The organism is Suilimivivens sp., assembly GCF_037359455.1.
Lineage (GTDB): Bacteria > Bacillota > Clostridia > Lachnospirales > Lachnospiraceae > Suilimivivens > Suilimivivens aceti.
The window spans coordinates 1-115,343 of record NZ_JAXXXI010000053.1 but is presented as its reverse complement, the minus strand read 5'-3'; the positions used below and the strand labels follow the sequence as shown (position 1 = coordinate 115,343).

The following is a 115,343-nucleotide window of genomic DNA, read 5'->3' as shown; positions in this document are numbered from 1 at the left end:
AAAAAATGAAGATTCCCATGCTGGATCGTGCCGTATACTTCGGTGACGGCTGCTATGATGCTACCACCTTTGCAAACAATCATATCTTTGCTGCAAAGGATCATCTGGACCGTTTCTACAACAGCTGCAAATTACTGGAAATTCCTTTTACCATGCCAAGAGAGGAACTGATTGCTGCCCTGCAGCAGTGTATCGATGCCAATGACAGTGATCACGGCATGCTCTACTGGCAGTGCTCCCGTGGAACTGCCCTCCGCGGCCACCAGTTCCCACCGGCTTCCGTAAAGCCAAACCTGATGATCTTCACAGTCCCCTGCGATCTGATCCCCTTTACCACTACCTTCCGTTTGATCTCCATGGAAGATACCAGATTCCTGCACTGCAATATCAAGACCCTGAACCTGATCCCCAGTGTGATCGCTTATCAGAGATGTATTGAAAAGGACTGCCAGGAAACCGTATTCCACCGTGGCGACCGTGTAACAGAATGTGCACACAGCAATATACTGATGATCAAGGATGGTGTGCTCTGCACTCCTCCAAGGGACAACCTGATCCTTCCCGGTATTACCCTGAAGCATCTGCTGATGCTGGCTGAGCAGAACGGCATTCCTACCAAAGAGGCTCCGTTCACCATGAAGGAGCTGGAAGAAGCCGACGAGATCATCGTCAGCAGCTCCGGCGGTCTGTGCATCCAGGCTGTTGAGCTTGACGGTAAGCCTGTTGGCGGCAGGGATCCAAAGACACTGAAAACTCTGCAGGATGCCTACGCTGCTTATTATGCAGCGGATACATCGTTATGATAAGCTGATCATCCATTTACGCTTTCTGAAAATAACAAGTGCTACAGCAAGCCTGAATATTTCCTCTGTGGTAAGCAATGCATATACACCAACAATGCCCCACCTAAACACATATGCAGCAAGCAGACACAGAGGAATTCCTATGCACCAAGTGCCAACAATATCAATCACCATGATGATTTTTGTATTGCCGCCGCTTCTTATGATGCCTCCGCTAAGTATCATATTTTCCACCTTGACCGGTGCATATAGGGCAAATACAATAAGCAGTATTTTCCCAAGTTCTTTTACGCTGTTATCCACACGATACAATCCGGTATAGACTCCTGCAAGTAAAAACAGCAATGAGGCTACCACAACCGAACCGGCTAAACCGGCATACATGATCTTCTTTGACTCAGCATAAGCCTCATCATATTCTTTCCTGCCAGGTTTGATGTGCCAAGATGTCCATATACAGCTGACTCCACATTTTGTCCAAGGCTCCACAGAAATTCACTGACCAGAATCAGCATGATCATAACCAGATAATCCCTGATTGTGATCTTCTTAAAACGCAGGGACAGCACCGGATTATCCCCATCTCTTCTATTACATACAACAAATCCAATAACAATGAATACAAGGTTAAACAGCTGTGAAATAAGCGTTGCAATCGCAGCTCCTTTGATCTCCATACGCGGAAATCCAAATTTACCGAATATCAGCAGATAGTTCAGCCCTGTGTTTACAGCAACTGCTCCAAAGCTTGCCAGAAATGGTATCGTGGCATGCTCCCTGCAGCGCAGCCATGCAGATAAAATATTACTGACTGCCATAGGAATATAGGAAAACGCTACAATTCGGAAATAGACTGCACCTGTATTTATAATACTCATATCCTCAGTATAAAGTCCAAGAATCTGCAATGGAAAGGCTCCTGCCGCCAAAAGAAACAATGCTGATATCATAATTCCGCAAATGAGGCTCACATCAAAGCTGCACCATGCCTCTTTTTTATCTTATGCCCCCATAAACTGTGCGATCAATATCCCGGCAACCGCACCTACCGCACCAATCACCACAGAAAAAATTAAAGAAAAATTACTTCCAAGCCCAACTGCCGATATATTAGTCTCTCCCAGCTGTCCGATCATGATCTGGTCAACAATTGAAAATGATGCCTGCAGCATACTTTGCAGTGTGACAGGAACTGCTATTTTACACAGTGATTTCATAAAATTTGACATTATAGTTTACCCGTACTTTCTCTTTTTATCAGCTCAACCGGCAATACGATCTCCGTTTCACAGTCAAAGCCATCGCGCATTGCCTCAAGACATTCAATTGCAGTTTTTGCCCTTAAAGATGCGTCCTGATGAATCGTCGTAAGCGCAGGACTGCTTTCCCTGCTTGCCATATTGTCATCAAAGCCGATCATCTGGATATCTTTGGGGATTTGCATACTCTTTCCCTGCAGAAAACGCATGAACTCAAGCGCATAAAAATCTGACACCGCAAAAACAGCAGTAATATTATGCTTTAACATTTCCGGAAATTTATCCTCATAAAAATCCAATCTTTCCTTTTCGGTCTTTGGAATCTCCCATCTTATGACTTTCCCCGGCTCAAAGGCTTTGCGAAAGCCTTCGATGCGCTCCTTATCCATACAAATAAAATTATCAGCTATACATAATGCTTTTTTATGGCCGAGCTCCCTCAAATATTTTCCTGCCTGGCAGCCACCATCATAATGATTGATGACAAGATTAACCACCCTGGAGCATTTCTCAAAGTAGCCATCATACACAACAAAGGAAATCCTTGTCTGGTTTCTGAGCTGCTCATAATCCGCTTCGCAAAATCCCATCAAGATCAGTCCATCCATATTCCACATGGAGGCAAACACCGGAATCTCACTGATATCCGCAGTTGTTTTTATCATCAGAAAATATCCCTTTTCATTTACCTCGCGGGAAAGAACATTGAGTGATGACATCACAAATCCATCCTGTAAAACCCTGCCCTCATACTTCTCATTATCATTGATCACCACCCCGATGATTCTTGAATTATTTCTCGCAAGCAGAATACCCGCCATATTCGGGATATATCCTGACCTTTCAAGCTCCTGCTGGACGCGCTTTACCGTTTCATCTGAAATCTTTTCTGTTTTGCCATGAATCACCTTTGAGACCGTCGCTGTACTGAGTCCTAATGCATCTGCGACATCCACGATCCTGATCCTGTTCTGTGCCATGTCGATTTCCTCTTTTTTGATATTCTGATCATATGGTACAGCAAAAGTATCGGTTTTACAAAGGTTAAACGCGTAACCACTCACAAAATTCATATTCAGTTTTTGTGAAATTTTACCAAAGGATTTTGTTCTTTTATTTCTCCAATGAATTTTTCAATGAGTCTGTTTGTTCTGTAAACACATACGGATTACTGCGAGACATCGAATTGGTATTTGCGACCGCAAATCGTCTTTTTCTTCATCAGAAGTTTGAAACATAAAATCTTCTGGAAATTTACTAATATTTCTTTTTACCTGCTCGTTTAATCTTTTGGTAGTATAACCATATATCTCTGCTAAATCAGCATCTAACATTACCCTCTTGCCTCTAATGATATAAAGTCTGTCCTTAAGATATTCCTCTGTAACCTCAACAAGAGTATCCTTGATCTCATCTCCTACCATTAGCTCCTCCTATCTTGTGGTCGAAATTTGTGGCCACAAATTGTTATTAACTTGATATAAACATCATTTGATGGTATAGCAACCATTGGATATGTTTATATTGTATTTTATCCATTGGTTACTGTTAACAATATAATAACAAGGAGAACGATTATGTCCGAACATCTTATACCTGAACGCTTAAGAAATGTAAGAGAAGGCCTCGGAATAACGATGGCTGAAGCCTCGAGAAGAATGAATCTATCAAAAATAGGGTATTGCCGTTACGAATATGGAGACAGATCACCCTCTCCACAGACAATCGAAGTTATTGCTAAAGCACTATGTACTTCTGTAGATTATCTTGTTGGCTTAACTGACGACCCTTCTGCTGATACAATAACAATTGATAAAAAATCGGATCCTGTCCTTTTTGAATTAGTTTCAAATATAACCAGTAAAGAGGATACAATTAAAAGACTACTAGAATATTACAACCGACTAAACCAATAATATAAGAGAGGCATTCACCATGAAACAGCAAATACCTCTTTATCTCTATACATTATGCATTTTTGTCAGTGAACCTATTTCCTAGTCATCAAGACAACCGTCTCCACATGTATTATACTACGTTTTAAAAAATGGGTATGCGCCACCAGCATTGATACCACGACTAACTACTCCGCCAAACACCCAGAGTTCCGTGCATTTACCAAGAAGTACATAATTAAAATGCATAGCCATTTCTCGTTCTGCCTCATTACCGTCATCCATGAACTGTGGATAGAGAAGATGAGGTGTTATCGGGATAGCATTCTTATCAACGGCAAATCTGCTGTACGCTTTTGCATTCTTTACATTATTCTCGATATCACCTGCATACGGACTACAAACATATACCAACGGAAGATAGGCAGCTTTTTTATCAGCTGCCATTTCTTCACGATGGATATTGGTAAGAGCCTCATATGTAGTCGGGTCGGAATAACCCTCATGATTAAACTTATCAATACCCATATCTTTTAATCCTCCTGTTCGATCTGCGGATAAACACCGTCTGCTTTTAATGTCTCGTAGATAAACAGCCTGCCTTTCTGTGTCCACTTTGTATGCACTTTCGTGTGCTGATAACCACAACTATCCTCATATACATGAGTGTTTGTTTTGGTGTATCCACAATTTGCATATTTCTGATACAAAAGCCAAATATCAGACTGCTTAAACTGAATGCCCTTTTTATGAAGATGCTCATTCATTCGCCGAGCACTCCATCCGTAGTCTTTTGCAATGACAGAAATGTTCACTACATCTCTGCAATTAAGCACGATATCGTAATAAGTCGCTTTGGGTTTCAGCTCTACAATCTGTTGATTCTGTACTGCTACTGTTTCAAGAAACTCCAAGTTCTGCTTTTTCACCAGTGAAAGCTGATTATTAGCAAACTGTAATGCTCGTGCCATTACTGCTTCCGCTGAGTTCCAAGCCTCTTCAACCTTGATGAAATACTGACGAAACTTTCTACCTTCCTCTGAACGCTGAATCATACAGAGCTCCTTTGCCATGGAAATGGAAAGCTGATGATCTACTGCAGGTCTTCCACCTGTGCTTTCGCTCAAAAATGAGCAAAAGTCCGTACCTTCTTCAAAGCCATAATCACACATCCTAGGAAACCAGTCTTTGTATGCAGTTCTGACGTCCAATGCTGCGTGCAAATCTCGTCCACTCACAGTAGGTCGCTCACTGTTAAAATTGATTCTGATTAATTCGTCCATTCGAATTACCTCCATAAAATTTCTTGGAGACTCTTGCCTCCTACCTAGTAGCCTTGGGAGAAGCGTTATAAGGACGTTTTTGAAAAAACTTTTTCTAACTTTTTGATTGCACGTCTGTAACGGTGACTTACGTTGTTGGGAGTGTCACCAATTTGCTCTGCGTACTCAGCAACGGTCATGCCATCAAGAACAATCGCAATAACCATTTCTGCTGCGTCCGGCTTTAAAATTTCTCTTATATAAGAGCAATAATGTTTGTACTGCCATTCATGATCCATTCGCTCTTCCAGTCCATCGATATCTCTTGTGAAAACAGACTGGTCGATTGCTTTGGCCATAATTGCCTCTTCGGTGTTAACTTCAATAACACCCTCTTTGTTCTTCATCTTTGCATTTCCTGTATGACGTTCATGCTTGTGCCAGCTGTTGTAATCGGGTCTGTTAAATCTCTCTTCGATTACATCTTGGATTCTCTTTTCGTAGTCTTCCTGACTCTCTTCTTCTGAAATGGAGATATTTAACCATTTCTCCAATTCCATGTTTTCGACCTCAAGTGTCTGATACTCGTTCTCGTAACGAATCTTGATTTTCATAAAGTTCCTGTCTTTCTGCCTGGTTCTCGCAGAAGGGCAAAGGGAACAAATAGGGTCGGTGCTTATAGAAGTACCGGCCCATAAATTGCCTGAAAAAGGGCATAAGGAAATAAGGGTACTTCTATCGCACCTTTCACAGGTTGTCCTGTGATCGATGCCGATATCTGTATCCCAATGCCCTTATAGCTAATCAGGCCTTGCGACATTAATTACTGAGTGATGTTTTTACCTTATATAACAATTCTTGATTTCGTTAACTTGGATCACATCGTAGTTATTACTAAACTCTGTAATTAGTATATTGAAAAGCAAAAAATAATTGAAGATAGCAAGTTTTAACATAACTCTTTCATTTTAGCAATGGAAAATATGTTGTAATTTGAGTTATTAAAGAGTATAATCAGTACATTCCATATAATTTGCAATTACTATTTTCAGGCAAAAAAATAATGCCATGACATAAGCCATAACTTTTCGACCATAGAAAGGATCCCAAAATGCCCCAAATCAAAGAAAATTTTTTTGAAAATATTTTATTTAAGTTTGAAAGTTGCAGCTGCGACTGCGTTGAAGATATAGAGCACATTGCTCCTGGAGCAGAACCTATCAGCAAATTCAAGCTACAGGCAATACCAGAACATCCTGTCCTCTTTGGTTATGCAGCTAAAGACGGATTAGTCCGTATTGCACCCAACGGGACAATCGAAGAAAGAAACATTCTCGGTACTCTGATGTCTCTTGCAAATAAGCCTACCAAGGAACTCGTATCATTTATGAAAGACAATGGTTTCCTATTTCCAGTTTGTGCAGGCACCTATGAAGTATTTGATGAGATATCTCTATACGGAATAATCAACCGCTTAAAAATGACTGTAGAGTTAATGACTGCCGCAAATGAGATCAGAAAGAATTACAAGAAGATTTGTGACCTAACAATTTCTTTATTGTTCTCTGAGGATCTTACAATAAAAACCGACTCTATGAAAAATGCCTATTCCAGCTGCCATCATAAATATGTAAATACACTTATGAACCCACCTGTTCAGTTATCTTACAGCAGACAACAAGAAGCATTTGACGGAGACACCTATAGTATCACCGATTGCATATATGGTTCTTATGCTCTTAACATCCAGGATTACGATAACATTATTGGTGGCTACTCTTCTATTCCAGGGTATCAGAATGGATTTTATCAGAACATCACTTCGATGTTTGTTAATTATGAAAAACAGGATATGACCAAGAAGATTTCTGATTTCCTTTTCCATTTTCTTTATGAAATGAACGGAAATAGTTCCGGGGAATTTTCTGATGAAATGAAGTCAGCACTGATTGAAATCGCAAAATACATACTCGGAGAAGAGATTAATGCTAACCTTGATGGTATCCATCCTGTTTATAATTCAGAAACAATGACCCCATCATGGAAAGTAGATTCACTTCTTTGTGCAGCTTACTTCTCCATATTCTATTTGAAACCAGACCTCGAATTGTATCGTCCTTGTGACAATCCTAGATGTGGCCGCTTCTTCCTTGTAAAGACCACTTCAACAAGAAATCGTTTCTGCAGTCAAGCGTGTTGCAACAGAGTCACTCAAGACCGTTACAGAAAACGAAAAAGAGAAAAAGAAGGCTTATAAGAAAAGAACCTCTGTCTGCGACTATGCAAACAGAGGTTTTAATATTTATCAGCTTTTTATTTTTTATCGACACCATATGGAGCAGGACCTTCTGCAACCATTGATGCTGCAGGAACTGGAGTTGTATATGGTGTTATCTTTGTTATCGGCGTTTCTCCTGTAGATGTGATTGCCTTCTTTCCAAGAACAGCCTCTATACATTCTGCAAGAGCAACCTTTTCCTTTATCGGCTTACCAGAATAATGATACATCAGATACCTCGTATCCATGACGATTCCCTGAATACGTTCATAATATTTCTTGTTGTATCTCCAATCACCAACTGCCTCTCCGATATTGCCAACAACTGATGTAAGCTTGAAATGGTTCTTTGCCATATTGTATGGCATGATGAACGCATTAAATAATGAGTTTGTATCTACACCTTTATACTTTTCCAGATACTCACCGTATGTAATCTGCTTATTGATTGATGAACCATTAGGCAGATGATCTGGAATACCTGTCCAACCATACTTATAACACTTGGCATCGAGAATGTAATACTTGCCATTGTAAATCATAATGGTATCCGGCATCAAAGGCCTCTTTTCCTTATACTTGCCGTAATCAAGCAGCCATCTTGAGCGAGGGAAATACTTATCCTTATCCTTTTCTCCGAAGGCTCTATCGATAAGTTTCTCCCACACATGGTCAAAATCATCAGTGCCAAAGTAGAATTGCTTATCAGATGTTTGCTCATCCATGTACTCAAGCATATCCTTCATTCCACGAAATAAAGACTTCTTCTTATCATCATTTGTAGCAGCAAGTTTGCTCTGAACAATTCTAATTGAAGTTTTCACATCCGGGTGTGGTCCTGGTTCTTCCGGCATATATGGAACATACAACCATCCAAGTCTCTTGAATGCCTCATAAACACAAAATCTATTAATCTGAGTTATTTCCTTTGTGTCATTCGGTGTTGATGAGCGAACCTCGAACTGTGTAAATACAAAAGAACTCACACCGTTTCTACTCTGAACAAGTGGCATCTGCTTTCTTGCAGTTCTTGCCCAGTCCTGCTTTCCGGTTGGAGCCGTGATATACACCTGTTCCTTCTCAACATAATATGTTCCACCGATGGAAAAATAATACTCAATAACACTCTTAAATGCGTTGATTGGGAAATCAACTGTCTGCGGTGCTGCAAACTTATTGATAGCAAGTAAACGGTCATCCTTTGTTGTAAACTCAGACAGTACTTGTATTAAGTGTTTAATATCTGTTCTAATCTCGGCATCGGTTTCCGGTAGTTCATATCCGATAGGGAAATAGACCATAGCATTATCTGAATCCGCTTTGATACCTACAAAACGGTCGCCATCTTCATTTGTGTTAATATGGCAGTGCTTTTTGATATCATATTCCATGATTGAATTCAAAGCTGAGCCTAAATCCATCTATCATCACCACCTTACTCTTCGTCTTCTCCTGTAAAGGCATCCTTCACATTGTCTTTGAAAACCTTAAATCTATCTAATCCCTGTGCATACATAAATGCACGGATTACCTGCTCAAGGCTCTGATATTCTGTAACCTCAAAGATTACTTCACGGTTAAACTTGAATGCATCATCCCACAAATACTTGATTACCTTTTCAGGGAACTTCCTGTTCTGTCTTATAGCATCACGGATAATAGCAATTTGTGTTTTCTCATCATCTGTAAGAGTACCTTTGCTTTCCTTTTTGCGAAGTGCATCGTATATTTTTAAATCACCCATCGCATCATTAAACTCAAGGTCACGAAGATGAACAAAATATGCTCCAAGTCTCTTATCTTCTGCAGATGTCATTCTAGCACTATTGCCAACAACAATCTTATTGATTTCTACACAGAAGTTTCTCCACGTAACCGTAGTATCAAGAATTTCTGCATCCGCAAGTGTTGGGTCAACATTAGCAAAATCATTCTCAATAAGACGCATATCCCATCTACGCTGGAAAGCTGTATCCAACGTGAAAACATTCTGATCTGATGTATTCATTGTTCCAATGATAGAAAGATTTGAAGGAATACGAACCTTATCTGCCTTTCTTTCCTTACCATACATTTCTTCAGCAATATTCATATTTGTAATACCATACTCACTTGTACCAATTGGATATCCGTCATCATCAATATCACGAATTTCTACCTTACGGTCAAGTAGCTGGAATACCTCGCCAAAGATAGCTGGAGCATTACCACGGTTAATCTCCTCGATAATAAGGATGTACTCCTTACCAGGATTATTATAAGCCTCACGAAGAATATTTGTAAAAGGACCTGGTGTAAACTTATAGCTTACCTGTCCATCTTCTTCAACTGCAGGAAGAATCTGACCAATAAAATCTGAATAAGTATAGTCCGGGTGGAAAACAAGTCTTTCAACAACACTTCCCTGTTTGCAATACTCATGCTCGATAGTCCAACTCTTACCAGAACCAGGAACACCGTAAAGAAGGACATTACAGCCTGTAGTAAGACGTTCTCCTTGTGAATCCATTTCAGATACACCAGTTCCATTACTTTTACCAGGATGCACCGCTAGAGCACTTGAATACTGTAAATTTTTATAATTTTCTATATAATAGTAGATAAATTCTGGTCTAAAAACTACCAAATTCTTACCAGTCACTTTATCAACATAATAACCTGTGTTTTTTGCCACCTGTATATCAGTTCGCATATTCACTCTTAAACTTGGATTTGCGGGATAGTTCTTTTCTTCTTCAATTGGCCATGCAACAACTACTGTGTCACTTAAGGAATCTTTGTTTTCATAAACATAAAAGCCAAGTATCAGTGCATCATCCATATGTGTTCTAGGATCATTTTCAGTACCGAGCTGAATTTTCTTTTCTTCTCGATTTCTTTCAGGATCCTCCTTCCTAACATTACCGTGATATAAGTGAAATGTTTTTGTAATCCCTAAGTTATCATTTACTAATTTAATATGATAGTGAGCCGAAGTTATCTCTTCGAGAATCGTATATTTCCACCCATTGATTGAAAACATCTTTTCAATCATTGCTTTTCTTTCTTGAGAACTAAGTGTAACGGGTTGACCAATTACAACTCTGCCATCGGAACTCACTTCGTATCTCTCATCTCGTTCCATTGAAATATACCTCCATTATCTTTGATGCAAGAATATTTGCCATTTTTACCGGAACAGCATTTCCCACCTGTCTCCACTTATCCTTCATTTCTCCCAGCAAAACATACTCATCTGGGAAAGTCTGTAATCTTTTTAATTCTTCAATTCTTAGAAATCTATTTCGCCAATGGAAAGGTCCCTGATTAGTAGAAAAACTAGCCTGAATTGTCCAAGAAGGACGATCTGGTGCTAATTTTAATAAAAATGTCCAGTATCTAGATTTCCATTTAAATTTAGGCTCAGGATATCCTCTTTTTTCTGTAAAATACAAATAATTATCACCTGGCGGAATCTGCGTTAACAAATCAAAATCTTTTTGTCCAGGGCGCTGATTTTTTTCTTCCTCTGTGATATTATCAAATTCAGAAATAACATCACCGCAAGTAACCCATGGTAACTTATCCGTATTTTTACTTGGATCGACGTGAGTTTCTTCTGGGAAAACAAATTCTGGCAGCTCCTCCAAATAACCGATACAGAAAAATCTTTTTCTCGTTTGTGGAACGCCATAATTTGCACAATTAACAACTTTATAGGTTATTTTATACCCCAGTTCTCTCGCCTTATCCTTCAAAAAGTCGAATTCTTCCTGGTGTGTCTTAAATGTAAATCCATCAACATTTTCGAATAAAAACACTTTTGGTTTTAGTTCCTTCAACGCACGGAAGTATTCAGGAACTGCAAATCCAGCACGTTCATCATCAAAACCATTTGCCTTCCCAATAAGATAATGTCTTGTTTGACTATAAGGTGGACATGGTGGTCCTCCAATCAAACAATCAATTTCTCCATACTTTTCCTTAAGTTCGAAAAAGTCAATGCTTCTAACATCACCACAGTATATCTCATCCGCCATGTCATTTTCTTTTAAAGTATCGCAAGCCAACTGCCAAACATCTGATGCATATACAGTTCTAAATCCAGCTTGTTTAAATCCAAGATCCAAACCACCTGCACCTGAAAAAAGACTTACTACTTTGGGTTTTCTTTTTAAATCCATTTGCACAACTCCTCTACTACCTTTTTACCAAGTAAAGGTGGAACCGCATTACCTATTTGTTTGTGCTGTGAATATGTGCTACCTACAAATTCATAATCATCAGGAAACGTTTGAATTGCAGCTAATTCACGGATATTAAGCCTTCTATTTTTCCAATGGAATGGTCCTTCCCAATGTCCAGGACTTGCAATAATTGTCCAAGATGGCATAAATGGATGTAATTTCAACAAAGAAGACCAGTATCTTTTACCAGCAACAAAAACTGGGTTAGGATGTTTTTCTCTTTCTGTCAAAGCAATGTAGTTCTTTCCAAAAGGAATACAGGTTAATTCATGTTCCCATTTTCCTTCTGTTTCAAGTTTTTCTCCATCACAATACTCATCACTATCAAACTTGCCAATCCAATCGATAACTCGTTCATACGGTAACAATTTAAGATTTGCAAGACTCTCTTTCTCGTTACCGTGAGTTTGTACTAATGTAGCATTAATCTCTTTTTTACTTGCTAAAAAGAATACTCTCTTTCGCTTTTGTGGAATACCATATTCAGCTGCATTTACTTTCAAAAGAGAACAATGATATCCTAACGCCTTCATGTTTTCATATATAGTATCAACCGCTGCTTTATTAGAAGGATGTAAAATACTTTCTACATTCTCTAAAACAAATCCATCTGGTTGAAGTTCCGAAATCACTCTAAAATATGGTACTATCATATTTCTAGGATCTTCATTAGAATTTCTTTTTTCATTTGTCACCCAATATCCTGCTTTTGAAAACGGCTGACAAGGTGGTCCTCCAACAATTATTAGTTTTTCTGGATTTTCCTTTTTTAATAATTCAGCATAATGATTTCCGGTAATTTTTGTAATATCTCCCACTTCATGAACAGTATGAGCAAAGAACTTATTTTTCTTCAATGTCTCAACACTATCTTCAAAGATATCCAAACTAGAGATTACTTTTATACCAGCCAATTGAGTTCCAATATCCAACCCACCAGCTCCAGAAAACATACTAATTGCTTTTACATCTTCTCTAAATTCAATATTCATATCATTTACCGTATACCCTTTATGAGTGTACGGTATTAAAATATCCCCATTTTTATCCAAATCAAATTCCTCTAACATCTTTTCTTTTTGATGCTGAGTAATATTATTAAAGAATTTTTTCTCAATTCTATATAAACTCATAGTTCCTCCTACTATTGATGGTTATGCTAACGTCCAAGTTCCCCTTGTAACATTTTTAATTTTCCCTTTAGATTTTAGATTAGTTCTCGCCCAACGAAGTCGATAGTTGAGTTTTGTTCCCAATCCGCTCTCATCTTCCAATTGAACTATTTCATCTGATAATGATAATACTTCAATTACTTTTGCATCAATCTGCTCAGTAGTTGCAGTTCCTTCTAGCAGCTCTAGTGATTTCAAAATCGCCTCTTCTAACATACTATTTGATGGAAAATACATAGTTTTCATCTAGATGTCCTCCTTAAATATCAGCACTTTTGCCACTTTTTACCCATACATCAAGTTCGGATAATTTAAATTTCCATTGTTTCCCTATTTTATGAGCCGGAACACCTTTACCTTTTCTTAACCAACCACGTACTGTTCCAGGTTTTACTCCTAGGTACTCTGCTGCTTCATCTATACTAATCCATTTTTCTTGATTATCATTCATATCGCCACCCGCTATATATAAACGCAATTCTACAAAATAGATTATAGCAATATTTCATAAATATTTCAACCGATTTGTGAGTATTTAATGTTATTTGTTGTCATTTGCAAAACATCATACAATTATTATTCAACTATAAAAATCCGCCTCTTTGCTGCTCCTAAAACGTAGAAAATCCGAGGATCTGAATTTAAACTCAAATCCTCGGAAAAGCTTTATTTCAAGCCATTTTTCACGCTTTTACTTATGTGCTTTAGTCAACAGAGCTACGCACTCTATATGCACCGTCATCGGAAACATATCTACTCCCACGCCCTTCTCCATCCGGTATCCGCGCTTTGTCAGGAACTGCAGGTCTCTCACAAGGGTTTCTGGATTGCAGGAAACATAAATCACTTTCCTGGGAGAGAGTCTGAGCAGGGAGGTCAGAAATTCCTCGCTGCTTCCGCTTCTCGGCGGATCCATGAAGACAACATCGATTTTTTCATTCTTTTCTGCCAGCTCTGTCATGAACACTCCGGCATCATTCTGATAAAATTGAATATTGGATATCTGATTCTGTCTGGCATTGATCACAGCATCCTTTACCGCATCCCGGTTCAGTTCCACTCCGATTACCTCTTTGGCATGATCAGAAGCAATAAGACCGATCGTACCAGTGCCACAGTATGCGTCCAGCACCTTTTCCTTTCCAGTCAGTCCTGCATACTCGATTGCCTTTCCATAAAGCTTTTCTGTCTGAACAGGATTCACCTGATAAAAGCTCTTGGGAGAAATCTTAAAGGTCTTGGCACAGAGCTTATCCAGAATAAAACCGGGACCGTAGATAACCTGTTCCTTCTTCTCTCCAAGCACCATGCTGGTACGTTTATCATTCACATTGATCACTACTGTAGTGATCTCCGGATGTTCCTTCCTTAAAGCCTTCACAAAGTTGTTCTTGGATGGCAGAACCGGTGATGCCAACACAAGTATAACCATAATTTCTCCGGTGGCATGTCCGACCCGAACCAGCACATGGCGGAGAAGTCCATAATCGGTATCCTCGTCATAAGTTTTGATTTTGAAGGATTTTAACAAACTTCTGACTGTCCTGATAATGGCATCTGCCTTTTCGTTTTCCAGAAGACAGTTATCCACAGGCACCAAATAATGGGTTCCTTCCCTGTAATTTCCGGAGATGATGTTGCCCTTCTGGTCTCTGCCAAAGGTTGCCTTAACCTTATGCCGATAATGCAGTGGATTCTCCATGGCAATAAACGGTTCCAGCCTGCCAAAGCTCCGCAGCTGTTCCTGCAGCTGCTTCTCCTTTTTCTTTACCTGCTTTTCGTAAGGCACATCCAGAAGCTGACAGCCACCGCATTTTTCAAATACCGGACATACAGACTTCTGTTTCTGTACAGGCTTTTTCATTTCCCCGGATTTTTTCCCCTTATTGCTGTCAGTCTGTTTCCCCCGATATTTTTTCCCGTTAAAATTTCTTTTTTCCTGCTTTTCCATAGCTTTCCTCTTATCCTTCACCCTTTTAATCCAAAAGGATCCACCGGATCCCTTTTTCATATACATGGCAGCACAAAAATACCCCGGACCAGCCGGGGCATCTTTTATTTTTCATTTGGTTCCATCTTACGTATCTTCACAGACTCAAGCCCTGTGACCAGATCCCTTGCCTTGTCTACATCCGCTTCATTGATCCGAATCGTAAAAACATTCTTTTCCTTGCTTTTATCCTTGTTCATAAGTCGCTGCCAAAGAGTCCTATCCTGCCATTCAATAAAATAGGAAATTCTGTTTTTCAGAAACAGCTTTTCCAGCTTCTCCTTGCTCTCCAGACTGTACACCTTGCAAAATGCCACTTCCCTGTCAAATACTTTATTGCTGAATGTAATTGCTGACATAGCTTCATCTCCTGTCCTGTATCGTATTTTCATACCTGCTTTATGTCAACTGCTTTTTCATTATAAAGCATTTTCGGTTAACATTTCAAGGTAAAAAACAGATTCCCTGCCAGTATTTTAAACCGGCTTTTTAGAAAGATCCCACAAAGGCTTCTGCTGTATATACTGTTCGTTCAGCCAATCCGCTGCTTCCATCACCCCATCTGCAGAAAAATCAAATTCCATCCGCTGTTTCTTTTCTTCCGGTGTTTTGGCATAGCAGCATGGCTCCGGCCAGATCGTCACAAGAAGAATCTCCTTTTCCTCCTCATTGTCCTCTTCCTGTACCTTTTTTTTATGCTTTTTCAGCATATATCTCATACCATCCATGCTGGCGCAGTACTCTTCTTTTTTTATATAGTTAAAAATGTGAAACTTATCTTTCTCTATCACAGCAGCAATTCCTTTACATCAGTCTTGAAATCTGACGTTCATATAAGCTATGATCTCATCTACACATCTTTCAAATCCAAGCTTGGAACTGTCAAGACAAAGATCATAGTTCCTCGCATCTGTCCACTCCAGTCCGGTATAGTACCTGTGATAATCTGCTTTGCGCTTATCTACCTTTTGAACATACTTTTCCAGTTCCTTTGGACTCATGCTCTGCTTCTTGGCTGCCTGTTCCAGGCAGTACTCCTTGGGTGCATGGATAAAAACACTCAGTACATTATCATAATCCTTCAGTACATATTCTGCACATCTGCCAACAATAATACAGGATTCGTCCTGCTCTGCCAGCTTCTTGATGATCTTTGCCTGATAATTGAACAGGTTCTCCATGGAAGTAAAATCTTCACTTTCCGGAGGGATCAGTTCTCCATGATATACACTGTGTGCAATCTTGAACAGCTTTGTATTCTTGATCTTTTCATCTGCATTCCTGAACAGATCTTCATTGATCCCGCTGTCTTCTGATGCCAGCCTTAATAATTCCTTATCATAATAATGGATCCCCAGTCTTTCTGACAGCATCTGTGCAATCGTTCTTCCTCCGCTGCCATACTGTCTGGCAATCGTGATCACAATGTTCTTATCCATAACTCTGTTCCCCCTGTCTATTCCCCTAAATACGCTTTCTTGATCGCATCATTATGCAGAAGTTCATCTGCTTTTCCTTCCAGTACGACATTTCCTGTTTCCAGTACATATGCTCTGTCAGCAATGGAAAGTGCTTTCCTGGCATTCTGTTCCACCAGAAGTACTGTTGTTCCACTGGCACTGACACTCTGGATGATATCAAAAATCTCATTTACAAAAATAGGTGACAGTCCCATGGAGGGTTCATCCATCAGTATGATCTTGGGATGGGACATCAATGCCCTTCCCATGGCAAGCATCTGCTGCTCACCACCACTCAATGTACCAGCCATCTGATTCTGACGTTCCTTCAGTCTTGGAAATCTCGTATAAACTGTTTCCAGTGTCTGCTCTATTTCATTTTTGTCCTTTCGTGTATAAGCACCCATCTTCAGATTCTGTAATACTGTAAGATTAGCAAATACTCTTCTTCCTTCCGGCACATGAGCCATACCCATTCCTACAATCTTATGAGCCGGTACTTTGGTAATTTCCTTACCTTCAAACTGCACAGTTCCCCTGTCAGCCGTGATCAGCCCGGTGATCGTATGCAGGATCGTTGTCTTTCCTGCCCCATTTGCTCCGATCAGCGCAATGACCTCTCCTTCGTTAACATCAAAGGATATCCCCTTGATCGCCTTTATTATACCATAACTTACTTCCAGATCTTTTATCTCTAATAATGCCATGCCCTTATCCCCCTATTCACCAAGATATGCTGTAATAACCTCAGGGTTATTTAACACTTCACTGGTATCTCCCTGTGCAAGCACACGGCCAAAATTCAAAACTGTCAGTTTTTCACAAATACCGGAAACAAGCTTCATATCATGTTCAATGAGCAGAATCGATACATCAAAATTATCCCTCACAAAACGGATCGTTTTCATCAGATCCTGCGTTTCATTCGGGTTCATGCCCGCTGCAGGCTCATCCAGGAGCAGAAGCTTTGGCTGTGTGGCAAGTGCTCTTGCAATCTCAAGTTCACGCTGTTTTCCATAAGGGAGATTTGATGCAAGGAAATCTGCCTGGCCATCCAGGTCAAATACCTTCAGAAGCTCCATCGCCCGCTCATTCATTTCCTTTTCTACTTTATGGTATCTGGGAAGACGCAATATCCCCTCCAGCGTAGAATACCGGAAATGATTATGCAGACCGACTTTAACATTATCCAGTACTGAAAGATTCTTAAACAACCTGATATTCTGAAAAGTTCTGGCAACTCCTGCCATATTTACTTCTATCGTACTGCGGCCTGTAATATCCTGCCCATCCAGTCTGATAATCCCTTCGTCGGGCTTATAAACCCCCGTCAGAAGATTAAATACCGTTGTCTTACCGGCACCGTTCGGTCCGATCAGTCCATAGAGCTGTCCCTTTTCAATTGTAATATGAAAATCATCTACTGCATGCAGCCCTCCAAAGGAGATACTCAAATTCTGTACATCTAATATTGCAGACATATTATTTTACCTCCTTTACTTTTCCGCCAAACAGCCCTTTAAGCGAATACTTTTTACGAAGATTTACAAGCTTCGGACTCCAGTTAAAGAGCATGATCACTATCAGTACAATAGAATAAATCAGCATACGATAATCATTCATACCCCTGAGAAGTTCCGGAAGCAATGTCAGGATAACTGCTGAAATGATGGATCCCCTGATATTTCCAATCCCACCAAGTACGACAAATACCAGGATGGTGATCGACATATTATATCCAAAGTTCTTCGGTGTTGCCATCAGACTGTTCAGATTGTGCGCATACAGGACACCTGCCACACCAGCCAGTGCCGCAGAAATGGAAAAAGCCATCAGCTTATACCTGGTAATCCTGATCCCTACTGACTCCGCTGCAATCAGATTATCCCTGATCGACATGATCGCACGTCCATCCCTGGATTTGATCAGGTTCAATACGATAAACAGTGTGATCAGTATCAGTATCGTTCCTACTATAAAATTGGAATCCTTGGGTGTTCCTGTAATTCCCTGTGCACCATTAATAATGAGATCTCCATCACTTTCCATACTCATTGATGCCGCATCCTTCATGGAAATATGGATACCGTTTGCATCCTTTCCTACATAAATAACATTGATCACATTTTTGATGATCTCACCAAATGCAAGCGTAACAATCGCAAGATAATCTCCCTTTAACCGCAGAACAGGCATACCGATCAGAAGTCCGATCAGACCCGCACATACTGCACCGATCAGGATTGCCAGCGTAAATCTGACAGGTGCAACAGTAATCACATTTTCCATACACCTTGAGAAAAATGCACCGGTAAACGCACCCACACACATAAATCCGGCATGTCCAAGACTCAGCTCTCCCAAAATACCAACTGTCAGATTTAAAGAAATCGCCAGGATCACATAAACACACAAAGGAACAAGAAGCCCCTTCATCAGGCTGGATATGCTCCCTGTTGCCGTCATGATCTCTACTATAATAAATGCAACGATCACAATTCCATATGTGATCAGATTCTCTTTAAAATCTTTTGTCATCTTCATCTGCTTATTCCCCCTACACCTTTTCCTGAATCTTCTTGCCAAGGATACCTGTAGGTTTTACCAACAGCACCAATATCAGCACAAGAAATACAATCGCATCTGAAAGCTGGGAAGAAATATATGCCTTACTTAAAATTTCAATGACACCAAGAATGATTCCACCGATCAGTGCCCCCGGAATAGAACCGATCCCTCCAAATACAGCTGCCACAAATGCTTTGATACCTGGCATGGATCCCGTATATGGTGTCAGTGCCGGATAAGATGAGCAGAGCAGCATACCTGCAATTGCCGCCAGTGCAGAACCAATCGCAAATGTCAGTGAGATCGTTCCATTTACATTGATACCCATCAGCTGTGCGGCTCCTCTGTCCTCGGAAACTGCCTGCATGGCCTGTCCTGCTTTTGTCTTATTTACAAATAACGTAAGTCCCACCATGATCACAATACATGAAATGATAGTTACGATCGTTTCTCCTGTGATAATGATCTGCCCACCAGCCAGTGAAATGGCAGGAACTGTTACCACAGATGTAAATGCCTTTGTATTCGCACCAAAAATCAGGAGCGCCACATTCTGCAGAAAATAGCTGACACCAATAGCTGTGATCAGTACGACAAGAGAGGAAGCTGCCTGACGGAGCGGCCTGTATGCAACTGCTTCTATGGCAATCCCAAGGACTGTACATACCAGAACTGACAGCAGAATACCTACGGCCGGGGGCATACCTGCCATACTTACTGCTGCAAATATAGTATAAGCTCCAACCATGATAACATCACCATGGGCAAAATTCAGCATCTTGGCAATTCCATATACCATGGTATAACCCAGTGCAATGATGGCATATACACTTCCAAGGCTGATTCCATTAATTAAATACGAAATAAAACTCATAATAATACCGTATCCTTTCCCGTCGTTTTACACATACAATGTATACAAGTATAATTCACAATATTCCCTGCTATTATAGCAAATCTTCCTGATATAATGCAAGTGCGCTTTTGTCCTATAAACACAATAGAATCCTGAAAAAGAAAAAGAGGGTTACAACCTGTAACCCTCTTTGACTACATCATAAGCTTACTGAACTAATGCATAAGCACCATTCTTGATCTCCATTGCCTTAGGTGCCTTATTTACTGTACCATCAGCTGCCCAGTTCATACCCTCACCTGTCAGTCCGTCGACCGTGATCTCCTGCATAGCTGCTTTCATCTTGTCACAAATTCCTGAAACACCATCTGAAGGTGCTACATCGCCTTTTTCTGCTGCTGCCTTGATTGCATATACTGCATCATATGCATCTGCTGCAAACTGGTTCGGAGTATCATTGTAAGCAGTCTCATATGCACTTACAAACTTCTTTGTCAGATCATCCTGTGCATCTGCTGCGAACGGTGTCAGCAGCATAACGCCTTCTGCCAGGCTGGTATCAAAGTTCTCTACACCAAGAATACCGTCAAGTCCGTCACATCCAAAGAATTTAGGTGCATACCCCATGGAATCTGCCTGCTTCAGGATCAGAGATGCCTCTGTGTAATAGATAGGAAGAAATACGAGCTCTGCTCCTGCTTCCTGTGCCTTGGCAAGCTGTACAGAAAAGTCTGTCTTATTATCAGCTGTGAAAGCTTCTTCGGAAACAATCTCAAAGTTCTGTGTTGCTGCTTCCTCTTTGAACTTTGCATAAATACCTGAAGAATATACATCGGAACTATCGTAAATAACTGCTACCTTGCTTGCAAGATTATTCCCTCCAATATAATCTGCTGCTCCAACACCCTGGTTAGGGTCTGTGAAGCATACCTGAAATACATTGTCATTTCCTTCAATGCAATCTACAGAAGATCCTGAAGGTGTGATCTGGAACATATTGTCATTCTTGGATTCTGCTGCAACTGCTACGCAGCATCCACTTGTTACAGAACCAACCAGCATGTTCATGCCCCAGTCCTTTAAGGTATTGTAAGCATTTACTGATTTCTCATTGTCCAGCTCATCATCCTGGAAATTGTACTCAATCTGGTATCCGTTGATACCGCCTGCCTCGTTGATCTCCTTGATTGCCAGTTCAGCACCATTCTTAACTGCGATACCATAAACGGCACCTGCTCCGGTGATCGGTCCGATACCACCGATCTTAAAGGTCTCTGCTGATGCGTCAGCGCTGTCTGTACCTGCACTGCTGTTTGATCCACATCCTGCCAGAAGAGACATTGTCATGGCTGCTGCAAGTGTTAAACTAATCAGCTTTTTCATAATATTCCTCCTCCTGGGAAAACTCATTCCCATCAACTTCCTAATTTTTTTTCAAATGCTATCCTATCTCATATCAGAAATATTGTCAACCAAAAAGCAAACAACAAAAAACCTCGCAGTACTTATTTCCTAAATACTGTGAGGTTACCAAGTCGGAGTGACAAGACTTGAACTTGCGGCCTCTACTTCCCTAAAGTAGCGCTCTACCACCTGAGCCACACCCCGAAACGCAAGATTTATTATATATGTGCGATCATTAAAAGTCAAGTCCTAATTTGAAATATTTTTAATTATAAGAATTTTTTAAACTATTTAATAAATTTTAACGTGATAAAGTGGCTGTCAGTTCCTGACAGCCACTGCAAATCCATATTCTTCCATTATTATGCTGCTCTTTTCATTTCTGATGTCCCTGTATCCCTTCAGCAAAACCTGCTGCTTTTCCCCGGAATGATTCATCAGGATCAGGCAATTACTTTTTTCTATACATTCCACACACTCTGGAATATCCCCATAACCTGACGCTGTTCCCGTTTCTCTGCATATCTCCTGTAACATTCTGTCATAGGCTTCCATACAACAGCTGATATAAAATACTCGTCCGTTTCCATATCTGTTTTCTGAAACCAGTGGACCTCCTTCTGGACTGATCCAGTTCTTTCTAAAGCTTTCTGCATTGTCCAGTTTCAGTTCTTCCCGCCATAACTGCATATTTCCTATTTCTTCATAGGGTATAATTTCCCTTTCCATTGCATGAAATGATGCGACTGTAACACCACTCATATTTCGAAAAACTCCCGGCAATATTTCTGTCGTGATCTGATTATTAATCCTTCTCTGTCCTGAAAATGGTGTCAAAATGATATTTCCACCATTTTTTACATATCTGCTTATTCTTTCAGCATCTTCTTTGCCTATCATACTGATAAACGGTAAAATAACCAACTCATATGCATCCAGATTTTCTGCAAGACTCCCCACTCTGACTGGTACATGTATCCTTCTCAAAGCCTCATAATACCGTACAACCTCTTCCTTATATACAAAGCCCCGTACATGTGGCTGCTCATCATGACAGAATTTATTATCATAATCATATACTAATAGAACCTTCTTTTTCTCGGGAAGTCTGAGATACTCCTCATTTTCCTGAATACTGCTGATAGCCTGCCCAATTTCCTGATATCTTTTTCCCGGCACCCCATCATGATCCAGGATTCCATACCAGTACTGTTCTGCACCAAACGGACATGTCCTCCATCTGAAATAAATCAGTGCTTCTATTCCTCTTGATGCTGCCTGCTGGCTCCAAAGTTTTAGCTGTCCACTCTTTGGGGTTTCTCCAAGTACATTCCATCCACACGGACCACTCTGCTGCTCCAGAATCCACAGTGGTTTATCCGCATATCCTCTCGACAGGTCATACAGAAAACCGATCCTCCCAGGTGAATTATAATCCCATTCCGAATAGGGATATGCATCATACCCTATCGCATCAAAAAGCTCCGCCAGTCTGTAATTATCACTCTGCTCCGATACCATATTGTGCGTAATTATTTTGTTGCTTTCTTCTCTTAAAATCTCTGTCTGCAACTTTGCGTATCCGTACATTGAGTCTGAAGAAAAACGTTTAAAATCCTGCATCAGTCCAGGATTGTGTCCATTTCCCGTATAGCCATCTACAACAGTATCTTTTGGAACAATGATCTGTTCCCATTCTGTATAAGTCTGACTCCAGAACACAGTTCCCCATGCTTCATTCACTCTTTCCAGTGTCCCATATTTTCTTTTCAGCCAGTCAGTAAACGCTTTCCTGCATCTGTCGCAGTAGCAAAGGACATCATCTTCACATCCAAGCTCATTATCAACCTGCCATGCAATAATATTGTCATTATGGCTGTAATGTCTGGCAACCATTTTTACAACCCGTTCCGTTTCTTTCTGGTAACCTTTATGATTATAGCAATAATGTCTTCTACTGCCATAGCCCCGCATATCTCCATGCCGGTTCATCATATAGATGTCTGGATATTTCTGGCACAACCATGCGGGCGGAGTTGCTGTCGGTGTTCCCATAATCGTCTGGATACCATACTCAGCAAACAAGGAAATAGCTCTGTCATAAAGAGAAAAGTCAATTTCTCCCTCCTTTCTCTCTATGACAGACCATCCAAATTCTCCGATGCGAATGGTGTTGATACCAATCCTCTTCATAAGTACTGCATCTTCCCGCCATCTCTCTTCCGGCCAGTGCTCCGGATAATAATCTGCACCAAATATCATTTACGCTACTGCCTTTCTGCTCTTTAATACTGCCTGTTCTCTGTTGATACTGATTGCCATAAAGATTAACATAAAGCATCCTGTTACAACCTGCTGAAGTGTTCCAGGCAATCCCATGGCAATCAGACCTGTATTGATCATTGTCATTGAGAATACCCCCAGGAAAATACCAAGCATAATATCACAATATCTTTCCAGATACTGTCCAATAAAAACTCCCATAAAAGGAGGGAACACCATGGACATCGTATTCATTCCCGTCTTCGGAGCAATTGCTCCACCATAGCTTACCTGCAAGAAACTGGCAATTCCGACAAAAATACCTCCTACTACAAAACACAGAAAACGAATTTTTAAGGAATTAATACCTATGCTTTTCGCTGTAGCCTCTCCATTTCCTACTGCCCGTACATTGTAACCAAATTTTGTATGATGATAGATCACATAAGCCAAAATATAAGTCAGTATACCAACAACAAATATCCCAGGTGACCTTCCAAGAAAGCTGATTCCCATATCAATTGTTACATTGTCGCCACCATGATACAAAGAACCAAGCGACTCATACACAAGCATCATTCCAATCGTTACAATAATAGAAGGAATCTTAAACACAAAGTACACAAGCCCTGTCAGAGCTCCCAGTAAAGTTGCAACCAATATGGTAACCACAATCAGCCCTGCCAGACCATAGTATTGAGAATAATACGCCCCTATCAGCCCCGCCAGTACAAGCTGCGCCCCTGCCGAGAAATCCCATGTATCAATTACCAGATTCAGACTAAGTCCGAATCCGATAATTGAGTTGATAACAGACTGCTGAAGCATGATCATAATTCCCGTTGGTGTGCCAAAACGTTCCGGTTGGCAGATAAAAAATACCAAGAATACGATTACCGGCATTGCTATGGGAATAATCATATTTTTCCATTTTATTTTCTGCTTCATAACTCATCCCATCCTTAATTATCTGTTGTATCTGCATTGTTTCCGCCATGTCTGCTGACAACATCGTCAATACTGTAGGCTGCTGCGATTTCTTTAAGTTTATCAATTGTCATATCAGGATTAAAATACTTTACCATGCTCCGTATCTCTTCTTCATTGTAAGGATAACTGTCACCTTCACAATATTTGTAATAATTTCTTGCATCATCAGGAGACTGCAGATTGATAAAGTTAAGGTCGATTTGTTCACAGTTATCGGAAAGAGGCGTTCCTGTCAGTTTATTTACCATAAGCATATAAGAGAATAACGGATCTACAAAGTGTCCTCCGGAAATAGCATCAATAGCTCCCTCTTCAATATACTTGTCAAGATCAGAAATAAAGTCAATACATGCTACCTTTACCTCACCTGTTTTATTATGAAGAGCAAGTGCCTGAATAACCCCTTCCAGAATCGTATTACTTCCACCTGTGACAAAAATACCATCCAGTTCCGGGAATGAGGCCAGAAAATTTTCAACTGCCTTTGTTGTTTCTTCTGCTGTCAGTGTATTGTTTCTTACCTCACTGATCCTGTTCATTCCAAATTCATCACAGGCTCTGTCAAAACCGGCATCACGGGCATCTGCTGTGGCATCTCCCTTTTCCATGGTGATCACTGCAATATTCTCACATCCCATATTATGGAAGCTCTCTCCCATCATATAGCCGGTTTCTTCTTCGCTTTCACAGGTATTTCCCAAATAATAAGGGCTTGCTTCCACAATTTCCTTGACCTCAGGATCTGATATGCTTCTCCATATCAGTGTAAAATATACTTCGTTTTCTTCACATAAGCTTGTGATCTTTGGAAGGATGTCATCACTGTAGTTACAGATTGCAATGGCATTACATCCTGCTGCGATCAGGTTTTCTGTTGCTGTGATCTGGCTTTCCGGGGAAGAAATATTCGTATTATAAACCATTTCACATCCAATAATATCAGATGCATAATTCAGCAGTCTTGCACTGGCTCCACCAAGGTCATCTGTAGTCGACCAGATAACAACACCTATTTTAAATTTTTCCGGTAATTTATCAGATGTCTGTGCTGTTTCGGAAGATGCCTCCTCTGTCTGCTGTTCCTTAGTTTCTCCTGTGTTCTTCTGACTTCCACAGCCCATCAATATTGTACTGAGTACAAGTGTCATACTGGTAAGTAACGCAATCATTTTCTTTTTCATACATGCTCTCCTTTTCTTTTCACTTTATTAATGATGTATTTTTCTTATCAAATGTCAGCCAAACGGCAATCAGGAAAATCACACCCTTGATTCCCTGCTGCACTTTTTCGTTCAGATTCCAACATACCATACCGTTGATCAGAATTGCCAATGTCAGGCTGCCTATTACGGCACATCTGATTTTTGATGTAGAACCTCCAGACAACGGCATACCGCCAAGCACAAGTGCGATTAAAATATCTGTTTCAAAAAAGTTTCCTGTATTGGTTGCCGCTGATCCAGCACGTACCATATTAAAGAAACCACACAGACCGCACATTGCTGCAGAAAGTCCATATCCAAACAGTCTCATTTTCCCTATGGGTACACCCGACTGATGTGCCGCAGTGATTCCTGAACCGATCGCCTTGCTCCATTTTCCAAGTTTCGTATAATTAAAGCAGAAAGTGGCTGCCATGATCACAACGATACACAGGATCAGTTTTAAAGAAAAACTGTCATATTTATAAAGGGAAAAAGGAACGCTGACGGATCCTCCTCCTGCAATAAAAATAGTAAGTCCTCTCAATACCATCAATGTACTTAAGGTTACCACAAAGGAAGGGATCTTAAATTTCACAAATAGGATACCATTTATAATACCCAGAGCTGCTCCAAGCAGCATTGCTGCCGGGAGAGCCAGTCCGCCTGCAGCCTGTGAAATCCATGCTGCACAGACTGCAGTAATACCTACCATGGACCCCATTGAGAAATCCACATCTCCCTGCGCCACAATAAAACTGCAGGCAACACTTCCTATAATCAGAACAAATGCTTGATTGAAGATCAGCTTCATATTTTTTAAAGTAAGCAATGTTCCATTTGTAACAATTTCAAAGAACACAATAACTACGATCAGGCTCAGGAACGGAACGATCTCTCTGATTTTAAATTTTTCTTTTATCTTCATCTTATCAGCTCCCTTTAGATCATGTATTTGATAGCTTCCGACTCAGTTAACTCCATGCTTCTCTCAAACTCTTTTGCTACCATGCCATCTTTCAGAATCAGTATTCTGTCGCTCATTCCTATCAGTTCCGGTAATTCCTCTGAGATCATCAGAATAGATTTTCCTTCCTTACGGTAATCATCCATTAGTTTATAGATTGCAGCTTTTACACCTACATCAATTCCTCTGGTCGGACAGTCCAGTATCAGAATATCCGAATCATTACCAAGCCATTTCGCCAGTGCAACTTTCTGTTTGTTACCTCCTGACAATTGACCACATAGCTGTTTTAAAGAACTCATCTTGATCTTTAAGACATTACTTTCCTGCTCCGCCAGATTCTTTTCTGCTTTTGGTGCAATATAAATACCCTGCTTAATCTTGTCATATGAAGGAAGACAAATATTATCCATAATATTGGACTGGTTCAAAATAGATTCTTTATCACGGTTCTTGGACACATATCCGATCTTATGTCTGATAGCCTTCTGTGGTGACTGGATTTTTTCACTAGACGAAGAAAGATAAACACTTCCCTTTTCACATTTTTCCAGTCCGAATACTGTCCTTCCCAGATCATGCATACCGCTGTCTGTCAACCCGCCTATTCCAAGAATTTCTCCCTTTTTCAGCGCAAATGATACATTTTTCAATCCACCTTCTGTGCAGACATTTTCCACGGTAATGACATCTTCACCACCACGGTAATCATCATAATCATCACGGTAATAATTATCCTGAACTTCTCTTCCGATCATAAGCTGCCGCATAACATCCGGCTGAATTTCTTCTCCATGCAGGGTCTTTATGTAAACACCATCACGCAGTACGGTAACTGTATTACAGTGTTCTGTCAATTCGTCCAGATCATGGGATATGAAAATAACCACTTTATTTTCATCTTTAAGTCTGTCCATAATCTGATAGATCAGTTCCCTGCCTTTCTGGGATAATGCCGTTGTTGTCTCATCAATGATGAGTACCTTGACATCGTTGAACATTGCCCTGGCAATTTCCACAATTTTTCTGTTTTCAAAAGATTCTTCATCAATTTTGTTCTCTGCCTTAATATAAGAGGCTCCTATTTTATCAAGTGCCTCCTGGGCAGCCCTGTTCATTGCCTTCCGATTGACAATCCCCAGTCTGGAAAACAACTCCTCCTTACCGGCAAATACATTGGCTGCAACAGTAATACCTCCGATTGTTCCCATTTCCTGAACAATCATGCAGATCCCATGTCTTTCTCCATCCATAATGCTCGTGGGTTTATAAACTTTTCCATCCAGGATCATCTCTCCCTGATTACAGGAATAAATACCACTTATAATAGAAGACAGAGTCGATTTTCCGGAACCATTTTCACCAATCAGTCCATGTATTTCACCTGGCAAAAAAGAAATACTGACATCCTTCAGGGCTTTTACAACACCAAAGCTTTTATAGATGCCGTTCACCTGCAAAATTGCTTCCTTTTCCACACTCTCACTGCTCCTTTCCTTCAAGATAACTAAAGTATATCAATATCTTTCCTGCCACCAAATACAAAATCCTACCATTTTGTTTACTATCCTTTCATTTTTCCTTCATCTCTCTTTACCCATTTTTAAATTATGGTACAATGAAACCAGCAAACGCAGGAGGAAAATGATATGTCCAATCTATTAAAGGTGTTACTTGTAGATGATGAATATCTTGCCATAGAGGATCTTCTGTCCATAATCAACTGGGAAGAAACAGGCTTTAAAATCATAGGAACTGCACGTTCTGGAAAACAGGCTCTGAAGCTTCTTTCCGAAAAACCGATTGATCTGGTTATCACAGATATCAGTATGCCGGGAATGGATGGTATAACCTTAATTGAAGAAGCCAGAAAAGATTTTCCAGATCTGGTTTTTCTGCTTCTGACTGCATATGCCGAAATCGACTATATGAAAAGAGCCTTCCAACAGGGTGTGGAGGATTATCTGATCAAAGATGAGATCACTTCACAGCTTTTAACAGAAAAGCTGAAGAAAGTCCGTGTCAAAATGCTCTCTCACCATGCAGAAGCCTATTCCCACCTTCAAAAGCTTTTCCGGGAATATTTTAACTCCGGTACAGCAGTTCTGCCATCAGCACTTTCTTCTTACAGGAACAGACAATTTTTCTACTGTGTCATCACACCGGATATTCTGTATCCCCTGACAGATGATATTTCGGCTGATCATCCAGTCACTGCACTGTCCATCATTCAGTCTGCACTGCCTTATATAGAAGATTTCAGTTTTAAGACCATTCATCAGCTCTGTTCCTATATTGCATTTAATAACAAGGTTATTATTATACTGGATCTTTCTTCCCCTTCTTCTATTCTTCAGATCATGGATATGCTAAGACAATACGGTCAGGTTATCCTTGACCTTCTGGCGCAGAAGCTTCCCTATAGCTATTCCTTCTTCTACAGCCAGTTTTCTCTGACTCTGGAGGAAATCCATACGGACTATTTTCGAAAACAGACACCTCTTCGTGGCCGGTATTTTTTAAAAGGGAAGCAAATTCTCCCTCTAGACAGTCCTTCTCTTTCTGTTTCTGGTATCAGAACAGATTTCAAGGAAGACACCCTGATACGTCTTTATCAGGAAACCCCGGAACGTCTCCCATACTTTCTGGAAGAGCAGCTAAAAACTATTACATACAGCAGAAATTATACTGGGTTATTTGAATTTCTCCAGGTCTGTCTTTCCTTTCTGGAGCACAGGCTGCCCAATCCTGCTCCTAAACCAGATTATGAAAACTGCAAAGATCTCCCTTCTCTATCAGCTTTTCTTATCAATCAATATAAGCTTCTCATAGAAAAGGACTCTCTGTCCCATGACAGCCGGCAGGCCATCTCTTATATCACGAAGCACTGTGATAATCCCGAGCTGTCTTTACAGGAAATTGCTGATCATATCGGTCTTTCTGTTACACACTTTTCACGTATTTTCAAGACGGAAACCGGAGAAACTGTGGGCGATTATATTACCACTTACCGTATGCAGAAAGCCTGCCAGCTTCTTAAGGAAACAAACCAGAAGATTTATGAAATCAGCGAAGCAACCGGCTATTCTTCACCCCAGTATTTCAGCCAGGTATTTGTAAAACAATTCGGCCTCAAGCCTTTAGACTACAGAAAGCGAAATCGAATCTGATGAATCTGAAATTTACACAAAATTCCATTATTGGATCAAAACTCCAGAAAAACACTGTCCGCCTGATCCTGGCAGCTATTTTTATTACTGCCATTCCTCTGATTGTGCTGTTTTCGAACAGCAAGATCAAAAACAGTCTCAATCAGTTAAATGTAATAGGCAGCCAGGCAACCCAGCAGCTTGACCTGGAAGCCACCAATATCATTGCCTATGCAAAGCTGATTCCTACCGATAAACAACTGTCTGCTCTTATCGCTGAATCCAATCCTGCTGATAAAGTAAAAATAGAAAACAAACTCATGGAACTGAGCGGAATTGGTGCCAATATTCAGAATATCATTATCAATACCTCAGAAGAAGTATATCATTCTGTTTTCCTTACAGATGAAGAAGCACAAAGTATCCTTTCCTCTGACTGGTATACTTCCCTGTATGCTAGTGATTTTATCCGTTTCTTCTACTATGATCAGAACGGTCCGTTATATTTCTGCATCAGGCTGGACGATATTTCTGCCCTTTCTGGTGAAATGATCCTGCTTATCAGACCCGAAAATTTTGCCTCCATCATGACAGGGGCAGACAAGACCTTCTCTCATTATCTCTGGTTAAACAACCAGAATACTCCTGTTATCAACTGTAATTTTTCAGATAATGAATATGCTTTTCTCTCCAAGCAGTTACAGGGTGATCAGAAAACTCTTTTTTTTGGTGATTATATGTTTCATAATACCCATGGTATTTTTCTGTCCCATAGAAGTGATATCACAAGATGGAAACTTGTGGCCTTTATACCTTATTCTGAATTCCTCAGAGAATTTATCCCCATGAGTGTTATCCTTCTTTTGTCTCTCTTTCTTCTGATGATTTTATCCTCCTGGCTTTTACGCCCTGTCATTTATAATATCATCTCTCCGATTGAAACGCTTTCCCGTCATATGAGAGAGTTTCCTTATGGGGATACCATGCCGATTGAAATTCATACCAATGATGAAATAGAGGATCTCAGTCATGCTTTTAACGACATGGCTGATACGTTGAACGAAAATATCCGGCTTCTCCTAGAAGAACAGAAAAAAGAACAGATCCTGAAGTATGGACTGCATATCTCCCAGATCAACCCACATTTTATCTACAACACTATGAATACCATCAATTACCTTGCCCGCAAAGGCAGATGCAATGATATTGTAGTCGTTAACAATGCCCTGATCTGTATTCTGAAAGACAGTCTGCGCATCAGTGAACATTCTGCCTTTGACAGCATAGCCTGTGAAGTAAATGTAACCCGGCAGTACCTTGCCATCCAGCAATATTCCTATCCGGAAACCATTTCCATTATATGGGATGTGGATCCCGCTCTGGAATCCTGTCAGATCCCCAAGCACATTCTGCAGCCTATTGTGGAAAATTCTATTGTTCACGGATTTTTAAATGACTGTTTTGAAAGTCTGTGCGGTGAGGATCCCTATATTCATCTCAGCATCTGTTCTTCTGCCGATCATGCCGGTAAAATCTGTATCACCATTGAAGACAACGGAATCGGCATCAATATGGAAGCCTATGAAAAAATTGTAAAAGAATCTGAACACTTTGATATGGAAAATGAATATAACCGAGGAAAACATATCGGACTTGCGAATATCCGCTGGAGGCTTTCCTATCTTCTAAAAGAAGAGCAGGAGCTTCTCATCAGCCCCTGCTCTCCTCATGGCACACGTGTTGTCATCTTTCTTCCTAAAATCCGTGATTCTTCTGATCATTCATAAATGATTTCTAGAATCACTGCACTGTTCTCTCTCTCCAGTTCTACAACAATGTCATTTTCTATACCATCCTTCTGGGCGATTCGCTTTTCTGCTGCCGGATAAAGTACATTTACTGCTTCCACTCCTTTTTGGACAGGAAAATGAATCCGTTTCTTTTCATCCTCGCGTCTGCACACCATGATCAGATCTCTGTTTTCCAGATGCAGGCCAAACACCAGCCAGCCAGCATCAAAAGAGTGAAATCCAAGAGGCCAGAATGGAATTCCCTCCGGAATTTCTTTTCTTATTTCCTTGTAGCACTGAATTCCTTCCTTTATCAGTGCAAAGCCCTCTTCTGTAAGCTGATCCAAATTTCCTCCAAGATGGATTCTCTGCAGCATAGCCGAAGCCATATTCATGATACAGCTTTCTCTGTCTGCGTCCTTTAAAGGATAGGTCCAGATCCCTGCCTGTTCCGGCAGAACTGCCGATGCACTGTTTGCAGCAATCACTGCCATGATCCGATAATCTTCCTGATCACTGACAGACTGGATGTCCATCCGTGAAAGCATCCCATAATCCATACGCAAGCCGCCGCTTCCACAGTTTTCAAACATTACCTCAGAATATTTTGCATGTTCTTCTTCAAGCCATGCAAGATATGCCCTATTATGCTGCAGCATCCCATCTGCCGGAGAGTCTGCCTGGAATTCTGTTCCACAGGAAAGTTCCAGATTGTAATCAATTTTTATATATCCAAGATGATATCTGCTGATCACCCGTTTCAAGATCGCTGAAGCTCTTTCTCTTACTTCCTTTACCCTGAAATCCAGATGCACACGTCCCGAATCTATGACCGGTTTTCCATGTCTCTGGAAAAACCACTCCTTCGGCATATTCTGCAGTCCCGCACAGTCAAGTCCTACCGATTCCAGTTCCAGCCAGATACCTGGTTTCATTCCTTTCCTTCTGATATAGTCCATAACCTCTGAAAGGCCTTCCGGATATCGCTGCCTGCACTCTTCAAATTCTCCAAATGTGTACTGCCATTCTCCTGTATCATACCATCCACAGTCAACCACAAAAATATCACAACCGGCCTCTGCTGCCCGGTCAATAAGTGGCAACAGTTTTTCTGTCGTAGAATCTCCCATAAGGCAGTTCATATAATCGTTAAAAATAATAGGAAGCTCCATGATTTTCCGCTTCTGTCTCCGGTAAACCGTCATCTCCTTCATTACGCTCTCCGGTCGCCCCATGCCGTATGCCACTGCCGTTTCTACCGTTTCAAACCTTTCTCCCTTCTTAAGCCTTCTATACCATCCTGCACTTTCCATATCCGGTCCGAAAAGCTGCAGATAAATCTGCTGCCGATAATCTGTTTTCAGGAAAGATTCTCTGTATTCCGGAGTAAAACATCCGACTTCATATGCCCAGGATGTACTGCTCTCAATCTGCCAAAGTACAGAAGTATCCGTCTGTTTATTATAAAGAGCCCCCATTGGGAGATATTCCCCTGTAGAAAAGCCGCTGTGATTTGCGATCCTGAACCTGTCATAACACAGATTTCCATATGCCCATATCCCCACATCTTTCAGCTTTTTATGCACCCACCGGCACTCCTCAGACCATGTATTGTGGGCATAATAAATTTCCACATCTTCTGAAGGATCAGATTTATCCTTTTCATAACCAGCTGCTGCTCCAAAGCAGAAAGATGTGATTCCTTCAATGGTAATTTCCTCATCTCCTAAATTTTCCAATATACTTTTACAGCTAAATGCGTCTGCATTTTCTGCAAATTCATAACAGGTTGTTACCTTCAGCGTTCTGTCCTCTGAATATTGTACAATTTCAAACCGGCTGTCAGACGTCCATGTACAGGAATCCATATAAAACAGATACGCTGGCATGTCATAAAAGGTTTTTCCTCCCCGGAAGGAATAATTTTTTCTGTCCGGACAGATCAGATCCACAATACGACAGGTTCCCTGCTCAGCCTTTTTGATCCCACTGTTCTTTTCTTTAAAAATCCCAAGCAGCTGGGCTTCCTCCCCTCTTTCCAGGTAAAAATATACATACATCTCATTTCTATGGATTTCACAGATTCCCATTTTTCCTTCTCCCTTCTGATACAGCAGAGATCAGAGCTCCGCCAACAATAATCATTCCACAGACTACCTCTTTCAGGTTCTTTACCGTATGCAGAATCAGCATTTCAAAAAGAAGTGCCCATGCAGCATATGTTATATTTAGTGCCATGGCTGTCGATGCGCCAAGCTGATGGATCGTCCGGTAATAACAGAGATAAGACACTGTTCCTGCCAGTGCTGCTGCCATAATGATCAACATTCCCTTTGATCCCATGATCTGCAATACAGCTCCGTGTCCCCTGATTCCCGAAAGAATAATACAGAAATAAAACAGTGCTGAAGTCATCTGTCTTATAGTTAATGCCTGTTCATTATTGATCACACCACTCTTCATACCATACCCACATATGATTACCTCGCTCGCCCAGCCACAGACACAAATCAGTGCAAACAGAATCCCGGGAAGAAATTTTTCCTGTTCTATTCCTGTAATTGTCCCTCCCATAAGCACCATTCCTGTTATGGAAAGCAACAGTCCGATTATCTGTCCGGCTGTCAGCTTTTCTTTCAGGATAATCCATGCCATAAAGGAACCAAGTGCCGGGAAAAGAGCCGATATCATTGCTGTGTTTCCTGCTCCCAGATACCGGATAGAAAGCACATACCCTGTCATTCCAAGAGGACCTCCAAATAATGCACCCAAAATTACAAATTTTCCCTCCCTGGTAAACAATGCCTTTTTTATTTTCTTCAATTGTTTTTTCCCGGCCATAAAAAACAATAAATAAGCAGCAGAACAGATATCATGTAAAAAAGTAACCAGCAGCGGCAAAAATGGCAGCAGCCGTTCTGCGATTCCTGGATCTTCTCCCTCCAGAAACAAATTCAAAATTACTGTATCCAGTGCCCAAAAAATTCCTGCGCAGATCCCAATAAGAATCTTCATATCAACAACACCCTTTCTAGTCTACACTCTAAAAGATACTGCCCCTTCTTACAATTAAATTTCCAACTTTTTTGTATACTTTCTAACCTTTCTTCCCTCAATTTCTCTTCATTCTTCCCAAATCCTCTTTTCCAGCATCATTATTCTATGCTATAATACTTTCTGTTATGGTCTCGCATTACAGTGACCAGACAGATTATAAACTATGGGAGGAATTCATTATGTGGTCAAGAGCAGACCTCAAATCACGTGCCAAAGAAATTTTAAAAGTAAACTACTGGAAAACAGTTCTGATTTCCCTGATCTTTATGTTTGTCAGCGGAAGCGGATCTTCTTCCGGTGCCACTTCATCCACCAGTAACAGCTCCGCAGATTTCTCTGATCTGCAGGATACTCTTTCATCACCGGGGAATCTGCAGGCGCTTTTGGTCGGACTTTCTATTGCCCTCGTTGTTGTATTTATTATGTGGATCATCACTTCACTACTGAAGGTTTTTGTTTTTAATCCCCTTCTGGTGGGCTGTCAGCGTTATTTTATCCGCTGTGGCAAACAGCCGACTTCGCTCAGTGATGTGGCCTTTGTATTCAGTTCTTCCTATTTAAATGTAGTGAAGATCATGTTTTTCAGGGATCTTTTTACTGCCCTGTGGAGTCTGCTCCTTATCATCCCCGGTATTATCAAAGACTATGAATACCGTATGATCCCCTATCTGCTCGCAGAGGATCCTTCAATCAGTAAGGATGATGCTTTTGCTGCCACCAAACAGATGATGGATGGAGACAAATGGAACGCCTTCGTACTCGATCTTTCTTTCATTGGCTGGGCTTTTCTGGGTGCCCTTACCTGCTGTATTCTGAACATCTTCTATGTAGCACCTTACCAGAACCTGACCAATGCACAGCTTTTTTATGCACTGAAAAATAAGATTTCCTGGCAGGATTCTTCACAGAACCCATACCAGGATCAGAACCAGAATCCCTATCTGTAAAATAAAGAGGCTGTCGCACTATTGAATTACTAGTGCGGCAGCCCCTTTTTCTTTCCTTCCTTTATTTTCACTCCTTCCTCAGTACCTTCCGGCTTCATTTGATTTCTTTTATTGACATCCTCCCGGAGCAGTGCATACCCTGTAGACAACAGCGGGATAAAAATAAGCATTCCCACAATTCCCATAAGGCTTCCACCGATGGTGACCGCTACCAAAACCCAGATAGATGGCAGGCCTACCGAATTACCAACCACATGGGGATAAATCAGATTTCCTTCGATCTGCTGCAGGATCAGAAATAATACCACAAATGCCACTGCTTTCATCGGATTGTCAACAAGAATCAGAAATGCACCGACAGCGCAGCCAAGGAAGGCTCCCACAATGGGGATCAGCGCCGTAAAGGCAATCAGAACACCGATCATCAGGGCAAAGGGAAAACGGAATACCGTCATAGTCACAGCAAACATTGTTCCCAGGATTACTGCCTCCAGGCACTGTCCGGTAATAAAGTTACTGAAATTCTGATTCAGAAGAACAGCAATCTTTCTGACACTGCGGTATACCTTAGGCTTAGTATAAGCTCTGAGGATCCTTTCTGCCTGATCTCCCAGTTTTTCCTTCTGTCCTAAAATATATAGGGAGAAGATCAACGCAATAAAGAAATTTACTGCACCGCTGACAATACTTCCAGCAACAGAAAATGTGGTTGAAGCCAGACTTCCCATTCCATTTTTCAGAAAGTTTCCTATTGCCTGCAGCATGGAATCCCAGTTGATGTCCGGGATTTCCAATGACTTAAGCTGCTTCTCAAGCTCTGCATTATCCGTAAAGAACCGCTCTGCTGATGTCATCAGATTATCCCAGAATACCGGTATTTCCTGTGCCAGTACCTTTCCTGTAGAAATGAGCTGCGGGATCACCGTTCCTGTCACCACGGCGATCACAAGGATCACAGAAAGCAGTGCAAGTGTCAGACAGACCGGCCTCTTTTTTTTCTCGTATTTGTTCTGCTTCCTCTGATCCGCATACTGTTTCCTGAACAGCTTCTTTTCATAAAACCTCATGGGCAGGTTCAGGATAAATGCCATCGCACCACCCATAATAAATGGTGACAGCATCTGCAAAAACAGCTTCAGCGCAGACACGAGCATATCAAACTTGAGCAGCACAAGCACCACGATCCCTGCAAAAAGGATCAGTCCCTTGATTCTTTTCATATTTCCCTTTCCAAGCTCCATTTACATTTCCTCCAGTAACTGCAGCAGATATTTCCATACTCTCTTTACAGAAGAAACGCTCAGTTCCTCTTCTGTGGTATGGATATTCTTCATATCCGGTCCCATGGAAATACAGTCAAGTCCTTTGATCTTTCCGGCAAAAAAACCAAGCTCAAGGCCTGCATGGATTGCCATAACCTCCGGTCTTCTGCCATACATGTTTTCATAAACCTCTGACATCTTACTACAAAGTGGAGAATCCTCTTTATAGGCAAAGCCCGGATAATTTCCGGTGATCTCCATTTCCACTCCTGCTAACTGTGCCAGCGCAGAAAGTCTGTCAAACAGTCCCTGTTTTGCACTGTCAACGGAGCTTCTGACTGAAATTCCCACATGAAGCTGTCCCTGCTTCAGTGAGATCACTCCGGGGTTCAGTGATGTCTCTACAAGTCCCTTCATGGAGCTGCTCATAGCCTGCACACCATAAGGCAGCATACAGATCAGATTGACCAGACGCCTGCTGTCTTCTTCTGATAATGCCATTCTTTCTTCTGTATCCAGAATCTCCGTCTGAAGCCTCACACCCGGATCTTTTTTTCTATATTCCGTGGCCAGACCTTCTTCAAGCTTCCCCACTACTTTCTCCAGAATATCTTTTTCCTCTCCATTTCCTTTATAACCTGTGACCAGAAATACAGCCTCTGCCTGTCTAGGAATGGCATTATCAGCCAGTCCTCCATCAATATTGCAAAGCGCAATAGAAAGTTCTGCTTCTTCCAGCTCCTTCATGGCTCTTCCAAGGATACAGATCGCATTTCCTCTTTCCTTGTCGATCTCGGCACCAGAATGGCCACCGAGGAGTCCGTCTACAGTAACCCTGTACACTGTCCCCCTCTGCATTACCGGTGTCAGTAAAGCGTTATAATTCACTCTGGCTCCGCCTGCACAGCCTGCCAGAAAAACACCTTCCTCCTCCGAGTCCAGATTGATCAGTTTTCTTGACTGACAGCCAGACAGATCAATTCCTCTTGCACCGTCCATGCCAGTCTCTTCCTCTGCCGTGATCACAAGCTCAATTTTCGGATGCTTATAATTTCCTGCCATCAGTGCCAGCCCATAGGCTACTGCGATCCCGTCATCCCCACCAAGGCTGGTTCCCTCCGCGTAAACACGGTCACCATCTACCTGTATCCGGAGACCTTCTGTCTTCATATCAATATCGCAGTCCGGCTTTTTCACAGCTACCATATCCATATGCCCCTGAAGCATCACAGGTGCATGATCTTCATAGCCTTCTGATGCCTCCTTTACCATGATCACATTCCCATATTCATCCCTGCGGTGTGCCAGATGATGTTCCTCTGCAAAGGAAACCAGATAATCGCTGATCTGCTGCAAATTACCTGATCCGTGCGGGATCCTGCAGATTTCCTCAAAATAGTAAAATACATCCAGGGGTTCCAGTTTTTCAAAAGCTCTCATAATCATCTCTCACTTTCACTTTTAAAAAAAGACCTTACCATTTCTGATAAGGCCTTTGTTGTTTTCTGCTTTATGCGATGTTCTTCTTTGCAAGCTCTGCAAGAGTCTTGAATCCCTCTGCATCATTTACTGCCATCTCAGCAAGCATCTTTCTGTTGATATCTACTCCAGCAGTCTTCAGTCCATACATGAATTTGCTATAGGACAATCCGTTCAGTCTTGCTGCAGCATTGATACGTGCGATCCATAACTGTCTGAACTGACGCTTTCTCTCCTTACGTCCTGCATAAGAAGATGTAAGTGCTCTCATTACGGACTGCTTGGCTACTCTATACTGTTTGCTTCTGGCTCCTCTGTAGCCCTTTGCAAGCTTTAATACTCTGTTATGTTTTTTCTTGGCATTCATACCGCCTTTAATTCTTGCCATTTCTTATTTCCTCCTTACGGCTGTTATCAGTACCCACCCTTACTTATAAGTAGGGCAGAATCTTCTTCATATTCTTTACATTGGTTGCATCTGTAACTGCAGCTTTTCTTAAGTTTCTCTTTCTTTTAGTCGTCTTCTTGGTTAAGATATGGCTCTTGTAAGCTTTACTTCTTTTTAATTTACCCGTTCCTGTAGCTTTAAAACGCTTTGCAGCAGCACGGCTGGTTTTCATTTTTGGCATAACTGATTCCTCCTGTATTTCAGTGTGATTTCTTACTGACTGCCGTCTTCCGGCATTCATCTATTTTAACTGACGATTACCGCTTCTCAGTTAAAAACATGGTCATACTTCTTCCTTCTACCTTAGGCGCCTTCTCTACTACACTGACATCTGCAAGTGCCTGTGCAAAATCATCCAGAATGTGCTTGCTGGATGCCATATGTGCCATCTCACGTCCTCTGAAACGTAATGTCACCTTAACTCTGTCGCCCTTCTGCAAAAATTTCTTGGCTGCATTCACCTTGGTATTCAGGTCGTTGGTATCAATGTTGGGGGATAAACGAATCTCCTTTACATCGATCACCTTCTGTTTCTTCTTGGCTTCCTTTTCCTTGCGGGCCTGTTCATATCTGAACTTGCCATAATCCACAATCTTACAAACTGGCGGCTTCGCTGTAGGTGCTATCTTCACAAGGTCAACCCCTGCTTCTTCTGCAAGCTGAAGTGCTTCCCTTGATGACATGATGCCAAGCTGCTCACCGTTCTCCCCGATCACACGTACTTCCTTATCTCTGATCTGTTCGTTAATGAATAATTCGCTAATGGTTTTTCCCTCCTACAAGAAAAAAGTGGATAGCATAACTATCCACTGAACAATCACCTGACCAATTCTGCAGTTCTCTGCAGCCTTCATCCATGGTCCGGAACTTTGTGTACACCTGTCAGCCCATTTGCCACAGGGTGAGAGTGGATACTCTGCTTGTTTATGTGTTCCTCACACGCTTATATAATATAACATCCTGTATTTCAGATGTCAACACCTAATTTTATTTATTACTTGCTGTCTGTACCTCATCATCTTTGACCAGCCGGATCTCCCCGTCTGATACGTCAAAATCCGCCATCAATTCATCATCATCTGCCTGGCTGTAGGTAATCGTGTAGGTATCCTCCGCCATTACCAGGTAGGTAAGCTGCTGGATCGTATTATCCCCCAGCTGATATGTACTTCTGATCTTGTAAGCAGGCACTTCATCAAGACTCGTTTCCTCAAAGGATTCAATCTGGATGCTTCCTTCCTGTCCTGACTCTTCAAGTGCATCCTCCATGATCTTCAGATATTCCTTCTCTGTCAGGGAATCTGATACATAACCGTCTCCCGTCCCGTCAAAGGAGCTGTAATAAATATTGGAGGAATCAAGCGGTGCCATTTCATGTACATACATACCAGGAACCTCTTCTGATTCATGATACCCCTCCGGGATCATCACTGCACAGTAGCTGACATCTTCTCTTCCGTTTGCTGCCGGCACTTCCTTTAATTCAAGCTCTTTCATTTCTATGTATCCAGAACCTTCCTCCCCATCAAGAGAAGACGTCACCGTCACAACTTCCTTCTTACATCCACAGATACCAAACAGCATCAGCGCTGCCAGCACACAGATCCCCCTGCGCCCCCATTTTCTGATCTTCATATCATTCTCCATAAATCGCCGTTAATGCCAACAACTCTATTTAATCACAAATAGTACTTTCGTTCAAGACATATCTTCATAATTTTGTAACAAAAATGCAACAAAGCAGAAAAGGTAATCTCATGCCCGTACGATCTGACCCTGTCTGTTCCCTGGCTGAAACTACCCTTTCTCTTTTACCTTTCACACATTTTCCTTATTTCTATTTCTCTTTAAAGGTAGCGCATGAGGTTTCCCTGCAGCCCTTGGCACCGCAGCCCCTGATATCCACATGCTCCGCACTGCACCTGTAATTTTCATTGTACATACATTTCACAGCCTCACAGTCTATGCTGATCATTCTGCTCGGATGCTCCAGTGCACTTGTAAAGCTGTCCTTCTTTCCGTCTGTAAAGCTTTCACAGCAGGTAGAATCCGCATTTTCCGCACGCTCACCACCCACACAGATATCACCTTTACAGCAGCAGCTATCCTTATTATAGCCACAGTTCGTTACTCCACATTTTAAATCTGCCATACTACTAAACCTCCTGATTCGTTTTGCTCATAGTTGCATTTATTAGTATGGCTGTTCTTTCATAAACTATTCAGATCCATATCAGTACTGGTTATTTTTTTAAAATCATCTGATGAAAAGCAATAGCACCTAGTAGTTCTGTCACTGGTATAAATAAATCCGTTTTTCAGATTTTTCAGTGACAATGTTACCTTCAGCACATTTTTTCCTTCCAGCTGCTCTACGGAAAATCCTGTGATCCTGTAACTCATATAGGCCTTTTCATCCAGTGTGAAATAGTCTTTTCCTTCCATAACAAGAAGTCCGTCCTCAACGAAAAAGCAGGCAGGATTTCCTTCCCTGTCATAAAAGGAAACTCCTTCCCCAAGATCCTCGCCATCCCGGTAAACCCGTCCGATCCGGATCGCCTCCTCTTCTTCTGCCCTGGCTCCTGCCAGTTCTCCCGTCACCTTATCAAGGAGCGTTTCACTGACAGTAGAAGCATACATGGTTCCGGACAGCTGCGCATGTACCATGATACTGGATGAGATCACCGCGGCTGCCGCTGCCAGGAATATCCCCATCAGGGCAAAGGTAACAACAAGCTCCGCCAGAGTAATGCCTGCATTATCATTCTTCAGCTTCTTCACCTGCTTCCGCCCCTTCCTCTGCCGTCTTTTCCTCCGTGCCATAATAATAGATTACGCCGGAAAGCCCGTCCTTCTGTGCCCGGTAAAGTGCGGCATCAATATAAAAGCTGCCCTCCTTTCCAGAAAAGACAAGCTTCCCGTCTCCAGAGGCTGCACTGTCCTGCATCTGTGAGAGATAAAAGGACTCCACCAGCTTCCGGTTATTTATCTGCATATCCCTGGCATCCATCATCATATTCTGCGATACCTTCTGTACTTTAAAAAAAGCAGTTACAAAAATCATCAGTAGCGCAAAGGATATGATCACTGTGATCATGGAGGTACCTCTGTTATCCTCCCTAGCTTCTGCTTTCATGTTCCCACCTCCAGCTTTCATAGCCGTTCCCGCCTGATGAGCTAAGACGATAGACGTCCGTGATCACGCAGGTCTTTTCCTTGACTGTAACTCTTGTCAATATGGTCAGCTTCTCCGGAGCAGTATTCTCCCCGCTCGTTGTCCAGTATAAGGTAAGGGCTGTATCTGCAATTTCTCCGGCAATGCCAGTATTTTCCATGTTAAAAACACGGAATGCATTTTCCCTGCTGTGGATCTGATCCCCATTTTCTTCATAATAAGGCCAGCTTCCGCTCCGGATCTCATCCCTGACATAATGCCACAGGGAAGTCTGTCTCACATTTTCTGCCCGGTCCATGTCCTCTGACAGCTGATCCTCATAATGGTTTTTCTCTGACGTAAGCTGCTTTTCGATCTCCTCTGAAAGACTCACAGCCAGGATCCGGCACTGCTCCTGTGCTGCCGTTCCTGCACTGTTTTTCATCAGTACAGATGCTGTCAGAAAAAGAGACAGTGACAGTGCCATAATGATCGCCATGACACAGATGACCACTATCGTCGTCACACCTTCATTTTTTCTGTACACAGAGGAGCACCCCCTTTCATTCCAGGCCATAATATCCGATCAGATATTCACTGCGGTAATCCTCTCTTCTGTCACAGATATTGACCCTTCCATTTTTATTTTGGGCTGTATAGGTAAATGAATTCTTTCTGTCACTGTACAGAACACTGTAGACGATCCCTGTCTTTGGATCATATTCCAGCGCGATTGCAGCGGAAAGAACTGCTCTGTCAGTCATATAGCTTTCAAATATACCATACAGCATCTCATACTGTCTGCTTTCCAGATCTGTCTTTCCTTTATACTCTCCCTGCAGATACTTTTCATAGGTTTCCCGCGTTCCTGTCAGGCAGTAGATCCCATTCCGCTTTGCGGACAGTCCCCTTTCACTTTCATCTGCTGTAATTCCCTCCGGTGTCATGATCCCACCAAGGGAAACCGGACTGTCTGAAACCTCCATAAGCTCCGGTAAGGTTCCTCTTACACTGTAGGAGGTAAGCTGCGCCTGTGCTACAGCAAAGAGCGTCTGTGCATAGCTGTTCTGTCTTTTAAAATCTGCATAGTCCTGATAGGACAAAACCCCTGCAATTCCGAGGGACGCCAGTATCAGCAGGATGGCAAGGCTGACGATCAGCTCTGCCAGCGTAAAGCCATCATTTTTATTCTTCATAGTAAGCTACCTTTGCTACTTCTTCTACTGTTGTGATGCCTTCCCGTAAATATTGCATGGCACACTGCTTCAGTGTCCTCATATGCTGTCTATTAACTGCGTACTCCTTGATCTCCTCCGATGACGCATTCTCCATGATCATCCTTCTCACCTGCCTGTCGATCTGAAGGATCTCATGTACAGCAACCCTGCCACGGTAGCCGGTATAATTGCAGGCCGGACATCCACATGCCTTTTTTACATAGGGTACCCTCTCTCCAAGTATCCGTTCCTCTTTTTCTGTCAACTCAGCAGGAACAGCACAATCCCTGCACACCTTTCTCATCAGTCTCTGGGCCACCACCCCGACCATGGAGTTCGCGACCAGATAAGGCTCCATGCCCATATCCTTAAGCCTCACTACAGAGGAAGCTGCATCATTGGTATGCAATGTTGAAAATACAAGATGTCCTGTCAGCGCTGCACGTACGGAAATAGATGCTGTCTCACTGTCTCTTGTTTCCCCCACCATGATAATATCCGGATCCTGACGCAGAAGAGCACGAAGTCCCTTTTCAAAGGTAAGCCCGGCCATAGCATTTACCTGCATCTGATTCACTTTGTAGATATTCTTTTCTACAGGATCCTCGATCGTGGAAATATTCACATTCTTTTTGGAAAGCTCTTCCAGAACCATATATAAGGTAGTAGTCTTACCCGATCCTGTAGGTCCTGTCAAATATATGATGCCATTTGGAGAATGCAGCATTCTGGAAAACCGTTCATAGTCCTCCTGAAGCATTCCCATGGTATCACTGTGGTCAATCCTGGTATTCCCTGACAACAAACGAAGAACAGCCTTTTCACCAAATACTGTCGGAATAATGGAAACACGGATATTCAGACACCCATCCGGCTGTCTGCTTCTGAAATGGCCATCCTGCGGTCTTCTTCTTTCTGCAATATCCAGCTCAGACAATATCTTGATCCTGGCGATCAGTGAATTATGGACACTGTTCTTCAGTGTCACATATTCTATGATCGTGCCATCAATCCTCATTCTGACTAAGGTTTTATCCTCAAAGGGTTCTATATGGATATCACTGGCTCCTGTACTGTATGCCCTCTGGATCAGGCTGTTCAGAAGATTGATCACAGGCGTATCATCATCTCCGTCCTCGATCTCCATCTCTTCTATATCCGGCTGTATATTCTCATTTGCCTTAAGTGCTGCATTCTTCGCTGAGATCTCCGTATAATAATACCGGATCGCCCGTACAAGAGAAGCCTTTTCACACAGATAGATCATTAATTCCTGCCCTGTGATCTGTCTGACATCTTCAAGACCATAAAAATTTAATGGATCATTGACAACAACCTTCAGCCTTCCCCCTTCACTTCCTACAGCAAGGATCCCGTATTTTTCTGCAGCCTGTCTCGGGATCCTGCCAACTGCCACAATGTCAACAGAAAGATTGTCAATGTCTACTACCTGACAATCCATCTTGGCAGCCATAGCCTGCAGCATCTGGTTTTCTGTTATGTATCCCTGTTCGATCAGCACCTCTCCAAGCCTTTTTCCGTCACTGCTTTTCTGTACCAGCAGCGCCTTTTCCAGATCCTTTTCTGTCAGATACCCCTGTTCGATCAGTACATCTCCGATTTTTAAATTTTTGCCGGTTATTGTTTCCATGTTGTGACCTCCAGCTATTATTACTTACACATATAAATTTCCAATGTCAGAGTCAGACTCCCTGTATTTTCCACCCATTCAACAGCCGCAATACTGATCGCCGGGTAGTTTTCTGATATATCGGTAAGCAGAGCTAACATATCTGCCCTGCTCCCCTCTGCACCTCCAAGCACCCTGACAGCATAAATACCTGTCTGGCCTTCGATCTTTTCCTCCCCAGCTATTTCTGTTGCTGCCTTTTCTGAGTACTGGTACCATTTCAGATCACTTTTCGTATCCGGCATGGTCACCGTCAGATTCTTTATCTGCATCCTGTGATTTAAAAGAAGTGTCGTTACCATCTTCTCCGCATCCTGGCTCTGCAGGTTCTGATAATATCTCTTCAGGGTTTCCTCTAGCTGTTCCCCGGTTTCTTCTTCTACCGTTCCTGCATCCTCAGCCAGGGCTGCTCCAAGATCCATTACCACTTCCTGATCCTTCGCCGCAGTGATCTGTCTTTTCAGATCACTGTTTTTATCTGCCAGCGGACGCAGCACCAGAAAAGCAAGCAGAAGAAGGAGCAGAACTGCCACCAGGAAGGAAAGAAGCCTTTTATCACTTTCTGTTATTGTCATATTCATGGTTCTCCCCCTTATCTTCCTGCACCCTCTGTCAGACAGCAGACAACATGGATCGTATAGCTTTCTGTGCTATCTGCATAGGTATAGCCGCTGTACTCTACTGATTCAAAAATATCTTTTTCCTGTAATGCCGCAATGAAGCCGCTGATCTGTCTTGGATCTGCTGCCGAAGCATTCATTCCTATCACACCACTGTCCCGGTTAAAATTCTTCAGTTCCACTGTAATTCCATTTCCCATACTGCCTGTAATCTCTCTCCATATGGAAGCGTCAAAGGTTGGATAGCTCATCAGCTTCTCCCATGCTTCCTGTGCATCCCTGATTCTCACCTTCATCGTCTCCACCTTTGTCATAGACAGTTCATAGCTGGCTTTCTTTTCGGCAAGCTCTTCATTTCCCATCGTTTCCTGTATCTGGTACAGCTTCTCCAGATTTCTGTAATAGCTGCCGCCAAGGCCGGCTGCCGCTGCAAGGACAAGTACCAGCACACACAGGGACGGGAGACAAAGCATGAATCTCTCATACTGCTTCTTTTTCTTCTTTTGTTCTCTTTTGATCTGTTCCAAAAAGGAAGTACCTTTTTCTTCCTGAAGAAGGATTCCTGCCGGATAGATAAAATCCGGTTTCTTCTTCATAGACCGCCCAGGGCAGACCACCTTATCTGCATGGTAGCAGTCAAGCTCAGGATTTTCTCTTTTCAGCACTGCCGCTCCCTGTCCGCAGATATAGAATTTCTCAAGAGGCTCCTGCAGCTTCTGGGCAGATGCAAACTGTGACAGCTTCCCCTGGATCGCTATAAGCTCTTCTGCCAGCTCTTCCTCTGTTTCTGTCCTGAAAAGCCTGTTTTTCTGGGAATAAAAATAAACACCTCTGTCAAAAAGATAGCTTCCCACCTCCTGTCCATCCAGTACCTGGACAAGGCAGGTCTGTTTCTGTATCTCCGGAGAATGGGAAAGCTGACATACAAGGCTTCCCGTTTCCGAATCAATAGAGCCAAGTCCTATTCCCGCCTTTCTGAACAATTCCAGATAGGAAAGCAGAAACTCCTTACTGACAGCAGCTGCCATGATCTTCTGCATCCCCTTCCTTCCCTTTTCCTCCAGCACATAATAGGAATACAGGATATCTTCTTTTTTATTCTCAGCAAATTCCCTTTCGATCAGCTTCCGCAGCTCTCTGTCAGAAAGCCTTGGAAACTCCATAACCTTATGGTTAAACTGACTGCTCCCGATCACCAGTGCCACTTCCCTCGACGGGATCTTATTTCTGGAAAAGAAGTTTTTGATAAACGGAAGAAACGCTTCTTCATCTGTAATAATTCCATTGATTATGCTGCCGCCCGGTGCTTCTTCCTGCCACACCCTGCGGGCCATGATCTTTCTTCCCTTTTTCTTTACTTCCACTGCCTGGACAAGCTGATTTGACAAATACAGAATGACTTCCATACCTTCACCCCTTTTTCCAATTAATAATATACACTGGTACCGATTGCTGAATAGGAATCATAGATCGGCATCATCACTGCGATCATGATAAACCCGATGATAACAGCCATACATATGATAAGTGCCGGCTCCAGATAGCTGATCAGCCGTCCCGTTGCCATCTCTGACTCATAATCAAAGGCATCTGCCAGTGAATCCAGCATGACAGCCATATCACCGCTTTCTTCTCCTACACGTATCACCGAAGACAGCTTTTTCCTGAACCCGTTGATATGGTCTACTGCCTCACTGAGACAGTGTCCCTCCTTCAGAAGACTGATCACTTCATCAAACTGTCCCTCTATATAGCTGTTTCCAATCGTCCTTCTTGCGATCTGCATGGCATTCACGATTGGAAGCCCTGAACGGTACAATGAGCTTAACGATCTTGCAAATCTCGCCGTATAGATCACGGACAGAAGCTTTCCTGCGACCGGTATTTTCAGCTTCCATTCATCCCTTTTCCTCCTGACTGCCGGTATCCTGAAAAGCAGGAGGAAAAGCAGCACCAGAATGATCAGGACGGCCAGCAGTCCTATGCCATGTGTGCCGATAAAGTCACTAATTCCAAACAGGATCCTCGTCGGCAATGGTAATTGCGACATGTTATCAAACAGCTCTGAAAGCTGTGGCAGAATAAAGCTCATAATGAAGATCACCATCAGTACAGACATAACTGCCAGTATTTTCGGATATGTGACAGCACCCTTGATCCTGGTATCCAGATGATGTTCCTTTTCATAATGAAGAGAAAGCCTCATTGCCGTACCACCCAGGTTTCCTCCGTTCTCTGCAGCCCGGTACATATGGATCATCAGCGCAGGAAATGCTCCCTTCTGCTGCTCCATGGCATCTGACAGAGCTTCCCCCTGTCTGACAGCCTTCAGCACACCTGTCAGAATCTCCCTGTCTTTCTTCTTCCTGGTCTCCTCCTGGGAAAGTATCGTCAGACAACGTACCAGAGGTACTCCTGCTCCAAGCATATCAGAGAGTTCTCTGTTAAATTCAGAAAGCATCAGAGGAGATAACTGATGATAACTTCTGCTTTCCTGCATATCTCTTGCATCGATCAGATATTTTCCTTCCATCTTCAGCTTCTGATACAGCTCCTCTTCACTTACAGCCGACATCTCCCCGGTAACTGCACGTCCCTTTTTATTTCTTGCCTCATAATAATACCTTGCCATCCGGACCCCCGTTTCTTTTCCGGCAAATCCTCTCTTTGCCCTGATTAAACCACAATAGCGGTGCCATTGACACCGCTAATCCTCATCTTATCTTACTGTATAACTGTCCACATACCGTCTTTCAGGGTAACGGTAATGCTTCCATACTGCACAACAATTCCATTAATGGTATAATATCCATGATTGGAAGCTGCTCCTTCTTCTGACAGACTGTCACTTTCAAAAGATACATCCAGGATCTGAGCATCCTCTGCATCTGCCATTCTGAGAATCCGTTCCTTATCATAATCAGTCAGACTGTGATCCGCACCAGCCATGGTACCATCCCATACCGCATACTTCTCCGACTCGATCGCCTGTGCTGACATATACACGCTCCGCGCACTCAATATGTACTGCTTACCCTTGGCCTCATCAATCCACCCAAGAAGGCTTGGTACAAGTATGGCCGCCAGAAGCGTCAGTATAACCATCACTACGATCAGCTCTACCAGGGTAAAGCCTCTGTTATCTGCAGCATCTGTTCTGTATACTGCCCGATTGCTTTCCTTAATGTTCATTTTAATTCCCCCATTAAGTACTATTTTATCGTGGTTTTGCCTCTTCGTCAATCGTTAATGCGTAAAGATTAAACCAGTAGCGTTCGATCATCGCACTGCTATCTTCCCTGACAGAAATTCCTGCTTCCTGCCATTTTGCCACAATTTCCTCTCTTGCCTTTCCACTTCCAAGGAAATATACCTTCCTGCCTTCTTTTAGAAGCTCCTTCAGCTGGCTGATCCCGGCTTCATCAGTAAATTCTCCTTCCGCAAGGTCATGTACCTCCGGAAACAGTTCCTTTACCAGCTCTTCTGCCCTCTCATACCACAAATAGGAATCCGATCCTTCATAATATGCCATCACAGCCTGGAGCTGTCCAAAATTAAATATCGTGACAGCATCCTCTTCTGACAGCTTCGCGAGAACCTCCTGCGCCTCTTTCATCTGCTTCTGCTTCCACATTTCATTTCCGTAGAATGCCCGGAAATCACAGCCTCCTATTATCACAAAAAGCAGCAGGACTGCCGCTATGACCGCTGACTCTGCCTTTTTCCTCTTCTCCTTCTGTCCCGTCCTGTTTTCTTTGTTCTCCCCTCCCGTCAGGAAGTCTTCTACTCCACAGCTTCTGTTTCCCAGAAATACTGCCAAAGACAGCCACATACACGGCATAGCCGGAACCATATACCGGTATACAAAAACAGGCTTTATAAGGACAGATGCCAGAAATCCAAAGATTATGATCCCGACAACAGGCATCAGACATCCAAGGGAAAAGGAGACTGCCATTCCTCCATTTCTTCTCTTCGAAAACAGCAGAAAAATATCCCCAAGGACTTCTCCTGCAAAAAGAAGGAACAGCACTACTGCCATCACTGCACTGACTTTTCCAGATGAAAAATCCGGTGCAAGCAGAAATTTCACGCATCCCCCAAGTGTCCGCAGGGAGACCGGCTGGATCCAGTAGCTTTCCTTCACCTGGCTGACCTGTCTTGTGACTGCCGCAAGGAGCCATGGCAGATAACAGACAACGCAGACTGCTGCACTGAAAAAAAAGCTCCGCAGTTCATTTTTCTGCTTTTTCAGAAGCAGCATGACCAGGACATACAGATAGACCATACAGGCTGCCACACAGGCAAAATAATGGGTATAGCAGGCACACAGAGCAGCTCCTGTCAGAAGGATCCAGTTCCTCCGCCTGCCTTCTGTCAGAACGCCAAAGGCTTCTGTCATAGTCATCACAACGAACAGCGCCGCATAGCTGTACATCCTGATCTCAACCGTGTATTCTGAAAGTCCCGGCATGGACATGGTCAGGAAAAAGAACAGTCCAGCGCTCAGCGTACCAAAATACTTTTTTACAGGAAATACTGCCAGCAGCAGCATACAAAGAAAGGGCAGCCAGGAAACCAGCTTGGCAGCTGTCACCTGCATGGCTACTGTACTTTCCGGTACAGCTGTAAGAAACAGCTTCAGGATCAGATAATACAGTGGCGGATGTACATCCCTTGCAGTTATGGAGATCAGCTCCCATACCGGCTTTCTGACAAGCCCCAGAGAAAACACTTCATCATACCAGATATCGCTGCCCACACAAAGAAAAGCAGAGCTTACCAGCATACCTGCGCCAAGCAGAAAAAACAGGATTCCCGCAAGTTCCTTTTTGCTTTGCTTTTCATTCATATAAACAGCTCCTTAAAAATTACTTCTTTTCTTCTTCTACTTCTTCCTTGCGGATCGCCTTGGTCCTGATCTCCTCTGTGATCTGGGCAATAAACTCATCCAGAGGCTTCACACCCTCATCTCCGGCAAAGCGGCTTCTGACAGATACTGTCCCGTCCGCCTCTTCCTGCTGTCCGACAACAAGCATATAAGGCAGTCTGTCCATTCTTGCCTCACGGATCTTAAAACCGATCTTTTCGGAGCGGTTATCTACTGTAACATCCACATCAGCCTTTGCCAGTGCTTTACGAACCTGTTCTGCATAATCAGCATACTTCTCAGAAATAGGAAGGACACGGACCTGCTCCGGGCAAAGCCATGTCGGAAACTTACCGGCATATTTCTCGATCAGCCATGCCAGTGTTCTCTCGTAGCATCCCATGGAAGTTCTGTGAATGATATAAGGACGCTTCTTTTCACCATTCTGATCCACATAGTACATATCGAAGTTCTCTGCGATCGCACAGTCAAGCTGGATCGTGATCATGGTATCTTCCTTGCCATATACATTCTTTGCCTGGATATCGATCTTCGGTCCGTAGAATGCAGCTTCACCATCAGCCTCTACAAAGGGCACCTGCTTCTCCTCCAGCAGCTTACGCAGTACCTCCTGTGTGGACTCCCAGTAATGCTCATCTCCCAGATATTTCTTCTTATTGGCCGGATCCCATTTGGAAAGGCGGAAGGTTACATCCTTTTCAAGGCCAAGCACTGACAGAACGTAATATGCCAGATTAAAGCAGTTGGATAACTCTTCCTCTGTCTGGTCAGGACGGATCACATTGTGTGCCTCTGTGATAGTAAACTGACGTACTCTGGTAAGTCCATGCATTTCACCGGAATCCTCAGAACGGAACAACGTGGAGGTCTCACTCATACGGTAAGGCAGATCCCTGTAGGATTTCTGGGTATTCTTATATACATAATACTGGAACGGGCAGGTCATGGGACGAAGCGCAAATACTTCCTTGTCTGTTTCTTCATCCCCAAGGACAAACATGCCATCCTTGTAATGATCCCAGTGTCCGGAAATCTTGTAAAGATCACTCTTGGCCATTAGGGGAGTTCTGGTTCTGACATAGCCCCATTCCTTATCCTCAAGGTCTTCAATCCATCTCTGAAGCTTCATGATCATCTTGGTTCCCTTCGGAGGGAAAAGAGGAAGTCCCTGTCCGATCACATCTACTGTAGTAAACAGCTCCATCTCCCGGCCAAGCTTATTGTGGTCACGTCTCTTGGCATCCTCAAGCTGCTCAAGGTAGGCAGCAAGCTCTTCTTTCTTGTTAAATGCCGTACCATAGATTCTCTGCAGTCTTGCTTTCTCTGCATCTCCTCTCCAGTATGCCATGGAAGAAGAGGTCAGCTTGAAGGCCTTGATTCCCTTTGTGTTCATCAGGTGGGGGCCTGCGCACAGGTCAACGAATTCTCCCTGATCATAGAAGGAAATCTCTGCATCCTCCGGAAGCTCCTCGATCAGCTCTACCTTGTAAGGTTCTTCTCTGTCTTTCATAAACTGGATCGCTTCATTTCTCGGAAGGGTAAATCTCTTCAGCTCATGACCTTCCTTGATGATCTTCTTCATCTCTGCTTCGATCTTGTCAAGATCATCTCTTGAAAAAGGCTCATGCTCAAAATCATAATAATATCCTGTATCAATGGCAGGTCCGATCGCAAGCTTTGACTGTGGGAACAGTCTCTTTACTGCCTCTGCCATAACGTGGGAACAGGTGTGGCGGATCACACGCAGACCCTCTGGATCAGAAGCTGTCAGGATGTTCAGGCTACAGTCCTTATCTACTACAGTACGAAGATCTACGACCTCTCCGTCAAGCTCTCCTGCACAGGCTGCCCTGGCAAGTCCTTCACTTAAATCTGCTGCGATCTCATATACGCTTTTGGCACTGTCATATTCTTTTACAGAACCGTCTTTTAATGTAATTTTCATCTCTCTTATCTCCTCTTATTTTATTCTCTGTTCTCTTCTGCTTTCTCGATCTCGTCCCAGTCACCGGCCTTTTTCCCGGCTTTCAGACCGTTGCCGTAGGGACTGTTATTGCCATTGTTGCTTCCGATGGTCGTATTTTTTCTGGGAGAAGTCAGAAGTCCAAAGACAATACCTCCCAGAATACCAACTGCCATGGCAAGCACAAACTCTCTGTTGGAAATGGTAGTGGTACCTGCCAGAAATGTTTTCAGTTTTTCGATTTTCTCTTTCATAGTTTTCCTCCTGGTTCAAAAATATTGCTTTCCCTGCGTCACCGTGAAGCCGCTTGTTTTTCTGTGGTGCGTATTAAAAAATCCCATGCACTACTGTCGTAATACATGGGACGTAAGAAACGCGGTTCCACCCTGCTTGCTTCCTGCGCCTGTGACGTCTTACAGAAGCCTCTCAAATCCTGTAACGTAGGAATACGGACCTGATTGGGGTCACTCCGAGGTAGTTTTCGGATGCTTCCTGCAGGAACATTCTCAGCACAGATATCACTATCTGATGTTCTTCTCTGATACATTCCACATCGTACTCTTCTCATCAACGTGTTATCTTTAATCTGCCATTATCATATGACACTTTTTCAGATCTGTAAAGACCAAACCTGAAAAAAATTATTTAATGGAAAATTTATTTATTCCGACCGCAGCATTTCTTATACTTCTTACCACTTCCGCAGGGGCAGGGATCGTTGGGATAGATCTTCTCCGGCTTTACGATCGTGGTAGAAGACTTCTGCTCCTTGTAAAGAGCCTTACGCTTGTCCTCATCAAAGATCTCTTCCCATTCAGGAAGCTCGTACAGCCAGTCAGCACCTGCTGCTACCATGTTCTTGTAAAGAAGCTCCTTGTCAAATCCAAGGCTTACCTCAGTGTCCTCTTCCATTTCTTCGATGGGATTGGCAGCCTTTAAGCTGTCATTGATTCCGTCCAGGAAACCTACCATTGTCATCAGGTCAACACTGTATTTATCTGCCAGTTCCTTTACAGTACCCTTTACTTCTTCATCGGGATTCTTCAGAAGGATAGCATAGATTTCTTTCTCCTTCTGGAAGTAAGCACCCCAGAGTCTCTGTAAGTCTCCTTTATTTGCTGTTTCTGAATAGGCCATATCACGCCACTTTTGCAGTAATGCCATAAAACTCGTCCTCCTTGTTCATGTATGCCTATTATATAACAGTTTATCAGAAAAGTAAAAATTTTTTTCATTTTCACGTATAAACCTTATTTTTACGGTTCATACTATGATTACAATCAGTCACAGGAACCCCCTCCTTTGACGATTGCAAGGTAACCCGCTTACGAAGGATAAATGAAATACTTATCCTCCCCTAAAATTCCCGGGACTGCAAAGGCGCAGTTCCGGGGATTTTTATTTGATCCCGTAGATCAGGCCTGCCCCGCTGATCATCCATGGTGTCTGGATATATCCGGGCACAAGGCCATCCTGCTTCTCAATATTGCCGATATAATGCACCTCCTGAAAGCCTGCCTTTTTCAGTTCTTCCACAAACTGCTCCATATCACCGTACAGCGCCTTCTGTGCAAACATATCCTGCAGAGCAAATGCACCGCCTTTTTTCAGGACACGGAATGCCTCTCTTACCACATCTCTTTTATCCTTTGCCGTCCTTACCTCATGGAATACAAAGTTGCTGACAATGGCATCAAAAGTTTCATCTGCAAAATCAAGGCTTGCCGCATCTCCCTTCTGGAAGCTTACTCTGTCAGAAACCTTTTCCACCTTTGCATTCTTTTCACACTGCTCCTTTGCATAGCTCCACTCTTTTCCCCAGTAATCCATTCCTGTCAGTTCTGCCTCAGGATAGGTAAGGGCGCAGCGCATGGTAAGGGCTCCTGCTCCGCATCCGATATCCAGCAGTTTTCCCTTTCCGTCCCAGGGCAGATGATTTACCAGATACTGATGTACATCTCCCATTACATCGCCTTTGTTAAAATCAAAGGCCTCACGGCATCGCCACATATAAAGCGTATACGCCAGAAGGATTACAAGCAGCACTCCTGTAATCCAGACCGGTACAGCCACCTTTAAAACTGCTGCAAAAACGATCGTCAACACAGCCAGCACAATATCTCCGGCCCACATAAGCTTCATCATATTTGCCGGTACCCAGTTTCCATAATTTCCTTCCTTAGATAACATGATCTTTTTTCCCTTCATCATAATCTCCTTCCTGCTTTTCAGCATAACATTTGTTATAATCTGTTATGTAAAAAAGTCCGAGGCGTCTGCCCCGGACTTCAATTACCACTATGTTCTGTTTTCAGTTGTCTGACGAGTGCCTCAAACCCGGCATCACAGTAGATGCCAATCTGTCTTGCCAACTTCTTTGTTTCCTCCAGTGTATATTCTTTTCGGATGATGGTGAGATAACTCTCTACCCGCATTCTGACGATCACATCCAAAAGCTTCTCATCCACATCTGATATTCCATATTTTCCGAAGAACAGGAGAAATCCCTGCCTCAGCCCTTCCTGAAGCTCTTCAAAAACCTTTTCATAAGCGGTTCCCGCTGTTCCTTCCAGAAGGATCTGACATTCTTCCTTGTAATTCCAGAGCATCTCCAGCATCTGCTCATCTCCGTCTGCACTGGATGATTCTCCTTCAAATTCTTCCATGGTGCTCTTCTGTACCATGGCACTGAAATAGGTGATCACCGGCCTTAAGATCTCATCCAGGAGCTGTTCCTTATTTTCAAACTGAAAATAAAACGCACCTGTTGTCACACCTGCTTGTTTGCAGATATTCCGAAGGCTTGCACCTTTGTACCCATATTTCAGGAACTCCTGTTTTCCCGCCCTGATGATCAGTTCTTTTGAATTTTCTCTGTCATTCTGGTTCATAACATTTGTTATGTTAGCATAGACTAACTGTTTTGTCAATCCCTCCGGGTTCTTCTCCACTTCACTACTTCATATCTTTTCTTCAGTTCCCGGACAACCCGGTTGCTGTCCCCCGACCTGATCACAATATCATATTTTCCCTCAATGCTGCCAAAGGTTACTGTCTTTTTCAAATCCAGCATAGCTTTCAGGTATTCCGTCATATGCTCCCTGGTTGCATTTTTATTATAAATCTTAATATAGGAATAACCCGGATAATCTACGGAGTCATATTTCAGGATCTTCAGTTTTTCTGTCAGCCCTTTGTTTTTCAGCACCTCATAAAATTCTTCTATGATCTTCTTTTCATAAAGCATCATAAAATAAACTACATTTTCCTGCTTCATGGATTCGCTTTTCACATAATTGCGGTAAGACGATTTTCTCATCTCCCGGACGAGGGCTTCGTGCACCGGCTCTCCCGTTTCTTCATAAAAGATCATAAGCATGTCATCCACCACCACATTGGCAAAACAGGACAGACCATGCTTTTTGACCAGACTCAGCACCTCCATGCTCATGGAGTGGGATATCACATACACCTTCAGATAAGCATTCTCATTGATATCATACAGCACTGCCCCGTCCATGGCGATCACCGGAAGTTTCAGCCTGATGTCCTGCATGGGCTTCATCAGAGATGCCGGTGTTCTCATGGTAGACAGGGTAAAGTTCGCTCCTTCATCCAGCATCCGGTTCAGTTCCACACGGCTGTAGTCGCTTAAATTGTCATCTCTGGAAAGCAGCGTATCATCCAGTCCTGATATGAACAGGATATCCTTCTGTTTTTTCCGTGGAAGGGAAATACAGTTCACCCCTATTCCCACAGCGATTCCGATCACCGTATCCAGAAAACGATTCCATACAAAAAGATAGGGATTGGCATCTGTCATATGGTTGACCACGATGCTTAAAAATACCACACAGGAAAAATAGGAGGCCTGTTTCTTTTTGATCACAATGGTAGTGTAGAGCACCGGTACGATCATGGCAGAGATCAGTACGGCATTGAATACCTCCAGTGCTTTTCCGGTAAATGGGATCTTCTCCATGATCAGGAGCACAATCAGTCCATAGATTGCTCCGATCGTGGTACCTGTCAGTCTCTGCAGTGCATTCTTTCGGCTGTTTGCCACATAGATCTGGATACACCTCAGCGCCGCCAGATGGGAATAAAATACAATGCCGCTGCTTCCCCGAAGAAAGGAGATCAGATAACAGATGGCGATCGCTGTCGCCGATTTTACAATACGCATACCAATATGAGGAAACTGTAATCTTTTTTTCATCCTGTTCTGCCTTTCCTGCTACACATTCCTACAACGTGAAAGAATCCTGCTTGCTGGATTCTCCGCCTGCGGTGGGTCACTGTAATTTCCTGTGACGTAAAAAGGCGTCCAGACCTCATGGTCTGAACGCCTTCGTTCTTTTTCTTAACCAAGAATAGCCTGATCACTCAGGAATTCATCTCCGCTTGCTGCCTCAAACTTATGAAGCAGGTCTTCTACGGTAAGCTTCTTCTTTTCTTCTCCTCTGATATCCAGGATGACATGTCCATCCTTCAGCATGATCAGTCGGTTGCCATGCACAATGGCATCCTTCATATTGTGAGTGATCATCAGCGTAGTCAGCTTGTCTCTGTTCACGATCTTTTCTGTGGTCTCCAATACCTTGGCTGCTGTCTTGGGATCCAGTGCTGCTGTATGCTCATCAAGGAGCAGTACCTTAGGCTTCTGAAGTGTGGCCATCAGAAGTGTCAGTGCCTGACGCTGTCCACCGGAAAGCAGGCCTACCTTGGAGGTCATACGCTCTTCCAAAGAAAGATCAAGGCTCTTTAACAGCTCCTTATATTCTTCCCGTTCCTTCTTGGTGATTCCCGTTTTCAGGGAACGGCTCTTTCCGCGGCGCTTTGCTAACGCCAGATTTTCTTCGATGCCCATGGTGGCTGCTGTACCGGTCATAGGATCCTGGAATACCCTTCCCAGGTACTTCGCCCTCTTATGCTCCGGAAGCTTTGTAACATCAATACCATCGATCACGATCCTGCCCTCATCGACCGGCCACACACCGGCAATGGCATTCATCATGGTTGACTTACCGGAGCCATTGCCACCAATAACAGTAACAAAGTCACCATCCTCAAGTGTCAGGGAAAAATCATCCAGCGCCACCTTTTCATTTACAGTTCCTTTATTGAAGATCTTGGTTACATTCTTAATTTCAAGCATGTGCCTTTCCTCCCTTCTTTGCAGAGGGCTTCGTGAAATATTTTGCCTTCCAGTAGGGTACTGCCAGGAAAATACCAACAACCACTGCTGACAGAAGCTTCAGAAGATCTGTATCGATACCGAGCCAGATTACAGTCTGTACCACGAAATAATACAGGATGGAACCAAGCACAGCAGCAAGAAGCTTCAGTCCGAAGTTCTTGAAGATCTTACCAAAGATTGCTTCCCCAATGATAACAGCTGCCAGTCCGATAACGATAGCACCACGTCCCATATTGATATCCGCAAAGCCCTGATACTGACAGAGCAATGCCCCTGATAGTCCCACAAGACCGTTGGAGATCATAAGTCCAAGTACCTTGGAGAAATTGGTATTAATTCCCTGTGCTCTTGACATATTGCTGTTACAGCCTGTGGCACGGAGCGCACATCCCATTTCTGTTCCAAAGAACCAGTACAGAATGGCAATCAGAATAATCACAACAACAGTAACAACAAAAATTGTATTTTTATAGAAAGGGACATTCTTTACATAGCGGAGAGCTACGAGAAGGTCATATTTATCAGCACCGATCGCCTGATTGGCCTTTCCCATTATTTTCAAATTAATAGAATACAGTCCAAACTGTGTTAAAATACCGGCCAGGATCGCAGGTATTCCCATAAAAGTGTGAAACAGTCCTGTCACCAGTCCTGCCGCCATGCCCGCCAGTGTCGCTGCCAGCATGGACACATATACATTGTGGCCGGAAAGCATCATCATAATGCAGACCGCACCACCGGTTCCAATAGAACCATCTACAGTCAGATCCGCAATATCCAGGATCCTGAAGGTAATATAAATACCGATTGCTGCGATTCCCCAGATCAGTCCCTGGGCTACAGCTCCCGGCAATGCATTGAGCAGATTTAAGAAATTCATTGATATCCTCCCCGTTACATCATTTTTCTTTTAAGAAAGGCAGCAGGGAAGTTCCTGCTGCCCGTTTCTTACTCTTTTTCTGTCTGTGATTATTCCTCAATTGCCTCATAATCATCAGGCACTGTAATGTTCAGCGCATCACAGATCGTCTTATTGTACTTCTTTACGAAGTTGGGAGCGTACTCTACCGGCATGGTAGAAATATCTTCTCCGTTCAGGACTCTCACTGCCATCTTGCCGGTTGCAACACCAAGATCATAATAGCTGATAGAAAGGGTTGCCACACCGCATCCTGCACAGATACCTTCTTCTCCTGTCACTACAGGAATGCCTGCGGGCTGGAAGATGTTGTTGATGATCTCTGTATTGGAAGCTACGGTATTGTCAGTAGGTACATACAGTACATCTACTTCACCGGATGCTGTTGTTGCTACGGAAGCAAGGTCATTGGAGTCTGAGAATGAATAGTAGTTGCATGTATATCCCATCTCTTCCAGATATCCCTTAATGGTATCTACCTGGTACTGTGAGTTTGCTTCTGCGGAGCAGTATAACAGACCGACAGTCTTGGCATCAGGGAAAAGCTCCTTGATCATATCTGCCTGTCCGTCAAGAGGTGCCAGATCAGAGGTACCTGAAATATTACCGCCCACTGTACCACTAAAATCACTGATATCCAGTGCCACGCCATACTCGGTAACAGATGTTCCAAGAATCGGGATCTCTGTTGTACCGGTTGCAGCTGCCTGAAGGGCAGGTGTTGCATTGGCAAGGATCAGGTCTACATTGTTGCTGACAAAGCTGTTGATGATCGTAGCACAGGTATTTGAATCACCCTGGGCATTCTGCTCATCAAAAGTAACACTGTCACCGAACTCTTCTGTCAGGGCATCCTTAAAGCCCTGTGTTGCTGCATCCAGTGCTTCGTGCTGAACGAGCTGGCAGATACCTACAGTAAAGGTCTTGCCATCTGCTGCAGCAGTATCTGCTTCTGCAGTCTCAGCTGTTTCTGTTTCATCAGCTGCCTCGGTTGTTTCTGCTGCATCAGTTGTCTCTGAAGAAGTGGTATCTGCAGATCCACATGCAGTCAGAGCAACCATAGCACCGGTTAAAAGAAGTGCTAAGAATTTTTTCATAATTTTCTCCTCCTGTTTCTGGCGGCTTTATCCGCCACGTGGTATAGTATACCGCTTCAACTCGTTAAAGTCAAATAGATTTCTCAGTTTTCTTCCTTACGCAGTGCTTTCTGATGGTACATACGCTTGTCTGCCTCTTCAAATACCTCCATCAGCGGATCCTCAGCTCCAGTCTTCACTGTTCCAAAGCAGAAGCTGCACTGCTCTCTGACCTTCAGAAGGATCTGCCTTACCTCCTCCTCTGAAAGTCCTCTGGTCAGGATGATGAATTCATCACCTCCAAACCGTCCGATCACTGCACTTTCCCCAAATCCTGCCGACAGTGCCTGCGATGTCTGCTGCAGGATCCTGTCACCGTACTGATGCCCGTGCAGGTCATTGATCTGCTTGAAGTGATCAAGATCCACCAGGCTGAAATAATAGATCTCCCTTGGGGCTTCCACCATATATTCACGCATCTTTTCAAAGGCAGCTTCCTTCCGGTACAGTCCCGTCAGTCCATCTGTCTCCGCCCGGTAATTCAGCTTTGCCTTCTCCATATATTCTTCATGGATATCCTGGATCCTGCCTATCACACTGATCACTTTTCCTTCATTATCAAGGATACTCTTATAGTGTGTCCGGTGCCACCGGTATCCGCCTCCAGATATGGAAGAAAGATATTCCAGGTTTTTATCTACTTCCCCCTTGCATGCTTCCTGAAGCGCCTCGCAGAACATTTTCTGGTGGCTGCTGTGCACAAACGGTGAATTTTTCATATATACACTGTAATTCCTGACTTCCCTGCGCTTCTTGTTTCCCGGAAGATTATAGGAAAATACCATGGTATCCTTCTCCGGATAATATTCAAACAGAAGCCCCATGGCTGTTGCCTCCAGGATCTTGTACCTCTCCTGCTGCAGTGTCAGTTCATCATTGATCTGCTTCAGCTCCCTGACCTGGGCTTCGCTCTCCTTTTCTGCCGTAATATCCGAAATTACGGTCAGATAAATAGGATTCTTCCCGATGTGGTTTTCAAGAGGCTCTCCCTTGACCTCAAACCAGCCGATCTCTCCATTCTTGCGATAGCCTCTTATGATATAATAGATCGATCTGCCCTTCGGTGCATTCTCAGAGATACAGGCAAGAAAGCCTGCTGCATCCTCAGGTAAAAGAGTAGATAACACATCCTGTATCTCTTTACCATAGTCTTCCTTGCTATAACCAATGCACTGAAAATAGGCATCATTCAGATACAGGGCACGGATGGATTCCCCAACCTCAAACAGTCCGATCCCCGCACGGATATTTTCAAGAACGCTCTGAAGGATCTCATTGACATTATCCCCAAGATAACGCAGCCTGTGATAATCATTTATATCAAGATTATCCGGTTCATTTTCTCTTTCCATATATCTTCCCCCGATATGTATTTCTTCTTTTCCACATACTTTTATCTATTATAAACCATTCAGGCAGGATTCTGCAATGTTAATATTCGATTCCCTTTCTTGCCATTACCCCTTTATCAAAGGGATGCCTGCGCTTTTCCATTCTGGTAATATAATCCGCACTCTCCATAAGGAAATCTGCCGGATCCCTTCCTGTCAGGACAAGCTCACATTTCTTCTCCCCGGCTCTTTTCAGCAAAAGCTTCAGCCTGTTTATGTCGATCAGCCCATATTCCACGGGATAGGTGATCTCATCAAGCACGATCAGTCCTGCTTCTTCTTTCTCCTGGAGCATAAGCAGCTCCTCAAGCAGCCTGTTGTGGATCCCTGTCAGCTCCAGCCTCTCTTTTTCTGTCATGGACTTATAGAATCCGAAATCCTTTTCGCTGCGCAGGATACGCACCCCCTTTATATTCTCAAGGCTGTGCAGCTCACCGGTATCATTTCCCTTCATGAACTGGCAGAATACAGTCTTTTCTCCCCATCCATTCATCCTGATGAGCTGACCGAGCGCCGCTGTGGTCTTTCCCTTTCCATCCCCGCAGTATAACTGGATCATATCTGTTCCCCCTTCCTGTTTTCTTCCCTTCTGTACGGACAGCTTCTTTTTTCACAGGTCTGGCAGACACTCCGGCAGGCATTCCCTTTTTCCCTTGTGAGCTCCGCATAGAATACTACACTTTTTCTGGGAACCATACAGAAGCTTTTCAGGCACTGCACCGGAGCACCAAGCATATCCAGGATCTTCCCAATGTCCGACAGTGGATATGCTTCTTCGCTTCCAGGAAAATGAAACTCCTTTACCCGGTAATCAGTAGTTTCTGCAAGCATTCTGTCATATGCTTCATAGCTTTTCATCAGGATCTCATTACTGATCACCTCTGCCATGTAAGCTGCTGTCATATTTTCCCTTTCCCGGTATCTGTCCTGCAGACGATCCACCCCTTCTCCAAGGGTAAGGACACTGACCGTCACCGGTCTTTTTCCTTCTACTTCTTCCTGAAGCAGTTTACTTGTAAAGCTCCCCTTCCGGCCACTTTCCCGTACTATCTCCCCGGCAATACGGGAAAGCTCCGGCAGGTCTTCTCTTCCATACCCGTTTTTCCTGGCAGCTTCCTCAATAAAATCAGCCTGCTGGCAACGGGAAAGAAGCTGTTCAAAGGGTGCGATCTTATGAAGTGAAATGACTGCCATCGTTTCCTATCCTTTCTCCTGTATCCCGTAAAGAAGAGCATTGCAGATGGCTGCTGCCACATTGCTTCCTCCCTTTCGTCCTCTGGCTACGATGCAGGGCACCTCCTCTTTCTTTTCAAGTATCAGCTCTTTGGCTTCAACAACGTTGACAAAGCCAACCGGCACACCAATGATCCCGGCAGGCTCCACACATTTCTTCGCCATCAGCTCATACAGGCTGACAAGCGCTGTAGGTGCATTTCCAATGGCAAAGATCAGCGGTTTTCCAAGTGCCGCTGCCCGTTCCATACTGACAAAGGCTCTGGTACAGCCTCTCTCCTTCGCTTCCTCCGCAACATCCTCATCACTCATAAAGCAGTATACTCCGCCCCCATATTTCCCGAGTGCCTTCTTATTGATCCCTGCCTTAGCCATCTGGGTATCTGTTACAATACAGGCTCCCTCTCTCAGGGCTTTTCTGAGCTTTTCCACCGCGCCTTCAGAATAATAGAGGTTTTTCACATAGTCGAAATCCGCTGTTGTGTGGATCACGCGCTTTGTCACCATTTCTTCCTCTGCAGGCAGGCAGATCCCCCTGTGCTCCAGTTCTCTTCCGATTATGGCAAAGCTCTCTTTTTCGATCTGTGCCGGCACCACCTCCCTAAGTGGCTGCTTCAGGCCGATGATCTCATAGATCCTCCGCATATCAAGACAGCTCCTCAGTGTATCCGCCAGTATATCGAGCTGTCTCTCCCTGTACTGCTCATAGGTCTCCTTCTTTCCCTCCCGATATGGGAGCTTCTTACGCTCACACAGCATTCTGACAAAGGTACTGCAGAATGCCTTTTCATCAAATATCCCATGCAGATAGGTACCTGCCACATTCCGGCAGACACAGCCATCCTCTTTTCCCTGAAGGATCAGAAAGGGCTCTGCCCCTTCCTCACGGACACTCTCCCCCATATGGATCTCATAGCCTTTTACTTTTTTCTGTGACAGATCAGAGAATTCTCCGGAAAGGATACTGCATATTCCTTCTGTCCTGGTTCTTGTCTTCTCCCTGGCAAAAGCAGTATGCACCGGCAGAAGTCCCATTCCTCTGCATGTTCTTTTTTCACCCTCTGTACCACTGCTGTCCGTGATCGTTCTTCCAAGCATCTGATACCCGCCACAGATCCCGAAAATCAGTGTCCCCTTTTCTGAAAGACGCAGGATAGCTGCCTCAATTCCATTTTCCCGTAAAGCAAGCAGGTCGCTGATCGTATTCTTACTGCCCGGCAGGATAACGACATCCGGGTTTCCAAGCTCTTCTCTCTTCTCTACATAACGTACTGTCGCATCCTCCTCCACCGCAAATGCCTGGAAGTCGGTAAAATTGGACAGTTTTCCCACGTGGATTACAGCAATATCGATCTTTTCGCCCTTTTCCCTCTGCCAGAGCTTTTCCGACAGAGAATCCTCATCTTCGATATCAACATCCATGTAGGGGATCACACCAAGCACTTCTTTTCCACATTTATCATAAATCTGCTTAAGACCGGGAGTCAGCAGCGAAGCATCTCCCCTGAACTTATTGATCAGAAGTCCCTTGATCCTGTCCTGTTCCTCTTTTTCCAAAAGCTGCACGGTTCCGATCAGCTGTGCAAACACACCTCCTCTGTCAATATCCCCTACCAGCAGTACCGGTGCATCTGCCAGCTCCGCCATACCCATATTGACAATGTCATCCTGCTTTAAATTGATCTCTGCCGGGCTTCCTGCCCCCTCGATCACGATCACATCATTCTGCTCTGCCAGATTGTCATAAGCCTTCCTGATCTCAGGAAGATACTCTTTTTTATGCCGGAAGTATTCCATTGCCTTCTGGTTTCCCTGTACCTCACCCATAACGATAACCTGGCTGCCCATATCCGTCACCGGTTTGAGCAGAATGGGATTCATAAGGACAGACGGCTCCTTTCCACAGGCCAGAGCCTGTACTGCCTGTGCCCTTCCCATTTCCAGTCCTTCAGTGGTAATAAAGGAATTGAGCGCCATATTCTGGGATTTAAAGGGTGCAGTTTCGTAGCCGTCCTGCCACAGTATCCGGCAGAGTCCTGCAGCGATCAGACTTTTCCCCGCATTTGACATGGTTCCCTGTATCATTATGGCTTTTGCTCTTCGTTTCATTTCCCTGCTTCCTTTCCTGCAAGAGAATACAATATCTCTTTCAGCCTCTCATTCTCTTCCTGTGTCCTTATACAGATCCGGTAATATCCCCTGGAAAGTCCCTTAAAATTACTGCAGTCCCTGATCAGGATCTTCCTGTCAAGGAGTGCATCCTTAAGCCCTTCCCTTCCATGGAAAAAGAGAAAATTGGCACTGCCAGGATATACCCTGTCAGCTACGGTTTCTAACAGCAAAGACACCAGCTTTTCCTTTTCTCCCCGGATCAGTTCCCTTGTCTTTTCCAGATATCCTTCTGCTTTCAGTGCTGCAGCTCCCGCCAGCTGCGCCGGCAGCGATACATTCCATGGCGGCAGCTTTTCCTTCATCCGTCCTGCCAGCTCTCTGTTCCCCGTCATAAGATAGCCAAGCCGCAGCCCCGGCATCCCATACACCTTGGTAAAGGCTCTTAATACGGCCAGATGAGGAAAACGGACTGTTTCCCCCTTCATGCTAAGCGCCGGTTCCCCGGGCAGAAAAGGAAGAAAGCACTCATCCACGCAAAGAAAGGTTTTTGTTTCTTCACATCTCTCTGCCAGTCTCACAAGCTCAGCCTTTCCCGTAACAGTGCCTGTAGGATTACCGGGATTGCAGAGAAAAACAAGGCTTGTCTCCTCCGTGATTCTTAAAAGCAGTTCCTGAAGGGGCAGGATAAAATCATTCTCTTCCTTCAGATACAGGAACTCACAGGAATGATCTGCTGCCTCAAGGGCATTTTCATATTCCTGAAAGGAGGGCGCCGTCAGAAGCGCCCTTCCTGCCGGAACTGCCCTGCACAGCGCATAGATCAGTTCTGCTGCCCCGTTTCCTGTAAGGATCTCCGTCTGATCCGTGGTTCCTTCAAAGTCCCTGATCCCCTGGATCAGATCCCGGCAATATGGATCCGGGTAACAGTCTGAAAGAAGGATTGCTTTTATGGCTGCCTGCCGGCTTTCCTCTGGCATGCCAAGGGGGTTAATATTGATCGAGTAATCCAGCTCTATTTCTCTGCCATAGCGGTCACCGCCATGTACATAATCCTTCATATCCATTTTCTTCCTTTGCTCTTCCACATTCACAAGATCACCTTTCCATATAACGCCATGCAGAGAAACAGACAGGCCATGCAGCAGAGATAAAAAAGCACTGTTGTCATAACAAGCAGCTTCCCCGCCCGTCTGATATCCTCCCGTTCGATCCTCCGGATGGGATCTCCGATAAAAGGCTTTTCATACAGCCTCCCAAAGTAATAGGCATTTCCTGCAAGCTGTACCTGCAGGGCACCTGCACAGACGCTTTCTGTCTGGGCTGAGTTTGGACTTTTATGCTTCCGCCTGTCACGCTTCCAGACATGTACTGCTCCCTTTGCATCCATACGGAGCAGAAAAGCAGCGGCTATCATGAACAGGGCTGCCAGTCTCGCCGGAATATAATTCAGAAGATCATCCAGTCTTGCTGCTGCTCTCCCAAAATATAAATATCTGTCATTTTTATATCCAACCATGGAATCCATAGTATTGACTGCTTTATAAAAGAATCCGCCGGGAACGCCAAGCAATGTCATATAAAGAAGAGGTGCGATCACACCATCTGACGTATTCTCTGCTATGGTTTCCACTGTGGCCTTTATGACCCCCTCTTCTGTTAGAGCCTCTGTATCTCTCCCTACGATCATGGAAACCGCTTTTCTGCCCGCAGCAAGTCCTTCCTGTAAAAGCGCCGTGTACACCTTCATGCTTTCTGCCTTCAGGGATCTCATTGCCAGAAGCTGATAGCAGAAAAAGCAGGAAAGAAGCAGATACAGTCCATGATGGATATGGTCTGCAAGATACAGGATCCCTGCCGGAACCGCTACAGAAAAAACTACCGTACCAAGCACAAGCAGTCCTCCGGCAAACAGCTTCCTTTTCTGATCTGCTTCCCTTTCTCCGGATATACGAAACAGTCTGTCAAGGAGCCATTCAAGCCCGGTGATCAGCTTCCCGATCATCCGCACCGGATGGTACAGCCAGACCGGATCTCCAAACAGTGCATCCAGCAAAAGTCCTGCTGTCAGGATCATCATTCTCTCTGCCATTATATGCTGCCATACTGTCATATTCTTCTGATCTCCTTCAGCCTGATCCTTCCGGATCCCACTTCTTCCGTCACCTCTGCCCGGAAGCCTTCTGCATTCCCGATCTGCCAGTCATAATAATCCCTGTGTGGTTCTGAAAATCTGTCAAGAACCGCCATGATCGTTCCCCCATGCACCACAAAGACCACTTCTGCCTCCTCAGACATAAGCTTCCGGAGCTCTCCTTCAAAGGCACTGCTGCATCTTTTCGAAAATTCCTTTTTACTTTCCCCTCCTGGGAACGGTGCTTCTCCCATGGAATCAAGAAATCGCTGGTAATCCGCTTTTCCGTTCAGCTCCTCATAATTCTTATATTCAAAGGTGCCAAAGTCACATTCTCTGAAATCCTCTACTACAGTCTGCTTTTCTCCGGGAAACAGAATCTCTGCACTCTGCCGGCACCGGAGCATGGGACTGACCCGCAGATGCGGTTTCCGGCATCCGTCCTTTTCCAGCCGTTTCTTAAGGGAAAGCAGTGGCTCATCCGCCTCCGGGAGGAGCACTTCCTCTGTACTTCCCACATAACGGTGTTCCAGGTTTCCCTTCGTGACACCATGCCGGATCAGATATACCCTCATTTCAGTCTCTCTCCTTCACCGCAGACCACACGGTAAAACTGCTCTGCCTCTCCTGCCAGGTAGCAGTTTACCCTGCCAACAGCTTCCCGGTATTTCCGTTCAAAGGCATCTATGGGAACCAGTCCATACCCTACCTCTGCACTGATGATCACCGCATCCCTGTTTTCTCTAAGAAAGTCTTCTGCCTCTGCCAGCGGATCCTTCCCGGAAAGCAGTTCTTCCCTTATGGTTTCCTCGTAATGAACCACGATCTTCTTTCCCTTGAAATGTGTTTCTGCAAAGGCTCCCTTACCCTGAAAGGCACCACCTACAATAAATATCATCGGCTTTTCTCCTGTCTGTCTTTTACATTCCAAATAACACTGCCATAAACAGCATGCAGATCTCACAGAGCTGCAGAAAGTGTCCCGCCAGATCCCCGGTCACCCCGCCGAACCATTTATAAGAGGACACCCGGTAATATACGAAGCAGGCTGCCGCTGTCAAAACACAAAATATGCCGGCAAGGGGTCTGTAAGCTACCATCAGCACCGCAAGCAGCACTGCTTCTGCCAGCAGCACCCATTTTACGTAACCACCTGCACTGCCGGCAAAGGAAGCCGCCATGCCATCTTCCCTTGCTTTCCTGAAGATCAGAAGGGACAGGGCACTTAGGGCTCTCTCCATGCCATAGATCATAGGAAGCAGCAGAACTGATGCCTCAGTCATATTTAAGTACAGCAGCGTGGAAATAATAAAATACAGGGAGCTGTAGATCACAGCAAAGGCACCTGTATGAGGATCCTTCAGGATTTTCAGCCTCTCCTGCCTGCTTTTGAAAGAGCTTTTGGCATCCACGGTATCCAGGAAGCCGTCCATATGGATCCCTCCTGTGACCAAGACCGGCAGAGCACACATAAAGCCTGCCCGGATCAGGGGAAAAGTCAGATCGGTATGTGGCAGGATCACCGGCAGAAAGGAAAAGAAATGCATAAGCAGCCACTGGCAAAGTCCAATTACAATACCGATCAGCGGAAAAAAGCAGAGGCTTGCCCGCTGGTTCTTTTCTGAAAACTCCACATTCGGCATGGGAATCCTGGAATATGTGGAAAATGCCATAATAAGTGCTTTCAAAATGTTTCCTCCTGTTTTCTGTCTGTCCGTTTTCCGGTTCATCCCGTTTTCCTTTTATTTCTTCCGTTCCACAGGGATCCCACAGATCACCTCTGTCACACTGTCTGCCGCCCTGGCAAGCAGACAGTTGCTTTTTCCAAGGAGCTGCAGATACAGCGCCGTTTCCTGCGGAAATGCAATTCCCTCTGAAAAGACCTCATTAGTCACCACGATCACAGCTGCACATTGCCCGGCAAGCCTTCGTACCGGTGCTGCGATCACCTCTTCCACACAGAAAGGTGCACTGCTCTTTTCCTGCAGCCGTCCTGTCTTTTCATACATCTCATTAGCCAGAAGATTTGAGAGACACTCGATCAGGAATACATCCTCCTTCTCTGCTGTCAGCCTGGAAAGATCCGTATGGCATTCCCTTGTCACAAAGTCCTTGTCCTTCCGCATCCTGCGATGTCTTCTGATCCGTTCCTGGCATTCCTCATCATAGGGTACCATGGTAGCCACATAATAAAGAGTGCCTGCCGGGTGCTTTTTCTTTTCCTCTATTGCCAGCTTTTCTGCAAAAGCACTTTTGCCGCTGCAGCTTCCGCCTGTCACCAGTCTGAGCATCTTTCTCTCCTCACTGCCTCATTCAAGCCCACATCAGGCTTCCGGTATTTCTTCCTGAAACCGTTCATAGCTTCTGATTTCATAGTCGGTAAAGGTTCCCATCCTTTCATAGACCTCCATGGCCATGGAAAGCAGCGGGAACAGAGTAAGCGCTCCCGTTCCTTCCCCAAGCCGCATGCCGGCCCGGACAGGAGCCTGCAGACCAAGAGCAGAAAGCGCCATGGCTCCGGTTCCTTCCCCTGACATATGGGATGGCAGCAGATAATCCGTCACCCGGCAGTCTATCCGGTATGCCGCAAGCGCTGCAACACAGGAAATCGCACCATCCAGCACTACCGGCATTTCCTCCTTCACTGCTCCCAGAAATACACCAGCCATCATGGCGATCTCAAGACCGCCTCCTTCTGCCAGCAGCTCCTGCGGATCCGTATGGTGTTCTGCCCGTATCCTTGTGAGCGCCCTTTCTACTGCCCGGCACTTTCTCTCATAGCCTTCACAGGAAAGACCGGCTCCCTTTCCTGTCACCTCTCCTGCATCTTTATTCAGGTACAGTCCGGCAAGCACACTGGTTGGCGTGGTATTGCCGATCCCCATTTCTCCTACTGCAAGAATAGTATAGCCCATCTCCTTCAGCTCCTTTACCAGTGCCTTTCCTTCCTCCAGTGCCCTTCTGCACTGCTCTCCTGTCATGGCTGCCTCCTTCGTAAGGTTTCCTGTGCCCTCTGCGATCTTCCGGTCTGCCACTGCATCCCTTCTCAGGGTTCTGTCCCGGTAGTATTTCCCCTTCATGCCGGCATCTACCGGATATACATCCACACCGGCTACCTCCGCCATATAGTTTACCGTAGAATTTCCTTTCGCAAAATTTTCTGCCACCACTCTGGTCACGCTGCTGTCAGTCTGGGTCACCCCCTCCTCTACAACGCCATGATCCGCACATAGCACAAGAAGTGCCCTTTTCTCCAGTGGATAAGGCTTTTCGGATCTTCCGATCCTGCACAGCTTCACCACCATATCCTCCAGAAGTCCAAGACTGTCAAGGGGCTTTGCAATACTGTCCAGATGCTTCTTTGCAAGCCGCCCTGCCCGGTAGCTTTCACAGGCACGAAGGAAGCTATAGAGCATCTCCGGATTGCTTTCATAATAAAAATGAGGGAATCCTGCTGCCATATGTGCTGTATATATCATACAGGAATAGCTTCTGTCTGAAAGCGGCTTTTTCGCCGTAAAGCCATCCCCATTGTTACTGCAGTCAAAATAATGGAATTCATGTCCACGGATCGATACCCCTGCATCCCCAAAAAGTCCTGGCTTTTCTGCTGCCGCATCCAGATAACCAAACCTTACGGAGCTCTTCGTCTGAAATCCTTCTCCATCAAGCGCCCCTGCCATGTCAAAGGTTTTCCCTTCATAAGTCAGGTTTTTCTGTAAGTAAAGAAAGCCTCCGCATTCGGCAAGAACCGGCATGTTTCCTTCGCAGGCCTTTCTTACCTGATTTCTCATGGAGTGATTTTCAGAGAGTGCCTCTGCATACAGCTCCGGATAGCCTCCTGGCAGGATCAGACCATCTGTTTCCTCCGGCAGCTCCTGATCATGGATAGGAGAAAACGGGCAGACCTCTGCCCCCATTTTTTCAAGGAGCTTCCTGTTCTCTTCATAAAAGAAGCTGAAGGCTTCATCCTGTGCCAGTGCGATCCGGACTTTGGTGGAAAGCACCGGCAGTGATCCGCTTTCTCCTGTCTGCAATTCCGGTGCTGTTTCTGCCACAGCAAGGATCCCCTCGAGGTCCACCGTCTTTTCCAATGCATCCCTAACCTCTGTGATCCAGGTATCAAATCCGGCAAGCTCCTCAGGCTGCAGCAGTCCAAGATGCCTTGACGGCACGGAAAGCACCGGCAGCTCCGGCAGATAGCCAAGGACAGGCAGCTCACACTCCTTCTCGATCACTGCTTTGATCCGTTCATAATAAGCAGGAGAAACCCTGTTTAAAAGCACACCCGCTATGTGACTGTCTTCCCGGTAGTCCCTTATTCCACGGATCAGTGCTGCCAGGGAAACACTGGCTCCCTTTCCATCCACCACAAGCAATACCGGCGTCTTCGTGAGCCTTGCCACATCATAGGTACTGGCCTTTTCGCTGATCCCGGAAAGTCCGTCATAAAAGCCCATGACTCCCTCGATCACAGTCAGGTCACTCTGTTCCATTTTGTCTGTCAGGATCCCTCTCAGAGTATCCTCACCGGTAAAATAGCTGTCCAGATTGCCGGAAGGTACTTTAAGCACCTTTCTGTGGAACATGGGATCAATATAGTCAGGGCCGCATTTCATGGCAGCCGCTTTGATCTGTTTTTTTTTGCACAGTGCCAGCAGTCCACAGGTAAATAATGTTTTTCCGCTTCCGCTCTTTGGCGCAGCCAGCAGAATCCTTGCCTGTTTTTTCATTTCTCTCCTCCAAATGCTGCGATCCATACCGGATTTTCACTTTCTGTCAGATGGTAAATGGAAAGCTCTTTTACCCTTGTAACCTGTACCTGAAGCAGTTCCATATTCCGGCAGCGTGGATTTTCCCTTTTCAGCTTCAGCAGTATTTCCAGCGTTTCCAGGGTAATGGCATTTATCACGATCCTTGCCCTGTCATTCTTCTGCAGCACTGCTTCTACGATCTCAGTCAGTCTGCCGCTGCTGCCTCCGATAAAAGCATGGGTCGGTGACGGCAGCTCCTGTAAAGCCTCCGGTGCCTCTCCCCTTATCTGTAAAAGATTGGATGCCCTGTGCTTTCTCGCATTCTCTCCGGTAAGGGCATACGCTTCTTCCTTCTTTTCTATAGCGTATACCTTTCCTTCCGTGGCAAAAAGTGCTGCCTCAATTCCCACAGAGCCGCTTCCGCTTCCGATATCATAAACGATGCTGTCCCTTTTCAGGTTTAATTTGGCTAAAGACAATACCCGGATTTCTTCCTTGGTCATAGGCACCTTTGCCCGGCTGAAAGAATCATCCGGAAGTCCCGGAAGGCTTCTTCTGTCTGTACCGCTCTCTGTTCTTTCCAGTAAAGCTATGGTAAGACTGTCTGTTTCCTTCCCGATAAAATCCTCTGGCCGCCCCCTCCTGATCCGCTCCTCCGGATAGGAAAGCCTCTCTCCTGCAGTGACCCCTACATCAGAAAGTCCATAGAAAACCAGCTTCTCGCACAGCCCGGAAAGCTGGCCTCTGCCACCGAGCAGAGCACAGACCTTCTTCCCTTCCAAAAGCAGCGGGATCAGCTCCTGCTCCCTTCCATGACAGCTTACAAGTGCTGCTTCCTCAAGCGATAGTCCAAGTAGTGACAGAAAATAGACCGGAGAAGAAATACCCGGAATACGACTTACATGGAAGCTCCCTGCAAGGAGCTCTTCCATGCCTTTTGCCCCGGAAGAAAAGCCCACATCCCCGGAATACAGAACGGCTGCTCTTTTTATGCCGCTGTGTTCCTTAAGATAGGCTGCGATCTCCTCTTTCCGGACACTGATAAAGCAGGGCTTATCTTCCGTCAGCACCTGATGTGCCTCCTGAAGCATCCGTCCGGATCCGATCAGCACCTCACAGGACCCAAGCACCTGACGGGTTTCCACAGACAGCAAGGAAGCTCTTCCAGGCCCCATGCCAATGAGATATACTTCTCTGTCTGTTTCCGGCACAGTCCCATCCGATGCCTTAAAAGCCACGCCTTCTAGAAGCTGGCAGGCCTCCTGAAGCGTCATGGTCTGCTTTTCTGCATCCTGTCCTTCCTTCTTTTCCGGGCATTCTGCCTCCGGTCTTTCCACCACTATAAGGGTTGCTCCGGCTGCCCTGGCCGCCCTGCATTTTTCTGCAAAGCCTCCTTCTTTTCCGGAGCTTTTCGTCACAAAGTACCTGCTTTCCACACTCTTCAGCATGGCTTCATTCAGTTCTTCTGAAAAAGGTCCCTGCATAGCGATCAGATGTTTCCCTGAAAATCCAAGGGAAACGGCCTTTGCAATGGCTTCCTCCGAGGGCAGGATCCTTGCCGTGCAGCGTTCCTTAAAGTTCCGGAGCTTTGTATATTTCTCCAGTTCCTTACTGCCTGTAGCAATGAAAATCCTCCCTTCCGTCTCCTGCAGGAAGGAAACTGCCTCCTCCACACTTTTCACAGAAACTCTGTCTTCCCCGGCATCCGTGGCTTCCTCTTTTCGAAGGATCCTGACATAGGGCAGAGCCAGCTTTTCACAGGCCTTTCTGACATTCTTTGTCACCAGCTCTGCATAGGGATGAGTCGCATCCATACAAAGCTCTGCCTGCCATGAAAGAAGAAGCTGTTCCATTTCTTCCTCTGTCAGATTGCCCTGATGTACCGTAAGAAAAGCGTTCTCCTTCAGAAGCTCTGCCCCGTATTCTGTGGATACGCTGACAATTACCGGTATCTGTAATGCCGCAGCCTTCTCTGCCAGCACTCTTCCTTCTGTTGTCCCACCAAAGATGACAAGTCTCATACCCTGTTTCCTTCCTGATTTTCGATCCTGTACCCTCTTTTGGTTACCATTTTATCTCCTATCCTTCTGGTCGTACTGTTCCCGATAAACACCGTGGTGAACATATCTACCTGTGCCTCCATGAGCTGCAGAAGGGAAAGGATCTCTGCTTCTTCTCCTTCTCTGCCAATATTTCTCACATAGCCACAGACTGTCTCCCCTCTTTTATAACGAAGAAGGATCTCACAGGCTTTTTTCAGATAATCCGGCCGGTTATGGCTGGAAGGATTATAAAGGCAGATCACAAAGTCTGCCTGCGCCGCCAGTGCCAGTCTCTTCTCGATCAGCTCATACGGCGTCAGGAGATCGCTTAGGCTGATTAATGCAAAATCATGGGACAGAGGTGCACCAAGTACTGCCGCACCGGAAAGGGCAGCCGTCACACCCGGAACCACACGGATCTCCACTCCCGGATATGCCTCTCCCATTTCATAAAGCAGACCTGCCATACCATATACACCGGCATCTCCGCTGCAGACCATAGCTGTCGTCCTTCCCTCCTGTGCAGTAAGAAGTGCCTTTTCACAGCGTTCCTTTTCCTGCCTCATTCCGGTAACAATGATTTCCTTTCCCTTACATAAGGCACGGATAAGCTCCATATATTTCTGATACCCTACAATCACCTCACAGGAAGAGATCACGTCCCTTGCCTCTGCCGTCATGCCTTCTTCTTTTCCAGGTCCGATGCCTACTACATAAATCTGCTTCAAAATACGATACTCCTCTGATATTCTCCTACTGCTGTGGTCACACCATTCTCTGCCCGTTTGCCTGACAGGAGAGCTGCACCTGATGCCACTACGCTGCGTTCACAGACATTATCTACACCTGTGACCTTTTCTACAAAATCTGACGCAGCAAAGCTGCCCATCTGAATCTGCAGCTGCTTTGCAGAATAGGTCATAAAGGGAATCTGCTTTTCCCGGCAGAAGGCAAGGATCCCTTCTTCCTCCTGCTTCAGGTCAATGCTTGCCACACCGGCAATTGCCTCCTCTGAAAGACAGAGACTGTGCAGATGTGCAGTGACTGCCTGCCGGATCATTTCCTTATCAGTTCCCTTTCTGCAGCCAATACCAACTACAATATTCTTTGGCAATAGCTGCAGGCAGCATCCCTTCTTTGCAGCTCCGGCAGCTGTGTATACCCTGTCCGAGATCAGGATACGCTTTTCTTCCCTTTCAAGACCATTTTCTTTTCCCCTGCTTTTTTCAAGAATCAGCTCTTCCGGCACTTCTCCTTCTACAGGATAGCTGCAGTCAAAGAATATTTTCTCCCCCTGGAGGATCGCTGCTGAAATTTCCTTTGCGCACTGGAAATCAGTCAGGACAAGGCCATTCCTTCTGGCAAATTCATCAACAGAAAAGCATCCCTCCCGGTCTGTGGCTGTAGTGATCACCGGGATCATCCCCTTATCTGCCATCAGTCCGGAAATTTCCTCTGCCAGCGTATTGGCTCCGCCAAGATGACCTGAAAGAAGGGAAATACAGAACCTTCCGGTTTCATCAATGACAAGGATAGCCGGATCCTTCGCCTTATGTCTGAGAAAGGGTGCAATACTGCGTACTGCAATTCCACTGGCACAGAAAAAAAGAATAGCATCCTTATCCGGGAACCAGCTTCCTGTCAGCTCCGTCACAGTTTCAGCCATGGAAATGGAGGAAAGTGCCCTGCACTTCACCTTATATTCCAGCTCATCCTCCGGATGCTTCTGCTGCCATCTTTCCCTGACCAGGATCATCAGGTCATATGCTGCTTCACTGCAGGCAATCATTCCTGCTCTCATAGCCTTTCTCCTTTCCGGCATTCTGCGTGTCCATCCCCTTCCGATATCCGGTAGTAAAACAAGGATCATAAAGCTTCGATCTTTCAAAGCCACTGTCTATCACATTTCCCACGATGATCAGCGCTGTCCTTGAAATGCCCTCTTCTTTCATCTTCTCCGGAAGCAAAGAAAGTGTGGTAACAAATTTCCTTTCCTCCGGCCAGGTTGCTTTATATACAACTGCTGCCGGAGTATCCGGCTCATATCCACCACCGATCAGCTCCCGGCTTACCTCTTCTGCCAGTCCTGATGATAAAAACAGCACCATGGTAGCCTGATGGGCTGCAAGGCTTCGAAGGCTCTCTTTCTCCGGAACAGCAGTCCTTCCCTCCGAGCGTGTGATGATCACACTCTGGGATATCCCGGGAAGCGTATATTCCAGGGAAAGTGCTGCTGCCGCCCCGCAAAAGGAGCTGACTCCCGGGCACACCTCCCAGGCTATATTTCTCCTTTGCAGCTCTTCCATCTGCTCCCTGACAGCGCCATACAGGCTGGAATCCCCTGTATGTAACCTGACTGTCATTTTTCCTGCCTTTTCTCCCTCCTCCATTACCTGGATCACCTCAGGAAGAGTCATATATGCACTGTTGTAGATCTGGCAGTCTTCTTTGGTATTTTTCAAAAGCGCCGGGTTGACCAGTGATCCTGCATAGATCACAATATCTGCCTCTGTCAGATACCGCTGCCCCCTTACCGTGATCAGATCCTCACTTCCCGGTCCTGCACCTACAAAATAAATCATGTTTCATCCTTTCTCTCATTCCTGCCTGTAAAATAAGGCAGAAGCTCTGCTGTTTCCTTCGTCTGTGTCAGAAATCCGAAATGCTCTGAAAACAGCATTACAGCGATCGTCACCTTAGAGCCGCCTCTGTGTCTGACATAACTGTCAATTGCTTCCTGCAGTTTTTCCATCACTGCTTCCCTGAGCCCCGCTTTTTCAAGAAGCGGTATCATTTCCTCTGTATTAATACAGGACATGATCTTCTCTGCAAGTTCCCTGGAGCCCCCTGCCAGAAAGGTGTATAATGCCATGATCTCTCTTCTGCCATCTGCCACCTTGGAATGGGTATTCATGATCCCTGCCGCCAGCTTAACCAGCTTGCCGATATTTCCCACAAGCAGGATCCTCTCCATACCATAGCTGACCGCCAGATCAATGGTTTCTCCTATATAATTGCTGCACTTCACACTGCTGTCCATGTCAAGCTGCAGATATTCACTGACATACCCCCTGCCGTAATTTCCGGGTGTAAGCAGAAGGTTCTTTTCTCCGGCTGCAGCCCTCTGTCTGATCTCCGTCTCAATGGTATCCACGATCGCTTTTTCGCTCATAGGCTCCAGTATCCCTGTCGTTCCAAGAACAGACAAGCCTCCGACGATCCCCAGCTTTCTGTTAAAGGTCCGCTCTGCCAGTTCCTCACCACCTGGAATCCGCACAGTGATCAGCACCCTTTCTGACACATCAGCCAGCTTCAGTACTTCCCTCACTGCTCCAAAGATCATCTTCCTTGGCACCGGATTGATCGCTGCCTGTCCTGTTTTCTCAGGAAGTCCTTCTCTTGTGACTCTTCCGATCCCCTCTTCCCCTGTCAGATACAGACCTTTTCTTTCCTCGTCACAGAACCAGTCTTTCTGCGGTTCTGTTTCATCCGGAAGGATCCTTACTCCCGCATAGATCTTTGCATGGTTAGTCACATCCGGATCGTCCCCGCTGTCCTTGACCACATAATATTCTGCGAAATCATCTGTCCTTTCTGACATAAAAACCGGCACCTGCATCTGACTGCCTCCTGGCAGTCTTAAGTTCACAGCTTCCTCCTGCCCGTTCTCTTTATTTCCACATACACAAAAAAGCAGCCTGGCCGAAGCCAGTGCTGCTGCTGTGCAGCAGGTACCTGTTGTAATTCCGCACCGGAGTTTTTTTTGATTCTTCGTCACATAAAGCTCCATCAGCTCTGTCCTTCCGTCTGTATTACATTCAGTGTACCACTGCTTATTTTCTGCGTCTATTATGATTTTGAAAACCTGCGCTCTTTTGTTTCTGTTTTCTCCTTCAGTGCTTCTCAGAATTTTTTCAGTTTCTTCCTGAGACTGTACAGCTTTCTTCCACAATGCAGGATCAGGATCACATACAGGAGCATCAATATACTGAATATCACCTCCAGCGTGATCTCATCCGGACTGTTCATGACGTTTGTCCACTGCGGGATCAGTATGCACAGGAAAACGACAAGCAGCGGAAGCATCCTGGTCTGAATCACGTGCTGCACCATGGAAAGCCTGGATTCACTGTCTGAAAAAAGCTCTCCCTCTTCCTCACAGGTCACAGCACTGGCAGGCTTCCTGAAATAGATCCAGCCAAAGCATTTACCACAGCATTCCCATCCATAGTCGGCAAACATCTGCGCATAGTCCTGATCACCTTTTGCATTTCTATAATCCAGACGGTAGATCATCTCCTCCGGCTTCCCCACCTCAAAAATATAAATAAATGGCTGGATCATCTTCTGCAGGTGAAGTCCCTTTCTGCTCTGCTCCCTTAACCAGTTTTCTTCCTCTTCATAATCTGCTATAGTAAAAATCCTTGTAAATGTCTTTGTATTACTCATGATATTCTTCCCCCTGACTGTTCTGGTATAATCGTCTGATCCTTTTCTTTTCTGTTTCCAGTACCTCTTCTCCAAGCGGTGTCATACAGTACAGCTTCCGCTTCTCTTCCTCATGATCAAACCGGATCAGCCCGTCCCCCTCCATCTTGGAAAGTGTGCCATACATGGTTCCTGGACTGATAACAACCTGATTTCCGGTCATCACCTTCACCTGCTGCCCGATCCCGTAACCATGCTGCGGTCTCTGCAGGCAGTACAGAATATAAAATCCGGTTTCTGTCATGGGACAGTAAATCTTTCTGATTCGATCCTCCATCTTTCTCCTCTTTTCTTTTAGCACAGGGAATACTGATTCTTCCCTGTGCATTTCAATTCGATATATCACGTTTGGATACATCGCAATTAGATATATCGTGATTCGATATATATTATATATCACACCTCGATATATGTTGTCAACACTATTTTCCATGACACAAAAAGTGGCATCCAAAAGTAAAAAAAGAACAGCCCTCTCTTTCAGAAAGCTGTTCCCTGATTTATTCTTCATTTTTTCTGACATACTGTGCGATCACCGCTGCCGCCTTTTCAAAGGAAAGCGGCTTGGACAGATGCTCATTCATTCCTGCCGCCCTGCTCCTTGCGACATCATCATCAAAAGCATTGGCTGACATTGCGAAAATGGGGACGGTCTCCGCATCCTTCCTGTCCATCCTCCGGATCCTTCTTCCGACGCAGCAAACATTTCCAATATTCCACACAAAAACAGTCTTTTTTTCTTCATATATATTCCCCAAATTATACTATTGGTTTATTATATAAAAGCTGTTTCTGATTGTCTATACGCAATCAGTACTACCCATTTTCCGGGGCAGCAGTATCTGTTTTCCCGCATCAGGGATGATAAATCTGATTTCCCTGAATTCTCTCTGCATCATTTCCTTAAGCCCCTCCGTTTCCACAGTATCAGAAACCGGGGGATAGGCATCATCAAAATGTGTCAGCAGCACTGCCTTTGGTTTAAGCCTCTGTAATACCTTTCTGGCATGCGCCTCCAGCGTACTGCTTCCCTGGTAGGGAAGGCAGAGCAGATCTGCTCCTTCCTGATAATCCTCATTTTCAGAAAGTCCAAGGCTCCCCATGACCTGGATCCTTATATCCTGCCAGGATAATTCATACAGAACCGTCTCCCTGTGCTCCGGGTACTGAAGATGCAGCCTCAGGATCCTCTTCAGATTCCTGCGATACCGGAATACTCTGGCAGACAAAAGCTTTTTTCTTACCAGCTTTCTGTCAAAATGAATATGCACACCGGTATCTACCCGGACGGTAAATCCACAGACCATAAACCGGTCTCCCGGACTGATCCTGTGAACCAGTGAGGCTTCTATTCCATGCCTGTATAATGTCTGCTCCGGTGTCGCTGTACAGTAAACAGGCATTCTCCGGATACCTTCCAATACCGGCACCAGTGATAAATGATCCAGATGACCATGCGTGATCAATATGGCATCTCCAGAAAGGAAATCTTCTTTGTCATTCTGATTTTCTGCCCCGTCCATCTCCACGAAAGGATCGATCAGCACAGTTCCCTCTTTATTTTCGAGCTTCAAGGCTGCTGTCCCAAGCCACGTGATCCTAATGCCTTCTGTGTCTTTTCCGATGTCCTCCATGCTGTCCTCTTCCTGACGGTCTCTTCACTGGATTTTCTGCCGCCCGCCGTTTCTCTTCCTCATAGCATTCATTACAGATACCAAATCGGTCATCCAGCTGAAGTACCTTTCCGCACACCCTGCATCGCTTAATATAGGATTTCTTGCTGCCCGCCAGAATCCCCGTGATCCTCTCATCTGTCCGGTCCCGTTCTTCCTTCAGTCTTTCCTCATCCACGATCTTTCCCATACGGACGGAAAAATTGTGATAAAGATCCAGCATGCGGTAATAGATTTCATAGCTTTCCAGAAGATTGCTTCCGAGCCTTGCGCTGAACAGTGGAAAGGTAAGTGAAACATCCGCTGTATAGTCCATACAGTACTGACACCACTTGTTGACAATGGCGCTTGACTTAATATCAAGCGGACAGGATATCATGTCAAAGATCACTTCTTTATTATCGCCCTCCGGCAGATACATGAAATCTCTGCTGTTTTTCTTCAGGATACGATAAAGCTCCAGCATTTCAGATACATCGATCTTCTTGTACGGAAAGCCTGCCGGAATGCTCTCCCATGTCCTCAGCAGCTCATCCAGTGGATGATCCAGGGAAAGCAGCACCTTTGGAAAGCCAAGCCTGGCGTATGCAATATCCTTCAGTGGCTCCTTCAGGGCGCTGTCGATCAGAAGCAGTCCCTCTTCATCCCCTGCTGTCACGTATCCTTTTTCATATTTACCAAATCTGCCTGCTCTTCCTGCGATCTGCAGGATCTCCTGCTGCTTCAGTACTCTTCTTTCATTTCCGTCAAATTTGACGGTCTCACCAAAAACAATTCTCCGGATCGGCAGATTTAATCCCATTCCGATCGCATCTGTGGAAACCACAACACGAGTCTCCCCGGCAAGAAATTTACGTACTTCCTTCTTGCGGATCTCCGGCGGAAGATGCCCATAGATAACACTTGCACTGATCCCGGAAAGCTCCAGTCTGGCTGCCATATCAAGTACTGCACGCTTGCTGAACATGATAATGGCATCCCCTTCCTTGATATCCTCTGCCAGCTTTTCCTTCAGGGATACCGGCTGTGATTCCAGCACCAGCTCTGTTTTTCTTTCATGGTAAACCACTTCATAGGTATCATTACATTTTTCTATGATCCTTTTCAGGATCATTTCCGCATCCTGACTGGCACAGACATGGATCAGCGGACACCGGATCCCAAGGATCGCCTTGACCCAGTTACTTCCTCTGAAATCATCCTCGATCATCTGGGCCTCATCAATCACTGCCACATCATATTCATCATCCATTGCCAGCATTTCTATTGTCTGTGATGTTACCGTACTGTTTTCCACATAAAGGGTTTCTTCACCCGTAACCATCGTGCAGTTTACCTGATTTTCTGCCATCAGATCATAGACCTCCAATGCCAGAAGACGCAATGGTGACAGATACGTCCCATGCTCTGCCCTCATCAGCATCTGCAGGGCATCATGTGTCTTACCTGAATTGGTCGGCCCGATATGCAGGATAAAATGCCGCTGCATCTGCCGCGCCTGCGGATACTCCATGGTCGGCTCCGTCGTTACCATCTCAGCGATCTGCCGCTTCATCAGACCCTGCCTGTAGCTCTGGTACTTGTCCGGAAGAGCTGTTCCCTTTGTCAAAAATGATGGCTTTGACAGCATGTATTCGCAAAAATCATCCTCAAGCTGTCTGTTCTGGATATAATTATAGTCCTGCTTGGCCAATGTGCGGACGGCATCCTTGATCTTCTTCAGCATTGACTGATCATCCGTCTGCAGTGCTATGGCATATAATACTGCTATATTGGCATACAAAGAGGGCATCTTCAGAACCTTGCCGTCCCTGATATTCTGACAGGCTGTTGTAACCTTCTTCTGAAGCTTATCCTGCTTTCCCGTCTTTTTCAGTGAAACGGCATATCTTCCATATGCCCTGCAATATCTGTCTGTAAATTTCGCTTTATCCATTCTTTGTTGTATCCGTTTACCGGCATTTGCTCCTTGTTTATCTGTGGATCCTTTTCTGTCAAAAATCCACTTTTTATTGTAACATTATGCCGCTAACAATGCAAGAAAAGCCTGGTTATCCGCCTATAAACACCTATAAAAGCCCTGTCTTCTCCAGTGCCTGTCTGATATCCTCCTTCAGATCCTCTACATCCTCAAGTCCTACTGCGAGGCGGAAGAAGCCGTTTGAAAACTGCTCCGGATACAGATACTGTCTTTCATCGTCTTCTCCGAGAAATACGATCAGCGTCTCATCATGACCAAGTGAAACTGCAGAAAGGATCAGCTTCAGGTTGCTTACAAAACGGTTATGGGTATCATGATCTGCTCCCTTTAATCCGAAGGAAAGCACACCGCCATAGCCGGGGCTCATCTGCTTCTTTGCCAGCTCATGCTGCGGATGGCAAGGGAGTCCTGGATAGGCTACAAAGCTGACACAGGGCAGGCTCTCCAGATAAGTGGCAAGTGCCATGGCATTTTCATTATGCTGCTTCATACGGAGCGGCAGTGTTGCACTTCCTCTCATGATCAGCCATGCATTAAAGGGACTGATAACTCCGCCAAGGTTCACCTGGGACTGTGCCCTTACGATATCCAGATACTCCTTTTTACCAATGATCGCACCACCCATGGCATCTCCATGGCCATTGATATACTTGGTCAGACTTTCTACAGTAAAGTCTGCACCAAAATCAAGCGGTCTCTGATTGTAGGGAGAGGCAAATGTATTATCCACAGAAAGCAGTGCCCCATTTTCATGGGCGATTCGTGCGATCTCCTCTATATCAGAGATCTGAAGCGTTGGATTTCCCGGTGTTTCAATATGGATCAGCCTCGTATTCGGACGGATCGCTGCTGCCACATTGGCAGGATCTGAGGTATCCACTATCGTTGTCTCCACGCCAAATTTGGTGTTAAACAGCTCATGGAAAAGCCGGTATACTGCAATATAGGTCACGCTGGAAAAGATCACATGATCTCCCTGCTTTAAAAGCGCAAAGAAAAGACCGGAAAGTGCTGCCACACCACTGGCAAGTACCACACAATCCTCGCCATTCTCCAGATCCGCTATTTTCTGCTGAAGGTATTTCTGGTTGCAGCCACCGTTTCTGGTATACAGATTACCATCCGCACTGCTCCAGTTCATCGTTGTCGGATCATAAGGAAGCTGAAAGCTGTTAGCCAGTGTGATCGGACGCTGGATCGCCCCGGTTTCCTTATCCACTTCATTTCCCATATGGATTGCCCTGGTACTGAACCCATATCCACTCTCTTTTTTCATAATCAGTTCTCCTCTTCATGTATAATATATTTCATATATGTTTACTATGAATTGAATTATAGCACAGAGTTTTTTTCCTGTAAATAGCCAAAAAAGGTACTACTGATCACTCATTTTAAGTAAGAATAGAGGAAAGGATTTCTTTTCCAAGGTCACTCCTTTGCAGCTCCTTTGGAATCCCAAACAGCCCACAGATATACTCCTCCTGAAGGATCTCCTCCGGTGTCCCGTACCGGTCTGCATATTCCCCCCTTACGCAAAGAATCCTGTCGGATACCTGTGATACCAGCTCAAGCTCATGCAGCGACATGATCACAGTCAGGCCTTTCTCCTTCTGCAGCTTTAAAAGGATCGACAAAAATTCCAGCTTATATTTAATATCCAGATAGGAAGTCGGTTCATCCAATATAAGAAGCTCCGGCTCCTGACAGATCGCCCTGGCCAGAAGCACTCTCTGCCTCTGTCCGTCACTGATCCTTCCGTAATCTTTTTCTGAAAGCTCCTGCACATGGACAAGTTCCATGGCGCTTTCTATCTTTTCTTTATCCTCCGCCGAAAGAAGTCCGAAACGCCCTGTATAGGGATATCTTCCAAATGCCACCACATCGCGGCATGTCATCAGTTCTGTATGAAGCCTGTCTGTCAGGACGACTGCCATCGTTCTGGCCAGCTCCTCCCTGCTGCAGGCTGCAAGATCCTTTTCTCCAAAATACATCCTGCCGCCAAGAGCAGCCAGCTGTCTTGCGATACTTTTCAATATTGTGGATTTACCGGCACCATTTGGACCGATCAAAGTCAGGATCCTTCCCTTTTCCAGCGATAACGTGATATCCCGTATCAGCGGCTTTCCCTCATAGCCGACTGTCAGCTTATCCAGTTTAAATTCATAATTCTGCTCCATACCTGCTCCTCACACCCTTCTGCCACACCGGCTGTTCTTCCATCACCTGTCCGGTATTACACATCCTTACGCCGCTTTGCCATCACGATCAGTACCACCGGTGCCCCAAATACTGCTGTCACTGTGCTGATACTCAGCTCCGTAGGTGAAAAGACCATGCGGGCGATCAGATCTGAAAGCAGACAGAATACTGCCCCGCCAAGGAAACAGGCCGGTATCATCAGGATAGGCTTTGATGATCCAAGCAGCCTCTTCACCAGATGTGGTGTTGCCACACCCACAAAGGAAACCGGTCCTGCAAAGGCAACCACGCAGGCCGATAAAATGCTCGACAGAATCACAAGACTTATCTTCAGAAAGGGGATATTGACACCAAGGCTCTTTGCCGTCACCTCTGATATCTCATAGGCACTGATCGGCTTTGCCAGAAAAAAAACAAGCAAAAAACTACTGAACACTACAACCGCCATTACCTGTACATTTCCCATATTGATCCCCGAAAAGCTCCCTCTGGACCAGTTATGCAGGTTCACGATCTGGGAATCCTCTGCAAATGTCACGATAAAATCTGTAATTGCCGAACAGATATAGCCGATCATCACACCACTGACGATCAGTGCTGACATCTTATTCACACGCTTTGACATGGCAAGCACAAAGACCATGGACAGAATCGCCCCCACAAAAGCTGCAGTGATCATCATCAGTGAGCTTAATTGCATTGCTCTCCTTAAAGAAAGGATCATCAGCACCGCTACTGCCAGCTTGGCTCCGGAGGAAATACCAAGCACAAAGGGTCCTGCGATCGGATTTCTGAAAAAGCTCTGCAAAAGGTATCCTGACAGTGCAAGTGCCCCGCCAAGAAGCATCGCTGCCAGTGCCCTTGGCAGTCTGATCTTGCCAATGATTCCTGCTGTTACCTCCGGAACGTTCCCTCCAAGAAAATAGCTTTTCACCTCCAGAACAGAAACCGGCACACTTCCAATACAGATATTACATATGAAAAGGATCATTAGCAGCACAGCCAATACCACAAAAGCAGTCCCATATCGTCTTTCTTGCCTTTTTTCTCCCATTTTTTTATGATTCCCTCCTGATATTCCTGCCCTCTCCTTCACAGCTTTCACGAAAGTGGGTACATAAACCGCAGATCCTTTTTTCCCGTCAGCATTTTATGCACGTCCTCAATGAAAACACCAGCTGACAGCGACCTTTGATACAGATCCCCTGTGGTACAGAATACCCGTCCTTCTTTCACTGCCTTAAAATCCTTCAGTACCTCATCCTTATCACACAGCTCCTGCAGGGAATGTACCTCTCCTTCAATCGTGCTGTTGTAGATCAGATAATCAGCATCCTTTGCCTGCTGGTAAAAGGCTTCCATCTGCATATTGACGCTGGCTCTTCCATCACTATCCTTCCCTGTACTTTCCGGGATATAGCTGCCACCGGCAAGTGCTATCATTTCCGGCACATAATCTGTGGGTCTCCTCACATTCACGCCACCGGATGCATTGATATAGAAGAACGCCACCGTAGAAGGCTCTGCCTGTGCCGATATTTCTTCCGTCACACGCTTCAGTATCTCTTCCTGTTCTTCAAAAATAGCTTCCGCCTCTTCTTCCCTGGCAAGCAGTGCCCCATAAAGCTTCACCCACTCCACTCTTCCAAGCGGATGCGTCTCGTAGCTGGAATAATCGATCATTACCGGTATGCCAAGAGCCTCCAGCTGCTCTTTGATTTCCGGCGAATGAAAGATCATCGTGTTCTCCACCGCAAGCCTGCAGCCTCCTGAAAGAAGCTGTTCATAATCCGGTGCGCTGTATTTCCCCGCATACTTTACCCTTCCTTCTTCCATAGCCTCCTTTGCTTCTTTAATTCCCCAGCTTTCTTCAGTCAGGGATGAATACCGTATACAGGACAGGTCATCATCCAGACCTGCGAAGAAATCCATCACAGCGGAGGCTGCAATATAAATATCTGTCACCGGCTGCTGTAATACCTGTACATCCTCTGGAAGATCATCTGGAGCTTTCCCCTCTTCCGGGATCAGAAGTATCCGTTTCTCATTGCGGGTCGTAAGAAGCCGATAGCCCCCCGCATATTCATCCACCCGGAATTCCTTTGCATAGGTAAGGGGAATGCTGCCTGTATAAGTGAGCTCACTGCTGATCTGGGGACTACCCAAAAGGACATCTGATCCCTCCGTTTTATTTTCTTCCGAGCTGCTTTCACTTTGAACTGCTTCACCCTCTGCAGCACTATGGAACATCAGCGTATATTCCACTTCATGGGGCTTACTCATGGCCGTCGTGTCAGCAGTTACCGGAATTTCCTCATCAAGTACAGCGACCGGGATCTCAAATACCGAGTTTCCCTCTGTATTGACCGGCAGATATTTTTCTCCATCCACCAGCATATAATCATAGTTTGGACTGCTCCACTCAATCCTGGCTGTCATCTGCCCTCCGGAAACGGTAAGCTCACAGGGTGAATCCACCGTGGCTCTGCCGCTTCCGCCAGAAAGTGTCACTTCTATCTCATATCTGCCATCTGCCAGCGCCTGAGCTCTGTCCTGATCCCCGCTGCTGCCCTGACTTACTGCTTCACTGTTCTGTTCTGCTTCTGTTCCTTTCTGCTCTGTCCTGTTACAGGCACTTGTAAACAGCAATACACTGCAGATTGCCAATATTCCCAGTTGCTTCCATTTTGTTTTCATTAATCTATTCATTTTCTGCCTTCATTTCCTTTCAACTGCAAGCAGTTTATCATATTTTATAAAAAAAGACCACAGGAGATAGCTTTCTCCTGCAGCCTGATTATAAACATGACCTCTTCAGTCCTCTTCAATATGCTCTCTTCCCTTGCCGATGATCGTTTCTACATGCTCATCTGCCAGAGAGTAAAAGATCGATTTGCCTTCCCGTCTGCTCTTTACCAGTCTGCTCTGCTTCAGTATCTTGAGCTGATGGGAAATAGCCGACTGTGTCATATCAAGCGCCTGTGCCAGATCACAGACACATACCTCTGCTTCAAAAAGAACAAACAGAATACGGATACGGGTGTAATCCCCAAAAATCTTGAACAGATCTGCCAGATCATTCAGTTCTTTTTCATCCGGCATGGTTTCCTTTACAATTTTCAGCAGATCCTCATGAACCTCTACAGTATCACAGCATTCTATTTCTGCCATAGCGCCTCGCCTCCTTCATCCCCTTTTACTACGAACCAGCCTACAGCTTCTTTACAAACAGAGCCCGGATCGCATTCAGTACAGCAATCACCATAACTCCTACATCTGCGAAAATAGCTGCCCACATATTGGCAATACCAAGTGCACCCAGGATCAGGCAGATCACCTTGATACCGATTGCAAAATAAATATTCTCATAAACAATACGAATACATTTTCTGGAAATTTTAATTGCCTTGGCAATCTTCAGCGGGTCATCATCCATCAGAACGATATCTGCTGCCTCGATCGCTGCATCTGAACCAAGAGCCCCCATGGCAATTCCGATATCCGCTCTGGAAAGCACCGGTGCGTCATTGATACCATCCCCTACGAAGGCCAGCTTTTCCTTCTCGCTCTTCTTCGCAAGCAGCTCTTCCACCTTTGCTACCTTGTCTGCCGGGAGAAGTTCGCTGCATACCTCATGGATACCAAGCTCTGCCGCTACGGAATCTGCTACCCGTTTTGTATCTCCGGTCAGCATGACCGTCCTTGTTACACCTGCCCTTTTCAGTGCATCAATGGCTTCCTTTGCGTGCGGCTTTAACAGGTCAGAGATCACGATACAGCCTGCAAAAGTACCATCAACTGCCACATACACAAGGGTTCCTACCTGATCGCATACCGTATAGGGAATGCCAAGCTGATCCATGAGCCTGCCGTTACCGGCTGCCACCAGCCTGCCATCTACTTTGGCTGTCACGCCCTTGCCGCTGACCTCTGTTACTTCTGTTACACGGTTCTTATCAATCTCTTTGCCATAAGCCTTCTGCAGGCTCTTGCTGATCGGATGGCTGGAATAGCTTTCTGCACAGGCAGCACACTCGATCAGCTCTTCCTTTGAGAGTGCTGCCGGAAAAATACCACTGACTTCGAAGACACCCTGTGTCATCGTTCCTGTCTTGTCAAATACTACGTATTTTGTCTGTGAAAGTGTCTCCAGATAATTGGAGCCCTTCACAAGAACACCTTCCTTACTTGCTCCGCCGATTCCGGCAAAGAAGCTCAAAGGAATACTGATCACAAGTGCACAGGGACAGCTGATAACAAGGAAGGTCAGCGCTCTGTAGATCCATGTACCAAAGTCAGCCGGCAGTCCCATAAATACCATTCTTACAATGGGCGGGATCAGTGCCAGTGCTACTGCGCCGTAGCAGACAGCCGGTGTATATACCCTTGCAAATTTGGAAATGAAATTCTCGGATCTTGATTTTCTGGAGCTGGAATTTTCTACTAGCTCGAGAATCTTGGAAACAGTAGATTCTCCAAATTCCCTGGTTGTCTTAATCTTCAGAAGACCGGTCATGTTGATACATCCACTGATGACCTCATCACCTTCCTTTGCATTTCTAGGGAGGCTTTCTCCTGTCAGTGCGCTGGTATTCAGACTGGAAGTTCCTTCTGTAACAATACCGTCAATCGGGATCTTTTCTCCGGGCTTTACCAGGATTATCGTTCCGATCGCCACTTCATCGGGATCTACCTGTATAACCTCACCATCCTTCTCTATATTGGCATAGTCCGGACGGATATCCATCAGCTCACTGATATTTCTGCGGCTCTTACCTACCGCATAGCTCTGGAACAGCTCGCCGATCTGATAGAACAGCATAACGGCAACGCCTTCCTTATAATCCCCAAGTGCGATTGCTCCTACTGTAGCAACTGCCATCAGGAAATTCTCATCAAATACCTGACGATTCATGATACCCTTGACAGCCTTTTTCAGGATGTCATATCCGATTACCAGATAGGGGATCATATACAGTGCAAGCTGCAGCCATCCCTCTGCAGGTACAAATGACAGAACAATCAGTAACGCAACTGCCACAATAATCCGGATCAATACCTTTTTCTGTTTCTTATTCATATGCTTCCTCTTTTCTCTATAAAAAGATCTCGCAGTCGTCCTCTACCTTCTTACAGTTCTTTAATACATCCTTCATAACTGCAGCAGGTTCAGCGCCATCCTCAAATTCAACGATCATCTTTAATGTCATAAAGTTAACAGTAGCATCCTTGACACCTGTGGTATTCTTAGCTGCCTCTTCCATCTTATTAGCACAGTTTGCACAATCAACATCAATTTTATAAGTCTTTTTCATGTTCTCATCCTCTTTCTTTAAAGTTGTTTCATATGAACAATTATTCATATGTTTGATTGTATTATACCACTGCTAATGGTGATGTCAATAGGAATTTTCATTTTCAATAACTTCTGCAGTAGTGTCAGTCGATCGCTGTTACCTTATAATCCTTATCTTCCACTGCCTTTTTCAGCACATCATCCGCAACCTCTTTTGTCAGTGTCACTTCTGCACTGCCCTTCTCATGGCTTACCAGTGCACTCTCCACACCATCTACTGCTTCCAGTGCCTTCTTTACAGCTGCCTCGCAGTGTCCACACATCATGCCTTCGATCTTCATTGTTTTCTTCATTTCATTACCCTCTTCTTTCTCTATATTTTTATTTTTTATGCTTTCTTCTGCCGCCTTTCCTCTGCCCTTCTGCTTCCCGTCATGGCTGCTGTCATAAACCTTAAAAAGGTTCAGCCGCAGGGCATTGGTTACCACGCAGAAGCTGGAAAGACTCATGGCTGCCGCTCCGAACATGGGATTTAACTGCCAGTGGAACAGCGGGATCCATACACCTGCTGCCAGCGGGATTCCAATAATATTGTAAATAAATGCCCAAAACAGGTTCTCATGGATATTCCTGAGAGTTGCCCGGCTCAAACGCACAGCCGCCGGGATATCCTTCAGGCTGCTCTTCATCAGCACCACATCTGCGGCATCAATAGCAACATCAGTTCCAGCCCCAATGGCAATCCCAACATCCGCCCTCGTCAGTGCCGGTGCATCATTGATACCATCGCCTGCCATGGCTACCCTGCCTTCTTCCTTCAGGGAACGGACTACCTGTTCCTTGCCATCCGGCAGTACTCCTGCGATCACCTCCGTGATACCTGCCCTTGCAGCTACTGCCCTGGCAGTTCTTTCATTATCACCGGTCAGCATGATCACACGGATTCCCATGTCTGTCAGCTCCTTCACTGCTTCCATGCTGTCCTCTTTGACCACATCTGCAACAGCGATCATACCAAGGAACTGATTATCAAGTCCAAACAGCAGAGGTGTCTTTCCCTCTCCCGCAAGCTGCTTTACCTTTTCCTCTGTATCTGCTGAAAGAGGAATTTTGCTGCTGATATAGGCAAAGCTTCCTCCAGTCAGAAGTCCATCTCTGCTCCTTCCAAGAAGACCGTTCCCGGGAAGCGCCTGAAACCCTGTTACTTCTTCTGCTCTCAGTTGCTTTTCCTCAGCGTATGCTATGACTGCTCCTGCCAACGGATGCTCACTGTTCTTTTCGAGAGAATAAGCAAATGTAAGCAGGCGTTCCTCTGGCACACCTTCTGCCGGCAGTATATCGGTCACTCTGGGTTCACCCTTAGTAATGGTTCCTGTCTTATCCAGTACCACGATTTCTGTCTTGCCGGTTTCTTCCAGAGAAGCTGCTGTCTTAAATAAAATGCCGTTTCTGGCACCCATACCGTTACCTACCATGATCGCTACAGGCGTTGCCAGTCCAAGGGCACAGGGACAGCTGATCACCAGTACAGAAATGGCTCTTGCAAGTGCATATCCAAAGCTCTGCCCTGCCAGGATCCATACCAGGAAAGTGACAGCAGCAATGGCGATCACTGCCGGCACAAAAATACCCGAGACCTTATCCGCTATCCTGGCGATCGGTGCCTTGGTAGCAGCTGCATCGCTGACCATCTGGATGATCCTGGAAAGAGCCGTATCCTCCCCTACTCTGACTGCCTCACAGGTAAGAACACCGGACTGATTAATAGTAGCTGCAGATACCTCGTCGCCTTCTGCCTTGTCCACCGGGATGCTTTCTCCGGTAAGAGCTGCCTCATTGACAGCGCTGCTTCCCTTCACTACAATACCATCCACAGGTATATTCTCTCCCGGCTTTACCAGGAAAAGATCTCCCTTTTTCACCTGATCAACGGGAACCTCCTTCTCTTCTCCCCCGATAAGCAGAACTGCTTTCTGGGGAGCCAGCTTCATCAGACCCTTCAGTGCATCTGTAGTCTTTCCCTTGGAATGCGCTTCCAGCATCTTTCCTACTGTGATCAGTGTCAGGATCATGGCTGCAGATTCAAAATAAAACTCATCCATATACTTCATGACACCGGCCATATCACCCTTCACCTGCGCATCTGTCATGGCAAACAGTGCATAGGTGCTGTACAGGAAGGCAGCGCTGCTTCCCATGGCAACCAGCGTGTCCATATTCGGTGCTCTGTGAAAAAGACTCTTAAAGCCGCTGACAAAAAATTTCTGGTTGATCACCATGATCATAATGGTCAGCAAAAGCTGTACCAGTCCCATAGCCACATGATTTCCTTCAAAAAATGCCGGCAGAGGCCAGCCAAACATCATATGTCCCATGGAAAAATACATCAGTACGATCAGAAAGCCAATAGATGAAAACAGCCTCTTTTTCAGCTTCGGTGTCTCCTTATCTTCCAGTGCCTTTTCCTGCTCCCTGATGCTTTCAGCATTGTGTCCTGCCTCTCTATCAGCTTCCTTCAGAGCTGCCCCGTATCCTGCTTCCTCAACTGCCCGGATGACCGACGCACTGTCTGCATCTCCCTCAACGCCCATAGAGTTTGTCAGGAGACTGACGGAGCAGGCACTGACACCGTCTACTTTGGAAACTGCCTTCTCCACTCTGGCACTGCAGGCGGCACAGCTCATCCCTGTTACTGTATATTGTTTCATTTTCTCATAACTCCTCTCTTCAAATTTAGTACTTGTACTTCTAAGGCTTCTACTTCATCAGCTTCTGAAGGATCTTCATCAGTTCATCTACTGTTTCTTCTTTTCCTTCCTTAATATCTCTCACAACGCAGGTTTTCATGTGATTTTCCAGCAAAACCTTATTAAAACTGTTCAATGCAGCACTTACTGCCGCTACCTGTGTCAGAATATCTGTACAATAGGCATCTCTTTCTATCATGCCCTTAATCCCTCTGATCTGTCCCTCGATCCGGTTCAGGCGATGGATCAGATCCTTATATTCCTCCGGATCTCTTTTCTTTGTTTTATGACAGCAGCATGCTTCTTCCATTTTCTATTCCTCACTTCTCTGATTTGAGCTTATTATATACCCCTATGGGGTATATTGCAAGTTCATATTTTCTCAATAGCAAAAAAGATACTCCTCCGTCTCCGAAAGAGTATCTCCTATTTGTCTGTCCTGATCCGGCCTGCTGCCAGATTTCTTATTATTTTCCTTCCTTCGTCAGATCCACCAGTCCGTTCAGTATCTCTGATATCTCATTCATGGTTACCTGATTATCTTCCTCTGCCTTCATGGTTTCTCCGGCATGCGCAGAAACCTCCTCCGAGATTGCTGACATGGTCTGTACCGCATCCACAATGTTCTGGTTGGAATCCTTCAGCTGCTTCACCGTATCTGCAAGCTGGGTAATGCTCTGCTGCACAGAAACCGTACTGTTTCTGATGGCATCAAACTGCTTTGCTGCATTGTCAGTTCCTTCCTTCTGTCCATTGATCCCTTTGATCATTTCTGTGATCACACCGACAACATTCTGGATCGCTGATGACACATTACCGATCAGTTCAGCAATATTGGCTGTTGCTTCCTTTGTTCTTGTAGCCATGCCGGAAATTTCTGTCGCTACTACAGAAAAGCCACGGCCTGCCTCTCCAGCTCTTGCAGCTTCAATGCTGGCATTTAATGCAAGCAGACTGGTCTGAGATGTGATTCCTCCGATCAGTTCTACAATGGAATGCATTTCTTCCATATAATGCTCGAGTTCTTCCAGCTTCGCAGTTACCTCAGTTCCGTTCTGTACGGAAATATCTACCTCTGTTTTCAGCTCTTCAATATCATGATTACCCTGATCCAGTGCCTTCAGTGTCTGATCCATATTCCCACGGATCGCCAGAACGGTATTTTCCACTTCTGTTACCTGTCCCTGGATCACCATGGTCTGTGTCTGCTGTGCCTGAATATGCTCTGCCGTATCCTGTGAACCGGCATTTACTTCTTCCATGGCTCGCCCGGTCGCTCTGGAAGCTTCTGTTAATTTATTCATTCTATCTGATATATTACCAACACCTGCTGATAGCTGGTCTGAAAGAGCCTGACCCTCCTCAAGCAGCCTCTCTGCCTTTTCCTCGGATGCCCTGACCTCTTCCAGCTTCTTTTCCGAATTGGCCTTCATTGTTCTCACAGTGATAATAGAATACACAGCGACAAGCAGCATGACCATAAGCTGCATTACACCGGTATCAGTATCCACATATCCAAACCGATGAAGCTTTGCACCAGCACCGATAACGATCAGCGTTTCCAGAACCGTTCCGACATTGATCAGTAAAAGATTTCTCACATCATTGAAAATAGTCACCACAAAGACCATTGGAATAACAAAAGCAAAGATCATATGATTTGTCGCGGTAAAAAGACATGCTGTATAATATACGGCAAATCCTATAGAGACCAGATGCTTGATCAGTGTTGTATCCTTATTTTTGCTGTAGCTGATAAATTCTGCTATTACCGGAATAAATCCAACCACAGTCATTACGATCAGATAAAGTACACTGCTTCTTCCCTCAATAGTCTGCAAAAGCATCAGCACTGTGATAAGCAGTACTGTCGTAAAATGAGTGATCATAGCTGTTTTGTTGTTTCTTTGCATCTCTGACATCTCTTTTGTTCCCCTCTCTTTTGTGGTGGGTGAACTTTTTTCTAATGACAGTGTCCACCACAGTTTTTGCAATCTCCACCGCACTGAAGAGATTTTCCTGCCTTTTTGTCACGGATCATACTTCTGACTGCAAGACCGACAACCAGAAGAAGAACTGCTCCTACAATAATTGTTCCCATAAGCTGGTCTCCTTTCCACATTTGCATAGTTAGTATACGCTAACCTCATGGAGTTGTCAATGATTCCCACATTACTCTCTTCTGCTGATGATTTGTTATTTTTGCACATTTCAGTTTTATGTGTTACAATATAAGTCAGTTATACTCTAAACTATAAACCGTTTCCTTCAGAAAGAAAGGCTTCAACTATATGAAAGTAAATGAATCTGCAGAAAATTATCTTGAAACTATCCTCGTACTCAGTCATCAGAAGCCTGTGGTACGTGCTGTTGATATCGCCGAAGAACTGGACTTCAAAAAATCAAGTGTCAGTGTTGCCATGAAAAATCTCCGCGAAAAGAATCACATCACAGTTACCAAAGAAGGCTATATCTACCTGACTCCATCCGGCAAGGAGATTGCTGATATGATCTATGAACGTCATCAGCTTCTCAGTAACTGGCTCATGCGCCTTGGTGTAGATGAGAAAACAGCCACAGAGGATGCCTGCCGTATGGAACATGTGATCAGTAAGGAAAGCTTTGAAGCCATTAAAAATCACATAAAATAACAGATTATTTTTCCTTACTTTCCCCTGTTACATAAGACTCCATGAATATAGAGAACGAACACGGTCTGCCAAAGAAATATCCCTGGATATAATCAGGCTCTATCCTGCTGATCTTATCCAGCTCCTGTTTCGTTTCTATTCCCTCCACACAGAGCTTCAGATCTATACTGTGCGTCATCTCTACCATATGCTGCAGAAGGTTATATTCATATCCGTTATTTAATGCCTTGAGAGTAAAGGATCTGTCAATCTTGATGGTATCCGGACTTAAGTTATACAGGTAATGGAAATTGGAATATCCGGTTCCGAAATCATCCAGAGCAAGCGGTATATCACTCCTCTTCAGTCCATCGCAGAAGCGTCTGAAGTTGGCATCACATTCCAGGAATCCGCTTTCTGTCAATTCTATGATGAGACTGCCTCTTTTAATCTTATATATATTGATTGCACTCAGGATTTCTGTCAGCATATCACTTTTCAGTACCTGAATATAAGATACATTGACTGAAATGCGGAAATCCGGAATATATTTCTGGATCTGTCCGCATGCCTTCAGTGCCTGATGCAGAACGAAGCGTCCCACCGGAATGATCAGTCCGCTCTCTTCTAACAGAGGAATAAATTCTGCCGGGGAAACTATTCTTTCCTTCGTTCTGAACCGGAGCAGCGTTTCTGCACTGACAAGCTTCTGGCTCTTAATATCTACGATCGGCTGGAAATAAGCTTCGAATCCCTCAAAATTCTGATTTACAGACTTACGCATGGTATGAATCAGTTCTTTTTTGTCAAGAAACTTCTGATAATCCTCTTCCTTATAGATCACATATGTATTTTTGCCGGCTTCCTTCGCTCCGGCCAGCGCAAACTCGGAAAGCTTCAGGATATTCTCACTGCTCCTATCCTGTATTGCTGAAACGGGAAGAATTCCCGCAGAGATCGTATAAAATACATCATATCCGATTTTTTCGATCAGTTCATCTATCCCTTCCCGGATCGCACGGTACAGATCAACAGCACTTTCTGCTGTTCCGTTCTGTCCAAAGATCAGAAATTCATCTGCAACAAGACGGTAGATCCTGCGTTCAGATCCTGCTATACTCCGGATACATTCTGCTGTTTTATGCAGGATCATATCTCCGTATTCCATTCCTTTATTCTCATTGATATCCTTGAAGTTATCAATACCTATACGCAGGAAAACACCTTTATCATTCTTAATAAGCTCTGAAAGCTCTGCCCTGAGGCTTGTCTCTCCAAGCAGTCCGCTGACATTATCTGCCTGCTGTTTCTTGCCGATCTCATTGATACAGCCGGTGATCAGTTCCGGTCTGCCTTCTTCATCCACAAGTACATTTCCACGGCAGTTGATCCAGACCGGCTTTCCCTCCTTGTCCTTCCACCGGTAACGCAGATTATGGAAGCTTTTCTTTCCGGAAACGATTTCAGTAAGATCCTGGGAAAGCAGATCAAGATCCTCTTCATATACCACCTTCGTAAAAGCAGCTGTATAATCAGGAAAATCGGCCGCAGGAAGTGGAAATCTGTCCACTGCATTTTCTGATATTACATAATGCCCATTCTTTAGATTAAGAACAAAAAGATAATTATCAACACATGGATTCAGAATATCTATCACATGCTCTATTTCCTCAAACGACATTTTGTTTGACAAATCTTCCATGCTATACCCCTCTTTCGTCAAAAGATAACCCTTATAATTGTAACATACTCCCGGCTGTTCAACAACCGGGAGTATGCAATATTCTCATACAAAATGACATTATTTGGGTAGTAGCAATAGCCATTTAGGCAATATTATAAACAGATCTGACAGAAAGGGTATCCGTATTTCCCTCAAGCACTTCGACCGTTTTTTCTCCAGCTTCCATATCAAAGAAATTATCAGAAAGCTTTAAGCTTCCATCAGCATTTCCAATCATGACATTCTTGGCATATTTTTCAGCCCTGACTGTAACCTTATTTCCTTCTGCCCTTACTGAAAGCCTGGGATCCTCAAAGAAATAGTGTTTTGGCGCTGTAAACAGACAGCTGTTTTCAGATACCACCTCTCCATTAACAATAAAGGCATAGCTGATGTGGATCTTTCTCTCTTCAAAGTCCTCCAGATCGATCTGATCAAGCCATACACCGTCAAGAGCAGGCACCGTCAGCTCCTGTCCCCCCTCAAGAAGCACAGAGCTGTCAGGCAGGCATACCTTCCATTTCACAATTCCCTTTACCTCCTGCATGGTCTCATTCGCTACATGAAGCCTTGCCTTTACCAAAATAGGATGCGGCTCTGATACACAGAACGGTCTTTCACTGAGTTCCCCTGTTTCCTCGCAGGAGATCATAACCGGTGCATACATTCTCTTTTCTGCATAGTGCAGCGCCTTCCATCGTCCATAGTAATCGATGCTTGCCCAGGATGCTACCGGCCAAATATCATTGAGCTGCCATACCACAGCTCCCATACATCTGCCACGGTTTCTGCGGAAATGCTCCACCCCATAGCGGATCGCATCTGCCTGCAGGAGCTGGGAAGCATATAACAGCTGGTCAAAATTCTTCGGATAAAGATAGGTTGCTGACAGGTAATTCATGATCTTACCGTTGGCTGATGTATTTCTCTGGTGCATTTCCATCACCCTGGAGAAAATGTTCCGATCCTGTGGCTCCGTAAAGGTCTCTACTGTCTGCATACATGGAAAGGACTGGAATCCAAACTCAGACAGATAACGGAAGTGGTAATTCCTGTAATCGGTAAAGGGCTTGTTGCCATGCCACACTGCCCAGTAATGGGTATCTCCACGATTTTCATCCCATGGATCATCATAGTTTCCACCTGATGAGGGACTGGATGGCCAGTAAAAGGTCACCGGATCCTCCTCCTGCAGGATATGGGGAATGATATATTCAAAAATCTTGATATAATCGTATTTCTGCTTGATGGAGGGCTTCCATGCCTTATCTAACGTCTGTGTCTCCATTTCGTTATTACCACACCACAGGGCAAGGCAGGCATGATGCCGGAGCCTTCTGACGTTATCCCGGATTTCTGCTGTGATATTACGTTCAAAATCATCATCCAGCTCATAGCTGGCACAGGCAAACATGAAGTCCTGCCATACCAGAAGTCCCAGCTCATCACAGATATCAAAGAAATAATCGTCAGGATAATAACCGCCGCCCCAGACCCTGATACTGTTATGATTAACAGCTGCTGCATCGGAAAGAAGCTTCCTGGTTCTTTCTTTGTTTATCCTGGAGAACAGATTATCCTCAGGGATATAGTCTGCACCCATGGCAAAGATCTTCACGCCATTCACTTCATGGGCAAAGCACTCACCCCATTCATCCTTATCTGTATTCACCGTCAGGGTACGGAGTCCGATCCTTCTTTCATAGGTATCCAGCACTGCACCATCCCCAGAAAACAGAGTCAGCTTTACCTGATAAAGGGGCTGCTCTCCGTAGCCTCTCGGCCACCAGAGCTTCGGATCTGTTATAACGATATGATAATCCTCCGGATCAGCCCCTTCTGCCGGCACATAGGTTCTGCCCTCAGGATCTGTTACAATGACCTCTATCCTTGTGTTATCCTCCTCTGTAAACAGTTCAAGTGCCACATCAAAGTCAAGAGTTACTCTGCCCTCTTCGTGCTCCTGCGTGATATACACAGAATCAAAACGGCTTTTCGCGATATACAGCAGGGAAACCTCTCTGAAAATACCAGCATCAGGGAGCCTGGGACCCCAGTCCCATCCAAACATACAGTGTGCCTTTCTAAGATGTGGAAAGCCTTCCATGGCATCCCAGGAACCACCGGTATATACCTTTTCATTTTCTTCCTTGATATATCTGGTAGGCGAATGAAGCTCTACCCGCAGGGTATTCTCCCCCTCTCTTAAGCTTTCTGCTACATCAAACTCATAGGTTCTGTGCATATTACAGGTGCTTCCAAGAAATATATCATTCAGGAAAATATCTGCCAGTGTATCGATTCCTTCAAACCTGAGAAGCACGCTGTCATACTCCCCAGCCTTCTTCTCTGCCATGAAGGTATCGGAAAAGGTGAAGTCATTGTCCATCAGCGGTAGAACCTGCAGCTCATTATCTCTGTAATAGGGATCAGGAATATAGCTTCCCGCAAGAAGGGCACTGTAAACAGAGCCCGGTATCTGTACCGGAATGCCTTTCTCGGGAATCAGTCCGCTGTCCTTTCCCTTTATTTTTAAATTCCAGTTTCCATTTAATATCTGTTTTTCCATTTCTTTACTCCCAGTTCATTTATTTTCTGTTCTTCAGTATAGCATACCTCCTTCATTGGAAATAGAAACTTTTGAGTAGAAAATTGTACAAAATCGTCCTTTCTATGCTATACTTGTTTTGTATAAAAACGAAAAGAAGGGAAACTGCGTCATGAAGCAAGCGCATAAAAATGAAATCACAAATCCGAAAACCAGGCGTGCCAGACAGATTGGAGCTCTGATCTGTGTCGTACTTCTTGTTCTCCTGTATGTGGCGACTCTTATATTTGCCATTCTGGATTTTGAAGGCTCTGACCAACTCTTTGCAGCCTGCCTGATGGCAACGGTCGGTCTTCCGATCCTTCTGTGGATCTATATCTGGGTCTACGGTAAGTATACAGGTAAGCATACCCTTGCAGATGCACCAGAAGCTGAAAAACCTGATCAAAAATCCTTCTGAAGCATTTCAAAAAGTCCCTCTGCCGCTTTGGAAAGGGGCTTTCTTTTTTCTTTCAGCACACAGATATGCCGTCTTGGTATGATCTTATTAAACCGCAGTTCAAACAGTCTGCCAGACTCCAGCTGCTCTTTTGCAAACTCCCTCATCACACAGCCTACCCCCAGATTACGCAGGGCAAACTGCACAATCATGTCACTGGTCGCCAGTTCAAATTCAGGATGCATTTCCACATGATTCTGATAGAGAAACCGATCCATGCATGCCCTGGTACTGGTATTTTTTTCAAGACAGATCAAAGGGAGCTTTTCCAGCTCCTGCAGATCCAGCATCTTATTTTTATACTGGATAAATTTTCTTCCTGCTACAAAGCAGTCCTCAATCTCCTTCACCGGAAAAGTCTCCTGCTCCTCCTGCTCCTCAAAGGGCGACGTGATCAGTCCAAAGTCGATCTGGTCTTCCTTCAGAAGCTGCCGGGTTTCCGGTGTTGGGGCATTGGTCACTGTAACCTTGATATGCGGATATTTCTCATGGTATTTTTCAAGAAAAGGCAGCAGATAAAACCGGAGCGTCATATCACTGGCTCCCACTCTTATCTCTCCGCTTTCCAGATCCAGCATCTGACGAAGCTGCCTCTCTCCCTTTTCAATCTCCTCATAACCTTTTTTTACAGACAAAAAAAGCTGTTCTCCCTCTGCAGTCAACCGGATGCCCCGGGATGCACGGATAAACAGCTTTGCACCAAGGCTCTCCTCCAGCTGTCTGATTGCCTGGCTTACAGCAGGCTGTGACACAGAAAGTGCCACAGCCGCCTTTGTTATACTTCCATATGATGCTGCATAATAAAATACCTTATAGTATTCCAGATTACCGATCATATCCTCTCCTGTTATTCCTTCAGACCCCTGCTCTTAATGGAAGCCACATCAATCAGGGTAAACTGATCCATCTTGTGCTCCATGCTGGTTACCAGTGCCCTTGCCGTGTCCATGGCAGTGATACAGTTGACACCGGTTTCGATCGCTGTACGACGGATCAGGAAGCCGTCTCTCGTCTTATCCCGTCCCTGGGTCGGTGTATCAATGACAAGGTCAATCTTATGTCCAAGGATCAGATCCATAACAGTCGGGGATTCCTGGGAGATCTTGTTGACCTGTCTTGCATGGACTCCTGCTTCCTTTAACGCATTACAGGTACTTCTTGTTGCATAAATGGTATAACCAAGCTTCTCGAAACGCTGTCCGATCTCAATAGCCTCTCCCTTGTCGGCATCCTTTACTGTGATGATCATCTGCCTGTACTTTGGCAGATCCACGCCTGCACCAAGAAATGCCTTATACAGTGCCTCGTTAAACGTCTTTGCAATACCAAGGCACTCACCGGTAGACTTCATTTCCGGCCCAAGGCTGATCTCTGCTCCACGGATCTTCTCGAAGGAGAATACCGGCATCTTGATAGCGAAGTAATCTGCCTCAGGCTGCAGTCCCGGCTCATAGCCAAGCTCTCTGATCGTCTTGCCAATGATGACCTCTGTAGCCAGATCCACGATAGGAATACCGGTTACCTTGCTGATATAAGGAACGGTACGGGAGGATCTGGGGTTAACCTCGATAACATAAACATCCTCACCGATCGCAATAAACTGGATATTGATGAGTCCCTTTACATGCAGTGCCTTTGCCAGTCTTCTGGTGTACTCTGCAATCTTTTCCTTCACTGCAGCTGTAATGGTCGGTGCCGGATATACAGAAATACTGTCACCGGAATGGACACCTGTTCTTTCAATATGCTCCATGATACCTGGAATCAGGATATCTTCTCCATCACATACCGCATCAACCTCGATCTCCTTGCCCTGCAGATACTTATCTACCAGGATCGGGTGATCCTGTGCGATCCGGTTGATAATGTTCATAAATTCTTCTATTTCTTCATCGGAAATGGCTATCTGCATGCCCTGTCCGCCAAGCACGTAAGAAGGTCTTACCAGTACAGGATAACCCAGCCTGTTGGCTACCGCCTTGGCCTCCTCTGCAGTATAAACTGTACCACCTGCAGCTCTTGGGATCTCTGTCTGCTCAAGGATCTTGTCAAACAGCTCTCTGTCCTCTGCCGCATCTACATCCTCTGCCTTGGTTCCCAGGATCGGAACTCCCATCTTCATCAGGCTTTCTGTCAGCTTGATCGCTGTCTGTCCACCAAACTGTACAACAGCTCCATCCGGCTTTTCCAAATTGACGATACTTTCCACATCTTCCGGTGTCAGAGGTTCAAAATACAGCTTATCCGCGATATCAAAGTCTGTACTTACTGTTTCCGGATTGTTATTAATGATCACTGTTTCATAGCCGGCCTTTGCAAAGGCCCAGGTAGCATGGACAGAACAGTAGTCAAACTCAATACCCTGTCCGATACGGATTGGTCCTGAGCCAAGTACCAGCACCTTCTTCTTCGGGTTGGTCTCTACGGCTTCATTCTCACCGCCATATACTGAATAATAGTAAGGTGTGCTTGCCTCAAACTCGGCTGCACAGGTATCTACCATCTTGTAAACTGCTACGATGCCATTATCATAACGCAGCTTTTTGATCTCTTCTTCCGGTCTGCCGGTCAGTCTGCTGATGACATTATCCGGGAACTCCAGCCTCTTGGCTTCCTTCAGGAGATCTACAGTAAGCGGGCCCTCCTTCAGGGCATTTTCCATCTCTACCAGGATTGCCAGCTTGTCAATGAACCACTCATCGATCATAGTGACCTCATGGATGGCATCATAATCGATCCCCTTACGGAGCGCCTCTGCGATCACGTAAATTCTCTGATCGTCTACGATCTTCAGCCGCTCCAGCAGCTCTTCCCTGTTCAGGGCAGAAAAATCATAGCTGAGCAGACAGTCCACATGCTGCTCCAGGGAACGGATAGCCTTCATCAGGGCTCCTTCAAAGTTATGGCAGATACTCATAACCTCTCCGGTAGCCTTCATCTGTGTGGTCAGTGTTCTCTTTGCTGTAATAAACTTGTCAAAAGGAAGTCTCGGCAGCTTCACTACACAATAATCCAGTGTAGGCTCAAAGCTTGCATAGGTCTTTCCTGTAATTGCATTCTTGATCTCATCCAATGTATAACCGAGGGCGATCTTCGCTGCCACCTTGGCGATCGGATAACCGGTTGCCTTACTTGCAAGAGCAGAAGAACGGCTTACTCTGGGGTTTACCTCGATAACACAGTACTCAAAGCTGGTCGGATGCAGGGCAAACTGCACATTACATCCACCGGTGATCTGCAGCTCATCAATGATATTGAGGGCTGCGGTTCTGAGCATCTGGTATTCCTTGTCAGAAAGGGTCTGGGAGGGCGCCACTACGATACTGTCTCCGGTATGGACACCAACCGGGTCGATATTTTCCATATTGCAGACGGTGATGCAGTTTCCTGCGCTGTCACGCATTACTTCGTATTCGATTTCTTTCCAGCCTGCGATACATCTTTCTACCAGCACCTGTCCTACTCTGGAAAGACGCAGTCCGTTCTCCAGAATGGTCTCCAGCTCTGCCTGATTATGGGCGATTCCACCGCCGCTTCCGCCAAGAGTATAGGCAGGACGCAGTACTACCGGATAACCGATGGTCTTTGTGAAGGCAACACCATCCTCCACACTCTCAACAACCTTGGATGCCGCACAGGGCTCTCCGATCTTTTCCATGGTATCCTTGAATTCCTGACGGTCCTCCGCCTTCTTGATGGTAGCTGCTGTAGTTCCGAGGAGCTTTACCCCATGGGAAGCAAGGAACCCGCTTTCTGCAAGCTCCATACCAAGATTCAGTCCGGCCTGTCCGCCAAGCGTAGGCAGGATGCTGTCCGGTTTTTCTTTTTCAATGATCTGCTCGAGGACACGTGCTGTTAAAGGCTCAATATAAACCTTATCTGCAATATCCTTATCTGTCATGATCGTTGCCGGGTTGGAATTGACCAGGATTACCTCTATACCCTCTTCCTTCAGGGAACGACAGGCCTGGGTTCCTGCATAGTCAAACTCTGCTGCCTGACCAATCACAATAGGGCCGGAGCCGATTACCATAACTCGCTTTACATTAGGATTCTTAGGCATCTTTGTTAACCTCCATCATCTTGATAAATCTGTCAAACAGATAGCCGGAATCCTGAGGACCCGGGCATGCCTCCGGATGATACTGTACGGTGAAGATGTTCTTTCCCGTATATTTTAATCCTTCATTGGTTCCATCATTTACATTGATAAAAGCGGGTACTGCCACAGCAGGATCCAGCTTGTCCATATCTACTACATAGCCGTGGTTCTGAGAAGAAATATATACTCTTCCGGTCTCCAGATCCTTCACAGGATGGTTACCGCCACGATGTCCGTACTTCATCTTGAAGGTATCGGCTCCGGTAGCCAGCGCCATGAGCTGATGTCCGAGGCAGATTGCAAAGATCGGCACATCTGAATCATACAGCTTTTTAATTTCTTTAATAATAGAGGTACATTCCTTGGGGTCTCCCGGGCCGTTGCTCAGCATAATGCCGTCCGGATGGTCATTCAGGATCTCCTCTGCACTGGTCAGTGCCGGATATACGGTCACATCACAGCCACGCTGTGCCAGGGAGTGTGCGATATTCTTCTTGGCGCCAAGATCAAGAAGGGCTACCTTCTTGCCAATACCGTTTAATTCCTTTACGATACTGGGGCGCATTTCTCTTTCGCCGGCTTCATAAGCTTCCTTATCAAATCTGGCGCTTCCGGAAATCGCTCCGTTTTCTGCAAGATCTCTGGATCCTTTGATCACATATTTTTCCTTGCAGGTTACCTTTTCCACTACCTTGCCGGTGGTATATTCTTTTAACCTAGGGAGAACTGTGTTAAGGTCATAGGCTTCATCTGTAGTGATCATGCCATTCATAGTACCCTTTTCACGGAGGATCTTCGTAAGGGCTCTGGTATCAATTCCTGCAATACCGGGAATATTCTGCTGCTCCAGGAATTCCTGAATCGTGATATCCTTTCGGAAATTACTGGGGATCCTTGATAATTCCCTGACAATAAATCCATCCGGCCATGCCTGTACTGATTCCATGTCTTCCAGGCATACCCCGTAATTTCCAATCAGAGGATACGTCATGCACACTGCCTGACCGGCATACGAAGGATCTGTCAGAACCTCCAGATACCCCGCCATTGATGTATTGAATACTATTTCACTGATCACTTCCCTGACTGCGCCGATATGCGTTCCTTCAAAAACGGTGCCGTCTTCCAGGATTAAAAATGCCTTCATATAAGTATCCGTCTCCCTTCCTTTGTCCAAAAATCCATAATCGATTTATTATAGCATAAGGTTTCCCCTGCTTCAACTGACATTTTTCATACTTTCAGCTAAAATATTTTCTCAAAAAAGCCCCGCAGAAAACAATTCTGCGAGGCCATTTTCCATTCTTTTATTTGAAATAGTGAACACCGGATTCAAAGATCTTCAGATCCTGCTCTCCGTAAATATTAATGGCAACACCTTTATCTCTTCTCTCTACATGTGCCATCTTACCAAAGCATCTGCCGTCCGGCGAGGTGATACCCTCTATGGCTGCATAGGAACCGTTGACATTCCACTCTTCATCCATGGAAACATTGCCTTCCGGATCACAGTACTGGGTCGCTACCTGGCCATTTGCAAAGAGCTTGTCGATCCACTCCTTCGGTGCTACGAAGCGTCCCTCTCCGTGAGAGGCTGGAGTCACATAAACACCACCGTTTTCTGCACCCTGCAGCCAGGGTGACTTGTCAGATACCACTCTGGTATAAACCATCTTGGAAATGTGACGGTTAATGGTATTGAAGGTCAGTGTCGGGGAATCCTCCTTCTGACCGGTAATCTCACCATAGGGAACCAATCCCAGCTTGATCAGTGCCTGGAATCCGTTACAGATACCAAGTGCAAGACCATCCCTCTCATTCAGAAGCCTCATAACCGCTTCTTTGATCTTTGCATTCTGGAAAGCTGTTGCAAAGAACTTGGCACTTCCATCCGGTTCATCACCGGCTGAAAAACCACCGGGGAACATGATGATCTGTGCCTTGTCAATATCCCTTTCAAAGGCTTCTACAGAAGAACGGATATCTTCTGCGGAAAGATTGCGGAATACTCTGGTGATCACCTTCGCACCGGCTCTTTCAAATGCCCTTGCACTGTCATATTCGCAGTTGGTTCCGGGAAATACCGGGATAAATACAGTCGGCTTTGCTACTTTATTTTTACATACATAAATACTGTCTGTATGATAAGGTTCTGAAGCCACCTTATCTGTTCCCTTTTCTGCCTTATAAGGAAATACCTTATCAAGTGGTGCCTTCCAATCAGCAAGCGCTTCCTCTACCGTCAGCTTCACATCCTTATAAGTAAATACCGGCTCTTCTGTTACTTTCGCTACGATCCTGTAGTTCAGATCCTCAGCATCCAGTGCCTTTGCATCCTCTTCTGACATTTCCAGCACGATATCACCAAGACAGTTTTCAAAAAGATCGCCTTCCTTAATATCTTCTGAGTAGGAAACACCAAGCTTATTACCAAAGGCCATCTTGCTGACACCGGCAACAAGTCCTGCACTGTCAAGTGCATAGGCAGCCTTTACTTTTCCTTCTCTCATCAGCTCTGTAATAAAACTGAACATTTCCATTACATGTGCATATACAGGAATATCATATTCATCTTTATCAAACCAGAGCTGTACCAGTACGTCTCCCGCCTGTTTTAATTCCGGCGTGATGATCTCTTTATTCTTAGCCACATCCACTGCAAAGGACACCAATGTAGGCGGTACATCAATATCGTTAAAGGTACCAGACATACTGTCCTTGCCGCCGATAGAGGGAAGTCCATATCCGATCTGTGCATCATAGGCACCAAGCAGTGCTGCAAAGGGCTGGCTCCAACGCTCAGGGTCTGCAGTCATCCTGCGGAAATATTCCTGGAAGGTAAAGCGGACCTTGCTGTAATCTCCGCCTCCTGCCACGATCTTTGCAAGGGACTGTGTCACTGCATACACTGCACCGTGGTAAGGACTCCATGAAGAAAGATAAGGATCAAAGCCGTAACTCATCATGGTAACGGTATCTGTCTTGCCCTTCAGGGAAGGAAGCTTGGCTACCATGACCTGTGTTTCTGTCAGCTGATATTTACCACCATAGGGCATCAGCACACTGGCAGCTCCGATAGAAGAGTCAAACATTTCCACAAGTCCCTTCTGGGAGCACACGTTCAGATCCCTTAAGGTTTCTTCAAAAGCTGTCTTAATATCACCCTCTTCCAGTGCCCTGGCTACAGCAGGAAGAGCTGTTTTCTTCAGATAATTGTCTTCCTTTGAGGGAATATTCACTACCACATCAGTTTCCTGGTGGGCACCGTTTGTATCAAGGAAGGCTCTCGCAATATTGACGATCTCTCTGCCTCTCCATTTCAGTACCAGTCTTGGCTCCTTTGTTACGACTGCTACGGGAACTGCCTCCAGATTCTCTTCAGCCGCATAGCCAAGGAACTCCTCGACCTTATCTGGGGATACCACAACTGCCATTCTTTCCTGGGATTCAGAAATGGCAAGCTCTGTTCCGTCCAGTCCGGCATATTTCTTAGGTACTTTGTCAAGATCTACCACAAGACCGTCAGCCAGTTCACCGATGGCGACAGAAACACCGCCTGCACCAAAGTCATTACATTTCTTAATGATACTGCTTACTTCCCCACGGCGGAACAGCCTCTGGATCTTACGCTCTGTAGGTGCGTTTCCCTTCTGTACCTCTGCACCGCAGGTCTCAATGGAGGTTTCTGTATGCACCTTGGAGGAACCGGTTGCACCACCGCAGCCATCACGTCCTGTTCTTCCGCCAAGCAGGATGATCACATCATCCGGATCAGAATTTTCACGTATCACATTCTTCCGGGGAGCAGCACCCATGACAGCACCGATCTCCATTCTTTTAGCAACATAATCAGGATGATAGATCTCCTTTACATAGCCGGTTGCAAGACCGATCTGGTTACCATAGGAAGAATATCCGCTTGCTGCACCTCTGACCAGCTTCTTCTGTGAAAGCTTGCCCTTCAGTGTTTCAGAAACCGGAACCGTAGGATCTGCCGCACCTGTTACACGCATGGCCTGATATACATAGCCTCTTCCTGAAAGAGGATCACGGATTGCACCGCCAAGGCAGGTAGCTGCCCCACCAAAGGGCTCGATCTCGGTAGGATGATTATGTGTCTCATTCTTGAAGAACACCAGCCACTCTTCAGTCACAGGTCCTTCCCCATAATCAATTTCCACAGGTACGACTACAGAGCAGGCATTGATCTCATCAGATTCTTCCATATCCTGCAGCTTGCCGTCCTTCTTCAGCTTACGCATAGCCATCAGTGCCAGATCCATCAGACAGACAAATTTGTCACTTCTGCCTTCAAAGATCTCCTTACGTGTATCCAGATAGCTTTCATAGGTTGTTTCAAGGGGAGCTCTGTAATAGCCATCCTCAAACTCAATATTCTTCAATTCTGTTGAAAATGTGGTATGACGGCAGTGATCTGACCAGTAGGTATCAAGTACTCTGATCTCTGTCATCGTGGGATTTCTGTGTTCCTCTGTCTTGTAATAATTCTGGATATGCAAAAAATCCTTGAACGTCATGGCAAGGGACAGGGAATCATACAGCTCCTTAAGGCTGTCTCTGTCCATTTCACAGAAACCGTCAAAGATAATAACATCTGCAGGCTCTTCATACTCACTTACCAGGGTATCCGGCTTCTCCATGCCGGTCTCCCTGGAATCCACAGGGTTGATACAGTACGCTTTGATCTTCCCAAATTCTTCCCCGCTGATATCTCCGGTTAAAAGATAGGTTACTGCAGTCCTGATGATCGGTTCCTCATCTTCCTTTAAGAACTTCACACACTGTACTGCGGAATCTGCTCTCTGGTCAAACTGTCCTGGCAGGAATTCCACACTGAATACCTTTCCATCTGCTGGGATCTCTATATTTTCTCTGTACAAAATATCAACCGGCGGTTCGGAAAATACGGTTCTGCATGCTTCTTCGAAAATCTGATCTGAGATATTCTCCACATCATACCGAATGAACTCTCTTACCTCCTTCACTCCCGTAATGCCAAGGTAGCCTACGATCTCTTCCTTTAATTCCTTCGCCTTGACAGCAAAGGGCGGTTTCTTTTCCACGTAGATACGTCTTACATTTCCCATGTGAATTCATTTCCTCCGTTGATGAATTGTACTAGTTTTTGTGCGCATATCATTTACATTATATCGAATCCTGTCTTTTTTGCAACGGATTCTGCAAATTATTCTCGGATACTTCTTCCTCACTCATGAAGTCTGTGGATCAGCTGAAAAACAATGTCTCCTTCTGTGACAAGCGGATCTGTATGGGCAAAAAATACGATACCATCTGTCGGGGCAAGGATCGTTTCCTTCACATATCCTTCATAAGGATCTATGATCTCTGCCATCCTGTGTCCATACCGGACATCCTCTCCGGGACTTACCAGCCCCTTAAAAATACCGCCTGACATCGTATGTACATCTGTCAGATCCTGCTCAAGGATCACATGACTGATATAGCCGCTGTGGCTTTCGTAACGGATGATCCCCATTCTTGTCAGGAACCGCAGTACTGCTGCCACTGCCTGCCCTGCACTCTTTTCATCTATCGTATCTGTCCTGTTTGTGTAAAGGGAAAACGCTGCTGTCATCTCATTCTGCCAATTATAGTTCAGTGTCTTCGTATCAATCGGAGTCGGCTTCCGCACCATAGCATAAGGCAGTCCGAAAAGATTGGCAAGTGAAGTATTCTGAAAGCCGGTCTCCATCATTCTGACATGCGGGACAAACTCCCCCGCCATATAAAAGCTTGTCAGCTGGATCCCATAGGTGTAATTGCGAATCTTACTGAAGATCCCTTCTGCCAGCCGGTCTGCGCTGTCTCCTGTCTTTCTTCCCGGAAACCTTCTGTTGATATCCTGGTTTTCCACCCCGAAAAACTTTTCACCAACATTCATCCCAAGGGAATTGATCACCGGTATCACCAGTATTTTCTTTCCTGCACTGACACAGCCATTTGCCTCCAGTTCCTTCAGGGCTTTTACCAATTGGGAGCAGATATACATCTGCTGCACCTCATTTCCTCTTTCGGATCCAAGGATACAGGCAGCCTCATCACCCTTTCCAAAGCTGTAGCCCTTTATGATCATATCTTCCCTGTATGGAGAAGTCACCGTATAGATATTTTCTGTAAACATCGTTCATTAACCTCATTCATCATGGTCTATTCCCGTCAGGATCCGGAGGAGCAATGCCCCCTCCCGGACAAACGGGTACTCCCGGAGTGTAAATACCAGCCCGCTTCTCTGTGCCAGGATCTCCTCCAGCACCTCTCCCCGCAAAGGATCGATCACCTCACCCAGCTTGTCTCCCTTTTTTACGAAATGATTATGTTCGATCTCCGGCAGAAAAACCCCTGTCGAACCGGATCTGATAAATTCAACCTCTCCGTCTGTGGAAAGCACCGGCTGCTGGATCTTACCTTTCAGTTCTCCGCTCCACATCCCAATATGCTTCATCAGATGAAAAATACCATCTGTCACCTGATTTCCAAAATGCCGGCTGATTCTTGTTCCTACTCCCATTTCGACAACAAAGGAAGGGACTCCCAGCAGGTTCAATGAATGTGCCAGTGTTGCTTCATGTACTGTTTCTGCAGCATTGGTCCATACCATATCCACATTCATAAGCTGCGCATAGGGAAGCACCCTTTCTGCAAATTCCTCACTGATCCGCACCTGCGGGATCTCACGTACAAAAATATTACTGGCATGAATATCCAGGCAAAGATCCGCTCCTGCTATATCTCCTACAATAGCTGCTGCCACTTTTTCAAGTGCAGTCCCGTTCTCATTTCCCGGGAATATCCGGTTCATATCCATATGAAGTCCAGGCAGCTCCCTGACTGCCATATCCATGCCAAGCGGATTCAGTGCCGGATACAGATCCACACTCCCATGCAGACATTCCGGATGCTCCTGCAGCCTTCTTACCATTTCATAGATCACATACTGTCCTTCAAATTCATCTCCGTGAATACCGGATACGATAGCAATCCTTCCAGAATCCGGGTCTTTTCCCTCTATCCTGTTTTTTACGATCCGCAGCTTTTCCCCTACCGGAAGCTGTGCTGCTATGATTTCCCTGATCATATTTCCTGTCCTTTCCCAAAAAGAAAAGCTTCAGGGCATCTGAAGCCTTGAAGCTTTTCTCTATTCTTCTGCCACCAAATTCTGCATCATATACATAATTTCCCGATCCACAGCAGCTTCTGTCACTCCCCGGGTATTTGCTGCAACCTTGAGACCCTCCAGTACGTACATAATATTACTGGCTGCCCTTCTTGGTTCCTCACAGCAAAATTCTCCGATCTCCACGCCTTCCTCTATCAGTCTCTGGATCACCATGACTGCCGCATCGAACTGCTTCTTCAGAAGATTTTCCCTGCTGTAATCATTCTCTTCAAAGAAAAATTCATAGCAGGCCTTCTGCAGAGTCCCCTTTTTCGTCAGAAGCTCTCTTTTCTGTTCCTTCAGAAACAATGCCAGAATATCTGCCGGGCCAAAATCCTTGCCAATCTTCTGTTCGAACTCACTGCCCGAATCCTCCTGCTCTGCTTTCAATACTTCCAGAAAAAGCTCCCTGGTTCCCGGGAAATACAGATACAGACCTCCGCGGCTGATCTCACAGGCATCAACAATATCCTTCATCGTTACATTCTTGTAGCCCTTTTCCATAAAGACCTCTCTGGCCTTCTCCAGTATGTATTTTTTCTTCTGAAGTGACTTCTCTCCCATACCAGTAACAGCTCCTATGCAAGCGGTCTGTCATGTACTTCCAGAAGCTCTCTGATCTTCAGAAGTGCTTCCAGAAAAATACCATTTTCTATGGCATCTGTCCAAAGATTCCCCCTGGTCATGCCACCAAGTACATACTTCGCCATAATGGCAAATACATCCTCTATGTTTTTTAGCTGTGCAGAGGCGATCCATCTTTTTTCATCCTGCACTGTACGAAGCATATTCCTTGAAAAAGTATAAACGTAATTCCTGTCCATCAGTCCCGTGGCATTCAGTTCCTTTACAAGGGAAAGCAGCGTGGAATCATATACTCTTACCGGCATGGAAGAACGGTTCAGTTCTTCATTCTCATAAATATGGGAGGTACTCTGCCCCTGCTTTTCTTTCAGCCATGGAATATATCGAAACAGATTTTTAAAAATTGCAGTATATTTCTGTATTTTTTCCTGTCTGTACAGGTTTTCCTTCTCTTCTGTCATCACAAACTGCTCCTTAAAACTGCAAATTTCTACATCTATGAGTTATCTTATCATAAAAATAACAGAAATACACGTTGAAAATAAAGAAAATACTCTTTTTTCCACCTTTTTCGACAAGCTTTTTATTATCATGCTAATATATTTTTATTTTTTCTCAATATAATTGTAGAATTTACTTGATTCAAGCAATATAATAATAATCGAACTGATTACGGAAGTCAGTTCGAGCTAATTAGCAATTCCGGAAGAATTCCCCTTTTACACAACAGAAATCCCTGAGAGTTTCTCTCAGGGATTTTTGTTTGCTGTATGCACGAATAAATGGCAATGCTTAGAACCTTCCGGCTGCATTGCCATTATGTTTCATTTTTTCATTTCATTCCACTCCGCAGGAATACGATCCCATAAGGTGGTATGGTCAGATTTCCTTCTGTCAGGTCTGCTTCCTCTTCTCCTGTATACAGCCCGTTTTCCAGTGCTGCCTCCTGCAGATTTTCCTGAAGTGCCAGTGTCTGTGTTTCTCCTGATACATTGATCAATACATGAAGCTGCAGCTCCTCCCATGTTTTGGTAAAGGCTGCCACGCTGTCTGAATCATACTCCGGCAGATCATTTACTGTTCCCTTCCGGATCTCCGGATACAGATTCCGGTAATAGACTGCCTTTTTATAATACTGGTAAACTGAAGAAGGATCATCCTTCTGTTCTTCATAGCTTCCAAATTTCATTTCAAAATCATCCATGTCTGACGGTCCTCTGCACATCCCCTCCGCAGATGGATCACTGGAAAAATACATGGGTGCCCTCTTATTTTCATCCTTACCGGAGCCTTTCATGCCAAGCTCTTCCCCGTAATAGATAAAGGCACTGCCGCTCATCATCAGATTCATGGCACCTGCAAGCTTGGTCTGTGCTTCTGAGCCTTCTCCTGCATAGTATCCAGCACTCCGTCCCATATCATGGTTCGTATAAAAGGGTGCATCGATATAATCCTTATTATGTGCAGAAAAGATTCCTTCGATCTCCTGTAGTCTCTGGCTGTAAAAGGATGCCGGCGTATTTCCCTTTACCACCTTTGCAATGATACCATCCTTGTTGGCAAAATCAAAATCAAACAGGCTGTCAATGCCGCTGTCATAATACTTTTCATAAACAGCCATATCAGAAAAGACCTCTGCCACCAGATAAGCATCCGGATATTTCTCCTTCACCACATCATTAAACCAGGAAAGGATCTCTATATTAGAGCCATCCGCTCCCGTCACATACTCCTTCGCTGCATCCAGCCGGAAGCCGCCCACTCCTTTAGCAAGCCAGAAGTCTGCTATCTTCTCAATTTCTGCCCTGAGTTCTTCGTTGTAGAGATTTAAATCCGGCATGCCATCCCAGAACTGTGCTTCATAATACCAGATATCACTTCCCTTCACCGGACTGAAGCCGCTCTTTTTCTCTTTGGAGAAATTGTAATATAACACATACGGGCACTCGCCCGGATCCGGCTCTCCGTCTCCCAGTTCTTTCAGATAGCTGCACGCCTCCTGAAACCAGGGATGCTCTGAAGAAGTATGGTTCAGTGCCAGATCCATGATCACCTTGATCCCACGCTCCCTGCAGGCTGAAAGAAAGGCTTCAAAATCCTCCATGGTGCCATATTCCGGATCAATACTATAATAATCAGTCGTATCATATTTGTGATAGGTTTTAGAAGGCATGACTGGCATCAGCCAGATCCCGTTGCATCCAAGATCATCCATCGTCACCGGATCTCCATCATTAATATAGTCAAGCTTCTTTGTCAGTCCCTTCAGATCTCCGATCCCGTCCCCATTTCCATCATAAAAAGAATATACAAAGACCTCATAATAGGTACGATAATTATCCTCCATGGAAACCGGTTCAGGAACCACCAGTTTTTCCCTATGGTGGACGGGAAATTCATTCTGGCTTCATTTGACAGTCCAAGCAGATCCTGCAGGGAAATGATCACAATATCTGCACTGCTCCGGTACGCTTCCCTGATCAATGCATCCGGGATCTGCCTTCTTTCATAGATCTCCAGATAGCGGTACGCAAATTCCAGCTCCTTCTGTGTCTTCTGTGCAAAATATCCGGCTACAGTTTCATTATCATGGGTTCCGGTATAGACAACCTCATTCTGGCTCTCGTAATTGTAGGGAAGATGTTCATTATGGGGATTTCCGTCAAAGGCAAACAAAAGCACCCGCATTCCCGGCCATCCGGTCTTCTTCAGAAGCTTCTTCACCGCCGGTACCAGTACCCCAAGATCCTCTGCGATCACCCTGTTTTTCCCAAGTGTCTCCTCTATGGCCTCTGTCAGCTTCCTGCCAGTAGCTCTGTTTCATCTCTGCAAGAAGATCTACAAAATCATAAGCTTCCCTTCCGATGGTGCCGATCCCATGCAAAGAAGGCAGGCTGGTAATTGACAGCAGGATCCCGGCTCCCCTCTGCATACGGTCTTCCTGTCTTTGAGCTTTCTTCATACTGGTATTTTCCCTCCTGCATATTTAAATATCCGAATCCGTCATTACCTGTATTATACTATCTTTCTCTTCTTATGTCTTTTATTTTTTCGTATTTTTTCGCTTTCAGAAAATAAAAACAAAAAAACCTGGTATTTACCAGGTTTTTCAAGCAGGGGCAGTAGGAATCGAACCCACATCGACGGTTTTGGAGACCGCTGTTCTACCGTTGAACTATGCCCCTATTTCTGTGGTTCTCAAGACCACCGAAATTCATTATATCTAAAACACCCCTATCTGTCAACAGCTTTTGCAGTAGATTTTCTTTTGATAAATGCTGGACGTAAAAGTGTCTTACTGATAGACACATGATTCATCAGGGAATGCAATGCCATATAACCACATTTTCCAAGCTCTGCCCTTTCCTGACGGATCGTGGTAAGAGGCGGTGCTGTTACTGCTGACATTGGCAGATCATCGAAACCGATCACACTGATATCCTCCGGCACCCTCTTATGCAGCCTCTCACATTCCTTCAGCACACCATAAGCGAGCAGATCATTACCGCATACAATAGCTGTAGCTCCTCTTTCCACAAAGGCCGGCACAAAATCCTTGGCAGATTCTGCTACATAATAACCATTTGCTACCATCTCCGGATCTACTTTCAGTCCATGCGCTTCCATACTGTCATAAAAGGCCTCCTGTCTGCATTCCGTGATCATGGAATGCAGGGAACCGTTCAGGAAAGCAATCTTCTTATGTCCCAGCTCCTGCAGATGCAGGATTGCCGTATCTATTCCTTCAAAGCTGTCAGTTCCAATATATGCTACATTGGGATTCTTCCAGACAAAGTTATCAAACAGTGCTGTTGCGATCCCAGTATCCTGCAGCTGCTCCATCCAGGGATCCTGCAGGGCGAAGCCTACCAGGAAAGCGCCTGAATACCCATTTTTGAGCATAAACGTATCATATTTTTCCTGTGCCTGGAATCCCGGTGTAACAGGAAGCACCTCCACGCGCCAGTTATCTCTGAATGCCGCCTGCCGGAAGCCAAGCACTATATCATATCCAAAGTCACCGGCAGCTTCATATTTCATATTTTCTATGAACAGACAAAGCTTTCTGTGTTCTTCCTTTTTCATCCGCTTTGTCACATAACCCATCTCTACCGCTGTATCCAGAATTGTCTGCCGCAGTTCGATACTGACGTCTGTTGCTCCATTAAGCCCTTTTGACACTGTACTGATCGATACTCCAAGTCTGTCTGCTATTTCCTTAATTGTTGCCATTCTTCCTGCCTGCACACTCCTAATTCTGTAATCTGTCTTTCGTGTCAGCTTCAATCTGGGCGCTGAAGCTCTTCAGTTCTGCAGATGGTTCATAATTCTCTTCCGCATACAGTATTTCATGAAGCCTGACCACGTTATCTGCAAGAGACATGGGCACCACACAGGCTCCTACAGGAAGGGATGCTCCTGCCCGCATTCCCGCAAAAGGAAATCCATAGATCGGAAGAGCGTCGTGTAGGGAAAGAGTGTGCACGTAAGTGTA

Annotated in this window: 108 protein-coding genes, 2 tRNA genes and 3 pseudogenes (1 of these 113 running past the window's edge); 8 read left to right on the top strand and 105 right to left on the bottom strand. The window is 44.9% G+C overall.

Features of this window, described 5'->3' with window-relative positions; translation table 11 throughout:
• Positions 1-803, top strand: partial view of an aminotransferase class IV gene (locus WJQ40_RS11735; protein WP_337540447.1) — the 3' portion only. Its footprint begins 43 nt before the window's first position; the window shows 803 of its 846 coding nt (coding positions 44-846); its start codon lies beyond the left edge, outside the window; its stop codon occupies positions 801-803.
• Here the strand turns inward: WJQ40_RS11735 and WJQ40_RS11730 are convergent.
• From WJQ40_RS11730 to WJQ40_RS11715, 4 genes and pseudogenes are all read right to left on the bottom strand, one after another.
• Positions 798-1,187: an MATE family efflux transporter gene (locus WJQ40_RS11730; protein WP_337540445.1), complete on the bottom strand. Its 390-nt coding sequence runs from the start codon at positions 1,185-1,187 to the stop codon at positions 798-800. The genes WJQ40_RS11735 and WJQ40_RS11730 overlap by 6 nt on opposite strands.
• Positions 1,172-1,939, bottom strand: a pseudogene (locus tag WJQ40_RS11725) (MATE family efflux transporter). Before WJQ40_RS11725 ends, WJQ40_RS11730 begins: the two are co-directional and overlap by 16 nt.
• A 92-nt stretch (positions 1,940-2,031) precedes the next feature.
• On the bottom strand, positions 2,032-3,042 hold the full coding sequence (locus WJQ40_RS11720; RefSeq protein ID WP_337540444.1) for a LacI family DNA-binding transcriptional regulator: 1,011 nt from the start codon (positions 3,040-3,042) through the stop codon (positions 2,032-2,034).
• A gap of 153 nt (positions 3,043-3,195) precedes the next feature.
• Positions 3,196-3,486: an ORF6N domain-containing protein gene (locus WJQ40_RS11715; RefSeq protein ID WP_337540443.1), complete on the bottom strand. Its 291-nt coding sequence runs from the start codon at positions 3,484-3,486 to the stop codon at positions 3,196-3,198.
• 153 nt (positions 3,487-3,639) lie between these two features.
• Between WJQ40_RS11715 and WJQ40_RS11710 the strand changes: the two genes are divergently transcribed.
• Positions 3,640-3,978 (top strand): helix-turn-helix transcriptional regulator, encoded by a 339-nt coding sequence (locus WJQ40_RS11710; protein ID WP_337540441.1) that lies wholly within the window; start codon positions 3,640-3,642, stop codon positions 3,976-3,978.
• A 117-nt stretch (positions 3,979-4,095) separates the two neighbouring features.
• Here the strand turns inward: WJQ40_RS11710 and WJQ40_RS11705 are convergent, their stop codons facing one another.
• The 3 genes from WJQ40_RS11705 to WJQ40_RS11695 form a co-directional block, all read right to left on the bottom strand.
• Entirely contained in the window at positions 4,096-4,485 is a 390-nt protein-coding gene (locus tag WJQ40_RS11705) for a DUF4406 domain-containing protein (RefSeq protein ID WP_337540439.1), read from the bottom strand.
• A gap of 5 nt (positions 4,486-4,490) precedes the next feature.
• On the bottom strand, positions 4,491-5,240 hold the full coding sequence (locus tag WJQ40_RS11700) for a phage antirepressor KilAC domain-containing protein (RefSeq protein WP_337540438.1): 750 nt from the start codon (positions 5,238-5,240) through the stop codon (positions 4,491-4,493).
• A 65-nt stretch (positions 5,241-5,305) separates the two neighbouring features.
• Positions 5,306-5,833: a sigma-70 region 4 domain-containing protein gene (locus WJQ40_RS11695; RefSeq protein WP_337540437.1), complete on the bottom strand. Its 528-nt coding sequence runs from the start codon at positions 5,831-5,833 to the stop codon at positions 5,306-5,308.
• Between the two features lie 497 nt (positions 5,834-6,330).
• Between WJQ40_RS11695 and WJQ40_RS11690 the strand changes: the two genes are divergently transcribed.
• Positions 6,331-7,476: a CGNR zinc finger domain-containing protein gene (locus WJQ40_RS11690; RefSeq protein WP_337540436.1), complete on the top strand. Its 1,146-nt coding sequence runs from the start codon at positions 6,331-6,333 to the stop codon at positions 7,474-7,476.
• A gap of 56 nt (positions 7,477-7,532) precedes the next feature.
• On the opposite strand, the gene WJQ40_RS11685 is transcribed toward WJQ40_RS11690, so the two are convergent.
• The 21 genes from WJQ40_RS11685 to WJQ40_RS11585 form a co-directional block, all read right to left on the bottom strand.
• A complete protein-coding gene (locus tag WJQ40_RS11685) occupies positions 7,533-8,918 on the bottom strand; it encodes an LlaJI family restriction endonuclease (protein ID WP_337540434.1) in 1,386 nt (461 codons plus the stop codon).
• Positions 8,919-8,932: 14 nt separating this feature from the next.
• The gene (locus WJQ40_RS11680) at positions 8,933-10,621 is read right to left on the bottom strand and encodes an AAA family ATPase (protein ID WP_337540432.1); all 1,689 of its coding nucleotides are present in this window, start codon (positions 10,619-10,621) and stop codon (positions 8,933-8,935) included.
• Complete coding sequence (gene dcm, locus WJQ40_RS11675) at positions 10,608-11,660, bottom strand: DNA (cytosine-5-)-methyltransferase (protein ID WP_337540431.1); 1,053 nt, start codon at positions 11,658-11,660, stop codon at positions 10,608-10,610. Before dcm ends, WJQ40_RS11680 begins: the two co-directional genes overlap by 14 nt.
• Positions 11,651-12,856, bottom strand: a complete 1,206-nt coding sequence (locus tag WJQ40_RS11670; protein WP_337540429.1) for a DNA cytosine methyltransferase — start codon at positions 12,854-12,856, stop codon at positions 11,651-11,653. The genes dcm and WJQ40_RS11670 overlap by 10 nt, the downstream gene beginning before the upstream one ends.
• A gap of 21 nt (positions 12,857-12,877) precedes the next feature.
• Complete coding sequence (locus WJQ40_RS11665) at positions 12,878-13,141, bottom strand: winged helix-turn-helix domain-containing protein (protein ID WP_337540427.1); 264 nt, start codon at positions 13,139-13,141, stop codon at positions 12,878-12,880.
• 13 nt (positions 13,142-13,154) lie between these two features.
• The gene (locus tag WJQ40_RS11660) at positions 13,155-13,346 is read right to left on the bottom strand and encodes a helix-turn-helix domain-containing protein (protein WP_337540425.1); all 192 of its coding nucleotides are present in this window, start codon (positions 13,344-13,346) and stop codon (positions 13,155-13,157) included.
• Between the two features lie 240 nt (positions 13,347-13,586).
• On the bottom strand, positions 13,587-14,846 hold the full coding sequence (gene rlmD, locus WJQ40_RS11655; protein ID WP_337540423.1) for a 23S rRNA (uracil(1939)-C(5))-methyltransferase RlmD: 1,260 nt from the start codon (positions 14,844-14,846) through the stop codon (positions 13,587-13,589).
• A gap of 104 nt (positions 14,847-14,950) precedes the next feature.
• Positions 14,951-15,244 (bottom strand): hypothetical protein, encoded by a 294-nt coding sequence (locus WJQ40_RS11650; RefSeq protein WP_118798264.1) that lies wholly within the window; start codon positions 15,242-15,244, stop codon positions 14,951-14,953.
• A gap of 117 nt (positions 15,245-15,361) precedes the next feature.
• Complete coding sequence (locus tag WJQ40_RS11645) at positions 15,362-15,676, bottom strand: hypothetical protein (RefSeq protein ID WP_337540421.1); 315 nt, start codon at positions 15,674-15,676, stop codon at positions 15,362-15,364.
• Between the two features lie 18 nt (positions 15,677-15,694).
• Entirely contained in the window at positions 15,695-16,324 is a 630-nt protein-coding gene (locus tag WJQ40_RS11640; RefSeq protein WP_118798262.1) for a cytidylate kinase-like family protein, read from the bottom strand.
• Between the two features lie 17 nt (positions 16,325-16,341).
• Positions 16,342-17,052: an ABC transporter ATP-binding protein gene (locus WJQ40_RS11635; RefSeq protein ID WP_118798261.1), complete on the bottom strand. Its 711-nt coding sequence runs from the start codon at positions 17,050-17,052 to the stop codon at positions 16,342-16,344.
• Between the two features lie 12 nt (positions 17,053-17,064).
• A complete protein-coding gene (locus tag WJQ40_RS11630) occupies positions 17,065-17,826 on the bottom strand; it encodes an ABC transporter ATP-binding protein (protein WP_118798260.1) in 762 nt (253 codons plus the stop codon).
• Position 17,827: 1 nt separating this feature from the next.
• Entirely contained in the window at positions 17,828-18,883 is a 1,056-nt protein-coding gene (locus WJQ40_RS11625) for a branched-chain amino acid ABC transporter permease (protein WP_334307702.1), read from the bottom strand.
• A gap of 19 nt (positions 18,884-18,902) precedes the next feature.
• Positions 18,903-19,787, bottom strand: coding sequence for a branched-chain amino acid ABC transporter permease (locus tag WJQ40_RS11620; RefSeq protein WP_262574736.1), 885 nt, complete (start codon positions 19,785-19,787; stop codon positions 18,903-18,905).
• 189 nt (positions 19,788-19,976) lie between these two features.
• Entirely contained in the window at positions 19,977-21,155 is a 1,179-nt protein-coding gene (locus tag WJQ40_RS11615) for an ABC transporter substrate-binding protein (RefSeq protein ID WP_262574760.1), read from the bottom strand.
• Between the two features lie 149 nt (positions 21,156-21,304).
• Positions 21,305-21,377: transfer RNA gene (locus WJQ40_RS11610), tRNA-Pro, on the bottom strand.
• A 117-nt stretch (positions 21,378-21,494) separates the two neighbouring features.
• A complete protein-coding gene (locus WJQ40_RS11605; protein ID WP_337540417.1) occupies positions 21,495-23,435 on the bottom strand; it encodes a beta-galactosidase in 1,941 nt (646 codons plus the stop codon).
• Positions 23,436-24,383, bottom strand: a complete 948-nt coding sequence (locus tag WJQ40_RS11600; RefSeq protein ID WP_337540415.1) for an ABC transporter permease — start codon at positions 24,381-24,383, stop codon at positions 23,436-23,438.
• A 14-nt stretch (positions 24,384-24,397) separates the two neighbouring features.
• Positions 24,398-25,606, bottom strand: a complete 1,209-nt coding sequence (locus WJQ40_RS11595; protein WP_337540414.1) for a sugar ABC transporter substrate-binding protein — start codon at positions 25,604-25,606, stop codon at positions 24,398-24,400.
• Between the two features lie 19 nt (positions 25,607-25,625).
• On the bottom strand, positions 25,626-26,555 hold the full coding sequence (locus WJQ40_RS11590) for an ABC transporter permease (protein WP_337540413.1): 930 nt from the start codon (positions 26,553-26,555) through the stop codon (positions 25,626-25,628).
• 14 nt (positions 26,556-26,569) lie between these two features.
• Positions 26,570-28,072, bottom strand: coding sequence for a sugar ABC transporter ATP-binding protein (locus tag WJQ40_RS11585; protein ID WP_337540411.1), 1,503 nt, complete (start codon positions 28,070-28,072; stop codon positions 26,570-26,572).
• A gap of 171 nt (positions 28,073-28,243) precedes the next feature.
• On the opposite strand from WJQ40_RS11585, the gene WJQ40_RS11580 reads away from it, so the two are divergent.
• Positions 28,244-29,764, top strand: a complete 1,521-nt coding sequence (locus WJQ40_RS11580; protein WP_337540409.1) for a response regulator — start codon at positions 28,244-28,246, stop codon at positions 29,762-29,764.
• Positions 29,764-31,530 carry a histidine kinase gene (locus WJQ40_RS11575; protein ID WP_337540407.1) on the top strand — a complete coding sequence of 589 codons (1,767 nt, stop codon included), beginning with the start codon at positions 29,764-29,766 and terminating at the stop codon, positions 31,528-31,530. The genes WJQ40_RS11580 and WJQ40_RS11575 overlap by 1 nt, the downstream gene beginning before the upstream one ends.
• Here the strand turns inward: WJQ40_RS11575 and WJQ40_RS11570 are convergent.
• Entirely contained in the window at positions 31,521-33,623 is a 2,103-nt protein-coding gene (locus WJQ40_RS11570) for a glycoside hydrolase family 36 protein (RefSeq protein WP_337540406.1), read from the bottom strand. The two genes, WJQ40_RS11575 and WJQ40_RS11570, sit on opposite strands and share 10 nt — an antisense overlap.
• Positions 33,610-34,548 (bottom strand): DMT family transporter, encoded by a 939-nt coding sequence (locus WJQ40_RS11565; protein WP_337540405.1) that lies wholly within the window; start codon positions 34,546-34,548, stop codon positions 33,610-33,612. The genes WJQ40_RS11570 and WJQ40_RS11565 overlap by 14 nt, the downstream gene beginning before the upstream one ends.
• Before the next feature lie 221 nt (positions 34,549-34,769).
• On the opposite strand from WJQ40_RS11565, the gene WJQ40_RS11560 reads away from it, so the two are divergent.
• Complete coding sequence (locus tag WJQ40_RS11560) at positions 34,770-35,537, top strand: DUF975 family protein (RefSeq protein WP_337540404.1); 768 nt, start codon at positions 34,770-34,772, stop codon at positions 35,535-35,537.
• 29 nt (positions 35,538-35,566) lie between these two features.
• Here WJQ40_RS11560 and WJQ40_RS11555 read toward each other — a convergent pair whose 3' ends face one another.
• The 59 genes and pseudogenes from WJQ40_RS11555 to WJQ40_RS11265 all read right to left on the bottom strand — a co-directional run bounded on the left by WJQ40_RS11555 (position 35,567) and on the right by WJQ40_RS11265 (position 93,664).
• On the bottom strand, positions 35,567-36,778 hold the full coding sequence (locus WJQ40_RS11555; RefSeq protein ID WP_337540402.1) for an AI-2E family transporter: 1,212 nt from the start codon (positions 36,776-36,778) through the stop codon (positions 35,567-35,569).
• Positions 36,779-38,239, bottom strand: coding sequence for an aminoacyl-histidine dipeptidase (locus WJQ40_RS11550; protein ID WP_337540400.1), 1,461 nt, complete (start codon positions 38,237-38,239; stop codon positions 36,779-36,781).
• 70 nt (positions 38,240-38,309) lie between these two features.
• Positions 38,310-38,666: a 50S ribosomal protein L20 gene (rplT, locus tag WJQ40_RS11545; RefSeq protein ID WP_118798247.1), complete on the bottom strand. Its 357-nt coding sequence runs from the start codon at positions 38,664-38,666 to the stop codon at positions 38,310-38,312.
• Between the two features lie 43 nt (positions 38,667-38,709).
• A complete protein-coding gene (gene rpmI / locus WJQ40_RS11540; RefSeq protein WP_118798246.1) occupies positions 38,710-38,907 on the bottom strand; it encodes a 50S ribosomal protein L35 in 198 nt (65 codons plus the stop codon).
• A gap of 76 nt (positions 38,908-38,983) precedes the next feature.
• Positions 38,984-39,475 carry a translation initiation factor IF-3 gene (gene infC, locus WJQ40_RS11535; protein ID WP_118798245.1) on the bottom strand — a complete coding sequence of 164 codons (492 nt, stop codon included), beginning with the start codon at positions 39,473-39,475 and terminating at the stop codon, positions 38,984-38,986.
• 238 nt (positions 39,476-39,713) lie between these two features.
• Entirely contained in the window at positions 39,714-40,361 is a 648-nt protein-coding gene (locus WJQ40_RS11530) for a hypothetical protein (protein ID WP_262574730.1), read from the bottom strand.
• Between the two features lie 202 nt (positions 40,362-40,563).
• Complete coding sequence (locus WJQ40_RS11525) at positions 40,564-40,878, bottom strand: DUF1540 domain-containing protein (RefSeq protein ID WP_262574729.1); 315 nt, start codon at positions 40,876-40,878, stop codon at positions 40,564-40,566.
• Between the two features lie 59 nt (positions 40,879-40,937).
• Positions 40,938-41,507 (bottom strand): prepilin-type N-terminal cleavage/methylation domain-containing protein, encoded by a 570-nt coding sequence (locus tag WJQ40_RS11520; protein WP_337540397.1) that lies wholly within the window; start codon positions 41,505-41,507, stop codon positions 40,938-40,940.
• Positions 41,488-41,862 carry a hypothetical protein gene (locus tag WJQ40_RS11515; protein WP_337405957.1) on the bottom strand — a complete coding sequence of 125 codons (375 nt, stop codon included), beginning with the start codon at positions 41,860-41,862 and terminating at the stop codon, positions 41,488-41,490. The genes WJQ40_RS11520 and WJQ40_RS11515 overlap by 20 nt, the downstream gene beginning before the upstream one ends.
• A complete protein-coding gene (locus WJQ40_RS11510) occupies positions 41,846-42,427 on the bottom strand; it encodes a hypothetical protein (protein WP_147371216.1) in 582 nt (193 codons plus the stop codon). The genes WJQ40_RS11515 and WJQ40_RS11510 overlap by 17 nt, the downstream gene beginning before the upstream one ends.
• A 16-nt stretch (positions 42,428-42,443) precedes the next feature.
• Positions 42,444-43,076 carry a prepilin-type N-terminal cleavage/methylation domain-containing protein gene (locus WJQ40_RS11505; RefSeq protein WP_337405956.1) on the bottom strand — a complete coding sequence of 211 codons (633 nt, stop codon included), beginning with the start codon at positions 43,074-43,076 and terminating at the stop codon, positions 42,444-42,446.
• Positions 43,066-44,748: an ATPase, T2SS/T4P/T4SS family gene (locus WJQ40_RS11500; RefSeq protein ID WP_337540395.1), complete on the bottom strand. Its 1,683-nt coding sequence runs from the start codon at positions 44,746-44,748 to the stop codon at positions 43,066-43,068. Before WJQ40_RS11500 ends, WJQ40_RS11505 begins: the two co-directional genes overlap by 11 nt.
• Before the next feature lie 20 nt (positions 44,749-44,768).
• Positions 44,769-45,368 carry a hypothetical protein gene (locus tag WJQ40_RS11495; protein WP_118798237.1) on the bottom strand — a complete coding sequence of 200 codons (600 nt, stop codon included), beginning with the start codon at positions 45,366-45,368 and terminating at the stop codon, positions 44,769-44,771.
• A gap of 11 nt (positions 45,369-45,379) precedes the next feature.
• Positions 45,380-46,813 (bottom strand): hypothetical protein, encoded by a 1,434-nt coding sequence (locus WJQ40_RS11490; protein ID WP_337540393.1) that lies wholly within the window; start codon positions 46,811-46,813, stop codon positions 45,380-45,382.
• Positions 46,814-46,833: 20 nt separating this feature from the next.
• Complete coding sequence (locus WJQ40_RS11485; RefSeq protein WP_337540391.1) at positions 46,834-48,039, bottom strand: type II secretion system F family protein; 1,206 nt, start codon at positions 48,037-48,039, stop codon at positions 46,834-46,836.
• Positions 48,040-48,131: 92 nt separating this feature from the next.
• Complete coding sequence (locus WJQ40_RS11480) at positions 48,132-48,599, bottom strand: type II secretion system protein (protein ID WP_118798234.1); 468 nt, start codon at positions 48,597-48,599, stop codon at positions 48,132-48,134.
• A gap of 25 nt (positions 48,600-48,624) precedes the next feature.
• Positions 48,625-50,259 carry a hypothetical protein gene (locus WJQ40_RS11475; protein ID WP_337540389.1) on the bottom strand — a complete coding sequence of 545 codons (1,635 nt, stop codon included), beginning with the start codon at positions 50,257-50,259 and terminating at the stop codon, positions 48,625-48,627.
• 19 nt (positions 50,260-50,278) lie between these two features.
• Positions 50,279-52,243 carry a threonine--tRNA ligase gene (thrS, locus tag WJQ40_RS11470; protein WP_118798232.1) on the bottom strand — a complete coding sequence of 655 codons (1,965 nt, stop codon included), beginning with the start codon at positions 52,241-52,243 and terminating at the stop codon, positions 50,279-50,281.
• Positions 52,244-52,263: 20 nt separating this feature from the next.
• The gene (locus WJQ40_RS11465; RefSeq protein WP_337540388.1) at positions 52,264-52,515 is read right to left on the bottom strand and encodes a hypothetical protein; all 252 of its coding nucleotides are present in this window, start codon (positions 52,513-52,515) and stop codon (positions 52,264-52,266) included.
• A gap of 403 nt (positions 52,516-52,918) precedes the next feature.
• The gene (locus WJQ40_RS11460; RefSeq protein ID WP_262574717.1) at positions 52,919-53,425 is read right to left on the bottom strand and encodes an SEC-C metal-binding domain-containing protein; all 507 of its coding nucleotides are present in this window, start codon (positions 53,423-53,425) and stop codon (positions 52,919-52,921) included.
• A 234-nt stretch (positions 53,426-53,659) separates the two neighbouring features.
• Positions 53,660-54,472 (bottom strand): class I SAM-dependent methyltransferase, encoded by an 813-nt coding sequence (locus WJQ40_RS11455; protein ID WP_337540387.1) that lies wholly within the window; start codon positions 54,470-54,472, stop codon positions 53,660-53,662.
• Between the two features lie 77 nt (positions 54,473-54,549).
• A complete protein-coding gene (locus tag WJQ40_RS11450) occupies positions 54,550-55,191 on the bottom strand; it encodes a TetR/AcrR family transcriptional regulator (protein ID WP_118798229.1) in 642 nt (213 codons plus the stop codon).
• Complete coding sequence (locus WJQ40_RS11445; RefSeq protein WP_337540384.1) at positions 55,188-56,480, bottom strand: HAD hydrolase family protein; 1,293 nt, start codon at positions 56,478-56,480, stop codon at positions 55,188-55,190. The genes WJQ40_RS11450 and WJQ40_RS11445 overlap by 4 nt, the downstream gene beginning before the upstream one ends.
• A 144-nt stretch (positions 56,481-56,624) precedes the next feature.
• Positions 56,625-57,419, bottom strand: coding sequence for an ABC transporter ATP-binding protein (locus WJQ40_RS11440; protein WP_118798227.1), 795 nt, complete (start codon positions 57,417-57,419; stop codon positions 56,625-56,627).
• Positions 57,412-58,341: an ABC transporter permease gene (locus tag WJQ40_RS11435; RefSeq protein WP_118798226.1), complete on the bottom strand. Its 930-nt coding sequence runs from the start codon at positions 58,339-58,341 to the stop codon at positions 57,412-57,414. Before WJQ40_RS11435 ends, WJQ40_RS11440 begins: the two co-directional genes overlap by 8 nt.
• An 89-nt stretch (positions 58,342-58,430) precedes the next feature.
• Positions 58,431-59,477, bottom strand: coding sequence for an ABC transporter substrate-binding protein (locus WJQ40_RS11430; protein ID WP_118798225.1), 1,047 nt, complete (start codon positions 59,475-59,477; stop codon positions 58,431-58,433).
• A gap of 83 nt (positions 59,478-59,560) precedes the next feature.
• Positions 59,561-60,868, bottom strand: a complete 1,308-nt coding sequence (locus WJQ40_RS11425) for a diguanylate cyclase (RefSeq protein WP_337540381.1) — start codon at positions 60,866-60,868, stop codon at positions 59,561-59,563.
• 79 nt (positions 60,869-60,947) lie between these two features.
• Positions 60,948-61,466, bottom strand: a complete 519-nt coding sequence (locus WJQ40_RS11420) for a cob(I)yrinic acid a,c-diamide adenosyltransferase (protein ID WP_337540379.1) — start codon at positions 61,464-61,466, stop codon at positions 60,948-60,950.
• Positions 61,463-62,101: a hypothetical protein gene (locus tag WJQ40_RS11415; RefSeq protein ID WP_337540377.1), complete on the bottom strand. Its 639-nt coding sequence runs from the start codon at positions 62,099-62,101 to the stop codon at positions 61,463-61,465. Before WJQ40_RS11415 ends, WJQ40_RS11420 begins: the two co-directional genes overlap by 4 nt.
• Positions 62,102-62,107: 6 nt before the next feature.
• Positions 62,108-62,734: a precorrin-8X methylmutase gene (locus WJQ40_RS11410; protein ID WP_337540451.1), complete on the bottom strand. Its 627-nt coding sequence runs from the start codon at positions 62,732-62,734 to the stop codon at positions 62,108-62,110.
• A gap of 21 nt (positions 62,735-62,755) precedes the next feature.
• Positions 62,756-64,249: pseudogene (locus tag WJQ40_RS11405) on the bottom strand (cobyric acid synthase); the annotation flags it as partial.
• Positions 64,246-65,310 carry a threonine-phosphate decarboxylase gene (locus tag WJQ40_RS11400; protein WP_337540375.1) on the bottom strand — a complete coding sequence of 355 codons (1,065 nt, stop codon included), beginning with the start codon at positions 65,308-65,310 and terminating at the stop codon, positions 64,246-64,248. The gene WJQ40_RS11400 and the pseudogene WJQ40_RS11405, both read right to left, overlap by 4 nt.
• Positions 65,311-65,339: 29 nt before the next feature.
• A complete protein-coding gene (gene cbiB / locus WJQ40_RS11395; RefSeq protein WP_337540449.1) occupies positions 65,340-66,341 on the bottom strand; it encodes an adenosylcobinamide-phosphate synthase CbiB in 1,002 nt (333 codons plus the stop codon).
• Positions 66,342-66,358: 17 nt separating this feature from the next.
• Positions 66,359-66,958: a histidine phosphatase family protein gene (locus WJQ40_RS11390; RefSeq protein ID WP_337540373.1), complete on the bottom strand. Its 600-nt coding sequence runs from the start codon at positions 66,956-66,958 to the stop codon at positions 66,359-66,361.
• Positions 66,955-67,281, bottom strand: a complete 327-nt coding sequence (locus WJQ40_RS11385; protein ID WP_118798219.1) for a bifunctional adenosylcobinamide kinase/adenosylcobinamide-phosphate guanylyltransferase — start codon at positions 67,279-67,281, stop codon at positions 66,955-66,957. The genes WJQ40_RS11390 and WJQ40_RS11385 overlap by 4 nt, the downstream gene beginning before the upstream one ends.
• Before the next feature lie 22 nt (positions 67,282-67,303).
• On the bottom strand, positions 67,304-68,071 hold the full coding sequence (locus WJQ40_RS11380) for an adenosylcobinamide-GDP ribazoletransferase (protein WP_262574703.1): 768 nt from the start codon (positions 68,069-68,071) through the stop codon (positions 67,304-67,306).
• Positions 68,072-68,125: 54 nt separating this feature from the next.
• On the bottom strand, positions 68,126-68,674 hold the full coding sequence (locus WJQ40_RS11375; protein WP_337540371.1) for a bifunctional adenosylcobinamide kinase/adenosylcobinamide-phosphate guanylyltransferase: 549 nt from the start codon (positions 68,672-68,674) through the stop codon (positions 68,126-68,128).
• 33 nt (positions 68,675-68,707) lie between these two features.
• A complete protein-coding gene (locus tag WJQ40_RS11370; protein WP_337540368.1) occupies positions 68,708-71,116 on the bottom strand; it encodes a cobyrinate a,c-diamide synthase in 2,409 nt (802 codons plus the stop codon).
• Complete coding sequence (gene cobK / locus WJQ40_RS11365; protein WP_337540365.1) at positions 71,113-73,158, bottom strand: precorrin-6A reductase; 2,046 nt, start codon at positions 73,156-73,158, stop codon at positions 71,113-71,115. The genes WJQ40_RS11370 and cobK overlap by 4 nt, the downstream gene beginning before the upstream one ends.
• Positions 73,155-73,907, bottom strand: a complete 753-nt coding sequence (gene cobJ, locus WJQ40_RS11360) for a precorrin-3B C(17)-methyltransferase (RefSeq protein WP_337540363.1) — start codon at positions 73,905-73,907, stop codon at positions 73,155-73,157. The genes cobK and cobJ overlap by 4 nt, the downstream gene beginning before the upstream one ends.
• Positions 73,904-74,980: a cobalamin biosynthesis protein gene (locus WJQ40_RS11355; RefSeq protein ID WP_337540360.1), complete on the bottom strand. Its 1,077-nt coding sequence runs from the start codon at positions 74,978-74,980 to the stop codon at positions 73,904-73,906. The genes cobJ and WJQ40_RS11355 overlap by 4 nt, the downstream gene beginning before the upstream one ends.
• Positions 74,952-75,761: a precorrin-4 C(11)-methyltransferase gene (cobM, locus tag WJQ40_RS11350; protein ID WP_337540358.1), complete on the bottom strand. Its 810-nt coding sequence runs from the start codon at positions 75,759-75,761 to the stop codon at positions 74,952-74,954. The genes WJQ40_RS11355 and cobM overlap by 29 nt, the downstream gene beginning before the upstream one ends.
• Positions 75,758-76,957: a cobalt-precorrin-5B (C(1))-methyltransferase CbiD gene (cbiD, locus tag WJQ40_RS11345; RefSeq protein ID WP_337540356.1), complete on the bottom strand. Its 1,200-nt coding sequence runs from the start codon at positions 76,955-76,957 to the stop codon at positions 75,758-75,760. Before cbiD ends, cobM begins: the two co-directional genes overlap by 4 nt.
• Positions 76,958-77,082: 125 nt before the next feature.
• Positions 77,083-77,628, bottom strand: a complete 546-nt coding sequence (locus WJQ40_RS11340) for a DUF2812 domain-containing protein (protein WP_118798211.1) — start codon at positions 77,626-77,628, stop codon at positions 77,083-77,085.
• Positions 77,621-77,944: a PadR family transcriptional regulator gene (locus WJQ40_RS11335; protein WP_118798210.1), complete on the bottom strand. Its 324-nt coding sequence runs from the start codon at positions 77,942-77,944 to the stop codon at positions 77,621-77,623. The genes WJQ40_RS11340 and WJQ40_RS11335 overlap by 8 nt, the downstream gene beginning before the upstream one ends.
• A gap of 223 nt (positions 77,945-78,167) precedes the next feature.
• On the bottom strand, positions 78,168-78,341 hold the full coding sequence (locus WJQ40_RS11330; RefSeq protein ID WP_337540349.1) for a hypothetical protein: 174 nt from the start codon (positions 78,339-78,341) through the stop codon (positions 78,168-78,170).
• 126 nt (positions 78,342-78,467) lie between these two features.
• On the bottom strand, positions 78,468-79,301 hold the full coding sequence (locus WJQ40_RS11325) for an MBL fold metallo-hydrolase (protein ID WP_262574690.1): 834 nt from the start codon (positions 79,299-79,301) through the stop codon (positions 78,468-78,470).
• Complete coding sequence (locus WJQ40_RS11320) at positions 79,267-81,276, bottom strand: helicase-related protein (RefSeq protein WP_337540344.1); 2,010 nt, start codon at positions 81,274-81,276, stop codon at positions 79,267-79,269. Before WJQ40_RS11320 ends, WJQ40_RS11325 begins: the two co-directional genes overlap by 35 nt.
• A 133-nt stretch (positions 81,277-81,409) precedes the next feature.
• Positions 81,410-82,597, bottom strand: a complete 1,188-nt coding sequence (locus tag WJQ40_RS11315) for an aminotransferase class I/II-fold pyridoxal phosphate-dependent enzyme (RefSeq protein WP_337540342.1) — start codon at positions 82,595-82,597, stop codon at positions 81,410-81,412.
• 115 nt (positions 82,598-82,712) lie between these two features.
• Positions 82,713-83,498, bottom strand: coding sequence for an ABC transporter ATP-binding protein (locus WJQ40_RS11310; RefSeq protein ID WP_337540340.1), 786 nt, complete (start codon positions 83,496-83,498; stop codon positions 82,713-82,715).
• A gap of 56 nt (positions 83,499-83,554) precedes the next feature.
• Positions 83,555-84,574 (bottom strand): iron ABC transporter permease, encoded by a 1,020-nt coding sequence (locus WJQ40_RS11305; protein WP_337540338.1) that lies wholly within the window; start codon positions 84,572-84,574, stop codon positions 83,555-83,557.
• A gap of 47 nt (positions 84,575-84,621) precedes the next feature.
• Positions 84,622-86,229 (bottom strand): ABC transporter substrate-binding protein, encoded by a 1,608-nt coding sequence (locus tag WJQ40_RS11300; protein WP_337540335.1) that lies wholly within the window; start codon positions 86,227-86,229, stop codon positions 84,622-84,624.
• Positions 86,230-86,334: 105 nt separating this feature from the next.
• Positions 86,335-86,691, bottom strand: a complete 357-nt coding sequence (locus WJQ40_RS11295) for a metalloregulator ArsR/SmtB family transcription factor (RefSeq protein ID WP_118798203.1) — start codon at positions 86,689-86,691, stop codon at positions 86,335-86,337.
• Between the two features lie 40 nt (positions 86,692-86,731).
• Positions 86,732-88,600 (bottom strand): heavy metal translocating P-type ATPase, encoded by a 1,869-nt coding sequence (locus WJQ40_RS11290; protein WP_337540333.1) that lies wholly within the window; start codon positions 88,598-88,600, stop codon positions 86,732-86,734.
• A 16-nt stretch (positions 88,601-88,616) separates the two neighbouring features.
• Positions 88,617-88,835 (bottom strand): cation transporter, encoded by a 219-nt coding sequence (locus tag WJQ40_RS11285; protein WP_337540331.1) that lies wholly within the window; start codon positions 88,833-88,835, stop codon positions 88,617-88,619.
• 124 nt (positions 88,836-88,959) lie between these two features.
• Entirely contained in the window at positions 88,960-91,524 is a 2,565-nt protein-coding gene (locus WJQ40_RS11280) for a heavy metal translocating P-type ATPase (RefSeq protein WP_337540329.1), read from the bottom strand.
• Between the two features lie 49 nt (positions 91,525-91,573).
• Positions 91,574-91,873 carry a metal-sensing transcriptional repressor gene (locus tag WJQ40_RS11275; protein ID WP_118798199.1) on the bottom strand — a complete coding sequence of 100 codons (300 nt, stop codon included), beginning with the start codon at positions 91,871-91,873 and terminating at the stop codon, positions 91,574-91,576.
• A gap of 157 nt (positions 91,874-92,030) precedes the next feature.
• A complete protein-coding gene (locus WJQ40_RS11270; protein WP_337540327.1) occupies positions 92,031-93,485 on the bottom strand; it encodes a methyl-accepting chemotaxis protein in 1,455 nt (484 codons plus the stop codon).
• A gap of 41 nt (positions 93,486-93,526) precedes the next feature.
• Positions 93,527-93,664: a FeoB-associated Cys-rich membrane protein gene (locus tag WJQ40_RS11265; RefSeq protein WP_118798197.1), complete on the bottom strand. Its 138-nt coding sequence runs from the start codon at positions 93,662-93,664 to the stop codon at positions 93,527-93,529.
• Positions 93,665-93,854: 190 nt separating this feature from the next.
• Here WJQ40_RS11265 and WJQ40_RS11260 point away from each other — a divergent pair, with 190 nt between their 5' ends.
• Positions 93,855-94,214: a metal-dependent transcriptional regulator gene (locus WJQ40_RS11260; RefSeq protein WP_118798196.1), complete on the top strand. Its 360-nt coding sequence runs from the start codon at positions 93,855-93,857 to the stop codon at positions 94,212-94,214.
• 4 nt (positions 94,215-94,218) lie between these two features.
• Here WJQ40_RS11260 and WJQ40_RS11255 read toward each other — a convergent pair whose 3' ends face one another.
• Both WJQ40_RS11255 and WJQ40_RS11250 read right to left on the bottom strand, forming a co-directional pair.
• Positions 94,219-95,895 carry a GGDEF and EAL domain-containing protein gene (locus WJQ40_RS11255; RefSeq protein ID WP_337540325.1) on the bottom strand — a complete coding sequence of 559 codons (1,677 nt, stop codon included), beginning with the start codon at positions 95,893-95,895 and terminating at the stop codon, positions 94,219-94,221.
• Positions 95,896-96,019: 124 nt separating this feature from the next.
• Positions 96,020-98,485, bottom strand: a complete 2,466-nt coding sequence (locus WJQ40_RS11250) for a sugar-binding domain-containing protein (protein WP_337540323.1) — start codon at positions 98,483-98,485, stop codon at positions 96,020-96,022.
• Positions 98,486-98,636: 151 nt separating this feature from the next.
• On the opposite strand from WJQ40_RS11250, the gene WJQ40_RS11245 reads away from it, so the two are divergent.
• Entirely contained in the window at positions 98,637-98,924 is a 288-nt protein-coding gene (locus tag WJQ40_RS11245; protein WP_262574673.1) for a hypothetical protein, read from the top strand.
• On the opposite strand, the gene WJQ40_RS11240 is transcribed toward WJQ40_RS11245, so the two are convergent.
• The 14 genes and pseudogenes from WJQ40_RS11240 to WJQ40_RS11175 form a co-directional block, all read right to left on the bottom strand.
• Entirely contained in the window at positions 98,909-99,799 is an 891-nt protein-coding gene (locus WJQ40_RS11240) for a LysR family transcriptional regulator (protein WP_262574672.1), read from the bottom strand. The two genes, WJQ40_RS11245 and WJQ40_RS11240, sit on opposite strands and share 16 nt — an antisense overlap.
• Positions 99,800-99,810: 11 nt before the next feature.
• A complete protein-coding gene (carB, locus tag WJQ40_RS11235; RefSeq protein ID WP_337540320.1) occupies positions 99,811-103,026 on the bottom strand; it encodes a carbamoyl-phosphate synthase large subunit in 3,216 nt (1,071 codons plus the stop codon).
• Complete coding sequence (locus WJQ40_RS11230; protein WP_118798191.1) at positions 103,019-104,212, bottom strand: carbamoyl phosphate synthase small subunit; 1,194 nt, start codon at positions 104,210-104,212, stop codon at positions 103,019-103,021. The genes carB and WJQ40_RS11230 overlap by 8 nt, the downstream gene beginning before the upstream one ends.
• Positions 104,213-104,372: 160 nt before the next feature.
• Positions 104,373-108,173: a phosphoribosylformylglycinamidine synthase gene (locus WJQ40_RS11225; RefSeq protein ID WP_262574668.1), complete on the bottom strand. Its 3,801-nt coding sequence runs from the start codon at positions 108,171-108,173 to the stop codon at positions 104,373-104,375.
• A 119-nt stretch (positions 108,174-108,292) separates the two neighbouring features.
• Positions 108,293-109,228, bottom strand: a complete 936-nt coding sequence (locus tag WJQ40_RS11220; protein WP_337540317.1) for a M14 family metallopeptidase — start codon at positions 109,226-109,228, stop codon at positions 108,293-108,295.
• Positions 109,229-109,240: 12 nt separating this feature from the next.
• A complete protein-coding gene (locus WJQ40_RS11215) occupies positions 109,241-110,182 on the bottom strand; it encodes a M14 family metallopeptidase (protein ID WP_337540314.1) in 942 nt (313 codons plus the stop codon).
• Positions 110,183-110,242: 60 nt separating this feature from the next.
• Positions 110,243-110,827, bottom strand: a complete 585-nt coding sequence (locus tag WJQ40_RS11210) for a TetR/AcrR family transcriptional regulator (RefSeq protein ID WP_118798187.1) — start codon at positions 110,825-110,827, stop codon at positions 110,243-110,245.
• A gap of 14 nt (positions 110,828-110,841) precedes the next feature.
• Entirely contained in the window at positions 110,842-111,309 is a 468-nt protein-coding gene (locus WJQ40_RS11205; protein ID WP_118798186.1) for a hypothetical protein, read from the bottom strand.
• A 371-nt stretch (positions 111,310-111,680) separates the two neighbouring features.
• The gene (locus WJQ40_RS11200; RefSeq protein ID WP_337540311.1) at positions 111,681-113,216 is read right to left on the bottom strand and encodes an alpha-amylase family glycosyl hydrolase; all 1,536 of its coding nucleotides are present in this window, start codon (positions 113,214-113,216) and stop codon (positions 111,681-111,683) included.
• Complete coding sequence (locus WJQ40_RS11195; protein ID WP_337540308.1) at positions 113,114-113,608, bottom strand: 4-alpha-glucanotransferase; 495 nt, start codon at positions 113,606-113,608, stop codon at positions 113,114-113,116. The genes WJQ40_RS11200 and WJQ40_RS11195 overlap by 103 nt, the downstream gene beginning before the upstream one ends.
• Positions 113,511-113,810, bottom strand: a complete 300-nt coding sequence (locus WJQ40_RS11190) for a 4-alpha-glucanotransferase (protein WP_337540305.1) — start codon at positions 113,808-113,810, stop codon at positions 113,511-113,513. The genes WJQ40_RS11195 and WJQ40_RS11190 overlap by 98 nt, the downstream gene beginning before the upstream one ends.
• A 152-nt stretch (positions 113,811-113,962) precedes the next feature.
• Positions 113,963-114,033: transfer RNA gene (locus tag WJQ40_RS11185), tRNA-Trp, on the bottom strand.
• Positions 114,034-114,082: 49 nt separating this feature from the next.
• Positions 114,083-115,081: a LacI family DNA-binding transcriptional regulator gene (locus WJQ40_RS11180; protein ID WP_262574657.1), complete on the bottom strand. Its 999-nt coding sequence runs from the start codon at positions 115,079-115,081 to the stop codon at positions 114,083-114,085.
• 19 nt (positions 115,082-115,100) lie between these two features.
• Positions 115,101-115,343 (bottom strand): annotated as a pseudogene (locus WJQ40_RS11175) (hypothetical protein); the annotation flags it as partial.

Coding starts and splice junctions, on each gene's coding strand:
- WJQ40_RS11730 (WP_337540445.1), bottom strand. CDS start 1,187: ATGTATGCCGGTTTAGCCGGTTCGGTTGTGGTAGCCTCATTGCTGTTT.
- WJQ40_RS11720 (WP_337540444.1), bottom strand. CDS start 3,042: ATGGCACAGAACAGGATCAGGATCGTGGATGTCGCAGATGCATTAGGA.
- WJQ40_RS11715 (WP_337540443.1), bottom strand. CDS start 3,486: ATGGTAGGAGATGAGATCAAGGATACTCTTGTTGAGGTTACAGAGGAA.
- WJQ40_RS11710 (WP_337540441.1), top strand. CDS start 3,640: ATGTCCGAACATCTTATACCTGAACGCTTAAGAAATGTAAGAGAAGGC.
- WJQ40_RS11705 (WP_337540439.1), bottom strand. CDS start 4,485: ATGGGTATTGATAAGTTTAATCATGAGGGTTATTCCGACCCGACTACA.
- WJQ40_RS11700 (WP_337540438.1), bottom strand. CDS start 5,240: ATGGACGAATTAATCAGAATCAATTTTAACAGTGAGCGACCTACTGTG.
- WJQ40_RS11695 (WP_337540437.1), bottom strand. CDS start 5,833: ATGAAAATCAAGATTCGTTACGAGAACGAGTATCAGACACTTGAGGTC.
- WJQ40_RS11690 (WP_337540436.1), top strand. CDS start 6,331: ATGCCCCAAATCAAAGAAAATTTTTTTGAAAATATTTTATTTAAGTTT.
- WJQ40_RS11685 (WP_337540434.1), bottom strand. CDS start 8,918: ATGGATTTAGGCTCAGCTTTGAATTCAATCATGGAATATGATATCAAA.
- WJQ40_RS11680 (WP_337540432.1), bottom strand. CDS start 10,621: ATGGAACGAGATGAGAGATACGAAGTGAGTTCCGATGGCAGAGTTGTA.
- dcm (WP_337540431.1), bottom strand. CDS start 11,660: ATGGATTTAAAAAGAAAACCCAAAGTAGTAAGTCTTTTTTCAGGTGCA.
- WJQ40_RS11670 (WP_337540429.1), bottom strand. CDS start 12,856: ATGAGTTTATATAGAATTGAGAAAAAATTCTTTAATAATATTACTCAG.
- WJQ40_RS11665 (WP_337540427.1), bottom strand. CDS start 13,141: ATGAAAACTATGTATTTTCCATCAAATAGTATGTTAGAAGAGGCGATT.
- WJQ40_RS11660 (WP_337540425.1), bottom strand. CDS start 13,346: ATGAATGATAATCAAGAAAAATGGATTAGTATAGATGAAGCAGCAGAG.
- rlmD (WP_337540423.1), bottom strand. CDS start 14,846: ATGGAAAAGCAGGAAAAAAGAAATTTTAACGGGAAAAAATATCGGGGG.
- WJQ40_RS11650 (WP_118798264.1), bottom strand. CDS start 15,244: ATGTCAGCAATTACATTCAGCAATAAAGTATTTGACAGGGAAGTGGCA.
- WJQ40_RS11640 (WP_118798262.1), bottom strand. CDS start 16,324: ATGGATAAGAACATTGTGATCACGATTGCCAGACAGTATGGCAGCGGA.
- WJQ40_RS11635 (WP_118798261.1), bottom strand. CDS start 17,052: ATGGCATTATTAGAGATAAAAGATCTGGAAGTAAGTTATGGTATAATA.
- WJQ40_RS11630 (WP_118798260.1), bottom strand. CDS start 17,826: ATGTCTGCAATATTAGATGTACAGAATTTGAGTATCTCCTTTGGAGGG.
- WJQ40_RS11625 (WP_334307702.1), bottom strand. CDS start 18,883: ATGACAAAAGATTTTAAAGAGAATCTGATCACATATGGAATTGTGATC.
- WJQ40_RS11620 (WP_262574736.1), bottom strand. CDS start 19,787: ATGAGTTTTATTTCGTATTTAATTAATGGAATCAGCCTTGGAAGTGTA.
- WJQ40_RS11605 (WP_337540417.1), bottom strand. CDS start 23,435: ATGATATTTGGTGCAGATTATTATCCGGAGCACTGGCCGGAAGAGAGA.
- WJQ40_RS11600 (WP_337540415.1), bottom strand. CDS start 24,383: ATGAAGCAGAAAATAAAATGGAAAAATATGATTATTCCCATAGCAATG.
- WJQ40_RS11595 (WP_337540414.1), bottom strand. CDS start 25,606: ATGAAAAAGAAAATGATTGCGTTACTTACCAGTATGACACTTGTACTC.
- WJQ40_RS11590 (WP_337540413.1), bottom strand. CDS start 26,555: ATGAAGATAAAAGAAAAATTTAAAATCAGAGAGATCGTTCCGTTCCTG.
- WJQ40_RS11580 (WP_337540409.1), top strand. CDS start 28,244: ATGTCCAATCTATTAAAGGTGTTACTTGTAGATGATGAATATCTTGCC.
- WJQ40_RS11575 (WP_337540407.1), top strand. CDS start 29,764: ATGAATCTGAAATTTACACAAAATTCCATTATTGGATCAAAACTCCAG.
- WJQ40_RS11570 (WP_337540406.1), bottom strand. CDS start 33,623: ATGGGAATCTGTGAAATCCATAGAAATGAGATGTATGTATATTTTTAC.
- WJQ40_RS11565 (WP_337540405.1), bottom strand. CDS start 34,548: ATGAAGATTCTTATTGGGATCTGCGCAGGAATTTTTTGGGCACTGGAT.
- WJQ40_RS11560 (WP_337540404.1), top strand. CDS start 34,770: ATGTGGTCAAGAGCAGACCTCAAATCACGTGCCAAAGAAATTTTAAAA.
- WJQ40_RS11555 (WP_337540402.1), bottom strand. CDS start 36,778: ATGGAGCTTGGAAAGGGAAATATGAAAAGAATCAAGGGACTGATCCTT.
- WJQ40_RS11550 (WP_337540400.1), bottom strand. CDS start 38,239: ATGAGAGCTTTTGAAAAACTGGAACCCCTGGATGTATTTTACTATTTT.
- rplT (WP_118798247.1), bottom strand. CDS start 38,666: ATGGCAAGAATTAAAGGCGGTATGAATGCCAAGAAAAAACATAACAGA.
- rpmI (WP_118798246.1), bottom strand. CDS start 38,907: ATGCCAAAAATGAAAACCAGCCGTGCTGCTGCAAAGCGTTTTAAAGCT.
- WJQ40_RS11530 (WP_262574730.1), bottom strand. CDS start 40,361: ATGAAGATCAGAAAATGGGGGCGCAGGGGGATCTGTGTGCTGGCAGCG.
- WJQ40_RS11525 (WP_262574729.1), bottom strand. CDS start 40,878: ATGGCAGATTTAAAATGTGGAGTAACGAACTGTGGCTATAATAAGGAT.
- WJQ40_RS11515 (WP_337405957.1), bottom strand. CDS start 41,862: ATGAAAGCAGAAGCTAGGGAGGATAACAGAGGTACCTCCATGATCACA.
- WJQ40_RS11505 (WP_337405956.1), bottom strand. CDS start 43,076: ATGAAGAATAAAAATGATGGCTTTACGCTGGCAGAGCTGATCGTCAGC.
- WJQ40_RS11500 (WP_337540395.1), bottom strand. CDS start 44,748: ATGGAAACAATAACCGGCAAAAATTTAAAAATCGGAGATGTACTGATC.
- WJQ40_RS11495 (WP_118798237.1), bottom strand. CDS start 45,368: ATGAATATGACAATAACAGAAAGTGATAAAAGGCTTCTTTCCTTCCTG.
- WJQ40_RS11490 (WP_337540393.1), bottom strand. CDS start 46,813: ATGGAAGTCATTCTGTATTTGTCAAATCAGCTTGTCCAGGCAGTGGAA.
- WJQ40_RS11485 (WP_337540391.1), bottom strand. CDS start 48,039: ATGGCAAGGTATTATTATGAGGCAAGAAATAAAAAGGGACGTGCAGTT.
- WJQ40_RS11480 (WP_118798234.1), bottom strand. CDS start 48,599: ATGAACATTAAGGAAAGCAATCGGGCAGTATACAGAACAGATGCTGCA.
- WJQ40_RS11475 (WP_337540389.1), bottom strand. CDS start 50,259: ATGAATGAAAAGCAAAGCAAAAAGGAACTTGCGGGAATCCTGTTTTTT.
- thrS (WP_118798232.1), bottom strand. CDS start 52,243: ATGAAAATTACATTAAAAGACGGTTCTGTAAAAGAATATGACAGTGCC.
- WJQ40_RS11465 (WP_337540388.1), bottom strand. CDS start 52,515: ATGAAAGAGAAAATCGAAAAACTGAAAACATTTCTGGCAGGTACCACT.
- WJQ40_RS11460 (WP_262574717.1), bottom strand. CDS start 53,425: ATGGCATTACTGCAAAAGTGGCGTGATATGGCCTATTCAGAAACAGCA.
- WJQ40_RS11455 (WP_337540387.1), bottom strand. CDS start 54,472: ATGATGAAGGGAAAAAAGATCATGTTATCTAAGGAAGGAAATTATGGA.
- WJQ40_RS11445 (WP_337540384.1), bottom strand. CDS start 56,480: ATGAAAAAAAGATTACAGTTTCCTCATATTGGTATGCGTATTGTAAAA.
- WJQ40_RS11440 (WP_118798227.1), bottom strand. CDS start 57,419: ATGCTTGAAATTAAGAATGTAACCAAGATCTTCAATAAAGGAACTGTA.
- WJQ40_RS11435 (WP_118798226.1), bottom strand. CDS start 58,341: ATGAATTTCTTAAATCTGCTCAATGCATTGCCGGGAGCTGTAGCCCAG.
- WJQ40_RS11430 (WP_118798225.1), bottom strand. CDS start 59,477: ATGAAAAAATTCTTAGCACTTCTTTTAACCGGTGCTATGGTTGCTCTG.
- WJQ40_RS11425 (WP_337540381.1), bottom strand. CDS start 60,868: ATGGAAAGAGAAAATGAACCGGATAATCTTGATATAAATGATTATCAC.
- WJQ40_RS11420 (WP_337540379.1), bottom strand. CDS start 61,466: ATGATCCAGTTATACTGCGGGGATGGAAAGGGAAAGACCACAGCGGCG.
- WJQ40_RS11415 (WP_337540377.1), bottom strand. CDS start 62,101: ATGGCAGTCATTTCACTTCATAAGATCGCACCCTTTGAACAGCTTCTT.
- WJQ40_RS11400 (WP_337540375.1), bottom strand. CDS start 65,310: ATGAAGGATTATGTACATGGCGGTGACCGCTATGGCAGAGAAATAGAG.
- cbiB (WP_337540449.1), bottom strand. CDS start 66,341: ATGGCAGAGAGAATGATGATCCTGACAGCAGGACTTTTGCTGGATGCA.
- WJQ40_RS11390 (WP_337540373.1), bottom strand. CDS start 66,958: ATGAGGGTATATCTGATCCGGCATGGTGTCACGAAGGGAAACCTGGAA.
- WJQ40_RS11385 (WP_118798219.1), bottom strand. CDS start 67,281: ATGATATTTATTGTAGGTGGTGCCTTTCAGGGTAAGGGAGCCTTTGCA.
- WJQ40_RS11375 (WP_337540371.1), bottom strand. CDS start 68,674: ATGCTCAGACTGGTGACAGGCGGAAGCTGCAGCGGCAAAAGTGCTTTT.
- WJQ40_RS11370 (WP_337540368.1), bottom strand. CDS start 71,116: ATGAAAAAACAGGCAAGGATTCTGCTGGCTGCGCCAAAGAGCGGAAGC.
- cobK (WP_337540365.1), bottom strand. CDS start 73,158: ATGAGACTTGTCATCTTTGGTGGGACAACAGAAGGAAGAGTGCTGGCA.
- WJQ40_RS11355 (WP_337540360.1), bottom strand. CDS start 74,980: ATGAGAGCAGGAATGATTGCCTGCAGTGAAGCAGCATATGACCTGATG.
- cobM (WP_337540358.1), bottom strand. CDS start 75,761: ATGATTTATTTTGTAGGTGCAGGACCGGGAAGTGAGGATCTGATCACG.
- WJQ40_RS11340 (WP_118798211.1), bottom strand. CDS start 77,628: ATGAGTAATACAAAGACATTTACAAGGATTTTTACTATAGCAGATTAT.
- WJQ40_RS11335 (WP_118798210.1), bottom strand. CDS start 77,944: ATGGAGGATCGAATCAGAAAGATTTACTGTCCCATGACAGAAACCGGA.
- WJQ40_RS11330 (WP_337540349.1), bottom strand. CDS start 78,341: ATGGACAGGAAGGATGCGGAGACCGTCCCCATTTTCGCAATGTCAGCC.
- WJQ40_RS11325 (WP_262574690.1), bottom strand. CDS start 79,301: ATGGAGGACATCGGAAAAGACACAGAAGGCATTAGGATCACGTGGCTT.
- WJQ40_RS11320 (WP_337540344.1), bottom strand. CDS start 81,276: ATGGATAAAGCGAAATTTACAGACAGATATTGCAGGGCATATGGAAGA.
- WJQ40_RS11315 (WP_337540342.1), bottom strand. CDS start 82,597: ATGAAAAAAGAGAGTGGATATGGGTTCAGTACCAGGGCAATCCATATG.
- WJQ40_RS11310 (WP_337540340.1), bottom strand. CDS start 83,498: ATGGAGCAGAATTATGAATTTAAACTGGATAAGCTGACAGTCGGCTAT.
- WJQ40_RS11305 (WP_337540338.1), bottom strand. CDS start 84,574: ATGGGAGAAAAAAGGCAAGAAAGACGATATGGGACTGCTTTTGTGGTA.
- WJQ40_RS11300 (WP_337540335.1), bottom strand. CDS start 86,229: ATGAATAGATTAATGAAAACAAAATGGAAGCAACTGGGAATATTGGCA.
- WJQ40_RS11295 (WP_118798203.1), bottom strand. CDS start 86,691: ATGGCAGAAATAGAATGCTGTGATACTGTAGAGGTTCATGAGGATCTG.
- WJQ40_RS11290 (WP_337540333.1), bottom strand. CDS start 88,600: ATGAATAAGAAACAGAAAAAGGTATTGATCCGGATTATTGTGGCAGTT.
- WJQ40_RS11285 (WP_337540331.1), bottom strand. CDS start 88,835: ATGAAAAAGACTTATAAAATTGATGTTGATTGTGCAAACTGTGCTAAT.
- WJQ40_RS11280 (WP_337540329.1), bottom strand. CDS start 91,524: ATGAAACAATATACAGTAACAGGGATGAGCTGTGCCGCCTGCAGTGCC.
- WJQ40_RS11275 (WP_118798199.1), bottom strand. CDS start 91,873: ATGGAAGAAGCATGCTGCTGTCATAAAACAAAGAAAAGAGATCCGGAG.
- WJQ40_RS11270 (WP_337540327.1), bottom strand. CDS start 93,485: ATGTCAGAGATGCAAAGAAACAACAAAACAGCTATGATCACTCATTTT.
- WJQ40_RS11265 (WP_118798197.1), bottom strand. CDS start 93,664: ATGGGAACAATTATTGTAGGAGCAGTTCTTCTTCTGGTTGTCGGTCTT.
- WJQ40_RS11260 (WP_118798196.1), top strand. CDS start 93,855: ATGAAAGTAAATGAATCTGCAGAAAATTATCTTGAAACTATCCTCGTA.
- WJQ40_RS11255 (WP_337540325.1), bottom strand. CDS start 95,895: ATGGAAGATTTGTCAAACAAAATGTCGTTTGAGGAAATAGAGCATGTG.
- WJQ40_RS11250 (WP_337540323.1), bottom strand. CDS start 98,485: ATGGAAAAACAGATATTAAATGGAAACTGGAATTTAAAAATAAAGGGA.
- WJQ40_RS11245 (WP_262574673.1), top strand. CDS start 98,637: ATGAAGCAAGCGCATAAAAATGAAATCACAAATCCGAAAACCAGGCGT.
- WJQ40_RS11240 (WP_262574672.1), bottom strand. CDS start 99,799: ATGATCGGTAATCTGGAATACTATAAGGTATTTTATTATGCAGCATCA.
- carB (WP_337540320.1), bottom strand. CDS start 103,026: ATGCCTAAGAATCCTAATGTAAAGCGAGTTATGGTAATCGGCTCCGGC.
- WJQ40_RS11230 (WP_118798191.1), bottom strand. CDS start 104,212: ATGAAGGCATTTTTAATCCTGGAAGACGGCACCGTTTTTGAAGGAACG.
- WJQ40_RS11225 (WP_262574668.1), bottom strand. CDS start 108,173: ATGGGAAATGTAAGACGTATCTACGTGGAAAAGAAACCGCCCTTTGCT.
- WJQ40_RS11220 (WP_337540317.1), bottom strand. CDS start 109,228: ATGTTTACAGAAAATATCTATACGGTGACTTCTCCATACAGGGAAGAT.
- WJQ40_RS11215 (WP_337540314.1), bottom strand. CDS start 110,182: ATGATCAGGGAAATCATAGCAGCACAGCTTCCGGTAGGGGAAAAGCTG.
- WJQ40_RS11210 (WP_118798187.1), bottom strand. CDS start 110,827: ATGGGAGAGAAGTCACTTCAGAAGAAAAAATACATACTGGAGAAGGCC.
- WJQ40_RS11205 (WP_118798186.1), bottom strand. CDS start 111,309: ATGACAGAAGAGAAGGAAAACCTGTACAGACAGGAAAAAATACAGAAA.
- WJQ40_RS11190 (WP_337540305.1), bottom strand. CDS start 113,810: ATGAAGAAAGCTCAAAGACAGGAAGACCGTATGCAGAGGGGAGCCGGG.
- WJQ40_RS11180 (WP_262574657.1), bottom strand. CDS start 115,081: ATGGCAACAATTAAGGAAATAGCAGACAGACTTGGAGTATCGATCAGT.